86 protein-coding genes and 4 pseudogenes are annotated in these 95,649 nt (G+C 66.6%); 52 read left to right on the forward strand and 38 right to left on the reverse strand.

The window, feature by feature from the left end; translation table 11 throughout:
- The 4 genes from BU28_RS26320 to BU28_RS0111560 form a co-directional block, all read left to right on the forward strand.
- Nucleotides 1-268, forward strand: a 268-nt coding sequence (locus BU28_RS26320; RefSeq protein ID WP_248616125.1) for an integrase core domain-containing protein, incomplete at its 5' end; no start/stop codon positions are given.
- A gap of 355 nt (nucleotides 269-623) precedes the next feature.
- A complete protein-coding gene (locus BU28_RS22760; RefSeq protein ID WP_051578144.1) occupies nucleotides 624-1,598 on the forward strand; it encodes a sulfotransferase domain-containing protein in 975 nt (324 codons plus the stop codon).
- A gap of 16 nt (nucleotides 1,599-1,614) precedes the next feature.
- Nucleotides 1,615-3,867 carry a glycoside hydrolase family 99-like domain-containing protein gene (locus tag BU28_RS22765; protein ID WP_051578145.1) on the forward strand — a complete coding sequence of 751 codons (2,253 nt, stop codon included), beginning with the start codon at nucleotides 1,615-1,617 and terminating at the stop codon, nucleotides 3,865-3,867.
- The gene (locus BU28_RS0111560; RefSeq protein ID WP_028719630.1) at nucleotides 3,864-5,159 is read left to right on the forward strand and encodes a hypothetical protein; all 1,296 of its coding nucleotides are present in this window, start codon (nucleotides 3,864-3,866) and stop codon (nucleotides 5,157-5,159) included. The genes BU28_RS22765 and BU28_RS0111560 overlap by 4 nt, the downstream gene beginning before the upstream one ends.
- A 72-nt stretch (nucleotides 5,160-5,231) precedes the next feature.
- Here BU28_RS0111560 and hppD read toward each other — a convergent pair whose 3' ends face one another.
- Nucleotides 5,232-6,341, reverse strand: coding sequence for a 4-hydroxyphenylpyruvate dioxygenase (gene hppD / locus BU28_RS0111565; RefSeq protein WP_028719631.1), 1,110 nt, complete (start codon nucleotides 6,339-6,341; stop codon nucleotides 5,232-5,234).
- A gap of 127 nt (nucleotides 6,342-6,468) precedes the next feature.
- On the opposite strand from hppD, the gene BU28_RS0111570 reads away from it, so the two are divergent.
- Nucleotides 6,469-6,936, forward strand: a complete 468-nt coding sequence (locus BU28_RS0111570; protein WP_233145032.1) for an Lrp/AsnC family transcriptional regulator — start codon at nucleotides 6,469-6,471, stop codon at nucleotides 6,934-6,936.
- Nucleotides 6,937-6,974: 38 nt separating this feature from the next.
- Here the strand turns inward: BU28_RS0111570 and BU28_RS0111575 are convergent, their stop codons facing one another.
- Nucleotides 6,975-8,378 carry an aldehyde dehydrogenase family protein gene (locus BU28_RS0111575; RefSeq protein ID WP_028719633.1) on the reverse strand — a complete coding sequence of 468 codons (1,404 nt, stop codon included), beginning with the start codon at nucleotides 8,376-8,378 and terminating at the stop codon, nucleotides 6,975-6,977.
- Between the two features lie 354 nt (nucleotides 8,379-8,732).
- Here BU28_RS0111575 and qhpR point away from each other — a divergent pair, with 354 nt between their 5' ends.
- A complete protein-coding gene (gene qhpR / locus BU28_RS0111580; RefSeq protein ID WP_233145033.1) occupies nucleotides 8,733-9,665 on the forward strand; it encodes an AraC-like transcriptional regulator QhpR in 933 nt (310 codons plus the stop codon).
- Here qhpR and BU28_RS0111585 read toward each other — a convergent pair.
- Genes BU28_RS0111585 through peaA form a run of 6 tightly spaced genes read right to left on the reverse strand, consistent with a single transcriptional unit; the run spans nucleotide 9,581 to nucleotide 16,346 of the window.
- Nucleotides 9,581-11,290: an ABC transporter ATP-binding protein gene (locus tag BU28_RS0111585; RefSeq protein WP_028719635.1), complete on the reverse strand. Its 1,710-nt coding sequence runs from the start codon at nucleotides 11,288-11,290 to the stop codon at nucleotides 9,581-9,583. The two genes, qhpR and BU28_RS0111585, sit on opposite strands and share 85 nt — an antisense overlap.
- A complete protein-coding gene (gene qhpE, locus BU28_RS0111590; protein WP_028719636.1) occupies nucleotides 11,283-11,951 on the reverse strand; it encodes a subtilisin-like serine protease QhpE in 669 nt (222 codons plus the stop codon). Before qhpE ends, BU28_RS0111585 begins: the two co-directional genes overlap by 8 nt.
- A gap of 1 nt (nucleotide 11,952) precedes the next feature.
- The gene (peaD, locus tag BU28_RS0111595) at nucleotides 11,953-13,023 is read right to left on the reverse strand and encodes a quinohemoprotein amine dehydrogenase subunit beta (protein ID WP_028719637.1); all 1,071 of its coding nucleotides are present in this window, start codon (nucleotides 13,021-13,023) and stop codon (nucleotides 11,953-11,955) included.
- A complete protein-coding gene (gene qhpC / locus BU28_RS0111600; RefSeq protein ID WP_028719638.1) occupies nucleotides 13,023-13,355 on the reverse strand; it encodes a quinohemoprotein amine dehydrogenase subunit gamma QhpC in 333 nt (110 codons plus the stop codon). Before qhpC ends, peaD begins: the two co-directional genes overlap by 1 nt.
- Nucleotides 13,352-14,806, reverse strand: coding sequence for a quinohemoprotein amine dehydrogenase maturation protein (peaB, locus tag BU28_RS0111605; RefSeq protein ID WP_028719639.1), 1,455 nt, complete (start codon nucleotides 14,804-14,806; stop codon nucleotides 13,352-13,354). Before peaB ends, qhpC begins: the two co-directional genes overlap by 4 nt.
- A 4-nt stretch (nucleotides 14,807-14,810) precedes the next feature.
- Nucleotides 14,811-16,346, reverse strand: coding sequence for a quinohemoprotein amine dehydrogenase subunit alpha (peaA, locus tag BU28_RS0111610; RefSeq protein ID WP_028719640.1), 1,536 nt, complete (start codon nucleotides 16,344-16,346; stop codon nucleotides 14,811-14,813).
- Between the two features lie 214 nt (nucleotides 16,347-16,560).
- Between peaA and qhpG the strand changes: the two genes are divergently transcribed.
- The 10 genes from qhpG to BU28_RS0111665 all read left to right on the forward strand — a co-directional run bounded on the left by qhpG (nucleotide 16,561) and on the right by BU28_RS0111665 (nucleotide 25,759).
- Nucleotides 16,561-17,796, forward strand: a complete 1,236-nt coding sequence (qhpG, locus tag BU28_RS22770; RefSeq protein WP_036762733.1) for a flavin-dependent monooxygenase QhpG — start codon at nucleotides 16,561-16,563, stop codon at nucleotides 17,794-17,796.
- Nucleotides 17,797-18,089: 293 nt separating this feature from the next.
- Nucleotides 18,090-18,245: an SDR family oxidoreductase gene (locus BU28_RS26615; RefSeq protein WP_269845840.1), complete on the forward strand. Its 156-nt coding sequence runs from the start codon at nucleotides 18,090-18,092 to the stop codon at nucleotides 18,243-18,245.
- A gap of 169 nt (nucleotides 18,246-18,414) precedes the next feature.
- A complete protein-coding gene (locus BU28_RS26080) occupies nucleotides 18,415-18,660 on the forward strand; it encodes a hypothetical protein (RefSeq protein WP_211254161.1) in 246 nt (81 codons plus the stop codon).
- Between the two features lie 275 nt (nucleotides 18,661-18,935).
- Nucleotides 18,936-20,132: an alpha/beta hydrolase gene (locus BU28_RS22780; RefSeq protein ID WP_036762734.1), complete on the forward strand. Its 1,197-nt coding sequence runs from the start codon at nucleotides 18,936-18,938 to the stop codon at nucleotides 20,130-20,132.
- Nucleotides 20,133-20,292: 160 nt separating this feature from the next.
- Nucleotides 20,293-20,919 carry a hypothetical protein gene (locus tag BU28_RS0111635; RefSeq protein WP_028719641.1) on the forward strand — a complete coding sequence of 209 codons (627 nt, stop codon included), beginning with the start codon at nucleotides 20,293-20,295 and terminating at the stop codon, nucleotides 20,917-20,919.
- A gap of 58 nt (nucleotides 20,920-20,977) precedes the next feature.
- Nucleotides 20,978-21,790 carry a hypothetical protein gene (locus tag BU28_RS25845; protein WP_028719642.1) on the forward strand — a complete coding sequence of 271 codons (813 nt, stop codon included), beginning with the start codon at nucleotides 20,978-20,980 and terminating at the stop codon, nucleotides 21,788-21,790.
- Nucleotides 21,790-23,358 (forward strand): radical SAM/SPASM domain-containing protein, encoded by a 1,569-nt coding sequence (locus tag BU28_RS0111645; RefSeq protein ID WP_028719643.1) that lies wholly within the window; start codon nucleotides 21,790-21,792, stop codon nucleotides 23,356-23,358. The genes BU28_RS25845 and BU28_RS0111645 overlap by 1 nt, the downstream gene beginning before the upstream one ends.
- Complete coding sequence (locus tag BU28_RS0111650; protein WP_028719644.1) at nucleotides 23,355-24,551, forward strand: aKG-HExxH-type peptide beta-hydroxylase; 1,197 nt, start codon at nucleotides 23,355-23,357, stop codon at nucleotides 24,549-24,551. The genes BU28_RS0111645 and BU28_RS0111650 overlap by 4 nt, the downstream gene beginning before the upstream one ends.
- A complete protein-coding gene (locus tag BU28_RS24195; RefSeq protein WP_051578146.1) occupies nucleotides 24,544-25,182 on the forward strand; it encodes a hypothetical protein in 639 nt (212 codons plus the stop codon). The genes BU28_RS0111650 and BU28_RS24195 overlap by 8 nt, the downstream gene beginning before the upstream one ends.
- On the forward strand, nucleotides 25,172-25,759 hold the full coding sequence (locus BU28_RS0111665; RefSeq protein WP_028719646.1) for a tetratricopeptide repeat protein: 588 nt from the start codon (nucleotides 25,172-25,174) through the stop codon (nucleotides 25,757-25,759). Before BU28_RS24195 ends, BU28_RS0111665 begins: the two co-directional genes overlap by 11 nt.
- On the opposite strand, the gene BU28_RS0111670 is transcribed toward BU28_RS0111665, so the two are convergent.
- Complete coding sequence (locus BU28_RS0111670) at nucleotides 25,756-26,229, reverse strand: hypothetical protein (RefSeq protein WP_081791361.1); 474 nt, start codon at nucleotides 26,227-26,229, stop codon at nucleotides 25,756-25,758. The genes BU28_RS0111665 and BU28_RS0111670 overlap by 4 nt on opposite strands.
- A gap of 359 nt (nucleotides 26,230-26,588) precedes the next feature.
- On the opposite strand from BU28_RS0111670, the gene BU28_RS0111675 reads away from it, so the two are divergent.
- The 3 genes from BU28_RS0111675 to dld are packed head-to-tail and all read left to right on the forward strand — an operon-like array spanning nucleotide 26,589 to nucleotide 29,176.
- On the forward strand, nucleotides 26,589-26,915 hold the full coding sequence (locus BU28_RS0111675) for a hypothetical protein (RefSeq protein ID WP_028719648.1): 327 nt from the start codon (nucleotides 26,589-26,591) through the stop codon (nucleotides 26,913-26,915).
- Nucleotides 26,905-27,537 carry a type 1 glutamine amidotransferase family protein gene (locus BU28_RS26085; RefSeq protein ID WP_198944980.1) on the forward strand — a complete coding sequence of 211 codons (633 nt, stop codon included), beginning with the start codon at nucleotides 26,905-26,907 and terminating at the stop codon, nucleotides 27,535-27,537. Before BU28_RS0111675 ends, BU28_RS26085 begins: the two co-directional genes overlap by 11 nt.
- Nucleotides 27,488-29,176, forward strand: a complete 1,689-nt coding sequence (gene dld / locus BU28_RS0111680) for a D-lactate dehydrogenase (protein ID WP_028719649.1) — start codon at nucleotides 27,488-27,490, stop codon at nucleotides 29,174-29,176. The genes BU28_RS26085 and dld overlap by 50 nt, the downstream gene beginning before the upstream one ends.
- Nucleotides 29,177-29,180: 4 nt before the next feature.
- Here dld and BU28_RS0111685 read toward each other — a convergent pair whose 3' ends face one another.
- From BU28_RS0111685 to BU28_RS0111740, 12 genes are all read right to left on the reverse strand, one after another.
- Entirely contained in the window at nucleotides 29,181-29,684 is a 504-nt protein-coding gene (locus BU28_RS0111685; RefSeq protein WP_028719650.1) for a hypothetical protein, read from the reverse strand.
- A 51-nt stretch (nucleotides 29,685-29,735) separates the two neighbouring features.
- A complete protein-coding gene (locus BU28_RS0111690) occupies nucleotides 29,736-30,086 on the reverse strand; it encodes an HdeA/HdeB family chaperone (protein ID WP_028719651.1) in 351 nt (116 codons plus the stop codon).
- A gap of 60 nt (nucleotides 30,087-30,146) precedes the next feature.
- The gene (locus BU28_RS0111695) at nucleotides 30,147-31,718 is read right to left on the reverse strand and encodes a GMC family oxidoreductase (RefSeq protein ID WP_028719652.1); all 1,572 of its coding nucleotides are present in this window, start codon (nucleotides 31,716-31,718) and stop codon (nucleotides 30,147-30,149) included.
- Nucleotides 31,719-31,733: 15 nt separating this feature from the next.
- On the reverse strand, nucleotides 31,734-32,255 hold the full coding sequence (locus BU28_RS0111700) for a twin-arginine translocation pathway signal (RefSeq protein ID WP_028719653.1): 522 nt from the start codon (nucleotides 32,253-32,255) through the stop codon (nucleotides 31,734-31,736).
- A gap of 37 nt (nucleotides 32,256-32,292) precedes the next feature.
- On the reverse strand, nucleotides 32,293-32,688 hold the full coding sequence (locus tag BU28_RS0111705) for a VOC family protein (protein ID WP_028719654.1): 396 nt from the start codon (nucleotides 32,686-32,688) through the stop codon (nucleotides 32,293-32,295).
- Nucleotides 32,689-32,783: 95 nt separating this feature from the next.
- Entirely contained in the window at nucleotides 32,784-33,074 is a 291-nt protein-coding gene (locus tag BU28_RS0111710) for a ribbon-helix-helix domain-containing protein (RefSeq protein WP_028719655.1), read from the reverse strand.
- Between the two features lie 371 nt (nucleotides 33,075-33,445).
- The gene (gene purU / locus BU28_RS0111715) at nucleotides 33,446-34,330 is read right to left on the reverse strand and encodes a formyltetrahydrofolate deformylase (protein ID WP_028719656.1); all 885 of its coding nucleotides are present in this window, start codon (nucleotides 34,328-34,330) and stop codon (nucleotides 33,446-33,448) included.
- A gap of 123 nt (nucleotides 34,331-34,453) precedes the next feature.
- Nucleotides 34,454-35,341, reverse strand: a complete 888-nt coding sequence (gene folD, locus BU28_RS0111720; protein ID WP_028719657.1) for a bifunctional methylenetetrahydrofolate dehydrogenase/methenyltetrahydrofolate cyclohydrolase FolD — start codon at nucleotides 35,339-35,341, stop codon at nucleotides 34,454-34,456.
- Entirely contained in the window at nucleotides 35,338-35,901 is a 564-nt protein-coding gene (locus tag BU28_RS0111725; RefSeq protein ID WP_028719658.1) for a sarcosine oxidase subunit gamma, read from the reverse strand. Before BU28_RS0111725 ends, folD begins: the two co-directional genes overlap by 4 nt.
- Entirely contained in the window at nucleotides 35,894-38,824 is a 2,931-nt protein-coding gene (locus BU28_RS0111730; RefSeq protein WP_028719659.1) for a sarcosine oxidase subunit alpha family protein, read from the reverse strand. The genes BU28_RS0111725 and BU28_RS0111730 overlap by 8 nt, the downstream gene beginning before the upstream one ends.
- On the reverse strand, nucleotides 38,821-39,114 hold the full coding sequence (locus BU28_RS0111735) for a sarcosine oxidase subunit delta (protein ID WP_018001665.1): 294 nt from the start codon (nucleotides 39,112-39,114) through the stop codon (nucleotides 38,821-38,823). The genes BU28_RS0111730 and BU28_RS0111735 overlap by 4 nt, the downstream gene beginning before the upstream one ends.
- Before the next feature lie 10 nt (nucleotides 39,115-39,124).
- Nucleotides 39,125-40,375, reverse strand: a complete 1,251-nt coding sequence (locus BU28_RS0111740; RefSeq protein WP_028719660.1) for a sarcosine oxidase subunit beta family protein — start codon at nucleotides 40,373-40,375, stop codon at nucleotides 39,125-39,127.
- 128 nt (nucleotides 40,376-40,503) lie between these two features.
- Between BU28_RS0111740 and BU28_RS0111745 the strand changes: the two genes are divergently transcribed.
- Nucleotides 40,504-41,463, forward strand: coding sequence for a GlxA family transcriptional regulator (locus BU28_RS0111745; RefSeq protein ID WP_028719661.1), 960 nt, complete (start codon nucleotides 40,504-40,506; stop codon nucleotides 41,461-41,463).
- Here BU28_RS0111745 and BU28_RS0111750 read toward each other — a convergent pair.
- From BU28_RS0111750 to BU28_RS0111780, 7 genes are all read right to left on the reverse strand, one after another.
- On the reverse strand, nucleotides 41,460-42,503 hold the full coding sequence (locus BU28_RS0111750) for a heme-dependent oxidative N-demethylase family protein (protein WP_028719662.1): 1,044 nt from the start codon (nucleotides 42,501-42,503) through the stop codon (nucleotides 41,460-41,462). The two genes, BU28_RS0111745 and BU28_RS0111750, sit on opposite strands and share 4 nt — an antisense overlap.
- A 9-nt stretch (nucleotides 42,504-42,512) precedes the next feature.
- Complete coding sequence (locus tag BU28_RS0111755; RefSeq protein ID WP_028719663.1) at nucleotides 42,513-43,442, reverse strand: PDR/VanB family oxidoreductase; 930 nt, start codon at nucleotides 43,440-43,442, stop codon at nucleotides 42,513-42,515.
- Complete coding sequence (locus BU28_RS0111760) at nucleotides 43,442-44,038, reverse strand: dimethylamine monooxygenase subunit DmmA family protein (RefSeq protein ID WP_028719664.1); 597 nt, start codon at nucleotides 44,036-44,038, stop codon at nucleotides 43,442-43,444. Before BU28_RS0111760 ends, BU28_RS0111755 begins: the two co-directional genes overlap by 1 nt.
- A 64-nt stretch (nucleotides 44,039-44,102) precedes the next feature.
- The gene (locus BU28_RS0111765; protein WP_028719665.1) at nucleotides 44,103-45,242 is read right to left on the reverse strand and encodes an aminomethyl transferase family protein; all 1,140 of its coding nucleotides are present in this window, start codon (nucleotides 45,240-45,242) and stop codon (nucleotides 44,103-44,105) included.
- Nucleotides 45,243-45,305: 63 nt separating this feature from the next.
- On the reverse strand, nucleotides 45,306-47,117 hold the full coding sequence (locus BU28_RS0111770; RefSeq protein WP_198944929.1) for a trimethylamine N-oxide permease: 1,812 nt from the start codon (nucleotides 47,115-47,117) through the stop codon (nucleotides 45,306-45,308).
- 270 nt (nucleotides 47,118-47,387) lie between these two features.
- Complete coding sequence (locus BU28_RS0111775) at nucleotides 47,388-49,751, reverse strand: trimethylamine N-oxide demethylase (protein ID WP_028719667.1); 2,364 nt, start codon at nucleotides 49,749-49,751, stop codon at nucleotides 47,388-47,390.
- 31 nt (nucleotides 49,752-49,782) lie between these two features.
- Nucleotides 49,783-51,126: an NAD(P)-binding domain-containing protein gene (locus BU28_RS0111780; RefSeq protein WP_028719668.1), complete on the reverse strand. Its 1,344-nt coding sequence runs from the start codon at nucleotides 51,124-51,126 to the stop codon at nucleotides 49,783-49,785.
- Between the two features lie 162 nt (nucleotides 51,127-51,288).
- Here BU28_RS0111780 and BU28_RS0111785 point away from each other — a divergent pair, with 162 nt between their 5' ends.
- Nucleotides 51,289-52,575 (forward strand): ABC transporter substrate-binding protein, encoded by a 1,287-nt coding sequence (locus BU28_RS0111785; protein WP_028719669.1) that lies wholly within the window; start codon nucleotides 51,289-51,291, stop codon nucleotides 52,573-52,575.
- On the opposite strand, the gene BU28_RS0111790 is transcribed toward BU28_RS0111785, so the two are convergent.
- From BU28_RS0111790 to BU28_RS0111810, 5 genes are all read right to left on the reverse strand, one after another.
- Entirely contained in the window at nucleotides 52,559-53,206 is a 648-nt protein-coding gene (locus tag BU28_RS0111790) for a FadR/GntR family transcriptional regulator (protein ID WP_036762737.1), read from the reverse strand. The two genes, BU28_RS0111785 and BU28_RS0111790, sit on opposite strands and share 17 nt — an antisense overlap.
- 158 nt (nucleotides 53,207-53,364) lie before the next feature.
- Complete coding sequence (gene glnT, locus BU28_RS0111795; protein ID WP_028719671.1) at nucleotides 53,365-54,669, reverse strand: type III glutamate--ammonia ligase; 1,305 nt, start codon at nucleotides 54,667-54,669, stop codon at nucleotides 53,365-53,367.
- A 68-nt stretch (nucleotides 54,670-54,737) separates the two neighbouring features.
- Nucleotides 54,738-56,063 (reverse strand): FMN-binding glutamate synthase family protein, encoded by a 1,326-nt coding sequence (locus tag BU28_RS0111800; protein WP_028719672.1) that lies wholly within the window; start codon nucleotides 56,061-56,063, stop codon nucleotides 54,738-54,740.
- Nucleotides 56,064-56,074: 11 nt separating this feature from the next.
- Nucleotides 56,075-56,758 (reverse strand): GltB/FmdC/FwdC-like GXGXG domain-containing protein, encoded by a 684-nt coding sequence (locus tag BU28_RS0111805; RefSeq protein WP_028719673.1) that lies wholly within the window; start codon nucleotides 56,756-56,758, stop codon nucleotides 56,075-56,077.
- A 1-nt stretch (nucleotide 56,759) separates the two neighbouring features.
- Nucleotides 56,760-57,647 (reverse strand): class II glutamine amidotransferase, encoded by an 888-nt coding sequence (locus BU28_RS0111810; protein WP_028719674.1) that lies wholly within the window; start codon nucleotides 57,645-57,647, stop codon nucleotides 56,760-56,762.
- Between the two features lie 343 nt (nucleotides 57,648-57,990).
- Between BU28_RS0111810 and BU28_RS22785 the strand changes: the two genes are divergently transcribed.
- Nucleotides 57,991-59,379, forward strand: a complete 1,389-nt coding sequence (locus BU28_RS22785; protein ID WP_036762739.1) for an ammonium transporter — start codon at nucleotides 57,991-57,993, stop codon at nucleotides 59,377-59,379.
- Nucleotides 59,380-59,431: 52 nt separating this feature from the next.
- On the opposite strand, the gene BU28_RS0111820 is transcribed toward BU28_RS22785, so the two are convergent.
- Entirely contained in the window at nucleotides 59,432-60,076 is a 645-nt protein-coding gene (locus BU28_RS0111820; protein ID WP_028719675.1) for a helix-turn-helix domain-containing protein, read from the reverse strand.
- 143 nt (nucleotides 60,077-60,219) lie between these two features.
- Here BU28_RS0111820 and BU28_RS0111825 point away from each other — a divergent pair, with 143 nt between their 5' ends.
- The 4 genes from BU28_RS0111825 (at nucleotide 60,220) to BU28_RS25465 (ending at nucleotide 63,963) form a co-directional block, all read left to right on the forward strand.
- On the forward strand, nucleotides 60,220-60,678 hold the full coding sequence (locus BU28_RS0111825; RefSeq protein ID WP_028719676.1) for a (2Fe-2S)-binding protein: 459 nt from the start codon (nucleotides 60,220-60,222) through the stop codon (nucleotides 60,676-60,678).
- 2 nt (nucleotides 60,679-60,680) lie between these two features.
- Nucleotides 60,681-62,822: a xanthine dehydrogenase family protein molybdopterin-binding subunit gene (locus tag BU28_RS0111830; protein WP_051578147.1), complete on the forward strand. Its 2,142-nt coding sequence runs from the start codon at nucleotides 60,681-60,683 to the stop codon at nucleotides 62,820-62,822.
- On the forward strand, nucleotides 62,819-63,415 hold the full coding sequence (locus BU28_RS0111835) for a hypothetical protein (protein WP_028719678.1): 597 nt from the start codon (nucleotides 62,819-62,821) through the stop codon (nucleotides 63,413-63,415). The genes BU28_RS0111830 and BU28_RS0111835 overlap by 4 nt, the downstream gene beginning before the upstream one ends.
- Nucleotides 63,416-63,819: 404 nt before the next feature.
- Complete coding sequence (locus BU28_RS25465) at nucleotides 63,820-63,963, forward strand: hypothetical protein (RefSeq protein WP_155992537.1); 144 nt, start codon at nucleotides 63,820-63,822, stop codon at nucleotides 63,961-63,963.
- A 71-nt stretch (nucleotides 63,964-64,034) separates the two neighbouring features.
- On the opposite strand, the gene BU28_RS0111840 is transcribed toward BU28_RS25465, so the two are convergent.
- Both BU28_RS0111840 and BU28_RS22790 read right to left on the reverse strand, forming a co-directional pair.
- A complete protein-coding gene (locus BU28_RS0111840; protein ID WP_028719679.1) occupies nucleotides 64,035-65,252 on the reverse strand; it encodes an NAD(P)/FAD-dependent oxidoreductase in 1,218 nt (405 codons plus the stop codon).
- An 8-nt stretch (nucleotides 65,253-65,260) separates the two neighbouring features.
- Nucleotides 65,261-66,025: an HpcH/HpaI aldolase family protein gene (locus BU28_RS22790; protein WP_036762743.1), complete on the reverse strand. Its 765-nt coding sequence runs from the start codon at nucleotides 66,023-66,025 to the stop codon at nucleotides 65,261-65,263.
- An 89-nt stretch (nucleotides 66,026-66,114) separates the two neighbouring features.
- Between BU28_RS22790 and BU28_RS0111850 the strand changes: the two genes are divergently transcribed.
- From BU28_RS0111850 to BU28_RS0111960, 22 genes and pseudogenes are all read left to right on the forward strand, one after another.
- Nucleotides 66,115-67,002, forward strand: coding sequence for a 2-hydroxy-3-oxopropionate reductase (locus BU28_RS0111850; protein WP_028719680.1), 888 nt, complete (start codon nucleotides 66,115-66,117; stop codon nucleotides 67,000-67,002).
- Nucleotides 67,003-67,806 carry a shikimate dehydrogenase family protein gene (locus BU28_RS0111855; RefSeq protein WP_028719681.1) on the forward strand — a complete coding sequence of 268 codons (804 nt, stop codon included), beginning with the start codon at nucleotides 67,003-67,005 and terminating at the stop codon, nucleotides 67,804-67,806. It begins immediately after the preceding gene.
- 1 nt (nucleotide 67,807) lies between these two features.
- Nucleotides 67,808-68,614, forward strand: a complete 807-nt coding sequence (locus tag BU28_RS22795) for an SDR family NAD(P)-dependent oxidoreductase (protein WP_036762746.1) — start codon at nucleotides 67,808-67,810, stop codon at nucleotides 68,612-68,614.
- The gene (locus BU28_RS0111865; RefSeq protein WP_028719682.1) at nucleotides 68,611-68,958 is read left to right on the forward strand and encodes a RidA family protein; all 348 of its coding nucleotides are present in this window, start codon (nucleotides 68,611-68,613) and stop codon (nucleotides 68,956-68,958) included. The genes BU28_RS22795 and BU28_RS0111865 overlap by 4 nt, the downstream gene beginning before the upstream one ends.
- A 78-nt stretch (nucleotides 68,959-69,036) precedes the next feature.
- Complete coding sequence (locus tag BU28_RS22800) at nucleotides 69,037-69,810, forward strand: FadR/GntR family transcriptional regulator (protein ID WP_198944930.1); 774 nt, start codon at nucleotides 69,037-69,039, stop codon at nucleotides 69,808-69,810.
- Between the two features lie 139 nt (nucleotides 69,811-69,949).
- A pseudogene (locus tag BU28_RS26795) lies at nucleotides 69,950-70,340 on the forward strand (DUF4147 domain-containing protein); the annotation flags it as partial.
- A 130-nt stretch (nucleotides 70,341-70,470) separates the two neighbouring features.
- Nucleotides 70,471-70,775: pseudogene (locus BU28_RS24685) on the forward strand (4Fe-4S dicluster domain-containing protein); the annotation flags it as partial.
- An 89-nt stretch (nucleotides 70,776-70,864) separates the two neighbouring features.
- Nucleotides 70,865-72,298 (forward strand): aldehyde dehydrogenase family protein, encoded by a 1,434-nt coding sequence (locus BU28_RS0111890; protein ID WP_028719683.1) that lies wholly within the window; start codon nucleotides 70,865-70,867, stop codon nucleotides 72,296-72,298.
- A gap of 3 nt (nucleotides 72,299-72,301) precedes the next feature.
- Nucleotides 72,302-73,711, forward strand: a complete 1,410-nt coding sequence (locus BU28_RS0111895) for an FAD-binding oxidoreductase (protein WP_051578149.1) — start codon at nucleotides 72,302-72,304, stop codon at nucleotides 73,709-73,711.
- A 121-nt stretch (nucleotides 73,712-73,832) separates the two neighbouring features.
- Entirely contained in the window at nucleotides 73,833-75,497 is a 1,665-nt protein-coding gene (locus BU28_RS0111900) for a thiamine pyrophosphate-binding protein (protein ID WP_028719685.1), read from the forward strand.
- Nucleotides 75,494-77,587, forward strand: coding sequence for a hydantoinase/oxoprolinase family protein (locus BU28_RS0111905; RefSeq protein ID WP_028719686.1), 2,094 nt, complete (start codon nucleotides 75,494-75,496; stop codon nucleotides 77,585-77,587). The genes BU28_RS0111900 and BU28_RS0111905 overlap by 4 nt, the downstream gene beginning before the upstream one ends.
- Nucleotides 77,584-79,230: a hydantoinase B/oxoprolinase family protein gene (locus BU28_RS0111910; protein ID WP_051578150.1), complete on the forward strand. Its 1,647-nt coding sequence runs from the start codon at nucleotides 77,584-77,586 to the stop codon at nucleotides 79,228-79,230. The genes BU28_RS0111905 and BU28_RS0111910 overlap by 4 nt, the downstream gene beginning before the upstream one ends.
- Nucleotides 79,227-80,447 carry a pyridoxal phosphate-dependent aminotransferase gene (locus BU28_RS0111915; RefSeq protein WP_028719688.1) on the forward strand — a complete coding sequence of 407 codons (1,221 nt, stop codon included), beginning with the start codon at nucleotides 79,227-79,229 and terminating at the stop codon, nucleotides 80,445-80,447. Before BU28_RS0111910 ends, BU28_RS0111915 begins: the two co-directional genes overlap by 4 nt.
- Complete coding sequence (locus BU28_RS0111920; RefSeq protein WP_028719689.1) at nucleotides 80,444-81,265, forward strand: NAD-dependent epimerase/dehydratase family protein; 822 nt, start codon at nucleotides 80,444-80,446, stop codon at nucleotides 81,263-81,265. Before BU28_RS0111915 ends, BU28_RS0111920 begins: the two co-directional genes overlap by 4 nt.
- Complete coding sequence (locus BU28_RS0111925; RefSeq protein ID WP_028719690.1) at nucleotides 81,262-82,470, forward strand: NAD(P)/FAD-dependent oxidoreductase; 1,209 nt, start codon at nucleotides 81,262-81,264, stop codon at nucleotides 82,468-82,470. Before BU28_RS0111920 ends, BU28_RS0111925 begins: the two co-directional genes overlap by 4 nt.
- Before the next feature lie 47 nt (nucleotides 82,471-82,517).
- On the forward strand, nucleotides 82,518-83,432 hold the full coding sequence (locus BU28_RS0111930) for a LysR substrate-binding domain-containing protein (RefSeq protein ID WP_028719691.1): 915 nt from the start codon (nucleotides 82,518-82,520) through the stop codon (nucleotides 83,430-83,432).
- 153 nt (nucleotides 83,433-83,585) lie between these two features.
- On the forward strand, nucleotides 83,586-84,314 hold the full coding sequence (locus BU28_RS0111935; RefSeq protein WP_051578151.1) for an SDR family oxidoreductase: 729 nt from the start codon (nucleotides 83,586-83,588) through the stop codon (nucleotides 84,312-84,314).
- A complete protein-coding gene (locus BU28_RS0111940; RefSeq protein ID WP_028719693.1) occupies nucleotides 84,311-85,060 on the forward strand; it encodes an SDR family NAD(P)-dependent oxidoreductase in 750 nt (249 codons plus the stop codon). The genes BU28_RS0111935 and BU28_RS0111940 overlap by 4 nt, the downstream gene beginning before the upstream one ends.
- Before the next feature lie 105 nt (nucleotides 85,061-85,165).
- Nucleotides 85,166-86,197 (forward strand): amino acid ABC transporter substrate-binding protein, encoded by a 1,032-nt coding sequence (locus tag BU28_RS0111945; protein ID WP_028719694.1) that lies wholly within the window; start codon nucleotides 85,166-85,168, stop codon nucleotides 86,195-86,197.
- Between the two features lie 71 nt (nucleotides 86,198-86,268).
- A complete protein-coding gene (locus BU28_RS0111950) occupies nucleotides 86,269-87,447 on the forward strand; it encodes an ABC transporter permease subunit (RefSeq protein ID WP_028719695.1) in 1,179 nt (392 codons plus the stop codon).
- Complete coding sequence (locus BU28_RS0111955; RefSeq protein ID WP_028719696.1) at nucleotides 87,444-88,529, forward strand: amino acid ABC transporter permease; 1,086 nt, start codon at nucleotides 87,444-87,446, stop codon at nucleotides 88,527-88,529. The genes BU28_RS0111950 and BU28_RS0111955 overlap by 4 nt, the downstream gene beginning before the upstream one ends.
- 9 nt (nucleotides 88,530-88,538) lie before the next feature.
- A complete protein-coding gene (locus BU28_RS0111960) occupies nucleotides 88,539-89,288 on the forward strand; it encodes an amino acid ABC transporter ATP-binding protein (protein ID WP_028719697.1) in 750 nt (249 codons plus the stop codon).
- 156 nt (nucleotides 89,289-89,444) lie between these two features.
- Here BU28_RS0111960 and BU28_RS0111965 read toward each other — a convergent pair whose 3' ends face one another.
- A complete protein-coding gene (locus tag BU28_RS0111965; protein ID WP_028719698.1) occupies nucleotides 89,445-90,326 on the reverse strand; it encodes a GntR family transcriptional regulator in 882 nt (293 codons plus the stop codon).
- A gap of 195 nt (nucleotides 90,327-90,521) precedes the next feature.
- Between BU28_RS0111965 and BU28_RS22810 the strand changes: the two genes are divergently transcribed.
- Nucleotides 90,522-91,610 carry an isocitrate/isopropylmalate dehydrogenase family protein gene (locus tag BU28_RS22810; RefSeq protein ID WP_081791362.1) on the forward strand — a complete coding sequence of 363 codons (1,089 nt, stop codon included), beginning with the start codon at nucleotides 90,522-90,524 and terminating at the stop codon, nucleotides 91,608-91,610.
- 94 nt (nucleotides 91,611-91,704) lie between these two features.
- Here the strand turns inward: BU28_RS22810 and BU28_RS0111975 are convergent, their stop codons facing one another.
- On the reverse strand, nucleotides 91,705-92,793 hold the full coding sequence (locus tag BU28_RS0111975; protein ID WP_028719699.1) for an isocitrate/isopropylmalate dehydrogenase family protein: 1,089 nt from the start codon (nucleotides 92,791-92,793) through the stop codon (nucleotides 91,705-91,707).
- Nucleotides 92,794-92,922: 129 nt separating this feature from the next.
- On the opposite strand from BU28_RS0111975, the gene BU28_RS0111980 reads away from it, so the two are divergent.
- The 3 genes and pseudogenes from BU28_RS0111980 to BU28_RS24690 all read left to right on the forward strand — a co-directional run.
- Nucleotides 92,923-93,840, forward strand: a complete 918-nt coding sequence (locus BU28_RS0111980) for a GntR family transcriptional regulator (protein ID WP_051578153.1) — start codon at nucleotides 92,923-92,925, stop codon at nucleotides 93,838-93,840.
- A gap of 292 nt (nucleotides 93,841-94,132) precedes the next feature.
- Nucleotides 94,133-95,329 (forward strand): annotated as a pseudogene (locus BU28_RS22815) (aconitase family protein); the annotation flags it as partial.
- Between the two features lie 59 nt (nucleotides 95,330-95,388).
- Nucleotides 95,389-95,649: pseudogene (locus BU28_RS24690) on the forward strand (IS110 family transposase); the annotation flags it as partial.

The raw sequence follows: 95,649 nt of genomic DNA on the forward strand, positions 1-95,649 counted from the left end.
GAGAGAAGAAAGTGCTGCGCCATGGAGGCCTCCAGAGCCATCATGTTCACATGATGTTCTCAAAAGCCCACTGCGTCAACGCTATGGTGCGTTTGCTCCTAAGACCGCGCTTCTGAACGAGCACTGGTTCCTCACCCTTGCGGATGCGGCGGAAAAGTTGGAGGCTTGGCGGAGATACTACAACGAGGAACGGCCACATGGCGCGATCGGCAACAAGGTCCCGATCATGCTGACGAAATCAGGGGGCGTCACCAGCCCGTCACCCTGAGCAAAGCAGGAAAACTCTGCCTGCGGGCGGTCCAACGTTGGGGATCGGATCACGGTTGAGCAGACTCTACATCAGACTGAGAGATCTCGCGGAGGGCAGGTCAGATTGGCTCAGGTGCACGGCCTAATGTGGCGCAGTTTTCATTGTATGTGGACATCAGGACCCAACCTTTTGTATTAAAATAGAATTATTGGTTTTGTGCTGTGAAATACGCGATTGCAGAGCTTGCCACTCATGATCGATCAAGCGCGGGCGGGTTGCAGCCAATTGGCTTCCGTACCAAATTCCCGCAGTTGTGCAGTAGCGTCACCGCATGATAAGAGCCCCAAAACGCCACAAGAAAACAAGAGCTGTAATGTCCAAGGTGATCCTGCATATCGGTACCCATAAAACCGGCACAACGACGATCCAAGACACCTTTGCATTGAACAGGAACCTTCTTTCCGGAAAAGGTCTCGTTTTTCCTGAAATAGGTAAGACAAACGGACAGCACGGCTTGGTAATGGACTGGATCAAGCTGCCCGAAGCCTACCATCTCGATACCACTGCTCAAGCGGCATGGACCAAGCTGGTAAGGGAGCATGCAAGATCGGATCGTACAGTGCTGATCAGCACCGAGGAACTCTCGCGCGGAAACCCGAATTCCCGGGTCGACATGCGAAAACTGCGAGACATGTTGTCTGAGTTTGACGAAGTAAAGGTTGTCTGCTTTCTGCGGAATCAGATTTCATTCCTGCAATCCATATATCTGCAGGTCGTCAAGAGCGGTGTGAATATTCATTGGGGAAACTTCTTTGAAGGCGCGGCTTCCTCCAAGATGGCCACGGGCTTGTTTCTGGATTACAATGATCTGAAAGACTATCTGGAAACTGCGTTCTCGCCAGAAGAAATTTCCTTTTTCTCATACGAGCGCGAGGCGCGCGAAAGTCACGGCATCATCGGCCGCATGATGACGGAATGTGGCTTGCCCCAGTTTGCCGGTGCGCTAAAAGACCTGCCTGCCGGGAACAGCAACGTCTCTCCCGATCCGCTGGGAACATGGGTTGTGGCGCATGTCCTTGGAGGCAAGCCGTTCAAATCATGGCTTCTGGAAACAGCAAGGGTTGCGCTGGACGACATTGGCAAGGACGGGATGAAAACAACCATCTTCACCAAGAACGAATATCAACGGCTCAAAGATGTATTCGGCCCCCTGAACAGGCAGTTCCAGGATAGGAATGGTGGAGTAGAAATCGGCGCTTTTCCGAAGGAAGATAACGTGGTCTTCAGAGATTCACTGACTCCAGCGTACTGGGTCCAACTGTCGCGCCGCCTTGTCGACAAGATTTGAAGTCAGGACTGCAAGAATGTATAAGAGTTCGGTCCAGCAAACCGCTTCCACCACTCAACGGGCTTTCAGATTTCTCCGGATCTTCAATCTTCGCAGTTCGGAGAAGGCCCTGATCCGCGCCGCGAAGGCAGAAAATCTGTTCGACAAGACATATTACCTTGGCGCTTATCCCCATATTCATCCTCTGTTCAAGAAGTTCCCGCTCAGGCATTACGCGGTTTATGGCGAGAGCAGTGGTTTCCGGCCAAATCCGGACTTTTCCCCGTTCGCCTACCTGAAGTACAATGCCGATGTGCGCGCGGCGGGGATTTCTCCGCTTCTGCATTATGCAAAGACCGGCCGATTTGAGAACCGACTCTACAAGGATCTGCCAGAGGTCGAGCGGATCCCGCCTGAAAAGACGCCGAACATCGGTGCGCTGAAAAAGGAAGCGGTCAATCCCTATGCCGTTGTAGTTCACGTTTATTATCCGGAGCTATGGCCCGAATTTGAACAGATCCTGAAAAGCCTGACCATCGACTTTGACCTGTATGTCACCCTGACTTATCGGGGAAAGGCTACCAACGAATGTCAGCGCCTTGTGTCCGAAGCGTTCCCCGATGCCGTGGTGGTCCAGATGGAAAACCGTGGCCGCGATATTCTGCCCTTCGTCAGCTTGGTGAATGCTGGGCTTCTGTCAAGATACAAGGCGATCTGCAAGATCCACACCAAGAAGTCGCCCCACCGACTGGACGGCGATATTTGGAGGCGGCACCTGATCGAAGGCTTGTTGTCTCCAGAAACCCTTCCCGACCGGCTTGACAATTTCATGCGCGACGACAGGACGTCGGTTTGGGTGTCCGACGGACAGCACTATGAAGACACGAAGTGGTGGGGGTCGAATTATGAAATAACCCGGCAGATCCTGCACAGGGTGGAAATCGAGCTGGACCGGGCGAATTGCGGCTTTCCCGCAGGCTCGATGTACTGGCTGAAATCCGACATGATCGCCATGATCAAGGCCTTGCAGCTGAACGCCAACGATTTTGACATTGAGTATGGCCAGGTCGACGGGACGGTAGCTCATGGCTTTGAACGGGCCATGGGGCCGCTATGCAAGGCATTCGGCAACAGGATCGTCCAGACGACCGAACTGGAGACTGCTGTTCGGGAGGCTACGCCGGCCAGCAAACCGCGCTATGTCAGCGCATTCTATCTGCCGCAGTTCCATCCCACCAAGGAAAATGACCGCTGGTGGGGCAAGGGTTTCACCGAGTGGCGGAATGTGGTGACTACGAAGCCTTCCTTCGAAGGGCACACCCAACCCATGCTTCCCTTGGATCTGGGATTTTACGACCTGCGCCTGCCCGAGGTGATGGGCAGTCAGGCAGAGCTTGCGCGGAAGGCGGGGATCGACGCCTTTTGCGTCTATCACTACTGGTTCAACGGCCGCCGGATATTGGAACAGCCGCTGGACAATCTGCTGAAGCGTCCTGATATCGACTTTCCCTTCTATCTGTGCTGGGCGAACGAAAGCTGGCGCCGGAACTGGGATGGCATGTCGGGCACGGTTCTTCTGGAGCAAAGCTACCTGGAAGGGTTTGAAACCGCCTTTGCCGACGATTGCGCGCCCTATATGCGCGACGAAAGATATCAGCGCCCCGATGGCGTCCGGCCACGGTTCGTCATCTATCGGCCAAGCGATTTGCCCGATGCCGCGGCGTCGGTCGAGAGACTTCGGCAGGCCTGGAGGCGCAATGGCGTAGGCGAGGTCGAAATCGGTGCTGTCCTGTTCCATCTGGACCGCGACAAGGATCACCGCCAGGACTGCTTCGATTTCTGGATTGAAATGCCTCCGCATGGTCTGGTCCAAGGGGACGACTATCTGTTTGGCGGGCCCAAGGGGAACGTTCTGGAGCGCGGGATGCAAGGCGAGTTCTCGGGCCTTGTTTACGATTACAACAGGATTGCCCAGACGTCCGTCTCGGACAAGTATTCAAGGGCTCTTCCGCCCAATACCATCCGGGGGGTGATGCCGTCCTGGGACAATACCGCACGACGCGGGAAAGACGCACATATCGCCTTGGGGGCGAACCCCGCATCCTTTAACCTCTGGCTCCGGGCGCTCCGGGAAAAAGCGTTGGTTCAATCCTATCGGCAGGAACTGTTCATCAACGCTTGGAACGAATGGGCCGAAAAGGCTATGCTGGAACCAAGCATGAAATACGAGGACCTGTACCTGACTGTGCTGTCGCGTCATTGCGGCAAGCAAGATGAGCCCATTTCATGATGGCTCCCGTGCGGACTTGGGCAAAGTCGCTGGCTCTTTCCCTCTCACTGGCGTTGCTGTCGGCAGTGCCAGCGCGGGCGGAAGCCGACATCGTGTTTGGCCCGAGTCCGCGCGCGCTTGACAATCAGACGCTGTTTGGCGCCGACACAGTACCGGTATGGAGGAACCTGCATGAGGCTGGGGTCCAGGAAATCCTACTGAATGGCACGTTCCTGATGAAAAGCGAACTGCGGTTTGGCAGGAATGAGAACGGGACCTATATTCCCCGCCCAGAGGAGACTTACCTGCGGCAGGCCGATCTTGATGCCTTGGCCCGGCTGCAGCGCGATCTTGGCTTTTCGATCAGTTACGAGGCGGGGGCGGGCCTGTCTGGTGATGCGTGCAGGCAGGGTTTCTCGCCCGAGGAACGGGGTCGGCATGCGGCTCGGCAAGAGTTCGACCAATCCTTGCAGCGCCTGTCCAACGCCGGGATTTCTATCTTTGCGCTGAACGTCGATGGCCCTTTCCTGCGTTTGATCGAAGGATCAACGAAGCAGTCCGGTTGTTTGAAGGTCAAGAAAAGCTTCGATATCGACACGACGGTACGGACGGTTCATTCTTACCTGGTCGAAATGCGCGAGTTGGTGACCAAGGCAAATAACGGCAACCCTCCGCAATTGCGGCTTGTGGTCAATCTTCCAAACTGGCGACTGCGAGGCCTGCCCAGACGCGGCGGCGGCACAAGCGTGGATCTTGTCGACGTCCTGGCTGCCTTTTCCAAGCTGCAGACCGACAGCCCGGACTCTGTCACCATATCGGAAATCGTGATCGATTATCCTTATGCGCTTGTTGCAGAGGACCCCGCGCTGTTTCGTGATCGCAGCAGGCACCTCTGGAATGCGACCCGCACCATCAACGGTTCAGGAGCGGAAGGGCCTCAATTCGGCTACATCACCAACAGCCTTTCCTATGTCAACGCCTGCCTCAAACGAGAACCTCGGCCAGATATCGCCTTTCTTCCCTATGTTCGAGGTGGCAAGCCGCTTAGCGAAGCCTGCCAGCGGGCGCAGATCGGTAAGGGAAACCTTCCCGATGGCCGCTCCGACAGCGACACGGATTATCTGCGCGACAGCCTTGCCTATGCGGACCAGCTTAGCCCCGGGGGTGCCCTGGCCGCGCAACTTGTGGTCAGCGACAGGACCCGGATTCCGTCCCATATCGCGCATTTCTACATGCAATCATGGGGTATGAACCCCATGCGAAACATCTGGTTCGCCGATCAGTTGCAGTGCCATCTGCGCGATACGTGCTGAGCGTCCGATACCGACCGCTGATTGCTGATGCGCTGAAGGGCGCCTATAAAGGCGTCTTGGGCTCTGCACGTATCACGCAAGGGTGGCCTTCAGGACCCCGCGGCGGATCTGATCCTCCTCGATCGATTCGAAAAGCGCGCGGAAGTTGCCCTCGCCGAAGCCACCGTCGCCCTTGCGCTGGATGAACTCGAAGAAGATCGGGCCGATCACCGTCTTCGAGAAGATCTGCAGCAGGATGCGGGTTTCGCCGCCGCCGACCACGCCTTCGCCGTCGATCAGGATGCCGTGCTTCCTCATGCGCTCGACGGGTTCCTGATGGTCCCTCACCCGCTTGTGCGACATTTCGTAATAGGTGTCGGGCGGGCCGGGCATGAACGTCATGCCGGCTTCGGCGATCCGGTCGGTGCCGGCATAGATGTCCTCGGTTGCGATGGCGATGTGCTGGATGCCCTCGCCCTTGTACCTGCGCAGGTATTCCTCGATCTGGCTGCGGTCGTCGGTGGATTCGTTGATCGGGATGCGGATCTTGCCGTCGGGCGAGGTCAGCGCCCGGCTGACCAGGCCGGTCTGCCTGCCCCTGATATCGAAATACTTGATCTCGCGGAAGTTGAACGTGTCGTGGTAGAACCTGTACCAGGTGTCCATGTTGCCGCGGATGACATTGTGCGTCAGGTGGTCGAGGTAGTAGAAGCCAAAGCCTTCGGGGCGGGGGCTCACCTCGTCCAGCCAGGCGTAATCGGCCTCATAGGCACTGCCTTCGGCGCCATATTTGTCGATGAAATACAAAAGCGAGCCGCCGATGCCGTAGACGGCGGGCGCCCCGATGGATTTGCCGGGGCCGGTGTATTCGGTGGCGCCCAGGTCCAGCGCGCGTTTCAATGCGACCTGCGCATCGACCACCCGCCAGGCCATGGCCGGCGCGCAGGGCCCGTGTTCCCCGACGAAGCCGGCCGCATGGCTGTCCGGGTCGGCGTTCAGCAGATAGTTGATGTCGCCCTGGCGATACAGTGTGATGTCCTTGGTCCGGTGCCGGGCGACCGGAACAAAGCCCATCTGGCGAAAGACCCGGTCCAGAACCGCAGAGTCGGGATGGGCGAATTCGACAAATTCGAAGCCGTCGGTGCCGGCGGGGTTTGCCGGGCTGATCGTGGCCTTCGGGGCATCGTGCGGGAACGGACCCATGGGCTCCTCCTGTTCGCGGGCGTCTTGGCCAAGATTGCCACGCAGCCCATGCACGGAGCTTGCGAAACGACAGCGATCCGCCCAGTCTGTGCACGACTCATGCGTATTCAGCCGAGAGATGCACGAAATGGAACTGGATCGTTTCGATCTTGCGATTCTTGCCGCGTTGCAGCGAGACGGTGCGCTGACCAACGCCGGGCTGTCCGGGCTGGTGAACCTGTCGGCCTCGCAATGCTCGCGCCGGCGCGCGGCGCTGGAAGAGGCGGGCGTGATCGAGGGCTATTCGGCCCGGCTCAGCGCCGCCAAGCTGGGCGTCGGGATGCGGGCCATCATCCGGGTGAACCTGTCCGCCCATGGCCAGACGAACGAACAGGACTTCGCCCGCTTCGTCGCCAGCCATGCGCAGATCCGCTCGGCCTTCTCGGTTTCGGGGGATGCAGACTACATCCTGGACGTGCGGGTCCGCGACCTTGAGGCCTTTGCCGATTTCGTCCATCGCCATCTGCTGCCGCACCCCCAGGTGTCGCAGGTCCGCTCGGAAATCGTGCTGAAAACGCTCAAGGACGAAGGCGGCGTGGTGCCGGCGCGGGCATAAGGGGCAGGCCTCTGGTGCCTTGCGCCTATCCCCGGCGCTCAGCGCGCCTCGTTGACGATGCGGACCTGGGTGAACTCGGCCAGGCCCTCCTCGGCGAACTCGACGCCAAGCCCCGATTGCTTGGCACCCCCGAACGGGATGTTCGGTCCGAAATCCAGGTGCTTGTTGATCCAGACCGTGCCGCTGTCGATGCGCTCGGCCACGCTGCGGGCCAGGTCTCGGTCCTCGCCCCAGACCGAGCCGCCAAGGCCAAGGTCCAGCCCGTTGGCGCTGGCGACGGCCGCCTCGACATCGTCGAAGCGGATCACCGGCAGGATCGGACAGAACTGTTCCTCGTCCACGATGCGATGGCCGTCCGCGACGTCGGCGACGATGGTGGGGCGGATGAAATAGCCCGGCCCGTCGGGCAGTGTGCCACCCGCGATGATGCGACCGTCAGCGCGGGCCGAGTCGAGCAGAGCCTTGACCTTGTCGAACTGCATGCGGTTTTGCAGCGGGCCGATGGTGGTGCCCTGCTGCAGGCCGTCGCCGACCACGGCGGCTTCGGCCAGTTCGGCCAGCCGGGCGCAGACCTCGTCATAGATCGAGCCGTGGACATAGGCGCGCTTGATCGCCAGGCAGACCTGCCCGGCATTCATGAAGGCGCCCGCGAACAGTCCTGGAGCAGCCTTGGCCGGATCGGCGCCCGGCAGCACGATGGCCGCGTCGTTGCCGCCCAGTTCCAGCGTCAGCCGCTTGATGGTTGATGCCGCGCTGGCCATGATCTTTTGCCCCGTCGCGGTCGAGCCGGTGAAGCTGATCTTGGCGACGTCGGGGTGTGCCGTCAGCGCCGGGCCCAGGTCGTTCTGGTCGGTGACGATGTTGACCACGCCCGGCGGCAGGATCTCGGCGATGATCTCGCCCAGCTTCAGCGTGGTCAGCGGCGTGGTCGGTGCGGGCTTCACCACCATCGTATTGCCGGCAAGCAGTGCCAGCGGCAGCTTGAAGGCCACAATCAGCACCGGGAAGTTCCACGGGATGATCGCCCCCACCACCCCCAGCGGCTTGCGGAACTGCCGGACAAGCCGGTTGTCATTGTCCTCGATCACCTTCACAGGCAGGTCGTAGCCCGCAAGGTGGCGGATGAAGGCGCAGGTATAGGCAATCTCGGCCTGCGCCTCGGGCAGGGGCTTGCCCTGTTCCTGCGTCAGCAGCCGGGCGAATTCCTCGGCCCGTGCCTCAAGCTGGTCGGCGATCCGCAGGATCAGCGCGCGCCGATCATTGATCGGGCGTGCGGCCCAAGCCGGAAAGGCTGCCTTGGCCGCGGCCACCGCCGTGTCGAGCTGCCCCCTGGACGCGCGCGGCGCCCGGGCCAGCACCTGTTCGGTGGCGGGGTTAACGACCGCCATGGTCATGTCGCCGTGCACCAGCTTTCCGTCGATCAGCAGTCTGTATTCGGTCATCTCACCCCTCCTGGACCCTTCTGGCGAGTCTGGGACAGGGGCCGGCGCGATTCTTGCCAAATCCGGCCAATCGTCGCGCCCGCCCCGCCGGGCCCGGAAATCTGGCCGGAAATGTCAGGTTCGTCTCGGGCGCCCATCGCCGCGATCCGTCGCAAAACTGTCATATTCGCAAGGGCTTCGCGACGTCGCACCGGCCGGGCCGCCAAGGCGCAGCTTTTTGAGAGGTCGCGGCCCGCCTGTGCTAAAGTCGGCAGCAACAGGGAATAGCCGGGCCAAGGCGCGATACGACGACCCCCCGGCGCAGCCACGGGAAATGCCATGCACACGTCATGGATTCGCGGAGCCGTCGCATCGATGCTTCTGGGGCCAGAGGCCGACCCCGTCCACGCGGCGGCCGAGCCGCCGATGCCGCTGGAAACCTTCGTCGGCCGGCTGGAGCGCGAACGCGCGGCCAGTACCGACAGCTTGCACGTGTGGCGCTCGGGCGAGGGTATCCGACTGACCGGCATTGGCGTCCTGGGCGAGGCCGTCGCCCCCCGCCGCACCCTGGGCGAGGCGTTGCGCACCTTTGCGCGCGGCTTTCCCGTGCTGCAGTCGAACAGCACCGTTTCGCTCGATGTGACGGGGGACGAGGCGCATGTCTCGTACCGCGTGCTCGACCCGCGGATCTGGCCGCGCCGGGCGGATGCCGAACTGACCCTGGGCCTGATCCGCAGCATCTGCAACCGTTACGGCGTTCCGCGCGACGCGATCCAGGACCTGTGCTTTGAACACGAGACCGATCGCGACCTGCGGGCCTTGGCCCGCCATCTGGGCCGCATGCCGCGCTTCGGTCAGGACGAGAACCGCATCACCTTTCGCGCCGAGGTGCTGTCGCACCGGCTGCGGGTCGAACCGCAGGGGGACCCGCTGGACAGCGCAAGGCGGCTGGACGGCGCCTTGATCGACCTGCGCCGGCAAACCCCAGTCGCCCAGCGGGTGCATGCGCTGATCCTGGCGCAGATCGGGCGCGGGTCGGTCAACCAGGGCCATGTCGCCGCGCAGCTTGGCATGTCCGAACGCTCGCTGCGCCGGGCCTTGGCCGCCGAGGGCCAGTCCTTCCACGAGATCCTCGAGGAATGCCGCCGCGCCCATGGTTTCGCGCTGCTGGTGCGCAGCGACCGGCTGTTCGGCGAAATTGCCCTGCTGCTGGGCTATTCCGATCAGACTGCCTTTTCCCGCTGGTACGGCGCTTCGCCGCGCGAACTCAGGAAGATGGGCGCCGAGGAGGTCAGCGTGATCCGCTGATCGAACTGCCCCTCGCGCGCCGGCCCGCTATGGGCGATGAAGATGCGGGTCGTGTCGGGCCGCCGCGCGTCAATGGCGGCCAGGATGCGGCAACAGGCGGCATCGTCGATTTCCGAGAATGCCTCGTCGAAAATCAGCACCTCCGCCGGGCGCAACAGCAGGCGGGCGATGGCGATGCGCTGGCGCAACCCGCCCGAAAGATTGGTGCCCGTCTCGTTGATGGGGGTCGCAAGCCCCGCCCCGGCCAGGGCCCAGCCCTCCAGGTCGGCGGCCGTCAGCACCTGCCACAGCGCGGCGTCACAGGCGTCGGGCGCAGCAAGGCGCAGGTTTTCGGCCAAGGTGCCCCGCAGGATCGCCGGGCGCTGCGCCAGATGGGCAATGCGGGCGGTCAGCGCGACAGGGCGCAGACTGGAGGGCTCGGCCCCCGCAAGCCGCGCTGTGCCTTCTGCCAGAGGTGCGTCGCGGGTCAGCAAGGCCATCAGCCGCGACTTGCCGATGCCCGAAGGGCCGTCGAGCAGCACCCGCTGGCCGGGAAGGATCCTGGCCGTCACGGGATGATGGGCGGCGCCCTCGGCTCGGGCGGCGTGCAGGGTGATGGCCAGCGGCTTGCGCGGCGGCTCGGCGCCCTTGTCCGGTCTTGCGGCGGCGATCACCGCGCCCAGCCGGTCCGCCGCCACCCGCGCGCGGGCCTGGGCATGATAAAGGCCCAGCAGGTTGCGCAGCGGGCCCGACATCATCCCGGCATAGGCCAGGAAGGCGACCAGCGTGCCGATCTGCCAATGCCCGCGCACCACCTGCCAGCCGCCGACCAGCAGGATGGCGCCGCGCAGGACGGCGGTGATGGTCTGGCTGACCGCGCCCACCGTCTCGGACCACAGCCGCTGGCGTGTCAGACCGGCGATCTGTGCCCGCTGGGCAACGTCGAAGCCTGCGGCACGAAGGTCCAGCGCGCCAAGGCTGCGCAGGGTGGCGCGGGCGGACAGCGTCTCGGCCATCTGTGCGGACAGCGCGCCGCGCTGGCTGCGCACCATCTCGGCCAGCGCCCGGGTTCGAGGCCGGGCACGGGACAGGAACCACAGCTCGAAAGGCGCGGCAAGCAGCGGCAGCGCGGCCATCCGCCAGTCCAGCGCGATCATCAGCCCCAGCCCGCCGGCCAGCCGGAACAGCGCCCCCACCGCCACCAGCAAGGTGTCAAAGGCAAAGCTCTGGATTTCGGCGCAGTCGCCGTCAAGCCGGGCCATCGCCTCGCCCAACGTCAGGTCGGCCTTGGCCGGATCGCGCGCCAGGGCCGCCCCGAACAGGCGGCCGCGCAGATCGGCCAGCATCCGTGTCGAGGCGCGCAGGTGCAGCATGGCGTTCACCATGCCAAAGCCGACCGCCCCCAGCCCCAGCGCAAAGGACAGTCCGGCCCAAAAGACCAGCGCGCCCATGTCATGAGCCATGATGCCGGCGTCGATGACCTGCCGGGTCAGCATCGGCATTGCCAGTCCCAGCGCCGCCGCCGCCAGCGAGGCGGCCAGCACCACCAGCCCGGAGGGCAGCGCTCGTGCCATCACCGGCGCCAGCCAGCAGGCCGCCGGTACACCAAAGATCAGCCGCGCAAGGCGGGCGGCCAGCCTATCCATGGCCGCGCCTCCGTTCGGGGCTGTGATGGATTGCCCGCGCGGCCAGCGCGGCGATGGCGGCAGGCCCGTCCAACCTGCCGGTCTTGGCCATGATCGCCGCCAGATGGCCCGCGACGCGCGCCGCGCCCAGGCTTGCGCCGCCCATGCCGCGCGGGCCATGCTCGGGCGAGTTGCACCAGGCGCCGAACAGCGCCGGGCCCAGATGCGACAGCTCGTCCCAGCCGCAGCGCGCATCGCCGGTTGCGGCTACCACGCCGGAATAGGCGGCGGGAAAGCAGGGGGCGCCCCGTGCCGGATGCGCCGCGACCAGCACCGCGCCTTGCGCCAGCAGCGCCGCGCAGCCCGCGCGCAGCGGCGCACGGTCGGCGCCAAGGCCGAGGCTCATGCAGATCACCTCGGGGCGTGCGCTGCCCATCGAACCGAACCAGCGCAGCGCGGCGGCGACGCGCAGCGCGCTGGTCAGCGGCCGATCGTCAAAGACCTGCGCATGCAGCACCGCCGCGCCGGGGCAGGCGCGGCGGATGATCGCGGCAACGGCGGTACCATGGCCCAGCCGGTCGAGCCGGGCGGGCATGGCCGCGCCGTCGGCAAGAAAGGCGCGGGCCGGCTCCAGCGGATCGTCGGGGCCGGGGCCGCTGTCGATCACCCCCACCCGCAGCACGTCATTCGTCCCGCGTGAAAAGCCGGACCGAGGCGAGCGACATCGAGGCATTGCCGGGCAAATCGATCTGGCCCTTCTTCTCCAGCGTCTCGGCGTCATAGGCGGCAAGGTCGCCCAAGGCGCCGCCCAGCCAGACCGTCCTGCCGTCGGTCGAGACGTTCACCGAATAATAGCTGTGCGGCAAGCTGACCCGCTTGATCGAGGCGTTGTTCACCAAGTCGAAACTTTCGAGCACGTTATAGGCCCCGAAGGCGCGATCCCGGGCGGGGTTCACCGCGGTCGAGAAATAGAACACGTCCATCGGCCGGATGTCCTGCATCACCATCTTGCCGGTTTCCAGGTTCATCGTCAGGATGCCGGTGCGGAAGGTCGCGGGATCGTTCGGATCGCCGTCCTTGAGGCTGGTATAGAACGGCGTCGCCATCACGCCCGAGCTTTCGTGCTGGCTCCAGACCGCCAGCACGTCGGGCTGGGCATAGGTGTCGGATTTCCAGGTCTGGATCGGCAGATCCTCGACCAGCGCGCCGGTGGCGGCGTCGATGACGTGCATGGCGCGGCCCAGGCCGTAAAGCCGCGTGCCGTCCAGCGACCATGCCAGCATGGTGATCTGGCGCGGCGCCTGGAACACCGTGCGCCGTTCCAGCGTCTCGGCGTCGTAAAGCGCGATGCGGGTGGGCTGGACCTCGAAATGCGTCAGCGCCAGCTTCACCGGGCTTTCGTAGATGGCCAGAGTCCTGCCGTCGGGCGACAGCGCCGCGCCGAACAGCGACTTGACCCGTTCCCCGGGCGTGGACAGGTCGATGCGGCCCAGAGTCTGGCCGGTCATGAGGTCGATCTTGACCAGGCTTTCGGTCTTGTTGACCGTGGCAAAGGCGGTCTTGCCATCCGGCGCGACGATGGGGACCATCGGGGTCGGGCCGGCGTCCTCGATCTCGATGACCTTGTCGACGGCCATGCGTTCGCTATCGACCACGATCAGCTTGTTCGGTCGCGCCGGGGCCAGGATATAGTCATGCGCGGCAGCCGGGCCGGCCAGCGCCAGCGCCGCCGCAAGCATCAGGGATCTGCGCATCAGGACGAGCCTTTCGTTTCCGGGAAGACCGATTGCAGCTTGCGCCAGTCCTGCATGACGTCGTCGGCGCCGGCGCTCCAGTCCGGGTAGGTGTTCAGCGTGTCCGCGACCTGCGCGGGCCACCAGCAAGGGTCGGCACAGCCGTACAGGTCGGCCTCCATCGGCTGGCACAGGTTCGAGACGGCGCCGAAGGCGTCCACCTCCCAGCCGGGGTCGAAGGAGGTGGTGCAGCCGACCAGCGAATTCATCGCCACGACCTCCTCCTCGCGGCCCAGGGCCTCGGCTTCCACAAAGGCCTTCGCCTTGGCGTTGGCGGGGGTCAGGTGTTTCATTGCAGATGCTCCCTTGCGGTGCCGGATCGGGCGATCCGGGGCTCCAACTGGCTGCGGAAGAAGGATGGGTTGGCCTGCATGATGCGGACATAGGATTCGATGCCGAAATCGACCCAGTCGCGCATCAGGTCGCAATAATGCCAGACCGGGGCGAAGGGATCGCCTTGCCGGGCATAGCTTTCGTGATAGCAGCCGCCAGCGCAGATCGACCGGATGCGGCAGATCTTGCAGCCATAGGCGCTGCGGTCCTGCGCCGTCTCGATGAAGCGCGCCAGTTTCGGCACGTCGATGCCCTGCGCGACATTGCCATAGGTCGGCTGGTTCGAGCCGACGAAGCGGTGGCAGAGGTGCAGATCGCCCTCCTTGTCCACGGCAAGCATTCCCAGCCCGGCGCCGCAGGGCACCGCCTTCTTGGTGCCCTGGGCGATGTCGGTCAGCAGTTGGTGCATGTTGGAAAAACCGATATTCTCGCCCCGGCAGGCGGCCTCGACATAGCGCCGGCCCAGGGTCTTCATGTCCTCGAAGGCGGCTTGCAGCGCCTGCTGGTCCAGGTTGAAGACCGCGATCGGCCCCGAGGTCGCCGGGCCGAAGCCCACCTCGTGAAAGCCGAGATCGTTCTTCAGGTGGTCGTGGATGCCGATGACGTCGGTCACGCCGCGCGTCAGCGTCACCCGCACGCCGACCGGGCGCGAGCGATAGCGCGCGAGCAGCATGCGCACATTGCGCGCCACCAGGTCATAGGTGCCCTTGCCGCCCACCGTCTTGCGGTTCTGGTCGTGCAGCAGCTTGGGCCCGTCCATGCTGACCGTCAGCGCGAAGCGATGCGCGTCGAACCAGTCGACCAGGTCGGGCGTCAGCAGCGTCGCATTGGTGGTCAGCGAGAAGTCGACCGTCTTGCTCAGCTCCGCCGCGCGCGGCAGGGCATAGGCCACCACCTCGCGGATCAGCGGCATGTTGGACAGCGGCTCGCCGCCAAAGAACACCACGTTCACGCGGTCGCGGGCATGGGCCTGCTTCAGCAGCAGCTCGAAACTGGCGCGCGCCGTCTGAAAGCCCATCTTCTGGCCCTTGGCGGGGGAGGTCAGGTCCTCCTTGTAGCAATAGGTGCAGGCCAGGTTGCAGCCGGTGTTCACGTTCAGGATGATCGTGGACAGCGGAATCTCCTCGACCTTCGTGATCGGGCGGGGGGTATCCGCCGCATCGGCGTCACGCAGGATGTCGAGCGCGAGGAAGCTGTGCAGGCAGTCGGCCAGCGTGTCCGGGCTGTGGCGGCTCAGCCGCGCCCGCATCAGGTCTGGGTCTACGGCGGGCGCGCTGCGGAACAGGTCATAGACGTCGCGCGCCACGCCGTCGAGCTCGAACAGGCTGGTCGTCGGCACATGCATCAGCATGGCATGGCCGTCGACATCGACGCGGTGGGCATTGTGGCGGATCAGGGTCAGGGCTCCCATGGCGTCACCGGATCGGCGCGTCGACGAAGCGCTGGACCGTGGCGTAAAGATGCGCCTCGGCGGTCAGCGGCGCGCCACCTGTGTCCACGGTGGCGATGACCTTCAGGTTGCCCGCGTTGTTGGTCTGCATCGGGCGTTCCGGGTTCGGCCCGGCGTCGCCTGGCGTAAAAAGCCCCGCATCGTCGATGACGCCCGCATATGTCGCATCCTCCATCGTCTCGGCCTCCTCGTTGAAGTTTTCCGTGGACCAGCGGGCCGGGAAGGCGCCAAGCGCGACATCGTCCGCCGTTCCCGCCTGGCCGTCGGCGCCGTTCAGCCAGCCCACCGCCTCGAACTGTGCGGGCACCTTGGGGATCGGCCCGCCGTTTCCGCCGATGCGGGCGATGGTCAGGTCGGGCACGATGCTGACGCGGTCGGGTTGGTCATAGGCGACCAGATCGACCCTTTGCCCGCCAAGGCCGATCGCAACCGGGCCGACCGCGCCGCTGGCGGTCAGTTCCAGCACCGCCACGCCGCCCTGGACCGATTCCACGCGGCCAGAGACACCTTCGGGCAAGGTCAGCGCGTCGGTCAGCCCCGCGCCTGCGATCCGTACCCGGGTCGGCACGCCGATCTTCAGCCGGGCGGGCTGGGCGGCCAGGACCTGCGCCGCCGCCTCGGGGCGCACCGCCGCCAGTCTGCCGCCGATCACGTCGCTGTCGGCGTGGTACCAGCGCCCGTCGAAGCGGCCGTCGTGAAAAACAAGGACCTGGCGGATCTCGGTCTTGCCGTCGCTCAGCGTCGCGCGCCATTCGCCGGCGCCCAGGATGCGGCCGGTGCCCTTGTAGCTTGCGCTGCCGTCGGCGAAGTCCAGCGTCATGGTCACGGCGTAATCGTCACCCGCCTTCGTCAGCGCAAGCCGTCCGGTATAGTCGCCACGCCCCAGCTGGCGCCCAGCCAGGACGTAGTCGCCCGAAGCGTCGCCGGCAAAGGCGGGCGGCGCCTCGCCCAGCGGATAGGTCTTGGCGAGGAAGGGAATGATCTCGGCCTGGGCGATGCCCCACCAGTCGCGATCCCGCGCCAGCGCCTGGTATTCCAGCGTCGGGAACTGGCCCAGGTGGAAGTTCACCAGATGCGCCCAATCCTCGGGCGTGCGGCGTTGCAGGGCGACGCGGGCATAGGAATGGCATCGGCCGCAGGTTTGGGTCATCAGCGTATCGGGACCCTCGTCGAAGGCCACTGGTTTGCGTTCCAGGATATAGCGGCGCCCCTCGGCTTCTTCGGGCGTCAGACCGCGGGTGTCGGACAGGTAGCGGACCACAGCCGCCCGCTCTTGCGGTTCCAGCGCGACGCCGTGATTGCGCATCATCCGTGTCACCGTCATGTCCCAGCCCTCGGGCGTCTTGCGGACGGCGTCGATGCGTTCCCACCGGCCGTCTTCGTGCCTGACGTGGCAGGCGGCGCAGGCGTTCTGCAGGACGTCCTCGCCGCTGACCGCCAGCGCCGGGGCGGCGGCAAGGGCGGCGGCAGAGACCAGGGCGGTTCGGGTCAGTGGCTTCATCTGGCGGCTTCCTGTGGCTTGTCGGGAATGGCCCGATCGCGATGAGGTCCAGAAAAGCGCCAGCGGCGGGCAGGTTCTTGTCATTCCCGGCCAGAGTCGCGACGCATCGTCGCGCGCCCTGTGGCTTTGGCCGCAAATGTCAGGTTCGCGGGCGGCAATCCGGCGCAAGGTGCCTTTCATTCAGGCAAGGCAGGGTAAGGAAAGGGAACGGCGCATGGGCGCGGATGCCGATCTGATCGTGCTGGGAGGTGGGCCGGCAGGCGCGGTTTCGGCCTGGCTTGCGGCGCGCGACGGGCTGCGCGTGCTGCTGATCGATCCCGCCCGCGACCGGCCGAGGCTCGAGGGGCTCAGCCCGCGCCTGCACCGTTGGCTGGCGGGCCAAGGGCTGATCGACGGGTTTGCCGGCATTTTCGGCCCGTTCAGGCGGCAGGTGGACTGGGCGGGCGTCAGCGAAAGCAATGCCGAACACGTGGTTGAGCGCGCTGCGCTGGACGCCCATCTGCGCCGCTGCGCCCAGGCTGCTGGCGCCCGGCTGGCCATCGGCAGCGGCCGGCCCGAGCCGGGCGGCGTGTGGCTGGGCAGCGACAGACTGCGCGCGCCCATGGTCATCGACGCACGAGGTCGCCGCGCGCGCGCAAGCATTGGCAAGGCGCCGGCCACGGTGGCGCTGTCCGGCTGGGTGCGGGCCAACCTGCCTCCCGGCATTCGGCTGGTGGCGCTGCCGCAGGGCTGGCTGTGGCGGGTGGCGATGCCCGATGGACGGGTCTGGATCCAGGCGGTGCTGGACGCCGCCGGCGACGGCAGCCCGGCTGGCCGGCTGCAAGCCGCCATGGCCGCGGCCGAGCCGGCGCTGGCTCATGCGCCGCTTTCCGGCCAGCCTCTGGTGCGCGAGGCGGCACCGCGCCTGCCCGGGCCAGTCGGGGCATTGGACCTGCTGCGCGTCGGCGATGCCTTGGCTGCCATGGACCCGCTTTCGGGCCACGGCCAGTTCTGGGCGGTGTCGAGCGCGCTTGCCGTCGCGGCCGTGCGCCGCACGCTGGCGGCCCGGCCCGGCGCGCAATCCCTTTGCCGCCGCTTCCTTACGCAACGGGCGCTGCAGACCAGCCTGCACCAGGCGCGGATCGGACGTGATTTCCTGCGTGCCGAGCCACGCTTTCGCGCCGAGCCCTTCTGGGCAGCGCGGCGGGACTTTCCCGACGACCTGCCCGCCTTGCCACCGCCCGAGCGCCCGCGCATCGCCCGCACCATCCTGGTCGAGGACGGCCTTCTGGCCGAGCGCGAGGTGCTGCATACCCCCGCCGCGCCGCAGGGCATCGGCTGGTTCGGCAGCATCCCGGCGGCCGAGGCCTGGCGGTCCTGGCAGCAGGGCGGCGCCCCGGCCCTGCATGCCCGCTGGGGCGCGGCGGGCGCGCAGATTGCCCGGCAGCTCGCACCGGCCGGCCCGTCCTGACCGGGCGATGCCGCTGGGTCGTCGATCACCCGGCAACGCAGGTCCGAGCGTCCTCATCAACAATGTCGGCGGCGCGATCCGAATGAGGCCCTTCGCCAAATTCGAACCCGCCCAGATCGACGCCGAGATCCGCCGGTCGCTGATGCCGACGCTGTATTGCTGCCGGGCGGTCCTGCCGCATCTGATGGCGCGGGCGGCGGGACCATCGTCAACGTGTCTTCGGGCGGGACCGAGGCCCCGCCCCGCCCGTCCCCCGAAACGCCGAGGGCGGCAGCCCCGACGAGCAACGCGGGATGGCCGGGGTGGTCGCACAGGTCAAGCATTCGGGGTTCATGCGCCGCTATGGCGGCATTCGGGAACAGGCCGCGCCGATCCTGTGCCTGGCCTCGGACGAGGCGTCCTACATCACCGGCTCGGGTCTGCCCGTGGCGGGCGGCGACCTGGGCTGACGGCATTGACGACAACAGGGAGGCTTTGGCCTGCCCAGGGACGTCGTGGGCTTCTGCGCCGCCGCCGCGCTGGCCATCGCGCTGATCGGCGCCAACCCCCCGCCGAGGCTGCTGTTCGCCCCGGTCTTCGTGGCGGGCGCCACCAGCATCGGCACGCAGATCCTGCTTTATGCCAGCGTGGCGCAGCTTTACACCCCGTCGTTGCGCGGGGCGGGCCTGGGCTGGACCTCGGGGTGGCCGGATCGGCGCCATCGCCGGGCCGACCTTCGGGGGCGTGCTGCTGGCCTGGGGAATGCCGCCGGGTCAGAACTTCCTGATCTTCGCGATTCCGGCTGCCGTACCGGCCCTGGCGATGCTGGTCTTTGCGGTCAGCCAGGGGCGCGCGCGGGACAGCGCGCGGCAGGCCGCCGCCTGACCGGCAGGCCTGGACGCGCGTCGCAGCGAAAACCGGGCCCGGGAGCCGCGGGTCCCGCAAGCACGCCGGGGTGGACGGACCGGCCGAGCCTGACGTAACCTCCGGGCACAAGACCCGCGACCGGCCACAGCACCGGCAACTGTTTCCATCTCGAGGCGGCCCGTGACCAGCCATCCCTGCGATCTCCCCCTGGCCGCTTCCCCTGGCGGTCCACATCCCCGGCGCGCCTTCCTTACCCTTCACGGCTGCGCCCCGCCGCCGCCAGAGTCGCCTTGATGCCGGTGCGGCTGGCGATCCTTCTGGTCCTGCTGTCGGGAATGCTGTCGGCCTGCTCGCCCCGGCCGACCGGGCTGATGCAGCCGGTCGTGGCCCCGGTCGAGACCGGCCCTGCGGTCGATGTTCTGGTGGCCACCAACCGCCAGATGTTGACCGACCGGGCCGAGCGTTACGGCGGCCGGCGCGACCCGCAGCTGCATCTCGACGCGGTCAAGGTGGGGATCCCCGCGAACCGCCCCAGCGGCACGATCCAGTGGCCGCGCACCCGTCCGCCCCAGCCGACGACCGATTTCCACGTCCGCCAGGTGCAGGACATCAGTTCGGTGGCGCAGGGCCGGGCCTGGATGCGCCAGCACCGCGTCGGCGGCCATGTGCTGCTGTTCGTTCACGGGTTCAACACGACCTATGGCGAGGCGGTCTATCGGCTGGCCCAGATCGCGCATGACGGCGATGTGGCGGCGACACCGATCCTGTTCACCTGGCCGTCGCGTGGAAGCCCCGTCGGCTATAACTATGACCGCGAAAGCGCGCTTTATTCCCGCACCGCGTTGGAACAGTCGCTGCGAATCCTGGCCGACGACCCCTCGGTCACGCAGATCACCATCCTGGCCCATTCCATGGGCGCCTTCCTGACCATGGAATCGCTGCGCCAGATGAGCATCCGCAGCGGCCCCGTGAATCCCAAGATCCGGGACGTGGTCCTCGCCTCGCCCGATATCGACATCGAGGTGTTTTCCCGCCAGTTCATTGAAATGGCCGCCCCGCGCCCGCGTTTCACCATCTTCATGGCCAAGGACGACCGCGCACTGGGTCTGTCGCGGCTGATCGCGGGTCGGGTCGAGCGCGTGGGCGAAATCGACCCCTCGCGCGAACCCTATCGCACCGCCCTGCTGCAGGCGGGGATCGACGCCATCGACCTGAGCCAGATCGACGTGCCGGGCGGCACGCACCATTCGCGCTTTGCCGAAAGCCCCGACATCGTGCGGCTGATCGGGCGCAAGCTGGCGCAGGGCCATCGGCTGACCAGCGACAACGGCTCTGGAGGCAGCATCTTCATGGTCGCGGCCGGCACGCTGCACACGCTGGGCGCCGTGGTGACGGCGCCGGCCCGCGTGCTCGAAGAGGGCGCCGAGCCCCAGCCCAGTCCCGGAACGACGCTGGCCGCCGATCCGTCCCTGATCCCGGCCGGGCAATAGGGGCGCTGCGCAAGCCTTTGCGCCTGCGATGCGGGATTGTTCGAATCCCTGTTCTGGGGTAATCTGAACGAACTGTTTGCAGTGACTTTTCGACTGGAAGACTCTGCCCAGATCCATCCGACATCTGGGACTTTCTATTGAAGCAAACGGAGACTCAGTCATGGCACAAGAACCCAAGGGTTCCAAGGAAGGCCAATCGACGACCCCAGGCAGCGACCCCGAGGCCGACCGCCCTGCATCCCAAGGCAGGTCGCTTGCACCCGAGACCAAGCTGGCGGATCTTTCGCTCAAGGATCTGACCGCGATCCTGCGCACCGAGGTGGCCAGCGCCATCGGCGCGATCCGCAACCCGGGCGGCATCTCGGGGGCGCATGTCAATTCGGGCCCGCCCGGTTTCGTCAACGGCGGCGGGCACGCGAACTTCGATCCCGGCTCGATCGCCGGGGTGCATGTCAACTCGGGGCCTCCGGGCTTCGTGAACGGCGGGGGCCATGCGAACTTCGACCCCTCGGGGGGCACGGGAACGCATGTGAATTCCGGCCCGCCCGGTTTTGTGAACGGCGGCGGGCACGCGAATTTCGACCCCGGCTCGATTGCGGGCTCGCATGTGAACTCGGGGCCTCCGGGCTTCGTGAACGGGGGCGGGCATGCCAATTTCGACCCCTCGACGGTCCTCAACCCCGGCCGCGACCTGACCCGGGTCACGCTGCCGGGCGGGTTGCGCGTCGATGTGCCCGCGACCGGGGCCTTTGACATGACGGTGCGCGGCACCCGCATCCGGCGCTAGGCCGCCCATGCACCGCGCCAAAGCGCCCTCGCCAAGGTCCGGCGAAGGGGGACTGTCCGTGCGCGCCCGTGCCCAGGCCCTGGGACTGCCTGACGCGCTGCTGGCCGCGATCCCGGATGGGCCCGAGGAGGAGCTGCCGGGCCCGGCCATCCCCGCGGCCGGGCCCGGCGCCCCCATCGGCACCGTGGCTGAGCTTGAGATGCTGGCCGCCGGCTTGCGGCCGGCAGTCCTGCTGCACGGGCCCGAGCCCTGGGTCGCCGGCGTCTGCGACTGGGCGCGGCGGCGGTCGCTGACCGCCATGCCCTCGGCCTGGGCCTTCCTGCCCCAGCGGGACGCGGGCTTGGGGGGCTATGCGAACCTTGCCGCGGCGCGGGTGCCGGCAAGCGGCGCGGCGGGGGAATGGCGGGCGGTCGCCGTCTCGGCCTCAGCGTCATTGGCCTGGCTGCTGTGGCTGGCCGAGGCGCGGGGCTGGGACCGGGTCATGGGCCTTGCGCTGGGATATCCGCCCTGCTGCATCGAGGCGTTCCTGCGCGACTGGCCCCAGGCGGTGACGCATTGCGCGGGCGATCTGGGCCGGATGCGGCTGGGGGCGGAGGGGGCAGAGATGCCGTGGGAGTTGAACGTCTTTGCCCGCTATACCGGTCCCGTCCTGACCGAACATTTCCCCTGTTCCTGGATCTGCGCCACCAGCCTTGCCCGCGCGCGGCGTCTGGCCGGGGGGCTGGCGCGGACGGCCCCCGCGCTTTTGGCCGGGATCGAGGCGCGGATGCGCCGCGACATTGCCCTGGGCCCCGACGGATGGCATCCCGGCCCTCGGCACGATGGCGACCGCGTTCGCATCCTCGTCCCTGTTCTACAAGGAAGCTCCTGATGCGCTATGTCTTTTGTCCCTCTCGCGACGCGGCCGAGGCGCCTTGGCTGGGCGCGACCCAGGGCAAGACCTATGCCCCCTTCGGCCAGGTCACGCTGCGTCCCGACACAAGGCTGTCGACCGAGGGCGTCGATCAGGTCCGGGTCCAGGGTGAAACCCTGGCGATCCATCCCGAAAGCGCCTCATGGGCGTTCCTGAACCCGGACGAGGCCGCGTTGCACCGCTGGATGGACGGGCGGGATTTCGGCGCCCTGGCGGCCCGGATGGACAGCGCCGACGCCGCGCTGGACTTCGCGGCGCATCTGTGGCGGCGCGGGCTGATCGCGCTGAACGGCGCCCGCGCGGTCGATGCCGGGATGTTCGCCGACGGGCCGAACTATGACGAGGGCCACCTGGTCGAGCTTTTGCTGACCGAGAAATGCAACCTCGCCTGTCCCTATTGCCTGGCGGGCGCGAACCAGAAGATGCCCGCGATGGACGAAACCATCGCCCTGCGTTCGGTCGACCTGGCCTTTGCCATGACCGAGGCGCGGGTGCTGGCATTCGAATTCGCCGGGGGCGAGCCGTTCCTGAAATTCGCGATCATGCAGCGGCTGGTGGATCATATCCGCAACCACCCGGGGGCCAGCGGGCGGACGGTGTTCCTGTCGATCCAGACCAATGCCACGCTGCTGACGCCCGAACGCGTGGACTGGCTGCGCGACAATGACATCCGCGTGGGCATCTCGCTGGACGGGGGCGCGCAGGCGCAGAACAGCGGGCGGCCCATGGTGAACGGCAAGGCCAGCTTTCCGGCGCTGATGCGTGGGATCGAGCTGCTTCAGCAGGGCGGCGTCCCCTTCGGGGGCCTCGTGGTGCTGAACCGCATGAACATCGGCGATCCCGACGGGCTGGTGTCCTTCATGCTGGGGCACGCGATCCACGGCTTTCGGGTGAACCCGGTCGCCTATCTGGGCGACGCGCGCAAGAACTGGGACCGGGTGGGGCTGACCCAGGACCAGATCATCGCGTTCTTCCAGGCCCTGCTGCGCGGCGTCATCGCACGGCGCGACCTGCTGCTTGAGGATAACATCCATTCCATGTGCCGCTTTCTGACCAGCAAGCAGCGCCGCACCCGCTGCATGCGGGCCGAGTGCGGGGCAGGCGACAGCTTTCAGTCGGTCGCGGCGAACGGCGATATCTATCCCTGCGGGCGGGCCACGCAATCGCCGGGCCTGCGGCTGGGCAATATCTTCGACGACGGCATCGAGAGCCTGTCCCAGCCGGCCCGCCGTTCCGCCCGCATCGCCGAGATCCGGTCCCGTCGGCCGGCCGATTTCGACGATTGCGCGGTCTGCCCGTATCGGCAGCTCTGCCAGTCGGGCTGTTCGGCGCAGGCCTGGGAAAGCTATGGGACCGTGCGCCACAAGACGCCGGAATGTGCGTTCTACAAGACGCTTTATCCCTGGCTGATGCATCTTCTGTCCTTTGACGCGGCGGCGTTCGACCACCTGAACCGCTGTTCCTACTTCGAAGGGGGCGGCGTGCGGTTCCAGCACGATTTCACGCCCGCGCGGGTGGCGGCATGACCGGTCCGGCATCCGACCTGACAGGGCTGGTCTTTCCAGGCCCCCCGGGCCAAGGCATCGACCACCTGCAGGCGCTCTGGGCGCGGGATTGCGCGCGCCGCGCGGCGGAGATGCTGGAAGGCGCGGACGAGCCCTGCGCGGTCGAGGTCGCGCGCGCCCTGAAGGCCTGCCCCGAGCCGGCGCGGCTGCGGGTCTTTGGCCATCCGCTCGCCTCGCTCGATACCGGGGTCACGGCGCCGGACGGGGTCAAGGACCCGCGCAGCCTGGCCGAGCGACGCGCAGCCCTGGCCCGCCACCTGATCGGCGCCCCGGATATCGAGGATCTGACCCTTGTGTTCACCGGCGGCGATCTGGCGGCGGATCTGATGCTGCCGCATCTGCGCATCGTCCTGCACGCCCCCGGCGCGCGGGTCATCGCCCTGCGCCAAAGCGGCGGCCGCGTCGGGCTGATGCGCGACGACGGCGTATCGGCAACCTTCGGGACCGGCATCCCCGCACCGCCCGGAACCGGGAACGCCCTGTTCCACGCAGCCCCCCGGATCGGCGGCTTTGACGTGCTGAACGCCGACCCTGCGGTGCGGGCGGCCTTGGCGCCCTTCGGTCTGGCAGAGGGCGAGGTGCTGCATGCCGCCATGGCCCGCATCGCAGCTGGCCTTGGGCTGATGGCGCAGGTCTGGTCCGCGGCGGCCGAGACGCTGGCGCGGCATGTCCGGGGCCTGGTCCTGCTGGCGCCGCGCGGCTATGAACGCAGCCATTCGCCGCAATCGCTCTGCGGCACGATCATGATGACGGCGGGGGCGCCGGAAACGGTGGGCGACCTCCTGTGCCACGAATCCAGCCATGTGCGGATGCACTGGGCCAAGGCCGTCGATCCGCTGGTGGTCGCGACCGACCCTGCAGCCGAGGCAGTGGGCTTTGACAGCCCCTGGCGCAGCGACAAGCGCCCGCTGGATGGGCTGCTGCTGGGCGTGCACGCCTTTCTGAACGTCTGCGCCTGGTATGACCGGCTTGCGGCGCGGGGCGGGGCCTCGGCCCGCTTCGCGCGCGGGGTGCTGGCCCGGCAGGCGGCGAACACGCGCCAGGGCTGGCGGGTGCTGTCCGACAACGGCACCGCCACCCCGGCCGGCGCCGGGCTGATGGAGGACCTGCGCCAAGCCGTCGAGGCCCTGCCGAAGGAGACCGCCCATGCCTGAAGCCCCCATTGCCGACGCCATCTTCGCCGACCCCTCCGCGCTTGGACCGGCGCATGTCGACGCCTTTCGCGCCACAGGCGTCACGGTCCTGGGCCCACCCGCGCTTGACGCCGCCCTGCACCGCGCCCTGCTGGAGGAAGCGCTGCGCCAGCTTGACGCCGAAAGCTGGCAGCTGACCGGCAGCCGCGACCGGGGCGAGATCGCGCAGGACAACCGCCGCGCCCATCTGGGCCCCGTCGCGCGGGGCTATCTGTCCTCGGACGCCGTCGGGGCCTGGCTGCACGCGCTGACCGGCGAACGCCTCGCCCCGTCCTGGAGCGCGACCTGCTACACGCGATACACCGGCCCCTCCGAACACATGGGCGAGCATTGCGACAAGGCCGACAGCTGCAAGTACAACCTGCTGACCTATCTGGACGCGGCCTGGCCCGACGGGGTCGAGCCCAGCCCCGGCATGCAGCTGTTCATCTTTCGCGGCGACAACTCGGCCACGGGACTGGCGATGCGGCTGACCGCGCGCAGCAATCGCGCGGCGGCGATCTTCGGTTCGCGCCATGCGCATCTGCGTCCGCCGCTGGCCGCCGGGGAACGGCTGGTGATGCTGGCGGGGTGCTTTCACGTTGCCGGCTGACGGACCGCCCACGGCGTGGGAGGGCTGGCGCCCCGCCGACCCCGGCCTGGCCCACGCCTTCGATCTGTGGCGGGCGGGCCGGCTGGACGCGGCCGAGGCGGCATTTCGTGCGCGACTGGCGGGCGAGGACGCTTGGCGTGGCCTGGGTTCGGTGCTGTGGACCCAGGGCCGGATGGCCGAGGCGCACGAGGCCTTTGCCGTCGCCATCCGGCTGGGGCCGCGCCGGGCGATGAACTGGGGCAATCTGGGCCTGATGCTGCGCGACCTGCGGCGGTTCGCGCCGGCCTTGGCGGCCTTTGACGTCGCGCTGGGACTGGACCCGGCCTATGAACCCGCATGGAACGAGGCCGCGAACGTCCTTTACGACATGGGCCGCCCTGCCAAGGCGCTGCCGCTTTACCGCCGTGCGCTGGCGCTGGATGCCAGGCGGGCGGTCGTGCATCACAACCTGGGCATGTGCCTGACCGTGTTGGGGCGCCGGAACGAGGCCCGCGCCGCCTTTCGCCACGCGCTGAGCCTTGATCCGGCCTATGCCTGGTCGCGCGACATGCTGCGCCGGCTGGAGCGATCTCGCTAGTGCCTGAAGCGGGACGAGATGAACAGGAACTTTCCGTCACTGCCCTCGGCCTGCGGCGCCTCGCGGTGGGGCAGGGTCCGTTCCTCGATCTGCGGGCTGCTGGCTTGCAGGACGTCCAGCATGTCGGGAAAGCCGTGGGCCACGTCCGGCATGCCCGCGATTTCATAGGCCGTCTGCCCAAGCCCGGCGTAGTGGACGACGCTGCCGCCCGTCCGCGTCAGCCGCGCCGCGAAAAACGCGCAGGATATCAGGCAGGCATCGCCGATCTGGCGCGACTCGCCCCTGCGGGCCTGTCTTTGGGCGGCATCCATCAGCCGGACCGTCAACTGGTCCGGCGCGATCGGCCGGTGCATATAGCGCGCCAGCGTCGCCGCCAGGTGGAATTCAAGGTCGGACGACAAGGCGACCTGGCTTTCGCGCACCCCCTCGACCACCAGATCGCGCGCGGCAGAGAGATAGGTGTCCATCATGAAACCATCGACCTCGGGTTGATCGAAATTCGCATCTCCATCATCAAAGTTTGGAGCGACGGCGCCGTGGGTCAAGCCTCTTTTCCGCCGGACCTGCCTGAAAACACAGGGTATTGCGTGCAATTTTCATTTCTTTTGCATTTCTTTCGTGACCTGGCCAAGCGGCCTGCGACCTGGCCGCATCGCAGCGACTGCCGGCCCTGAGCGCGGCGCCGGTCGGCCCGTCCGGCTCTGGGGCAGGGCCGCGACGGCTTCCTGACCTGAAATGACGGTTTCCTGCCCTGCGCCGGGCGGGCGCGGGTGCAAGATCGGGGGATACGCGTCCATCCGCCCGACAGGCCCACGCGAAGGACATCGACATGCTAGACGACAGGATCGCCCGGCTCTTGCAGGACCGCAAACCCGGCCATTCGCTGCCGCGCGACTTCTATGTCGATGAGGAGATCTTTCAGGCCGACATGAAGGCGGTGTTCGAAACCGACTGGCTGTTTGCCTGCAACCTGGCCGAGATCCCGCGCCCGGGCGCTTGCAGATCGGCGACAATCCCATTGTCGTGCTGCGCAACCGCGACGGCGCGGTGGCGGCATTCCCGCGGCGGCAGGAAGGACCAGGCCAAGCGCGACAACGTCGCTGGCGAAAAGGCCACGCTTCTCTCAGCGCAGCGGGTTGATACCCTTGGGCACTAGCCTGCGCGCCCGGCAGGTCGACGGCGACGGCCAGCGTCGCAGTCCGGACCGCGCCGGCCAGCGGTACGGTGCGGATATTGATCTCCAGCGCCGTGCGGATGCCGGCGAAGATCACGAACAGCGCATAGGGCAGCTCGACCTTCCACAGGATCTGTCAGCCGGTCATGCCCATGCCGCGCCGCGTCGATCAGGCGCTCGAGGATTGTCACGCGCTGTTCGTCTGCGGTGGCGTGCGCGTGAACCCCCGGCACGAACAACCCTATCTGGACGCCTTGCGCCGCGCCGCCCATCGCGGGCGCGCCATCGGCCGCTGTCCACGGCACGCTATCTGCTGGCGCGGGCCGGGCTGCTCGACGGCTATCGCTGCACCATCCACTGGGAAAACCGCGCCGCCTTCGAAGAGGATTTCCCGCATCTGACCATCACCGGCACGCTTTACGAAATCGACCGCAACCGGCTGACCTGGTCGGGCGGGGCAGCGACGTGGACGGGCGATCGCCGGGCATGGTATCCTTGCCTCAAGCGCAACGGGCAGGGTGCCGCCCTGCTGGCGAAGACATGGGGCCTGGCCGATGACACAGCGATCCGGGACGGATGTTTCGCCCGCCCGCGCCTTCCTTGATGCGCTGCGCGCCGTTGTCGGGGCCCCGCATGTGCTGACCCGCCCCCAGGACACCGAACGGTTCCGCACCGGATACCGCTCGGGCGGCGGCGAGGCCGAGGCGGTCGTGCGCCCCGGCACCCTGCTCGACATGTGGCGCGTGCTGCAGCTTTGCGTGCAGGCGGGACGGATCGTGATCGTCCAGGCCGCGAACACCGGGCTGACCGAAGGCTCGACCCCCAAGGGCAGCTACGGCCAGCCCGTGGTGATCGTCAGCACGCTGCGGCTGGCGCAGATCCACCTGATCCTGGACGGCACCCAGGTCGTCTGCCACGCCGGCGCGACGCTTTATGGGCTGGAACAGGCGCTTGCACCCCTGGGGCGCGATCCGCATTCGGTGATCGGGTCAAGCTGCATCGGCGCCTCGGTCGTGGGCGGGGTCTGCAACAATTCGGGCGGGGCGCTGGTCCGGCGCGGCCCCGCCTATACCGAGCTTGCGCTGTTCGCCCGGCTGGACGCGGACGGCACCCTGCGGCTGGTGAACAACCTGGGCCTGCGGCTGGGCGACGACCCCGAAACCATCCTGCGCCGCCTGGACGCGGGCAAGATCGGGCCGGATGACGTGGAGGCCCGGGCAGGGGCGGCGTCGGACCACGATTATGCCGCGCGCGTGCGCGATGTCGATGCGCCAACGCCCGGCCGCTTCAACGCCGATCCGGGCCGCCTGCACGAGGCGTCGGGCTGCGCCGGGCGGCTGGCGGTCTTTGCGGTGCGGCTGGACACCTTTGCCCGCCCCGCCGCGACCGAGGTGCTGTATGTCGGCACCAACAGTCCCGAGGCGCTGGCCACCCTGCGCCGGCGGCTGCTGACCGAACTGGACCCGCTGCCGATCGTGGGCGAATACATCCACCGCGAGGCCTGGGACATGGCCGCCCGCTTTGGCCGCGACACCCGCCTGTTCATCGAATGGTTCGGCACGGCGCGGATGCCGGCGCTGTTCGCGGCAAAAGGTTGGGCCGACGCGCGGCTGCGCCGGATTCCGATGACCTCGGACCTGAGCGACCGTTTTCTGCAACTGGCCGGGCAGCTGGCGCCGGGCCGGCTGCCCCGGCGGATGCGCGATTTCCGCGACCGCTTTGAACATCACCTGATCCTGAAGGTCGAAGCCCCTGCCGAACTGGCCGAGCGCATCCTGGAGGAGACGGTGGGCCGCGACGGCTGGTTCCGCTGCACCCCGGCCGAGGGGTCCAAGGCGCTGCTGCATCGCTTTGCCGTGGCCGGCGCCGCCGTCCGCTACGAGGCGATGAACCGCCGCCGCACCGGCGGGCTGGTGGCGCTGGACGTGGCGCTGCGGCGCAACGACCGCGACTGGATCAAGCCCGTCCCGCCGGCCGAGGCGGGGCAGGTCGCGGCGACGCTGGCCTATGGCCATTTCCTGTGCCACGTCTTTCATCTGGACTATGTGCTGAAGAAGGGCGCCGATCCGGCGGCCTTCAAGAAAGCCATGCTGGCGATGCTGGATGCCGAGGGCGCCGAATACCCGGCCGAACACAACGTCGGCCATCTGTATCACGCCAAGCCCCAGCTTGCCGCCTTTTACGAAAGCCTGGACCCGCTGGCGCGGTTCAACCCGGGGATCGGCGGCACGCCCCGGCCCTGACACGTCAGCCGGGCACCTTGATGCCAAGCGCGCCGGCCTTTTGCGCGTCGATTTCGCAGACGGCGGCCTTGGAGAGCGCGGTGCCTTCGGTCGGGGCGGCGGAGCCGTCCAGCGCGTCCTGGGGGTTGGCCGCCGCGCTGGCCTGGGGCGCGGCAGCGGCGGCGACCGGGTTGCCGTCGCCATGGGCGGCATCCTTCGTTTCCGCCGCATCGGCACCGACGCCCGCCTGCTTCTGGGTATCGTCCGGCGCCGCCACGGGCGCAAGATCGGCGGCATCGGCGGCGACCGAGGTGTTCGCCATGGTCGATGTCTGGGTATCCAGCTGCTTCCATTGCGCAAGCAGCGTCTCGGCGCTGACGCCGCAGGCTTTCGCCGCAAGATCGACCGGCACATCGACGACGGTGCCGTCCACCGCGACCCCGACCGATTGCGGGTCGCCCTGCGCCCAGGCCGTCCCCGTCAGCAGGGACAAGGCAAGGGACGCAAGGACGGTCAGACGCTGTGACATGGCTTCAACTCCTCGAATGAACCGGCGGACGCGGGTGCGCCCTCGCCTGCCTCACAGGTTGTTTCCGAACGCCGCCCGCAGGGCGTCCAGCGCCCGCACGTCCGGGGCGCCGTCGCAGGACGTGCGCATGGCGACAAGGCCGCGATCCTCGCCCCCGGTCCCCTCGGCCGCAGGTGCCATGGCATCCGCCACCGGGGACCCGGGCAGGGCCGGGTCGGGCAACGGGTCGCCCGAGGCATGGGCCAGCAGCGCGGCCTTGACCGTTTCGCGGTCCCGGGCCCCAAGGGCCAGGAAGTCGCGGCAGGTCATCGCCTCGAGCCGGGCGGCCGAGTCCTGCGGCGCGTCCTGCGCAAGGCCCGGGGTCGCGGCCATCATGACGATTGCGGAAAGCACGAGTTTCATCCTGGAACCTCCCTCCTTGCGGGACCGAAAGGGGACGAGCGGGCGCCCGCTCGTCCAGCGTCACAGAGTGCCCGCGCCCATCTCGCGGGCGATGTGGTCGGCCTGGCGGATGGCCAGCGCCACGATGGTCAGGGTCGGGTTCTCGGCCGCGCCGGTGGTGAATTGCGAGCCGTCGGACACGAACAGGTTCGGGATGTCGTGGCTTTGCCCCCAGCGGTTCACCACCCCGTCGCGCGGATTGTCCGACATGCGGTTCGAACCGATGTTGTGCGTCGAGGGATAGGGCGGCGTGGGCAGCGAACGCACCGCCCCCGCCGCCTTGTGGATCGCGATGCCGCGCGCATAGGCGTGGTCGCGCATGGCGACGTCGTTCGGATGGTCGTCGTAATGGACCACCGGCGTCGGCAGGCCGAACTGGTCCAGAACGCCCGTGTCCACCGTGATGCGGTTGGTTTCCTGAGGCATGTCCTCGCCCACGATCCACATGCCGGCCATGTTTTCATAGCCGTCCAGCGCGCTGGTGAATTCGCGCCCCCAGGCGCCGGGGTCCAGGAAGGCCGCCATGAAGGGCAGGCCCAGCGACAGGGTTTCCAGCTCGTACCCGGCGACGAAGCCTCGCGCGTGGTCGTGATGGGCCTCGTCCTGCATGATCCCGGCCATGACGGTGCCGCGCCACATCCGCACCGGCTGCTCGAAGATGCTGTAGACCGAGCCCGTCACATGGCGCATGTAGTTGCGCCCGACCTGCCCCGAGGAATTGGCCAGCCCGTCCGGGAACATCGACGAGGCCGAGTTCAGCAGCAGTCGCGGACTTTCGATTGTGTTGCCGGCCACGCAGACCAGCCGCGCGGCTTGGCGCTGTTCGACCCCGTCCGCGTCGAAATAGACCACGCCCGTCACCCGGCCCTTGTCGTCATGTTCGATCCGGGCGGCGTGACAGCGTTCGCGCACCTCGAGGTTGCCGGTTTCCTCGCCCAGCGGGATCTCGGTATAGGCGGTGGACCACTTGGCGCCCCATTTGCAGCCTTGAAAGCAGAAGCCGGTCTGCTGGCAGGCCTGCCGGTTGCCGTATTCGATGGAATTGATCGCCATGCGGCCGGTGTGAACCTTGTCATAGCCGACGGCCTTCGCGCCCTTTTCCATCACCAGATAGTTGTTGTTGCCGGGCAGGCCGGGCAGGCCGTTGGTGCGGGTGACGCCCATCTTGGCCTCGGCCCGCGTGTACCAGGGGTCCATCTCGGCCGCGTCGATGGGCCAGTCCATCAGGCTGGCGCCCTCGACCCGGCCATAGGTCGTCAGCGCCTTCCATTCGTGGTCCTGAAAGCGCAGCGAGGCGCCGGCCCAATGGGTGGTGGTGCCGCCCACCGCCTTGACGATCCAGGACGGCAGGCCCGCGAAGTCGCGCGCCAGCCGGAAGCTGCCGTCCGACCGGCGGGTATCCAGCCAGGCAAGCTGCGCAAAGCTGGCCCATTCGTCGTTGACGTAATCCTCGGGCAGATAGCGGCCGCCGGCTTCCAGCGCGACGACCGGGATGCCCTTTTGCGCCAGTTCGTTGGCGAGCGTGCCGCCGCCCGCGCCGGTGCCGATGATGACGACCACGCTGTCGTCGGTCTTGCTGAACGGAGCAGCCATGTTCCCGGTCCTCCCTTACAGCCAGGCGATGTCGTTGAAGCCGCGGTCGATATAGCCGCCGTGGCTGAAGCTTTCCCCCTCATAGCCGAACAGCGGCCAGATCTCTTTCTGGTTGTAAAGATCCGTCACCAGCCCGGCGCGCACCGTTCGAAAGAACGCGTCCTTTTCGATGGCGCGCAGCACCGCCACGCGGTCCGCCTCCCAAAGGGCGGCGACATAGCTGGCATGGCCCTGGCCGCGCGCGGCGGCGTCAAGGCTGGCGATCCCCGCCTCGACCATGGGGGCCTTTTCGACGGTGTCATAGCCCTTGACGGCGACGGCATAGCGGTCGTCGGGGATGCGGTCGTGGGGATAGATGTCGCGCGCCATCTGCACCAGCGTCGCCATGGTCTGCGGCTTCACGGCCGTCACCTCAAGCGCCCAGGCCGCCGAGCGGCCCGTGACCCAATGCGTGCCGACAAGAAGGCTGGCCCCCGCCGCCACGCTGTGCGTCAGCAGCGCGCGCCGGGTCAGCCCCGCGCGGTCGATCCTGTTCATTCTGTCCTCCCTTGGTCAGGCCCCCTCCCCGGGGCCTTCAGCGATAGCGGCCCTGCCGCTGCAGCACCTCGATCTGATAGCCGTCCGGGTCGGCGATGAAGAAGAAGCGCGCGATCACCTCGCCCCCCGGGGCAAAGTCGACCAGCTTGCGCGGCGCGAAGCCGGCTTCCGTCAGGCGCGCGTGTTCGGCGGCCAGGTCGTCGACCACGAAGGCCAGGTGGCCATAGCCGTCGCCCAGGTCATAGGGCCGCTCGCGGTCCTTGTTGACGGTCAGCTCCAGTTCGAAATCGGCCTCGGCATTGCGCAGATAGAGCAGGGTGAAGCCCTCGAAGTCCAGCCGCGTGTCCACCTTGAGCCCGAAGGCGCGGTCGTAGAAATCCACCGAGCGCCCTTCGTCCAGCACCCGGATCATCGAATGGATTGCCTTGGCCATCGCGCCGTTCCCGTCCCGTCCCCTGTCTGTCCTGATGGTACGGACATTCGGGCGCGGGCGGGTAGTAGCAGGGTACTACAGGCGGTTCCGGGGCGCTATTCGGCCGCCGCCGCGAAGGCGGCGTCCCGGCCGTGCTGGGCCTCGATCAGGCAGGCGCAGCGCAGAAGCGAGGCGAAGTTCCGAGTCTCGCTTTGCAGTTCCTGCACCTCGTCGTAAAGCCGCGAGATGAAGGCCGGCGTCGTCATCCCCTCGCGCGCGGCCATGCCGTCGAGGATGCGCCAGAAGCCGCGCTCCAGCCGGATGCTGGTCGAATGGCCGCTGAGCCGAAGGCGACGGGTAACGGGTTCGTAGCTTTCAGGACGCTGGCTGGCATAGACTTGACACATAGGGTCCTCTTTGCTTGCTCCGACCCCGGCTGTCGCGACGCCGGGGCCTTGCCTGAATTTGGTGCAGTTGCGCCAGGGGAGCAATGGCCGACGGCGGCAAATTGCGCCGCCGGCCCGAACCGAAGGGCAGGCGATCGGCGCCGTGCGGGGACGCCCGACAGCGCCCGGTCAGGGACCACGGCCACATGGACCGTCGCGCGGCGCCGTGCCGCCGTGGATCTGGTGGCGGCAGCTGGTGCCGCTGGCGACGATCAGATTGTCGGCGCTGTTGCGGCGGGGGGATCAAGGCCCCGGTTCCGCCTCCGGCGGGGATATTTGAGCAAGAAAGAAGCCGGGGTGCGGGGCGGCTCGGTGGCCGCCCCCCTTCCTTTTCAGCCCATGCGCTCGGAGGCGTAGCTTCCCGGCGATGCGGGGAAGACGACGGTCTTGTTGCCGTTCAGGAACACGCGGCGGTGGATGTGGGCGTGGATGGCACGCGCCAGCACCTGGCTTTCCACGTCGCGGCCAAGGCTCACGTAATCCTCGGGCGACTGGGCGTGGGTCACGCGGATGGTGTCCTGCTCGATGATCGGGCCCTCGTCCAGGTCGGCGGTCACATAGTGGCTGGTCGCCCCGATCAGCTTCACGCCGCGCTCGAAGGCCTGCTTGTAGGGGTTGGCGCCCTTGAAGGACGGCAGGAACGAATGGTGGATGTTGATGATGCGGCCCGACATCTTCTGGCACATCGCGTCCGACAGGACCTGCATGTAGCGCGCCAGCACGATCAGCTCGGCCCCGGTCTCCTCGACCACCGCCAGGATGCGCGCCTCGGCCTCGGGCTTGTTCTCCTTCGTCACCCGGATCATGTGGAACGGGATGTCGTGGTTCACCACCACCTTCTGATAGTCCATGTGGTTCGAGATCACCGCCACGATCTCGATCGGCAGCGCGCCGATGCGCCAGCGGTAGAGAAGGTCGTTCAGGCAATGGCCGAAGCGCGAGACCATGATCACGACCTTCATCTTCTCGGCCTCGTCGTGGAAGGCATAGTCCATGCCGAAGGCCTGCGCCGCGGGCGCCAGGCTTTGCTGCAGCGCCGCAAGCCCGGTGCCCTCTTCGGAGACAAAGCTCACGCGCATGAAGAAGCGGCCGGTCTCGACATCGTCGAACTGGCTCGAATCGACGATGTTGCAGCCCTGCTCGGCCAGCGCGGTCGAGATCGCGGCCACGATCCCCCGGGTCGAGGGGCAGGTGACGGTCAGGCAATACTTGGTCATCGGGCTCTCTCCACTGTCATGTCGCCGCGGCACGCGCCGGGCCCGGCTTTCACTGTTTGTCAAATACCCCGGGGGGACGCCCGGCACGGGCGTGGGGGCAGCGCCCCCGCCCCCGCCGCAGGCTCACGCGGCCCCGGTCAGATCGGGCTCGGCCAGCCCGTTCGCCCGGCAGCAGGCGGTCAGCGTGTTGGCCAGCAGGCAGGCGATGGTCATCGGCCCGACGCCTCCCGGCACCGGGGTGATGGCGCCGGCGACCCGGGCCGCGCTGTCGAAATCCACGTCGCCGACCAGCCGGGTGCGGCCGTCCTCCTCGATGCGGTTGATGCCGACGTCGATCACCGTGGCCCCACGCTTGATCCAGTCGCCCCGGATCATCCGCGGCCGGCCGACGGCGGCGACCAGGATGTCGGCGCCGCGGCAGACGGCCGCCAGGTCGCGGGTGCGCGAATGGGCGATGGTCACCGTGCAGTTCTCGGCCAGCAGAAGCTGCGCCATCGGCTTGCCGACGATGTTCGAGCGCCCGACCACGACCGCGTTCAGCCCGGAAAGATCGCCCAGCCGGTCCTTGAGCAGCATGATGCAGCCCAGGGGCGTGCAGGGCACCATCGCCCTTTGCCCGGTGCCCAGGAGGCCCACGTTGCCGATGGTGAACCCGTCCACGTCCTTGGCGGGGTCGATGGCGTTGATCACCGCCTCGGCGTCCATGTGCCCGGGCAGCGGCAGCTGCACCAGGATGCCGTGCACCGCCGGGTCATGGTTCAGCGTCTCGATCAGCGCCAGCAGATCCGCCTGCGCCGTCTCGGCCGGCAGCCTGTGCTCCCACGAGGCCATGCCCGCCTCGCGCGTCTGGACGCCCTTGTTCCTGACATAGACCGCCGAAGCCGGGTCCTCGCCCACCAGCACCACCGCCAACCCCGGCACGATCCCCCGCGCCGCAAGCCCCGAAACCGCATCGGCAACCCGACCCCGCAAACCCAACGCAAAGGACTTCCCGTCGATGATCTTGCTCATGCCCGGGTCTCCTGCTGTTCGGCAGCGTCGAGAAGCGCGTGCCAGATGGTGCCGGCGGCCGAGCGCATGCCCAGCACCGCCAGCCGGTCCGCGGCGCGGCGGATGACGAAGACGCTCATGTGGTGAAAGCCGCAGCGGGTGGCCGAGCCGGGGCCGAAGCGGGCCGGATCGACATTCACCAGCTTTTCCATCAGCGCGACCAGCACCGGCTCGGGCGCGGTGATCTCGAAAGCGGCGAAACCGTCGGTCTGCTCGGTCACCGAGACGCCGGGGCCGGCGAGCCCGGCCGCGACATCCGAAGCCGCCCGGCCGGGGAATTCGACCATCCACTGGTCGGGCCCGGTCCAGAAGGCGGCGATGCCTTCGCCTTCGGCCCAGCCGCCGGGGCCGGGCAGGGCGAAGCCCAGCCCGGGCACCGCGCCGCCCCGGCGCAGGGCCAGCGAGGCGAGGCCAAGCTCGGCATTTTCGGACAGGGTCACCGCGCCGATGGTGCGGCTTTGCGGCACGGCGGCGCCCAGGGCGCAGATCGGCGTCAGATCAGTCTTGACGGGCTCAGTCACGGACGCGGCCTCCTTCGGGGTCAACGAAATGGGCCGAGACCACGCGCAGACGCACGGACTGGCCTTGCAGCGGGTTGGCGGCGACCACCACCTCGCCCTTGCGGCTGTCGCCATTCACCAGATAGCCCAGCCCGATGGCGCTGCCGACATGCGGCGAATAGCAGGCCGAGGTGATCCAGCCCTGGTCGTTCGCAGTATCCTGCGCCGCGCCTTCGGCGAAAAGATGCGCCCCGGCCATGACCGGATCGGCAGGATCGACGGGCTGGAACCCGACCAGCACGCGGCGGTCGGCGACCAGCCCCTCGCGCCGCGACAGCGCCGCGCCGATCGAGTCCTTCCTGGTCGAGACCATCTTGCCCATGCCCAGCATCTGCGCCGTGGTCTGGCCGTTCAGCTCATTGCCGGCGGCATGGCCCTTTTCGATGCGCAGGACGCCCAGCGTCTCGGTGCCATAGGGGGTGGCGCCCAGGTCGGCGCCGACCTGCATCATCCGCGCCATCAGCGCATTGCCATAGCGCGCCGGCACCGCGATCTCATAGGCCAATTCGCCCGAGAAGCTGATACGGAACAGCCGCGCCCGAAGGCCGCCGCAGACCGTCAGGTTGGCGCAGGCCATGAAGGGGAAGCCCTCGTTCGAGATGTCGAACCCGTCCACCACCCGCTCCAGCAGCTTGCGGGCATGGGGGCCGGCGACCGACATCTGCGCCCAGGCATCGGTGGTCGAGATCAGCTGCACGTCGAGTTCCGGCCACAGGCATTGCCGGCAGAACTCCATGTGCTTGTAGATCGTGCCGGCATTGGCCGTGGTCGTGGTCACGACATACTGGTCCTCGGCCAGCCGGGCGCAGGTGCCGTCGTCCCAGGCAAAGCCGTCCTCGCGCAGCATCAGCCCATAGCGGACCATGCCGACTTTCAGCGATTTCATGGCATTGGCATAGACCCGGTCCAGGAACTCGCCGGCGTCAGTGCCCTGCACGTCGACCTTGCCCAGCGTGGTCACGTCGCAGATACCGACGCCCGCGCGGGTGGCCAGGACCTCGCGGTCCACGGTCTGGCGCCAGGTGGTTTCGCCCTTGCGGGGGAAATACTGCGCCCGCATCCATTGCCCGACCTCGACGAAGACCGCGCCCTGCGATTTCGCCCATTCATGCGTCGGCGTCAGCCGGCGCGGGCGGAAATGCACGCCGGTGTCGCCGCCGCCCAGCACCGACATGGACACCGGCGTATAGGGCGGGCGGAAGATCGTCGTGCCGGTCTGGCCCAACGACTGGCCCGTCAGTTCCGCCATCACCGCGATCGCAGTGACGTTCGAGGTCTTGCCCTGGTCGGTTGCCATGCCCAGCGTGGTCCAGCGCTTCAGGTGCTCGACCGGGCGCATGTTTTCCACATAGGCCAGCTTCACGTCCTTGACGGTGACGTCGTTCTGGAAATCGACCCAGGCGCGGCCCTTGCCGGGGACGTGCCACAGCGGCCTGAGGTTCAGTGCCTCGTCCTCGGCGCGGGGCAGGTCGGGCAGATGCGCGCCGATGCCGATATCGGCCAGCGCGGCGAGCGCCGCCTGCGCGCCCGAGGCTAGCGCCTGCGCGGTCGAGCCCTTGCCGGCGGCGGCGCCGGCGATGCTGAGGCCCGCAACATTGCCGTCCTCGGCCAGGAAGGCTTGCGCGGCCTCGTTCCAGACCGGTCGCCCGCGATGGTGCGAGGCGATATGCAGGTTCGGGTTCCAGCCGCCCGAGACGCCGAGCGCGCCGCAGTCGATCCATTCCGCGCGGCCGTTCTGCGTCACCTCGACCTTGCTCAGGCCCAGCCGGCCCTTGCTGTCGGTGACCATGCCGCCGGCAATGGTGCGCCAGCTGCCGCGCGCGGGCGCGTCGGGGCGACTGTCGACAACGGCGGCGATCTCGACCCCCTTGGCGGCCAGGTCGGCGGCGGTGCGGTGGCCGTCGTCGTTGTTGGTGAAGATCGCGACCCGCTTGGCCGGGCTGACCGCCCAGCGGTTGGCATAGGCCCGCATCGCGCCCGCCATCATCACCCCCGGCCGGTCGTTGTTGGCGAAGGGAATATGACGCTCGGTCGCGCCGGCGGCCAGGATCGCGCGCTTGGCGGTGATGCGCCACAGCGATTGGCGCACGCGCTTGCCGGGCGTCGGCAGGTGGTCCGAGACACGTTCCACAGCGCCATAGATGCCATGGTCGAAGGCGCCCCAGACCGTGGTGCGGCGCATGACGCGCAGGTTCGGCAGGCTGGCGAATTCGGCCTCGAGTTCGGCGATCCATTCGGTCGCCGGCCGGTCCAGCGGCGCGCGTTCGGCAAGCAAGCGGCCGCCCAGGCGGAAGTCCTCGTCGGCCAGGATCACCCGTGCGCCGGTCCGCGCCGCGGTCAGCGCCGCCGCAAGCCCCGCCGCGCCGCCGCCGATGACCAGCAGGTCGCAATGCAGGAAGCCCGAGTCATAGCTGTCCGGGTCGGCCTGCATCGACAGGCTGCCGAGGCCCGCCGCGCGACGGATCATCGGCTCATAAAGCTTTTCCCAGAACGCCTTGGGCCACATGAAGGTCTTGTAATAGAAGCCCGCCGCGAAAAAGGGCGACATCAGGTCGTTCACCGCCAGCAGATCGAAGCTCAGCGAGCCGACATGGTTCTGGCTGCGGGCGTCCAGCCCCTCGAACAGCTCGGCCACGGTGGCGCGGGTGTTCGGCTCTTGCCGGTTGCCCTGGCGCAGTTCCACCAGCGCGTTCGGTTCCTCGGAGCCGGCGGTAAAGACGCCGCGCGGGCGGTGATACTTGAAGCCGCGGCCCATCAGCCGCACGTCGTTGGCAAGCAGTGCCGAGGCCAGCGTGTCGCCGGCGTGCCCGGTATAGGACTTGCCGTCGAAGGTGAAATTCAGGCTGCGGTTGCGGTCGATCAGACCGCCGGACAGACGGGTCATGCCGCACCGCCTTTCAGCATCGCCAGCTTGACGTCGCGGGCAAGCTCGGCGCCCAGGATCTCATGCGTGACGGTGTTGCGGGTGACGACCAGCCAGCTGCGGTCGCCCTGCTCGTGGAACCACAGCTCGCGGTGGACGCCGGCCGGGTTGTCGCGCAGGTGCTGGTATTCATAGAAGCGCTGCGGCGCGTCGGCGGCCATGCCGTCGGGACGCTCCAGTAGGGTGGCATCGCCGAGATACGAGAACTCTTCCGAGTCGCGCAGGCCAAGCAGGGGATGGGGGATCAGCATCGTTTGGCCCTCAGTGCAGATTGGGCGTCGCGCCCATGCCTTTTTCGTCGATGGGATAGCCGCGCTCGAACCGGTCCAGGCGATAGGCGCGGGCGGTGTCGTGCGGCGTGTCGGTGGCCAGCAGATGCGCGAAGGCATAGCCCGAGGCCGGGGTGGCCTTGAAGCCGCCATAGCACCAGCCGGCGTTCAGATAGAGCCCCTCGACCGGCGTCTTGTCGATGATGGGCGAGCCGTCCATCGACATGTCCATGATGCCGCCCCAGATCCGCAGCAGCCGCGCCCGGCCGATGGCCGGCATCAGCGCCATGCCGCCCTGGGCCACGTCCTCGATCACCGCCATGTTGCCGCGTTGGGCGTACGAATTGTAGCCGTCGATGTCGCCGCCAAAGACTAACCCGCCTTTGTCGGACTGGCTGACATAGAAATGCCCGGCGCCGAAGGTGATGACGCCGTCGATCACCGGCTTCAGCCCCTCGGAGACGAAGGCTTGCAGCACATGGCTTTCGATCGGCAGGCGCATTCCGGCCATGGCCATGACCCGGCCCGACGAGCCCGCGACCGCCACGCCGACCTTCTTCGCGGCGATATAGCCGCGCGAGGTCTCGACGCCGCGCAGCCTGCCGCCCTCGATGCGGAAGCCGGTGACTTCGCAGTTCTGGATCAGGTCGACGCCGGCCCGGTCGGCGCCGCGGGCATAGCCCCAGGCGACGCCGTCATGGCGCGCGGTCCCGGCCCGGCGCTGCAGCAGCCCGCCCTTGATCGGGAAGCGGGCATTGTCGAAGTTCAGCCAGGGATACATGGCGCGCACGCCCTCGCGGTCCAGCAGTTCGGCATCGGCGCCCGCCAGCAGCATGGCATTGCCGCGCCGGCGATAGGCGTCGCGCTGGCCGTCGCTGTGGATCAGGTTCAGGATCCCGCGCTGGCTGACCATGGCGTTGAAATTGAATTCCTGTTCAAGCCCTTCCCAAAGCTTCATCGAGAATTCATAGAACGGCTCGTTGCCCGGCAGCAGGTAGTTCGAGCGGATGATCGTGGTGTTGCGCCCGATGTTGCCCGAGCCCAGCCAGCTTTTCTCGAGCACCGCGATGCGGGCCTGCTTGAAGGTCCTGGCCAGGTAATAGGCGGTTGCCAGTCCATGCCCGCCGCCGCCGACGATGATGTAATCGTAGGACGGCTGCGGATCGGGATTGCGCCAGATCGGCTTCCAGCCCTTGTGGCCGGTCAGGGCCTCCTTGATGACACGAAATCCCGAATATCTCACGGCGCCAGCACTCCGATTCGCCTTTCTTCGCAGGAAAGATACGCAAGATTTCGGGTGTCATTTGCCTTGAGAGGACAGGAATTTGCCTGTAAGGGACAGACGCAAGGTTTTTGTGACGCGGGGGCGGCATGGCGGACGAACCGCTGCGCATCGGGTTCATCCTGACGCCGGATTATTCGCTGATGTCCTTGACCGCGGCGGTCGAGCCCCTGCGCGCGGCGAACCAGTTGGCAGGGCGCGCGCTCTATCGCCCCAGCTATCATTCCGTCGCCGGCGGCTTTGCCGCGTCCACCTCGGGCGGCGGTTTCGCGACCGAGACCCTGCCCGATCCGGCGGCGCTGGACATGGCGCTGGTCGTCGCCGGCGGCAACCCGCTGCGCTATGAGGATGCGGCGCTGGCGCGGGGATTGCGGGCGTTGCAGAACCGCAAGGTCCGGCTGGGCGGGATTTCCGGCGGCGCCGCGATCCTGGCCCGGCTGGGGCTGATGGAGGGCCGACGCTTTACCCTGCACTGGGCGCATATCGACGCCTTGGCCGAGCACCAGCCCGACCTGCTGATCGAACGCGCGCTGTATGTCATCGACCGCGACCGCTTCACCTGCGCCGGCGGGGTTGCCGCGCTGGACATGATGTGCGCGCTGATCGCCCGCGACCACGGCGCCGCTTTCGCCCGGCAGGTGGCCGAGTGGTTCATCCACCCGCGCACCCGCAGCGCCGACGAGCCGCAGCAATCCCCGGTCGCCGAGCGCTTCGACCTGCGCCACCCCATGCTTGCGCAGGCGGTGGACCTGATGTTCAGCCACCTGTCCGACCCGCTGACGCCGGAACAGATCGCCGCCCAGGTCGGGTGCAGCCCGCGTCAGTTGCAGAGATTGTTCAACGATCAACTGGGATCCTCGATGATGGAGTTCTATCGCGAGATGCGGCTGCGCAAGGCCGACGAACTGGTGCAGCAGACGGCGCTGTCCATGCTCGACGTGGCGCTGGTGACCGGCTTCGCCAGCGCGGCGCATTTCTCGCGCCTCTATGCGGCGCGCTTCGGGATGCCGCCGGCCCGGCGCCGGCAGGCGATGCGAAAGCGGCCCTAGTCCGGGTAGATGCCGGGCGAGGTCGGCGCGCCATCGTCGAATTTCGCCAGGTATTCGACGATCATCGGCTTGTTGACCAGGAACCCCTTGTAGGTTGCCAGATCGTCCGGCAGGTCACGCAGCACCCGATGCAGCCGCCGGCCCCATTTCGGCACCGTCACGATGTCCTGCAACGCGCAGAGATAGCAGCGGATCGGGAACACGATGGCGTTCGAGCGCGGCAGCCGGAAGAAGGTCTGCAGTTCGACGCGCAGGAACTGCTTTTCGCCGACGTTTTCCGGGGTCAGCGTGCGCTTTTCCGGGCCCCATTCGGGATAGGTCTCGGGACTGGTGTCCAGCCGCGGGTTCACGGTCATGGTCCAGTTGAGCCGCCGGGCCGGCGTGTCCTGCTGCACGTTCAGCAGGAATTTCAGCGCGCGTTGGAAGATGCCCATCTCGGCCGCGCGCGGCACCGGCGCGTGCCATTCAAAGAAGTTCATGCCGATGTCGAAATCCAGGCTCCAGTCGGCCTGGCTGGTCACCATGCCGGCATCCATCCACAGGTTGTTCTCGCGCTGGTCCAGCAGCGCGAAATCGCCCTGGGTCTGGCGGGTGATGTATTCCATCGGCCCGTAGGGCAGGGTGGCATCGTCCATGAAGGTGAACGTGTCGTCGATGTCCAGCGGCCTGTTCACCCAGCGCCAGCGGTCGCCGTCGCGGTGCAGTTCGAACAGGTCCGGGTAATCCTCGGACTTGGCCACCATGATCAGTTCCAGCAGATCCCAGCCCGCCAGCCGCATATGCGGCAGGGACTGGCAGCGGCCCGGGTCGCGCTGCAGCGTGATGGCGCGGTCCGCCATCTCGGCGACGTAATGCTCGTCCACGTCGAAGCGGCGCTGGAACACGCTGTGGTCGGGACCGGCGGCGCGATGCGGCTCCATGTTCACCGAATACATGTATTCGTCGCGGTCGAAGGGAAACGGAAAGCGGCGGATCGCGGCGGGCGAGTTGTGATAGCTGTAGTCGCCGCGAAAGCTTTCCTTGTTGAAGGTGATGGTCATCGGAGCCTCCTATCGGTCGATGGTCAGGAGCTGTCCGCGAAAGCGCGAGACGCAGGGCATGATCTTGCGGGCGCGTTCCTCGGGTTCCAGCCAATGGTCGTGGTGTTCGATGGTGCCGTCGCAGGCGATGACATCGGTTTCGCATTGCCCGCAGGCGCCGCCCCGGCACAGCCAGGGCGCGGCGATGCCGGCGTTTTCAAGGGCTTCCAGCAGGCTTTCATGGGCGCCCACGGTCAGCGTCTTGTGGCTGCGGGCGCAGAACACCTGGAACGGCTCGCCGGGGGCGGGGGCCAGGAATTCCTCGGAATGCAGCGCGTCGCGGGGCCAGCCCAGCGATTGCGCGGTGTCGAGCACGGTGGAAATCATCCGGTCCGAGGCGCAGACGTAAAGATGCGTGCCCAGGGGCTGGCCCGACAGCAGCGCGGTCAGGTCGATGCGCGAGCCCTCGTCGCTGACATGGACATGCACGCCCTCGGGCAGCAGGGGCAGGGCGGCCAGCTCGTCCCGCGCCCGCACGGCGTAATGCAGCTCATAGGGCAGGCCCAGCCGCTGCAATTCGCGGGTCTGGGCGATGAAGGGGGTGATGCCGACGCCGCCGGCGATCAGCAGGTGCTTTCTGGCCGTCAGGTTCAGCGCAAACAGGTTCACCGGCAGGCCGACCCGCATCAGATCGCCCGGCCGGGCCTTTTCATGCATGAACAGGGAACCGCCCCGGCCCTGGTCCTCGCGCTGCACGGCGATTTCATAGCCCGAGCCGTCCTCGGGGTCCGAGATCAGCGAATAGGCGTTGCGGCGCAGGATGTCGCCGTCCTGCATCTCGACCATGACATGGGCGCCGCCGGAAAACAGCGGCAGCGGGCCCTTGTCGGGGCGTTCGAAGCGAAAGCGGGTGATGCGGGGCGACAGCGTTTCGCGCGCGGTCAGGATCAGGGGCTGCATCAGCGGATCTCCACGGGTTCGGGCACGTCGCCGGGGGTTTCGTCGTCGATGCAGACACCCTGGAAGGCGCCCAGCCGGCGCGAGAAATGGTCGCGCACGAACAGCGCGCGGCCGCAGCCGGGGCAGATATAGGGGTCTACGGTCACGTTTTCGGCGATGGTCTTGCAATGCACGCATTGCATCCGGCGGGCGGCGGTGCCGCGATGTTCGGACTGGATGGCGCCCAGCGGCAGGCCGGCGGCCAGAAGCTGCGCCTGGGCCTGGCCGATCAGGCCCTCGGAGCCGGCGAGAAAGGCTTGCAGCCCCATCGCGGCGCCCTGCAGGGCGCGGTCCAGCGCGGCGGGCAGTTCGGCGGTCGAGGCGACGCCGACCAGCTGCGCCGGGTTCAGCGCGGCCAACGCCGGCGCCATGGAAAAGCCGTCCTGGACATGCAGCACCACGGCCTTGCCGATCAGTTCGGGGGATCGTTCGGCCAGCGCCACAACCGCCGCCGCGCCCGCGTCATCGGTGACGATCAGCGCGCTGCGACAGGGCCGCGGCTCAAGCGGGGCATGGCGCGGGCGGCTGGCAAAGGGGGCGGTCGGCGGCGAGGTCATTCGATTGGTCCCTGGCAGATTTGGCTGAGGTCCGGGGGCGGCGATCCCGCCCCCGGCCGGTGTCTTAGCCCTTGGCGGTGCGGCGTTTCTTTTCCGGGTCGAAGAACGGCATCTGCCCGGTGGTGGCCGCGATCTCGCCATGGGTGGCGCAGTTCACGACCAGCTTGGTGCCTTCGTTCGCCAGTGCGACGGGCAGGCGGGCGATGGCGACGGTCCAGTTGTTCAGCGGCGAATGCATGGCCTGCGTGACCACGCCGACCTGCTTGCCGTCCTGCAGCACCGGCGCGCCGTTGCCCGGAACCTTGTCGCCTTCCAGCTTCAGGCCCCAGATCTTGAAGCGCTCCTTGCCCTTCAGGCGGTAATGCTCGTCCGCGCCGCGGAAGCCGGTCTTGCCGGGCGAGACGGTGAAGTCCAGGCCCAGTTCCCACAGCGTATCCCCGCCCGGCTCGTTGTCGAAGGGATACATTTCCGAATTGTCGTAGGGGAAGAACAGCAGGTAGCTTTCCGTCCGCAGCATGTCGAGCGTGGTGAAGCGGCAGGGGATGATGCCCATCTCCTTGCCCTCGTCCAGGATGCGGTCCCAGATCATCGGCGCGTCCTGGCCGCGCACGAACAGCTCATAACCGCGCTCGCCGGTATAGCCGGTGCGCGAGATCATCACCGGTTTGCCGAACAGCGAGGTCTGCAGATGCGCGAAATAGGGCAGGTCGCGGATGCCCGGGACGTGCTGGGCCAGGTAGTCGACCGCCAGCGGGCCTTGCAGCGACAGGTCGTGCAGGTTGTCGTCGAAGCGCACCGAGACGTCGCGGCCTTGGGTGGCCATGGTCAGCTGCTCGAAGCCCTGGCCGGCGCCGTGGACCACCATGAAGGCGTTGGGGCCGGTGCGATAGATCACGCAGTCGTCGATGAACTTGCCAGCGTCGTTCAGCATGCAGGCATAGACCGACCGGCCGGGCATCAGCTTTTCCAGGTTGCGCGTGGTCGCGCGCTCGATGACATGGCTGGCGGCGGCGCCGGTGATATGGACCTTTTTCAGGCCCGACACGTCCATCAGCCCGGCCTTGGTGCGGATCGCCAAGTATTCGGCATCCGGGTCGCCCGAGGTATAGGACCAGGCGGTGCCCATGCCGCTCCAGTCCTCAAGCTCCGAGCCGAGGGCGCGGTGGCGGTCGGCCAGCGTCGAAAAGCGCCAGGAATTCGTCATCTCGTCATTCTCCCATGGTCTTCGTTGGGACGGGGCCGGGTTGCCGGCCCCGCCGATTTCGGCTCAGGTGGGCAGCTGGAAGAACCAGTTGCTGAACAGCACGACCGCCGCACCCGCGATCAGCGCCAGATAGGGCAGGATGCCGGCGCGGCGCGGGCCGAGGTCGCCGTGGTCGCTGAGGCCCAGGTCCTCCATCGCCTCGCGCGGGAAATGGCCCTTGTCCTGATAGTAGTGGCGGAACCAGAACACCGGCAGGATGAAGCTGGCGAAGATCAGCCCCGACCACAGCGCGCCGGAATAGCCCCAGACCTTGGCACCGGCGCCCAGGAACATGGCGTTTACGAAGGCCAGAAGCGTGTTCAGCCCGATCAGCACGGTCGGCGCCCGCCAGGGCCGCTTCAGGTGCGGGCTGTCGATGCGGTGGATCCAGCCGGCGTTCAGGTTCAGGAAATTGAACATGATATAGCCCACGTTCGAGATGGCGAGGACGTAGAAATAGCCCGTCGCATCGGACGCCAGCGCGAGCAGGAACAGGTTGAAGCCCAGGTCGGTCCACATGGCGTTCGTGGGCGCGCCATGCTCGTTCACGTGGCTCAGGTAACGGGGCAGCCAGCCGTCGCGCGACCCCTGGTAGAGCGTGCGCGACGACCCGGCCATGGCGGTCATGATGGCCAGGAACAGCGCCAGGATCATCAGGATGACCAGGATCTGCGTGACGACCGCGCCACCGTTCACAAGTCCGGCCAGCGCCGCGCCGACGCCGGTGCCGTCGACGATGCCGGGCGCCAGCATCCCTTCGTGCCCCAGCACGCCCTGGAAGGCGAAGGGGATCAGGAAGAAGAAGACGATGCACAGCAGGCCGGAATAGAAGATGGCCTTGAAGGTGTCGGTCTCGGGGTTCCTGAACTCGGCCGTGTAGCAGACCGCGGTCTCGAAGCCATAGGTGGACCAGGCGGCGATATACATGGCGCCCAGGAACAGCGTCCAGCCGCCGATGTCCCAGGCCCCGTCGCTCGCGGCATAGGCGCTGGTCGGCGGCACGATGCCGGTGACGTTCATCGTGTCGATCGAGCCGTTCAGGATCGGCACCAGCCCGACCAGCAGCAGCGGCACCAGCACGACGATCGCCATGACCCGCTGCGCCTTGGCGGTCGAGGAAATCCCCCGGTGCTGGATCGCAAAGATCACCAGCATCAGGATCAGCCCGATCACGAAGGTCGCGTTGAAATGCAGCGTCCCGAGGCCCGGGACGGTCAGGGCCAGCGCCTCCCAGCTGCGGAAGGCCGGGGTCAGGGCCGCGACGCCGTCGGCCTGGGCCACGGCCCGGATGGCGGCATCGACGGGGGTGCCGGGATTGGCGGCCAGGTAGTCGATGACCGCCTGCGTCTGCGCGCCGTAGCTCGCGATATGGGCCGCAACCCAGTCGGCGACCTGCGGCGCGCTGGCCAGGGGAATGGGGAACAGCGCGTTCAGGATATAGCCCGCCGCAATGGCGCAGCCGAGCGACAGCACCGGCGACCACGCGAACCAGTTGCACCAGACCGACAGGGGCGCGATCAGCTTGGAGTAACGCAGCCAGGCCGTCGCGCCATAGACCGAGGCGCCGCCCGACTTGTTGCCGAACATGCCGGCCATTTCCGCATAGGTGAAGCTTTGCAGAAAGCCCATGCACATGGACAGCATCCAGACGACGAAGGCGGCCTTGCCCGCCACCCCGGCGATGCCCCCGATGGAAAACAGGACCAGGGGCGGCACCCCGGCCGCCACCCAGAAGGCACCTCGCCAGTCCAGCGCGCGGTGCAGCGTTCCCTGCGCGGCGGGAATGTCGCCCCCCGCCACGCCGGCCATCGGGCCGGTCGTCGATTGTTCAACCATTTGCGCATTTCCCTGTTGGACAAGCCGCCCCGGACCCTGTCGCGGGTCGCTTTCAGGCTGGCTCGGCATGTTGCGGCGCCGGGGCATCCCCTATGTCCCGGCGGCAGTCCCTTGCTTTGTCCGTCACAGGCAGCGACAGGCGCGCCCCTCCGCGATGCGGCGGGGGTTCCTTCCGGGGCCCGGCAGCCATCGGGCTGCACGGGACCGGCCAGCGTCTTGGGACGCCGGGCTGCAATCATGTCGAACCTCTCTGTCGTCAGCGCCGCGGCTTCAGGACCGCGGTCGTTCTTTCTTCGGGTCGTAATGCGGAAAGGCGGTGATGCGCGCGGGCAGGCGCTTTTGCTGCCCGTCGAGCTTGCCGACCTCGATTTCGGTGCCCTCGGCCGCATGGGTCACGTCCACGCGGGCCAGCGCAATCTGGCGGTCCAACAGCGGCGACCACATGGCCGAGGTGATTTCGCCCACCTGCGCCCGGCCGATATGCAGGCAGTCGCCGTGATGGGCCGGAATGCGGCTGTCGATCTCAAGGCCCACCAGCTTCCAGCGCGGGTTCTCCTTGCGCCGGATCAGCGCCTCGCGGCCGATGAAGTCGTCGGGCTTGGTCTTCAAGGGCACGGTGAAGCCGATGCCGGCCTCGAACGGGTCGGTCTGGTCGGTGAATTCGTAATCGGCAAAGATCAGCCCGGCCTCGATGCGCAGCAGGTCCAGCGCGGCCAAGCCCATGGGCTTGATGCCATGGGGCGCGCCGGCCTCGGCCACGGCGGCAAAGACCTCGGCCCCGTCCTTGGGATGGCAGAAGATCTCATAGCCCAGTTCGCCAGTGTAGCCGGTGCGCGAGACCACCACCGGGGCGCCTTTCGGGCCGTTCACCCGGCCGACGGTCCAGCGAAACCAGCCCAGTTCCGGGATCGCGGTCTGGTGCGGCGCGGTCCAGATCGCCGCGTTCATCACCTCGCGCGATTTCGGCCCCTGGACGGCCAGGTTGTGCAGCTGATCGGTCGAGGAGCGGATCATCACGTTCAGCCCCAGCGCCTGGGCCTGCTCGCGCATCCATTCGCCGCCGTAATCGGTGCCGCCGATCCAGCGGAAGCGGTCCGGGCCCATGCGGAACAGCGTGCCGTCGTCGACCATGCCGCCATGCGGATAGCACATCGCGGAATAGACCACCTGGCCCACGCCCAGCTTCTTGACGTCGCGGGTCAGCACCCATTGCATCAGGGCCTCGCTGTCCGGGCCGGTCACCTCGAACTTGCGCAGCGCCGACAGGTCCATCATGGCGACGCCGTTGCGGCAGGTGCGATACTCCTCCTCGGGCGAGGAGTTGGGGAAGGTGTTCGGCAGCCAGAAGCCCTTGTATTCTATGAAATCGCGGGTCAGCGCGGCGAAATTGTCGTGAAAGGCGGTCTGTCGGGTCATGATCGGCTCGGACTCGGGCATGGGCCGCCAGGCGGTGGCGCGCTGGAAGCGTTCGCTGGCGGCATAGCTGCGGACATGGATGTCCGACAGGTGCCAGCCATTGGCGGGGCTGGTGTCGTCGGGGCAGGCCGAGGACACGCAGACCACGTCGGTCAGCGCCCGCAGCAGCACATAGTCGCCCGGCCGCGACCAGGGCTCGTCGGTCATCAGCACACCATGCGCGTCGATCCAGGTGTTGAAGAAGAAATTCGCCGCCATCCAGCCCTTGCGCGGATCGACGCCGTATTCCGCCAGCGCGCCGTTGAAATTGTCCGAGCAGTTGGCATGGCCGGGATAGCCGATGTCGTCGTAATATTTCGCGGCGCAGGCCATGGCAAAGGCGTCGTGCCGGCCGCAGGTGTCCTGCACCACCTCGACCAGCGCATCCATGTCCTGGTCGAAATATTTCGCATGCAGCCCGGGCATGGCATAGCTGTGGCCCAGGATGGTGCGCGTCGTGGTCACGTCCAGCGGGTTCTGGATGCCGCGATCCAGCTTGCGGGCGTCGAAACACTGGAAATCCGTGCATTGCCGGCCGTCCACGTCCAGGATCTGGATATATTCGCCGGCGCGGACCAGATAGGCCTCGGCCGTGGCGGATTTCACCCGGATGTCCAGGATCGGATCGGCCAGCGGGTCGGGCAGCGCGAACTCCTGCTTGGCTCGCGGGCTGGCGCGGTCGATCAGCAGGGTCAGCGGACTGGCGGTGTCGCCGCTTTCCGGGTCCATCGGGTCGCCGGGCGCGCAGGCGATCAGCCAGCCGGCGCCTTCGGCGGTGAACTCGGCGCGGTCGCCCGCCGGGCTTGCGGCGCCGAACAGCGTGATGGCATGGTTCTTCGAAAGGTCTATGCCGCGCGCCGCGATGCCGCGCGCCAGCCGGGTCAGGCTCTCCTCGCCCGAGCTCAGCGCCCGGCGCAGCCCGTGCGGCTCGTCCGAGGCCGGGCCCAGCAGGCCGGGCCGGCCCTGCATGTCCACCGCGACCAGTTCGGCGCGCTGGCCGCCCTCGGCGTTGATGACGCTGACGCGGTCGCCCTGCGCCAGCGGCAGCAGCAGCGCGCCGCCGCCCGCCACGCTGTGGCGTTCCTGCGCCGGCGGGCGGCCGACGGGCGAGGCCACGCGCAACCCGCTGGGTCGTGGCGGGCCGGGGCGCAGCAGGCCGGGATAGGGGATGGCGCTCATCCGAGCCTCCATTGCCGGGGAAAGGACGGGGTCAGTTTCGCAGATAGGCTTCCATGCTGTCGTCCAGCGCGTCCTTCCAGGGCGTGTGGTGCACCGGCGCCATGGTCCCGGTGATGACCGAGCGATAGCAGTGGTTGCGGAAGGCCATGATGTCCTCGGCCTTGTGATGCTTCCATTCATAGAAGGCCGCGCAGGCGCCATCGACGTCGAAGCTGGGATAGTCGGTTTCCGCGATCAGTTCCTTGATGTAATCGCCCTGGTACTTGATCGCATATTTCACGTCGTCGTCGGCTTCCTCGCGCGCCTCGCGCTCGGCCACGTCGGCCAGCATCGCCTGCTTGTCGGCAGGCACCGCGATGCGGCCCAGGATGATGTCGCGCACATACCAGGCCTGGGCGTCGAACATGTTGAAGGTGAACCACTGGTCCTGCATGCCCAGGTAGAACATCCTGGGATTGTGGACATAGACCACCCCCTTGTAGAGATCGGCCGTCGCCAGCCGGTTCGCCGTCTTCAGCCGCAGATCGTCCGGCAGGAACGGGAAATAATGCCGATAGCCCGTGCACAGGATGATCGCATCGACCGTCTTGCTGGTGCCGTCGCTGAAATGGGCGGTCTTGCCCTCGACCCGGACCAGTGCCGGCTTTTCGTCCCAGTTGTCGGGCCAGTTGAAGCCCATGGGTGCGGTGCGATAGCAGGACGTGACCGATTTCGCGCCGTATTTCCAGCATTGCGAGCCGATGTCCTCGGCCGAGTAGCTGGCACCGACGATCAGCACGTCCTGTCCGCTGAACTCTCGCGCGTCGCGAAAGTCATGGGCATGGGTGATGCGGCCATAGAAATGCGTGAAGCCGGGATATTCGGGAACATTGGGGCTGGAGAAATGGCCCGAGGCGACGATCACGTGATCGAAGCGCTCCTTATAGACGTGGTCGCGTTCCATGTCGTGGACGGTGACGGTAAAGTCCTCGGCCTGGTCGTCGTATTCGACCCAGCGCACCACCGAATTGAAGCGGATCCAGTCGCGCACCCCGGCCTTTTTGATCCGGCCCTCGATATAGTCGAACATCACGGCCCGGGGCGGATACGAGGCGATCTGCTTGCCGAAATGCTCCTCGAAGGAATAATCGGCGAACTCCAGCCCTTCCTTGGGCCCGTTGGTCCACAGATAGCGATACATCGAGCCGTGCACGGGTTCGCCATGTTCGTCGGTCCCGGTGCGCCAGGTGTAGTTCCACAGCCCGCCCCAGTTCGACTGCTTTTCGAAACAGACGATCTCGGGGATCTCGGCCCCGTTGCGGAAAGCGGATTGAAAGGCACGCAGCTGGGCAAGCCCCGAGGGGCCAGCGCCGATGATGGCGACTCGCTTTGTCATGTCGATTTCCCTGTGGTTCGAACCAATTTGGCGGTTCTGTTCTTTTGGATTGAACCAATTAGAGGCCCAGATTCCCTTTCGGTCAACATTTTTAATTGCAAAGAAGAACCATGCTGCGAAATTTGGCGAAACGTTGCCGTTATTCGGGCAATGGGGGATCGCGTGCATTCATCCTTGGCGCAGCGGCTGGCGGTCACCGGCAGCCTGCCGCGGAACCTACACCGGGCGGGCTCGCCCATTCGAATCGGATTTCTGGCGCCGCTCAGCGGCCCATCCTCGCCCTGGGGCACGCCCGGGCTGGAGGGCTGCCTGATCTGGGCCAACTGGGTGAACGAACAGGGCGGCCTGGCGATCGGGCAGCAACGACGCAGGGTCGAGGTCCTGGCGCGCGACGCGGCCATCAGCGATCAGGAAACCCGCATCGCCGCGACAGAGCTGGTCGAGCGGGCCGGCGTCCGCATCATCCTGACGCTGGGGGGCGATTCGCTTGCGCCCGCGCTGCCCTGGCTGATGTCGCGGCGCGTCCTGACCACGACGCTGCTGCCCTTTGACCTGAGCCCCGAGACGCCCACGCTGATCGCCCCGGCCGAAGTGCATCCGATCTTCGTGGTGACGGGGGTCGAGTGGCTGGCAAGCACCCGGCCCGAGCTGAAGCGCGTGGCCCTGTGCAGCCAGCAGGACATGATGGGCCTGCCGTCGCTGGCCACCTATCGCGCCGCCTTCGCGGCCGAGGAGATGCAGATCGTCCGCGAACTGCGCTATCCGCCCCAGACCGCCGATGCCGCGGGCATGGTGGCGGCGATGCTGCAGGACGACCCCCAGGTGCTGTGCTGGTGCTCGTCCGAGCCGCATATGGTCCATGCCTTGACCGAGGCCGCCTTCCAGGCGGGCTTTGCCGGTCCGATCCTGTCCTGCACCGGCGACAACTATCGGCGCATGGTGGCGCGGACCTCGGCCGCGTTCATGGAGAATTTCATCTTTCACTTTCCCGACTTCGACGATCCTGCGCTGGCAGAGACCGCCTTCTTCTTTCGCCAGCCCGCAGCCTTTCACGCGGCATACCAGCAGCGCTATCCCGGCCATTGGTCGGCGGTCAGCTGGGAATATGCGGCGGCGCTGGACCTGTGGCAGCAGGCGGTCGAAATCGCCGGCAGCACCGATCCGGCCAAGGCCCTGGATTCGATGAAACGCGGCGGCCAGATGATGCAGGTGTTCGGACCCGCGCGCTGGTACGGCGAGGCGCTGTTCGGCATCGACAATGCCCTGATCGGCAGTTGGCCCGTCGTGCGCGTGACCGGGGGCGTCGCGCGCATCGCAGGCTTTCGCTCGGTCCTGGGCTGGCTGGACCGGCACGAACCCCTGCTGCTGCGCGAGATGCAGGCGCTTGGCCTTTTGTGGCAGCAGCGGCCCGGGATGGGGCCGGCCGGGGCGGTCAGCCCTCTTGCATGAGAAGGCGTTGTTCGTCGATCAGCATCTGCTGGACTAGGTCGGTCGCGGCGGCGATGTCCCCGGACGCCAGGGCGCCCAACAGATCGACATGGATGCGGCGCAGCTCGTCCATCCGGTCCGGCGTCAGCAGCCGGCGCAGCATCGCGCTGCGATGGCGCTGACGGCGTGCCTTGAGCACCAGGTCGTAGCAGGCCACCAGCAGCGGGTTGCCGGTGCCCTCGGCCAGCTTTTGCTGGAAATCCTCCTCGAGCCGGGCGAATTGCGCCGGATCGGTGGTGCGGCCCAGGTCCTCGGTGATCCGGGTCAGCGCCTCGATCCGGGCCAGCGACATGTTGAGGATGGCCAGGCGGGCGATTTCGGGTTCAAGGATGCCGCGCATCACATGCAGATGCAGCGGCCCGCTGTTGGCCACCACAGGCAGCGCGTTGTCCGATCGGTCGGGATCCACGACGAAGGATCCGGCGCCGGCCCGGCGCAGGATCAGGCCCTTCTGCTCAAGGATGTCCAGCGCCTCGCGCAAGGTGTTGCGGGCCACCTGCATGCTGGCGGCCAACTGGCGTTCGGACGGCAGGCGGCTGCCTTGCGGATAGACCCCCGAGGCCAAGCGCGCGCAGAGGACATCGACCACCATTTGCACGGACGGTCCCGCCCGTCCGGGAACAAGGGATTGCGGCGGCTGTGGCAACGGCGACAAGGCAAAGGACCCATAAAACGATCAGCCCTGTCTAGCGCGTCGGGCAGGGGTTTGCCAGCCCGACAGGGAACCAGTTGATCCAGTTCCCGTCTGGTTCAGATGTCCAGCGTAGTCTCCCGCTCCCATTGGGTCAGGTGCGCGGTATAGGCGTTCCATTCCTGCGTCTTCATCTTGATGAACGCCGCCGAGAAGGCATCCCCAAGCGCGCCTTTCAGTTCGGTGTCCTCGTCGAAGGCGCGGATGGCATCCAGCAGGTTCAGCGGCAGTTTCGGCGCGTCGGTGACGGTGTGGCCATCGGCATACATGTCGATGTCCCAGCGCCGGCCCGGGTCGGCCTTGGACTTCAGCCCGGACAGACCCGCCGCGATGATGACGGCCTGCAGCAGATAGGGGTTCACGGCGCCGTCCGGCAGGCGCAGCTCGAACCGGCCCGGGCCCGGAACACGCACCATATGGGTCCGGTTGTTGCCGGTCCAGGTGACCGAGTTCGGCGCCCAGGTCGCCCCCGAGGAGGTGCGCGGCGCGTTGATGCGCTTGTAGCTGTTCACGGTGGGACAGCAGGGCAGCGCCAGGGCCGAGGCGTGCTTCATGATCCCGCCCAGGAAATGCCGGCCTTCATCGGACAGGCTCAGGTCCTTGCTGTCGTCGGAAAAGGCGTTCCGGCCGTCCCTGGTCCAGACCGAGATATGGGCATGGCAGCCGTTTCCCGTCATGCCCATGATCGGCTTGGGCATGAAGGTCGCGCGCAGGCCGTGCTTTTCGGCAACGGCGCGGGTCATGAACTTGAAGAACGAATGCTTGTCGGCCGTGGCCATGGCATTGTCGTATTTCCAGTTCATTTCGAACTGGCCGTTCGCGTCCTCGTGGTCGCTTTGATAGGGCTCCCAACCCAGTTCCAGCATGTAGTCGCTGATTTCCGCGATCACGTCATAGCGGCGCAGGATCGCCTGCTGGTCATAGCAGGGCTTCACGGCGGTGTCGGCGCTGTCCGAGATCGCCTTGCCGTCCGGCGTCAGCAGAAAGAATTCGGGCTCGACCCCGGTCTTGACCTCAAGCCCCATGCCGGCGGCCTCGGCGACCAGCTTGCCCAGCACATTGCGGGGCGCCTGCTCCAGCGGGCCGTTGCCCGACATGACGCAGTTCGACGCGACCCAGGCGACTTCCTTTTTCCATGGCAGCTGGATGACCGAGTTCGCATCCGGCATGCCCAGCATGTCGGGATGGGCGGGCGTCAGGTCCAGCCAGGTCGCAAAGCCGGCAAAGCCCGCGCCGTTTTCCTGCATGTCGGCGATTGCCTGGGCCGGCGCCAGCTTGGCGCGCTGCGCGCCGAACAGGTCCGTATAGGAAATCATGAAGTATTTGACGCCCTTTTCGCGGGCGAATTCGACAAGATCTGTCATAGGATCAGGTCCCTGTTGGGTGAGGATTAAACCGGGGCGGGGTCTGTGCCCCGCCCTTCTGGTCAAGATCAGAAGCCGCCCTGACCGGGGATCCAGCTGGTGCCGGCCAGCGGCACGCCCGCCATGGCGGCCGCCTCGATGGTCAGGGCGCAAAGGTCCTCGGGCTCGAGGTTGTGGACATGGCTCTTGCCGCAGGCGCGCGCGATTGTCTGACATTCCAGGGTCATGACCGCAAGGTAATTGCGCAGCCTGCGCGCGCCCTCGACCGGGTCGAAGCGGGCCATCAGCTCGGGGTCCTGGGTGGTGATGCCGGCGGGGTCGCGGCCTTCGTGCCAGTCGTCATAGGCATCGGCGGTGGTGCCAAGCGCGGCATATTCGTCGCCCCACTTGGGGTCGTTTTCCCCCAGCGCGATCAGCGCGGCGGTGCCGATGGCCACCGCATCCGCGCCAAGCGCCAAGGCCTTGGCCACGTCCGCACCCGAGCGGATGCCCCCCGAAACGACCAGCTGCACCTTGCGGTGCATGCCCAGGTCCTGCAGCGCCTTCACCGCGGGGCGGATGCAGGCCAGCGTCGGCTGGCCGACGTTTTCGATGAACACGTCCTGGGTCGCGGCGGTGCCGCCCTGCATGCCGTCCAGCACCACCACGTCGGCCCCGGCCTTCACCGCCAGGGCGGTGTCGTAATAGGGTCGGGCGCCGCCCACCTTGATGTAGATCGGCTTTTCCCAGTTGGTGATCTCGCGCAGTTCCAGGATCTTGATTTCCAGATCATCCGGTCCGGTCCAGTCCGGGTGGCGGCAGGCCGACCGCTGGTCGATGCCCACCGGCAGGTTGCGCATGTTCGCCACGCGCTGGGTGATCTTCTGGCCCAGGAGCATGCCGCCGCCGCCGGGCTTCGCGCCCTGGCCCACGACGATCTCGATGGCATCGGCGCGGCGCAGGTCGTCGGGGTTCATGCCGTAGCGCGAGGGCAGGTACTGATAGACCAGCTTTTCGCTATGCCCGCGTTCCTCGTTGGTCATGCCGCCGTCGCCGGTGGTGGTCGAGGTGCCGGCCAGGGTGGCGCCGCGCCCCAGCGCCTCTTTCGCGGGGCCGGACAGCGCGCCGAAGCTCATGCCGGCGATGGTGATCGGGATCTTCAGTTCGATCGGTTTTTTCGCAAAGCGCGTGCCCAGCACGACCGAGGTGTCGCATTTCTCGCGGTAGCCTTCCAGCGGATAGCGGCTGATCGAGGCGCCCAGGAACAGCAGGTCGTCGAAATGCGGCACCCGCCGCTTGGCCCCGCCGCCCCGGATGTCGTAGATGCCGGTTTCGGCAGCGCGGCGGATTTCGGCGTTCACGGACGGCGAAAAGGTCCAGCTGTCGCGCGGCTTGGTTTGCGGGGTCTTGTCCATGATGTCCCTCATCAATAGGCACCGGCGTGATCGACGTGGAAGTTGTAAAGCGTCCGGGCCGAGCCGTATCGCTTGAATTCCGAAGGGTCGGCATCGGCGCCCGAGCGCTGCAGCAGGTCCCTGAGGATCTCGACATGTTCGGGGCGCATCTCCTTCTCGATGCAGTCCGAGCCGAGCGATTTCACCGAACCGCGCACGAACAGTCGCGCCTCGTAAAGGCTGTCCCCCAGCGCGTCGCCGGCATCGCCCAGCACGACCAGATTGCCCGATTGCGCCATGAAGGCCGACATGTGGCCGATGTTGCCGAACACCACGATGTCGATGCCCTTCATCGAAATGCCGCAGCGCGAGCTGGCGTTGCCCTTGATGACCAGAAGCCCGCCGTGGCCGGTGGCGCCCGCGTACTGGCTGGCGTCGCCGTCGATGATGACGGTGCCCGACATCATGTTTTCCGCCACCCCCGGCCCGGCCGAGCCGGTGACCCGCACGGTGGCCTGCTTGTTCATGCCGGCGCAGTAATAGCCGGTCGAACCCTTGACGGTGACCTCGATGGGCGCATCGAGGCCGACCGCGATGGCATGGGCGCCCTTGGGGTTCTCGACCACCCATTCGGTCTGGTTGGTCTGCGCAGCCTGCGCCTGCAAGGCGCTGTTCAGGTCGCGCAGGGTCGTCGATGACAGGTCGATGGTCTGCATTTCAGCGTTCCCAGAAATAGACGGTGGCGGGTTCGGGTTCCCAGACGCGAGCGGTCTCGATCCCGGGCAGGTTGGCGAGTGCGCGGTATTCGCTGCCGAAGGCGACGTAATCCTCGGTCTCGGCCATCACGGCGGGCTTGCAGGCGATGGGGTCGCGCACCACGCCGAAGCCGTTCCTGGTGCCGACGACAAAGGTGAAGAACCCGTCCAGGTCCTTCAGCGTGCCTTCCAGCGCCTCGCCCAGGTTCGCGCCCTCGGCCAGGCGGGACGAGATGTAGCAGGCGGCGACCTCGGTATCGTTCGCGGTCTGGGGGGCGAAGCCCTTTTCCGACAGCACGCGGCGCATCTGGTTGTGGTTCGAGAGCGACCCGTTGTGCACGAGGCACTGGTCCGTGCCGGTCGAGAACGGATGCGCCCCCAGCGTCGTCACCGCGCTTTCCGTCGCCATGCGGGTATGGCCGATGCCGTGGCTGCCGGCCATGCCGCGCAGCTGGAACCGCCGGGCCACGTCGCGGGGCAGGCCGACCTCCTTGTAGATCTCCATCGCATGGCCCGCGCCCATGACGCGGATGCCCTTTTCGGCCAGATAGGCGCGGGCCTGCGCCTCGGCCGCCTCCGGCAGGGTCAGGACGGCGTGGGTGTCGATCACGCGCATCGCGACCGGGCTTTCGATCGCATGGGACAGCGCCACGTCAAGGCCGTGGAAGGTCGCCTCGGGCGTGTCCGACTGGACGGTCAGCTTCAGCCGGCCGGCCTCGTCGCCATAGATCGCGATGCCCGCGCTGTCGGGTCCGCGGTCGGTCATGGTGACCAGCATGTCGGTCAGCAACTCACCAAGTTTCGGGCGCAGTTCTTCCTTTTTCAGGAACAGGCCTACGATGCCGCACATCTTCGTCTCCGTCATGTTCGGGTTTCTTCATATAACTTACACGAAAATTAAATTCGCAACAGGAAAATTATGAGAAACACCCTGCACTTCCGCCAAGCCGCCATGTGATCAGGAAAAGGGCGGCAGAGCGCATCCGGGGACGGGAAAACAGGCAGGGAAGGTATGATGGCGCGATTCGCGCGCCGGATTTCACAGGATGACCGCCGCGCGGGCAGGCTGGCGTATTTTGCGGCGCATCGGCGTAATTCCTGATGCACAACAATCTTGATCTTCAGGAAACTTTGCGGCGACGGCAGTCTCGCGCCGATGCTGGGAGCGATCTTCTGGACACGGGAACTATGCCATGAACCTCAAGACTGCCCTGGCGGCCCTGGCCGCCACCGCCCTGCCGCTGGGGGCCCTGGCCCAGACGGCCGAGCCGGCGCTGGACAGCGGCGACACCGCCTTTGTCGCCGCCTGCGCGATGATCGTCATGCTGATGATGCTGCCCGGCCTGGGCCTGTTCTATGCCGGCATGGCCCGCAGCAAGAACGTGCTGTCGGTGATGACCCATATCCTGGCCACCATCGCGCTGGTCTGCGTGCTGTGGATCCTGTTCGGCTATTCGCTGACCTTTGCGCCGTCCTCCTGGATGGCGGTGATCGGCGGCACCGGCAAGATGTTCCTGTCGGGCATCACCCAGGACAGCCTGGTCGGGACCATCCCCGAATACCTGTATGTCCTGTTCATGATGATGTTCGCCGCGATCACCCCGCCCCTGATCGTCGGCGCTTTCGCCGAGCGGATGAAGTTCTCGGCCGTGCTGATCTTCATGGCGGTCTGGCTGACGATCAACTATGTGCCGATGGCGCACATGGCCTGGGGCGGCGGCTGGGTCTTTGGCCTTGCGGTGCAGGACTTCGCGGGCGGCAACGTCGTCCACCTGAACGCCGGCATGGCGGCGCTGGTCTGCGCGCTGGTCGTGGGGCCGCGCCAGGGCTACGGCACCGCGATGATGGCGCCCCACAACATGACGATGACCTATACCGGCGGCGCCATGCTGTGGGTGGGCTGGCTGGCCTTCTGCGGCGGCTGCGCGCTGGCGGCGAACGGCTTTGCCACGCTGGTCATGCTGAACACCGCCCTGGGCGGGGCCGGCGGCGCGCTTGGCTGGATGGCGACGGAATGGGTGCATCGCAAGCGCCCCAGCACCTTCGGCCTGCTGTCGGGCTGCATCGCCGGGCTGGTCGCGATCACCCCGGCCTGCGGTTTTGTCGGACCCGCGGGCGCCATCGCGGTCGGGTTCCTGACCGCGCCGGTCTGCCTTTATGCCGTCGAAAGCGTCAAGCGCCGCTTCGGCTATGACGACAGTTTCGACGTGTTCGGCGTCCACGGCGTCGGCGCGGCGGTGGGCGGCATCCTGACCGTGATCTTCGCCGCCCCCGCGCTTGGCGGCCTGGGCTATCCCGAGGGGCGCACGATGCTGTCCCAGATGGTGCCGCAGGTCCTGATCATGGGCTTCAGCATCGGCGTGTCGCTGGTCACCACCTGGATCGCGCTGAAGGTGGCGGATGCGCTGGTCGGGCTGCGCGTCGACCCGGAAGTCGAGTTCGACGGCCTGGACACGGGCGAGCATGGCGAGGTCGGCTACCGCCTGGGCGATGGCGTCTATGCCGGGGCACCCAGCCAGCCCGTCGAACACGCGCCCGCCGCCGCGCGCCCTGCCGTCGCGCCCGCCGGGCAGCCGGGCTGACACCCTATGTCCTGCTTTGGGGGGGCCGGGTTCATCCCGGCCCCTTTTCCGTTCAGCGGGATTGCGGATAGGTGATGACCGACAGATAGCGCGCCGGAAGCGAGATCAGGTCCACCGGCCCGTGCGGCGCATCGGCGTCGAACAGCAGCGTGTCGCCCGGCTCAAGCCGATAGACCTGTTCGCCATGGCGATAGCCGACGATTCCGTCCAGCATGTACAGCATCTCGATCCCCTCGTGCTGGAAGGTCGGGAAGCGGTCGCTTTCTGCGCTGAGCACGATCAGATAGGGCTCGACCACCACGCCCGAGTTGTTCGACCCGATATGGCCCAGCAGGTGATACTGGTGGCCGGCGCGGGTGCCCTGACGCTCGATCTCGACACCCTGGCCCGCCTTGACGTGCATCGCGCCGCGCGGCTCGGCAAAGCCGGCGAAAAGCTGGACCAGCGGCACGCGCAGGGCATTGGCCAGCGCCTGCAAGGTGCCGAGCGAGGGCGAGATCACCCCGTTCTCGATCTTGGACAGCATGCCGATGGAAATCCCGGTCTGCGCCGACAGGTCCGAACCGGTCATGCGCTGGCGCTTGCGCAACTCGCGCACGGCGCGACCGATCGCGACTTCCAGGTTGCGTTCGGGCGCGTCGCGCAGGGCATGGGGGTTCTGGGTCAGGGTCTTCGCAGGACTGGAGGTCTTGGCCACGGCAATCTTTCCTTTGAGGAAAGTTCAGCTTGCGCCCGATCCTGGCCGCGCGCAATGGGTTCTGCCATGCGCCGGGGCCGCTTTTCGCTTGACCTGAGGGACAGGGGGTCCATCATTCCCGGACCCAGCGAATGAGGCCAGGGATGACGCGACTTCGTGTGAATGGCCGGGATCACGATCTGGACGTGGATCCCGAAACGCCGCTGCTGTGGGTCCTGCGCGACGAACTGCGCCTGACCGGCACCAAGTTCGGCTGCGGCATCGCGCAATGCGGTGCCTGCACGGTGATGCTGGACGGAATGCCCCGGCGGTCCTGCGTGACCCCCATCGGCATGATCGAGGGCAGCGAGGTCACCACCATCGAGGGCATGGAAGGCCCCGAGGTCGCCGCCGTGCAGGCGGCCTGGACGGCCATCGACGTGCCGCAATGCGGCTGGTGCCAGTCGGGGCAGGTCATGTCGGCGACCGCCCTTCTGCAACAGATCCCGCAGCCCAGCGACGAGGACATCAACAACGCGATGGCGGGAAACATCTGCCGCTGCGCCACCTATGTGCGGATCCGGCAGGCCATCCACGATGCCGCCCGGACGCTGGAGGGCTGATCGTGACCGTGCAGACGACGCGCCGGGGTTTCCTGGCAGGTGGGACAGGGCTGTTGCTGGCGCTGGCGCTTCCGGTCGGGCGGGGCCGGGCGCAGGTGACGGTGGCCGGGCCATTCGCGCCCAATGCCTTCATCCGCATCGGGACCGACGATCTGGTCACGGTGATGATCAAGCACCTCGAGATGGGGCAGGGGCCCTATACCGGCCTTGCGACCCTGGTGGCCGAGGAACTGGACGCCGACTGGTCGCAGATGCGGGCCGAAGGCGCGCCCGCCGACGACAGGCTGTATGCGAACCTCGCCTTCGGGGCGCAGGGGACCGGGGGGTCCACCGCCATCGCCAACAGCTTCATGCAGATGCGCAAGGCCGGCGCCGCCGCCCGCGCCATGCTGGTCGCCGCTGCGGCCGAGGAATGGGGCGTCCCCGCCTCCGAGATCACCGTCAAGGCGGGCGTCGTCGCGCATGAGGCCTCGGGCCGGTCGTCCGGCTTCGGCGCGCTGTCGACCGCCGCCGCCCGCCAGCCGGTGCCCGAAGACCCGCCGGTCAAGGCCCCCGCCGATTTCGTGCTGATCGGCACCGACCGGCCCAAGCTGGACAGCGCGTCGAAATCCACCGGCACCGCGCAATTCACCCTGGATGTCTATCGCGACGGGATGCTAACCGTGGTGGTGGCGCATCCGCCCCGGTTCGGCGCGACCCTGGCCCGCGTGGACGACAGCGCCGCCCTGGCGGTGAAAGGGGTCGAGATGGTGCGGACCGTGCCCTCGGGCGTGGCGGTCTATGCGACCAACACCTATGCCGCGATGAAGGGCCGCGACGCGCTGATCTTGGAATGGGACGACAGCAAAGCGGAAACGCGCAGCTCCACCCAGATGTTCGCAGCCTTCGCCGAGGCCGCCGCCCAGGGCGGCGAGACGGTCGAGGAAGAGGGCGACCTGTCAGCCATCGACGGCGCGGCCAGGGTGCTGACGGCCGAATACCGTTTCCCCTATCTGGCCCATGCGCCGATGGAACCCCTGGATGCGGTGATCGAGACCAAGGGCGGCAAGGCCGAGCTGTGGTTCGGCAGCCAGTTCCCGTTCTTTGACAAGCCCACCATCGCGGGCGCCCTGGGCATCGCGCCCGAGGACGTGACGATCAACGTGCTGATGGCGGGCGGATCCTTCGGTCGGCGGGCGCAGGGCTCGGCCCATCTGGCGGCCGAGGTCGGTGCAATCGCCAAGGCCGCCGGGCGCGACGGCGCCTTCAAGCTGGTCTGGACCCGAGAGGACGACGTGAAGGGCGGCTATTACCGCCCGATGACCGTCCACCGCCTGCGCGCGGGGCTAGACACGGACGGAGCCATCATCGGGTGGGAAAACGTCGTCGCGAACCAGTCGATCATGGCGGGCACGCCGATGGAGGCGATGCTGAAGGGCGGCCCGGACAACAGCTCATTCGAAGGCTCCACCGGCCTGCCCTACCGCCTGGGCGCCAAGCGCATCGGCTGGGCGCGGATGGAAAGCCCGGTCAGCGTGCTGTGGTGGCGCTCGGTTGGCCACACCCACACCGCCTATGCGGTCGAGACCTTCCTAGACGAGGTTCTGGAGGCCGCCGGAAAGGATCCCGTGCAGGGCCGCCTGGACCTGCTGCCGCCCGAGGCCGCGCGCGAACGCGCCGTGATTGCCGAGGCCGCCCGCATGGCCGGTTGGCAGGGACCGCGCCGCGACGGCAAGGGCTATGGCATCGCCTATGCGAAAAGCTTCGGCACCTATGTCGCCGAGGTGGTCGAGGTCGAGGATCGCGGCGGCACCCCGCGCGTCACCCGCGTCTGGTGCGCCGTCGATTGCGGCATCGCCGTCAATCCCAACCTGATCCGCGCGCAGATGGAGGGCGGCATCGGCTATGCCCTGTCCGCCGCGCTGCACAGCCGCATCACCCTGGCGCCGGGGGGCACCGTGGAACAGTCGAATTTCCACGACTATCCCATGCTGCGGATCGCCGAGATGCCGGCGGTCGAGGTCTCGATCATCCGCAGCGCCGCGGATCCGACCGGCGTCGGCGAACCGGGCGTGCCGCCGCTGGCCCCGGCGATGGCCAATGCCTGGCGCGCCTTGAACGGGGCTCGGCAATACCAGCTTCCTTTCGGCGGAGCGATTTCATGAGATCAGTCACGGCCGTTCTTGTCCCGGCGCTGTTCTGCGCCGCGCCGCTTTGGGCGCAGGACGACCTGCAAACCCCCGACGCCTTCGCTGCCATCGCCGACAAGGCCGAAAGGTCCGCCGCCCTGTTTCAGGAAATGGGCAAGGTGCTGACCCATCCGCGCTGCCTGAACTGCCACCCGGTCACCGGCGGGCCGACGCAGGGCGACGACATGCATCCCCACGATCCGCCCGTGGTGCGCGGAGAGGCCGATTTCGGCGCGCCGGGGATGACCTGCAACACCTGCCACGGGGCCGAGAATGTCACCCTGACCGGCGGCCAGGGCAGCATTCCGGGGCACGAGCCCTGGTCGCTGGCCCCGGTCAGCATGGGCTGGGTCGGCCTGTCCCTGGGCGAGATCTGCCAGCAGATCAAGGATCCCGAGCGCAACGGCGGCAAGACGCTGGAAGAGCTTCACGAACACAACGCCCATGACGGCCTGGTCGGCTGGGGCTGGCATCCCGGCGCGGGCCGCGAGCCCGCCCCCGGCAGCCAGGAGATCTTCGGCCAGCTGACGCGGGCCTGGATCGACACCGGAGCCGCCTGTCCCGGGTGATCGGGGAGGTGTAGCTCCGGTCCAGGCGTATTGCCGGGAAGACACGTTCGTAAAAAGAACCGGTTGCCTGCGTAGCGGCATCGGTGGCCATCACCCCGCCGGCGGCGCGACATGGTGATCGTGGCGCAATACCGCCTGAGCCTTGGGCAGCCGTGGCAGCGGGGAACGGAACGAAGTTGGGACTGGGGTCGGCTGACGTCGCATGGATCGTTGATGCACCGGGACGGCATCCCGATCATCCGGAACCGGACATTCCGGCGCACCACGGACAGCGATCATCCTCCAGGGTGGCCATCAAGGTGGAGTTTGGCGACTTCAACCACGGACCCTGCGGAGCCCCCGATGACCAGGACCAACTGCTCCCGGCACACGATGTCCTGCACCAAGCAGAAAGGTCTTGCAGTATGATATCCGATCAGATGACAGCGTTGGGAACGACGGATCGCGGTTTCCATTTCCGCATCGCTCAGGCCAGCCGCAATGATAATCTGGCGCTGTGGCAGCGCAGCGCGGTCGAACATCGCCGGATCGAAGCGCCGGAGTGTTGACAGGAATTCCCGACGCCGAACCTCCCGCCGTGCAAGCAGTCTATGAACGACAGGCTCGACGGCGCAATCCGCTAGATGACGGCTTCCTCCAGGAATGGCTCGTTGGCCGCAATCCGCTCATAACGGAAGGGCGTCAGATCCAGCGTCTGGAACGCCCCGTAAAGGATCAGCTCGGAAACGGCGCGCCCCACTGCTGGCGATTGCTGCAGCCCATGGCCGGAAAAGCCGTTTGCGAACATGAAGTTCCTGATCTGGGGGTGAAAGCCCACGATGCCGTTGTGGTCCAGCATGTTGTATTCGTAATGTCCGCACCAGCTTTGCATGACCCGCAGCGCGTCAAAGGCGGGGATCCGGTGCCAAAGCGCCGGCCAGATGCGATCCTCGAATTCGTCGTGCCGGATGGCGAAGTCGTCGAAATCCGCGGGACCGTCGTCCAGCGGCGTGTTGCCGGTCAGGAACAACTCGCCCTCGGGCCGGACGAAGGTCCCCGACAGGTCGATGACGTTGGGCATGCGGCCGGGGACCGGCGTCTCGCTTGCAAAGACGAAGCTGTAGCGCTTGTGGGGCATGACGGGGATCGACAGGCCCGCCATGGCCGCGACCTGCTGGGCGCGCGGGCCTGCCGCATTGACCAGCGTGCCGCAAGACACCACCTCTCCGGTCGAAAGCTTGACGGAGGTCACACGGTCGTCTTCGACCTCAAGCCCTGTCACGGCATTGTCGATATACTCCACCCCTTCGGCCCGCGCCGCGCGGCGAAAGCCGTTCAGCAAGCCCATGGAATCGAACCAGCCCTCGTCTTTGGATCCCCAGGATCCCCCCGCCAGATCCTCGACGTTCAGCCAGGAAAACCGGTCCTTCAGCGCGCCCTGGTCCAGATAGACGGTATGGGCGCCCAGGCTGCGCTGCATCTCGACCCGTGCCCGGGCGGCGTCCGCCCCCTCGGGCGAGACGCAGTAGAGATAGCCGTGTTCCTTGAAGCCCAGGCTGGGTATTGCCTCGCCGGGGAAATAGGGTGCCATCGCCTCGCCGAAGTCGCGGATGAACGCGATGCCGAACTGGCTGATCTTGACGTTGATCGGGTTCGAATACTGCTGGCGGATCGCGCTTGTGGACAGCGCGGTCGAGGAAAACTCGTAGGTGCTGTCGCGTTCGACGACCAGAACGCTGATGTCCTTGTCCATCTGGCGGCTCAGCCAGTAGGCGGTCGAGGAGCCGACAACGGCGCCGCCGACGATGACGATGTCATAGGACGTGCGCTTGGGTGCTTTGTAGGCGGGAATGGGCATGGCGGACCTTACCGGGCAAAAGAGGCAATCAGGGCATCCGTCCCGCGCGCCAGCACGCCGAGATCGGACCCCACCGCGACCATGGTGAAGCCATCGGCAAGATAGCGGTCGGCATCGGCCTTGACGGGCGCAAGGGTTCCAGAGGCGCGGCCCGCCTTGTGCGCGGCCTCGCGCACCGAGGCAATGGCTTCCTGGACCCGGGGCGCGTTCGGGTTGCCCATCTCGTTCATGTTGGTCGAAAGGTCGCCCGGCCCGACGAACACGACGTCGACGCCTTCGACAGCGGCAATCTCGGCGGCATTCGCCACCCCGGTCTCGCATTCGATCTGTACGGCCAGCAACTGGTTGGTGCGGGCGTTGCGGTGATAGTCGGCGATGCGCCCGAACTGGTTGGCACGGTGACCGACCGAAAATCCGCGGAAACCGGATGGCGCATAGGTCATGGCCGCCACGATGTCCGCAGCCTGGCGGGCGGTGCGGACATTCGGGACCATCAGGCTGCGCGCGCCGATGTCCATGAACTGCTTGATGACGATCGGGTCGTCCGACGGCAGGCGGACCACGCCTTCGCAGGGAAAGGCCGCGATCACCTGCAGCTGGGCCATGACGGACCGCAGGTCGTTGGGGCTGTGTTCGCCGTCCACCAGCAGCCAGTCGGCACCTGCGCCGGCCGCGACCTCGGTCGTCAGGGCGCTGGACAGGCTGCACCACAAGCCGATCGCCCGGTGCCCACCGACGAGGCCTTCTTTCAGGGAATTGGGACGCTCTTTCATAGCCACTCCAGAAACGAATTGCCTTTATTTGTATGATGACATACATCATATGTAATTGTATCGCAATCTCGTTGTGAGGGAGGAAGGCAATGAAGATCGGTTTCATCGGCCTTGGTGTGATGGGCGCGCCGATGGCGCGTCACCTTGCCGATGCGGGGCACGAGTTGTTTACCACGCTCCACCGCTCTGGCCTGCCCGAGGGTCTGGCGGCAACCGTGCTGGAAAGCCCCGCGGCCGTTGCACGGGCAAGCGAGGTCGTCATCACCATGTTGCCCGATACGCCCGATGTCGACCGCGTGATAACCGGACCGCAGGGCGTGGCCGAAGGCGTGCAGTCCGGCGCGCTTGTCGTGGACATGAGTTCGATCAGCCCCATCGCCACGCGCCGGATAGCGGGCCAGGTCCAGGAGGCGGGTGCCGGATACCTGGACGCCCCGGTTTCGGGTGGCGAGGTGGGGGCCAAGGCCGCCAGCCTGACGATCATGGTCGGCGGCGATCAGGGCGATTTCGACCGCGCAAGGCCGCTGTTCGACCTGATGGGCAAGAACATCACCCTGGTGGGCGACATCGGCGCGGGACAGACCTGCAAGATCGCCAACCAGATCATCGTCGCCCTGAACATCGAGGCCGTGGCCGAGGCGCTGGTCTTTGCCTCGAAGGCCGGCTGCGATCCCGCCAAGGTGCGCCAGGCGCTCTTGGGCGGCTTTGCCGCATCCCGCGTGCTGGAGATTCACGCAGAGCGGATGATCCGCCGCACCTTCGATCCGGGCTTCCGCATCCGCCTGCACCAGAAGGATCTGGGGCTGGCCCTGGAAAGCGCCCGCGCCCTTGGTGTCTCGCTTCCCAACACCGCGACGGCCCAGGAACTGATGAACGCTTGTGCCGCGCGTGGCGGGGCGGAAAGCGACCATTCGGCCTTGGTGACCGCGCTGGAAGCTCTGGCCGATCACCCCGTGGCAACAACAGGGGTCCAATAGATGCGTGGGACCGGAAAGGCCGATGTTTTCGTCATGTTGGCGCACCCTGTGGGTCACGCCAAAAGCCCAGGGATCTTTAACGAAATCTTCGAGGAACGCGGGCTTGACAGCCTGATGGTCCCGATGAGTTGCCGCCCCGAGGATTTCGACACCTTCTGGGCAGGCATCACGGCGGCGGAAAACGTGCGCGGAATCATCGTCTCGGTGCCCTTCAAGACGCGAGCCTTTGAAAAATGCGCCGCGGCGCATGACAGGGCCGCGCGGGTAGGAAGCGCGAATGCGGTCCGGCGCCAGGCCGACGGCACATGGTATGCCGACAATTTCGACGGTGTCGGCTTCATTGACGGCCTCAAGGCGGGCGGGCACCGGATCGCCGGCCAGCGCATCCTGCAAGTCGGGGCGGGCGGGGCGGGCGCGTCCCTGACCTATTGCCTGGCCGAGGAGGGTGCTGCCTTCATCCGGTTGAACGACATCGATCACGACCGCGCCGCCCGTCTTGCCGAACGCGTGCAGCAAGCGTTCCCGTCCTGCCAGATCGAACTGGGCGAGGCCGATCCGCGCGGCATGGACATGGCCATCAATGCAACCCCCATCGGGCTGCGCGAGACCGACCCGTTGCCGCTTGATGTGACGGGACTGACGCCCGGGATGACTGTGGTGGACATCATCATGGAGCCCGCGGAAACGGGGCTGCTGCGCGAGGCGCGGCGGATCGGCTGCCGCATTCAGCCCGGCCGCCCGATGATGGATTATCAGGTCGAGGGCATGAGCCGCTTTTTCGATATCGACCGGCAGGACCGCTGACATGGCCGAGATCGAAACTGCCGTCGTTATCGGCGGGACCTCGGGCATCGGCAAGGCCATCGCCTTGCGCTTTGCCGAAACCGGCGCGAGGATCGTCATTGCCGGACGAGACGAAGGACGCGGCCGGGGCGCTGTGGCCGAGGCGCAGGCCCGCGGAGCCGCCGGAGCGACCTTTGTGGCCGTCGATGTGGCCGATTCCGCCTCGATCGAGGCGCTTGCCGGTGCTGTCGAGGCCGAGATCGGCATTCCTGCGGTTCTGGTCAACAGCGCGGGGATTCTGCAAAGCGGCAAGCATGTGCTGGACCAGGCGCTGGATGAAGACGAGCGCATGTGGCGCATCAACTACCGGGGCACGCTGGTCGGCTGTCAGGTGTTCGGGCGGCAGATGCAGCGCGCGGGACGCGGCGCCATCCTGAACGTCGGTTCTCTGGCCTCCTTTGCGCCGCTGTCGCTACCGTCCTATACTCCGGGAAAGCAGGCGATGATGGGTCTGACGGGCATTCTCGCGGCCGAACTTGGCCCGCATGGCATTCGCGTCAACGCGGTCGCACCGGGTTACACACTGTCGGATGGGCTGAAGGCCAAGATCGCGGCGGGCGAACGCGACCCCGAAGCGATCACCGCCACGACGGCGCTGCGCAAGTTCGTGCAGCCATCGGACGTGGCCGAGGCCGCGTTGTTCCTCTGCTCGGATCGCGCGGCAGCGATCACGGGCGTCACGCTGCCGGTGGATGCAGGCTGGCTGATCCAGGCGCCCTACGCGCATTACCTGCGTGGAAACCCGATCCGAAAGGCTCAGAACCAATGACCGATATCGCCCGTTTCGATTTTGACACCCGCATTCACCACGGCGTCGTTCACCACGGCATCGTTTATCTGACCGGGCAGGTGGCGACACCCGGCCAGTCGGCAGGCGACCAGATGCGCGAGGTTCTGGCAAAGATCGACGATCTGCTGGCCAAGGCAGGGACCGACAGGACGCGAATCCTGCATGTCCAGATGTGGCTGGACGACGTGCGCGACTTTGACGAAGTCAACACGGTCTGGGACGCCTGGATGCCCATGGACCATGCCCCCGCGCGATCCTCGGGCCAGGGCCGGATGGCCAAGCCGGGCATGCTGGTCGAACTGATCGTCACCGCTGCCCTGTGATAGGCTCTGGATCGGGCCTGGCGTTTGCCGCATATCAAGACCGCCAAGGGGGGACCGGACATGACAAGGCGCAAGACATTGACGACACAGGTCGCCGACGCCCTTGCCGAGCGGATCCATGCCGGAACCCTGGCCCCGGGCAGCCAGCTGCCGACCGAGGCCGAGCTTTGCGCCGAATTCGACGTCAGCCGGACAGTCGTTCGCGAGGCCGTCGCCCGCCTGCGTTCGGGCGGTCTGGTGACCGCGCAGCAGGGCAGGGGCGTCTTTGTCAACGAGACGCCAAGCCCACAAAGCTTCCTGATCTCGGAGGACGACCTGCGGTCGCTGCCGGAAACCATCGCGCTTCTGGAACTGCGCCTCAGCATCGAGGTCGAGGCCGCCGCCCTTTGCGCCGAACGACGCACCGATGACGAGGCGCGCGAGATCCGGGCGCTGATGGAGCAGGTGGACGCACGCCACCCCGATCCGAAGGCGGTAAAGATACATTACGACTACGATTTTCACATCAAGATCGCGCAATGCGCGCGCAACGACTTCATGGCGGGCTTTCTGGAGTATCTGCGCCCCTTCATCGTGCCGCGTTTCAATCTGGGGCAGTTCGTGCCGCCGGAAACCAAGGATGCCTATTACCGCAAGATTCATGCCGAGCACGACGCGATCGTTGCTGCCATCGACAACCGCGATCCCGATGCTGCACGCGACGAGATGCGGCAGCACCTGACCAACAGCCTGGAACGCCTGCGTATCCTGGCCGCACAAAATGCCGGCGCCGCGCAGGGAAGCGCCGGTCCGCTGGATACGACGCAGCTGCTGGCGGGTCTGGCGGGCCGTTCGAAATCGGGCAACCAGTGACCGACATCAAGAATATCTTTATGGCCCTGTTCGACGCAGCGGTGCGCGCCGCCGACGCGGGCCCTGCCTTGGCGTGGCTGCTTCCCAGCCGCCCAAGGGCCGCACCATTGTCAGCGGCGCCGGCAAAGGCTCTGCCGGCATGGCGGCAGCCTTCGAGGCGATGTGGGATGGCCTGCCTGAGGGACTCGTGGTGACGCCCTACGGCTACGGGACACGCTGCCAGCGCATCAAGGTGGCCAAAGCAAGCCACCCGTGCCCGACGAAGCAGGACTGAAGGCCACACGCCGGCTGATGCAGATGGTCGCTGACCGGTCGCCCGACGATCTGGTGATCGCGCTGGTTCCAGGCGGCGGATCGCCGCTGCTGCCGCGCCGCCGGACAATCTGACGCCGGACGACGAGATCGCCGTGAACACCGCGCTTATAGGCTCGGGGTCGCCGATCTCGGCCATGAACACGGTGCGCAAGCATCTGTCATGCGTCAAGGGCGGCAGGCTGGCCTTGGCGGCTTGGCCGGCGGGGGTAGTGACCTTTGTTCTGTCCGACATTCCGGGCAATAACCTGGCTCTTGTGGCGTCAGGACCAACTGTTGGAGTTGGGCGCGAACCGGGCGACCCTGGTGCTGGCCTCGGCCGACGCTCCACGCCTCCCTATCTAGGAGAGCTTCAACCGGCTGACCAATGTGGCGTTCTCCTTTACCAACCACGAGGAAAGCCAGCCCTGCCACCTGAAGCTGAAGGACCCCTTGATCCCCATCGCGGTGAACCTGCCGCTTTATGCCGAGCCGGCGCAGCGCTACTGCCCGGCCGGGGTCTATGAGGTGCTGGAGGGACCCGAGGGCCGCGCTTCCAGATCAACTTCCAGAACTGCGTGCATTGCAAGACCTGCGACATCAAGGATCCCAGCCAGAACATCGTCTGGACCACACCCCAGGGCGGCGACGGCCCGAACTACCCGAATATGTGACAAGCCCTGCTTGCCGATTATGATTTCTTCTTGGCGGATTGGGCGGGCAAGCTGCGCGATACTTCCCCGGAAAATGGCCGGGGGACAGCATGTCGGAGATCAAGCGCAACTTCATCGGCGGAGACTGGGTCGAAGCGGAAGAGGCCAGCGAAAACCGCAACCCCGCCAACCCGGATGACCTGATCGGGTTTTATGCGCGGGGCGGGGCAGGCGACATTGCGGCGGCGGTGGATGCGGCCCGTGCGGCGCAGTCGGGATGGGGCAATGCCTCGCCCCAACGGCGGGCCGATGTCCTGCGCCGGGCCGGAGACATGCTGCTGGCCCGCAATGACGAGATCGGGCGGCTCCTTGCGCGCGAAGAAGGCAAGACCCTGGCCGAGGCCAAGGGCGAAGCGTTGCGCGCGGCGCAACTTTTCCACTTCTTCTCGGGCGAGGCGGTACGCAATCCGGGCGAAAAGCTGAACGCGATCCGCGAGGGCGTCGAGGTGGATGTCATGCGCGAACCGCTTGGCGTCGTCGGCCTGATCACACCCTGGAACTTTCCGATCGCCATTCCGGCCTGGAAGGCGGCCCCCGCACTGGCCGCTGGCAATGCGGTCGTGATGAAGCCCGCCGAACTGACGCCAGGCTGCGCCCATCTTCTGGCCGAAGTGCTGGAGCAGGCAGGCTGCCCGCCGGGGGTCTTCAACCTGGTCATGGGCAAGGGCTCCGAGATCGGTAACGCCCTGGTCGAGCACCCGGACGTGGCCGCGATCTCGTTCACCGGGTCCGAGCGGGTCGGGCGGGGCATTGCGCAGGGTTGCGCAAGGACCATGAAGAAGGTCCAGCTGGAAATGGGCGGCAAGAACCCGATGGTGGTGCTGGCCGACGCCGATCTGGATCTGGCGGTGAATGCCTGCCTGAACGGCGCCTTCTTTTCCACCGGACAGCGCTGCACCGCCTCGTCGCGCCTGATCGTCGAGGCAGAGGTTCATGATGCCTTTGTGGAACGACTAGAGAAGGCCATGGCCGCGCTGGTGATCGGCGATCCGCTGGACGCCGCGACGCAGATCGGGCCCGTGGTGTCCGAAAGCCAGCTTGCCGGCAATCTCGACTATGTCCGCATCGCAGGCGAGGAAGGCTGCGCGGTGATCGGCGGCGAACGCCTGGACCGCCCCGGCAGCTTCCAGGCGCCAGCGCTGTTCCTGGGCGCCACGAATGCCATGCGGTCGAGCCGCGAGGAAATCTTCGGCCCCTGCGCCTCGGTCATCCGTGTCGCGGATTTCGATGAGGCGCTGGCGGTGGCCAACGACACGCCGTTCGGGCTGTCCTCGGGGATCTGCACGGCATCGCTGAAGCACGCGACCGCCTTCCGGCGCGGCTCCAATGCCGGGATGGTCATGGTCAACCTGCCAACTGCCGGCGTGGATTATCACGTGCCCTTCGGCGGGCGCGGCGCCTCAAGCCTGGGCGGGCGCGAACAGGGACGTATTGCCATGGATTTCTATACGTCGGTCAAGACCAGCTATATCTTCGCGGGTTAGATCATGAGCCTTGCATTGCAACTTGCCGCCATCCTGGGCCCGCGCGGCTGGATTCCGGGGCACGAGGCCGCACCCTGGCAGCGCGACTGGCTGGACTGTTACGGCGAACGGCCGCTGGGTGTCGCTCGACCAGCCTCAACCGACGAGGTCGCGGCTGTGGCTGCTGCCTGCCATGCAGCGGGGGTGCCGGTGGTGCCGCAGGGCGGAAACACAGGGCTGTGCGGCGGCGCCGTGCTGGGACAAGCCGGCGGCGTGATCCTGTCGCTGGCGCGGATGGCCGACATCGGCACCCCCGATCCTGCCAGCGGTTCGATCGAGGTCGGCGCCGGGGCGGTGCTGCAATGCGTGCACGAGGCGCTGCACGGGTCGGGCCTGATGTTTCCCCTGCACCTGGGCGCCGAAGGCAGCGCCCAGATCGGCGGGCTGATCGGGACCAACGCCGGGGGCAGCCATGCCTTTCGATACGGCATGATGGGCGACCTGGTTCTGGGGGTCGAGGCGGTGTTGGCCGACGGCACCGTCTGGAACGGGCTGCGCGCTGTGCAGAAAGACAACGCAGGATACCCGCTGCGCCGCCTGCTCTGCGGGGCCGAGGGCACCTTGAGCATCGTGACCCGCGCCGTCTTGCGCCTTGTTCCCGAACCACGCCAGCGTGCGACCGCGCTGCTGACCCTGCCTGACCTGACCGCCGCCACAGCCTTCGGCATCCGGCTGCGGGCCGAGGCGGGCGAGTTCCTGACCGGGCTCGAGTTCTTTTCCGGTCTGGGGCTGGATCTGGCGTTGGAGCATGTCCCGGGGCTCGCGATGCCGTTGGAAACGCGCGGAAGCTGTTACCTGCTGGTCGAGGTGGCCAGCGGCTCGGCACTGGTGCCCCTGGACGATATCCTGGGCGGCGTGCTGGAGCAGGGTATGGAGGACGGGCTGGTCCTGGATGGCGCCCTGGCCGCCTCCGAGGCGCAACGCGCGGCTTTCTGGCGGCTGCGCGAGGAACAGCCCGAGGGGCAACGGCGGGAAGGGCCGCAGCTCAAGCACGACATCTCGGTCCCGCCGGGGCGGATCGCCGATTTCGTGGCCGAAGGGGCCACCCTGTGCGAGGGCCTGGTTCCCGGCGTCAGGATCAACCCCTTCGGTCATCTGGCAGACGGCAACATCCACTATAACTTGACACCACCCGCAGGCGTGGCCGGTTTCGCGGGCCGCGATCAGGACCTGGGGCTGGCCTTGGCGAAACTGGCGGCGCGGATGGGCGGCAGCTTTGCCGCCGAACACGGGCTGGGACGGGCCAAGATCGCCTTGGCCGATGCCGTGCGGCCCGCAGTCGAACGTCGGATCATGGCGCGCATCAAGGCTGCCTTCGATGCGGACGGCATGCTGAATCCGGGAGCGGTCGTTGGTGGCGTCCAACAAGAATAATTTGTCGTTCTGTCGCAAATCTTGGTTTTTCAGGCCGGCGTTGAACGCCACTCTTCCCAGACAGCCGTAACATTTTCTGGTGGCCGGACAGCCGGCGCCGCGACAAGGAAGGAAGGCCAAGATGCGTAACGGGGGGCAGCTTCTGGTGGAAAGCCTGGTGGCGCTTGGCGCGGTCCGGGCCTTTGGCGTTCCGGGCGAAAGCTATCTGGCGGTGCTGGATGCGTTGCACGACACGCAAGGAAAGCTGGACTTTGTGCTGTGCCGCAACGAAGGCGGCGCGGGCTTCATGGCCGCGGCCTGGGGCAAGCTGACCGGCCAGCCCGGCATCTGCATGGTGACGCGGGGCCCGGGCGCCACCAACGCATCCATCGGCGTGCATACCGCGATGCAGGACAGCGCGCCGATGATCCTGTTCGTGGGTCAGGTCGGCACGGACATGAAGGGACGCGAGGCGTTCCAGGAAATCGACTATCCGGCCGTGTTCGGCACCGTCGCGAAATGGGTAGTCGAGATCGACCGGGTCGAGCGGATTCCCGAAATTCTGACCCGTGCCTGGACCGCCGCCACCACCGGACGCCCCGGACCCGTTGTGATCGCCCTCCCCGAGGACATGCTGACCACCCTGACGGACGCCGCCCCTCTGACCGGACCGGCGCATGTGGCCGAGCCCGCCCCCGCCTCCCAAGCCTTGACTGACGTCGAGGCGATGTTGTCCGGCGCCGCCCGCCCGCTGATCCTGATCGGCGGCTGCAACTGGTCTGATGCCGGCAAGAAGGCCCTGCAAGCCTTTGCCGAGGCCAGCGACATTCCGGTGGTGGCGGCCTTCCGTTATCAGGACCAGTTCGACAATTTCTCGCCCGTCTATGTCGGCGAGGCGGGCGTGGGCATGCCCGCCCATGTCAAGGCGCTTGTGCGCGACGCCGATGTCATCCTGGCGATCAATGTCCGCTTCGGCGAGATGACGACCGATGGCTATACGTTGCTCGACGTGCCGGTGCCGGTGCAAAAGCTGATCCATGTCCATGCGTCCGACCGCGAGATCGGCAAGATATATCAGCCAACGCTGGGCATTCAGGCAGGGCCGAACGCCTTTGCCGCGGCCCTGTCGCCCGTCAGGGGTGGCTGGGCCGGGTGGCGCGCGGAGGGTCGCGCGGCGTGGGAGGCGGCCTTTGACGCGCCCGTGCAGCCCTCGCCTGTGGATATGGTCATCGCCACCGCGCATCTGCGCGAGGTGCTGCCTGCTGATGCGATCCTGACCAACGGCGCAGGCAACTTCACCGTCTGGCCCAACAAGTTCTACAAGTTCGGCCCAAAGGCGCGACTGCTGGCGCCACAGTCGGGCGCCATGGGATATGGCCTGCCCGCCGCGATCGCCGCCAAGGTGGCCCATCCCGGCCGCACGGTGGTCTGCTTCGCGGGCGATGGCGATTTCCAGATGAACTGCCAGGAGCTTGCAACCTCGGTCCAAGCGGGTGCGCAGCCGATCGTGCTGCTGCTGAACAACGGCATCTACGGCACCATCCGCGCGCATCAGGAACGCAGCTATCCCGGCCGCGTCTCGGGCACGACCATGGTCAATCCCGATTTCGTCATGCTGGCCCGCGCCTATGGCTATCACGCCGAGCGGGTCGAGCGGACCGAGGATTTCCCGGCGGCCTTCGCCCGTGCGCTGGCATCGGGCAGCGGCGCCCTGCTTGACCTGAACATCTCGCCCGAGGCGCTGACCCCGCGCCAAACCCTGTCCCAGATGCGCGACGCCGCGCTTGCCACAAAGGAAAAGGCATGAATACCGGCCAGACCGTCCGATTGGGTGCCGATATCGGCGGCACCTTTACAGACATCGCGTTGGATTGCCGCGGCACCATGTATTCGACCAAGGTGCTGACCAATTACAGCGCGCCGGAACAGGCAATCCTGGATGGCATCGACATCGTGCTGCACGACGCGGGGCTGACGCCCGCCGACCTGGACATCGTGATCCACGGCACCACGCTGGCCACCAACGCACTGATCGAGCGGCGCGGCGCCCGCACCGCCCTTGTCACGACCGAGGGCTTTCGCGACGTGATCGAGATGCGGACCGAAAACCGGTTCGAGCAATACGACCTGAACCTGCGCTTGCCCACGCCGCTGATCCCGCGCGAAGACCGCTTCACGGTTGCCGGCCGCATCGGTGCGCAGGGTCAGGAACTGGCCCCTCTGGACGAAGCCGCGCTGCAGGCCATTGCCGACCGGATTGCCGCCGACGGCTTCGGCGCCGTCGCCGTCGGCTTTATCCACTCCTACATGAATCCGGCCCATGAACGGCGGGCCCGCGAGATCATTGCGGCCAAGGTGGACGTGCCGATCTCGATCTCGTCCGAGGTCTCGCCGCAGATGCGCGAGTTCGAACGGTTCAACACCGTCTGCGCCAATGCCTATGTGCGCCCGCAGATGGCCGATTACCTGGCCCGTCTGCAGGTGCGGTTGAAGGAAATGGGCGCAGGTTGCCCCGTCTTCATGATCCATTCCGGCGGCGGGCTGATCTCGGTGGAAACCGCATCCGAGTTTCCGGTGCGGCTGGTCGAATCCGGCCCGGCGGGGGGCGCGATCTTTGCCGCCGACGTTGCCGAGCGTTTCGGCCTTGATACCGTGGTCAGCTATGACATGGGCGGTACCACCGCCAAGATCTGCCTGATCGAGGATTTCCAGCCCAAGACGGCGCGGACCTTCGAGGTGGCGCGCACCTATCGCTTCTGCAAGGGATCTGGCATGCCGATCTCGATCCCGGTGATCGAGATGATCGAGATCGGGGCAGGCGGCGGCTCCATCGCCTGGGTCGACGCCATGGGACGCATCCAGACCGGCCCGGAGTCTGCGGCATCCGAACCCGGGCCCGCCTGTTACGGGCGGGGCGGGCAGCGACCGGCGATCACCGATGCCGACCTGGTTCTGGGCAAGCTCGACCCCGACAATTTCGCAGGCGGGACGATCAGGCTTTCGGTTCCGAACGCGCAGGATGCGATCGCCCGCGACGTGGGAGAGCGCCTGTGCCTGCCTTCGGAAGCCGCTGCCTTTGGCATTGTCGAGGTGGTCGATGAGAACATGGCCAATGCCGCCCGCGTCCACGCGGTCGAGAATGGCAAGAACATTTCGGACAACATCATGATCGCCTTTGGCGGCGCGGCGCCCCTGCACGCGGCGCGGCTGTGCGAAAAGCTTGGCATCGACGAATGCCTGATCCCGCCGGGCGCGGGCGTGGGATCGGCCATCGGCTTTCTCAAGGCGCCGTTCGGATACGAGGCGCTGGCATCGAAGATCGTGCGCCTGTCGCATTTCGACCCGGCGCAGGTCAACGCCATGCTGGCCGAGTTGAAGCAAACCGCCGAGGGCTTCGTGCGGGCCGGAACCGCAGGCGCCATCCAGCGGGAAATCACCGCCTTCATGCGCTATGTCGGCCAGGGGTGGGAGATTCCGGTGCCGCTGCCTGACCGCGACTTCACCTCCGACGATGTCGAAGGGCTGCGTGACGACTTCCGCAAGGCCTATGCCCGCTTCTTCGGCCGCGCCATCGAGGGTCTGGACGGCCTGGAAATCGAGATCGTCACGTTCTCGGTCAAGGCGCAGGACGAACGCACCGCACCCGAGCGTCTGCAGATCACGCGCGGCAAGGCCATGCTGGACGGCGCCCCGACCCGCCCGGTCTTTGATCCGACCCAGGGCCGCGCGCTGGAAACCGCCATCGTCGAGCGCACCACCCTGACCCCGGGCGCCCGCGTCAGCGGCCCGGCGGTCATCGTGGAACGCGAAACCTCAACTGTCGTCACTTCGCCCTTCGATGTGGTGATGCAGGACGACGGTACCCTTCTTCTGACCCGCAAGGAGATGGCGGCATGAATAACGCGACCCCCGCTGCATCGCTTGATGCCACCCATGAAATCCGCATGCAGGTCATGTGGAACCGCCTGATTTCCGTGGTCGAGGAACAGGCGCTGACCCTGCTGCGGACGGCGTTTTCGACCTCGGTCCGCGAGGCGGGCGACCTGTCGGCAGGCGTTTTCGACCCGCAGGGACGAATGCTGGCGCAGGCGGTGACCGGCACCCCCGGCCATGTCAACACCATGGCCGAGGCGGTGCTGCATTTCATCGCCGAAATCGGCCGCGAGAACATGTATCCGGGCGACACCTATGTCACCAACGATCCCTGGAAAGGCACCGGGCACCTGCACGACATTTCCATGGTGTCGCCGTCCTTCCTGGGCAATGAACTGATCGGCTTTTTTGCCTGCACCGCGCATGTGGTGGACGTGGGCGGACGCGGCTTCGGCGCCGACGGCAAGTCGGTCTATGAAGAGGGCATCCAGATCCCGATCATGAAGTTCGCCGAGCGCGGCCGCGTCAACGCCGATCTGGTCCGCATCCTGCGCACCAACGTGCGCGAGCCGAACCAGGTCGTGGGCGACTTCTTTTCGCTGGCGGCTTGCAACGACGTGGGCCACCGCCGCCTGATCGAGATGATGAACGAGATCGGCCTGTCCTCGCTGGATGATCTGGGGGCCTTCATTTTCAGCCGCACCCGCGCCGCGACGCTGGAACGCATCCGGGCGCTGCCGCGGGGATCATGGACCAACGATCTTGTGACGGACGGCTATGACAGCCCCGTCCGGCTGGCCGCCACCGTGGAAACGCGCGGCGAGACGGTCAATGTCGATTTCAGCGGCACCGACGGGCAAAGCCGCTGGGGCATCAACGTGCCGATCATCTATACCAAGGCCTATGCCTGTTACGCGATGAAATGCGTGATCGCGCCCGACATCCCGAACAACTGGGCCTCGCTTGAACCTTTCACCGTGTCGTCGCCGGTCAATATCCTGAACGCGCAATGGCCCGCGCCCGTCAGCCTGCGCCACGTCTTCGGCCACATGGTCCCCGACCTTGTGCTGGGGGCGTTGGCCCAGGCCCTGCCCGGAAAGATCCTTGCCGAGGGATCGGGCGCGCTGTGGAACATCCATGTCTCGGCCCGCCCGGTCGAGGGCAGGGCGGGACACCAGGCCGAAATCCTGATGTTCAACTCGGGTGGGATGGGTGCGCGGCCGGAGCTGGACGGCCTGTCCGCGACGGCGTTTCCTTCGGGCGTGATGACCATGCCCATCGAAGCGACCGAGCAGACCGGCCCCATCGTGGTCTGGCGCAAGGAACTGCGCCCGGATTCGGCGGGCGACGGCCAGTACCGCGGTGGCTTGGGTCAGATCATCGAGATCGCGGCGGCCGAAGGCCACCAGTTCGACTTTTCCGCCATGTTCGACCGCATCAGGCACCCGCCGCGCGGGCGCAACGGGGGCCGAGACGGCCAGCCGGGCAGCGCGCGGCTGGACGATGGAACGGAGATGCGGCCGAAAGGCTGGCAGCACGTTCCGGCAGGCCGCAGACTGGTGTTGCATCTGCCCGGCGGTGGCGGCTACGGCGATCCGGCGCTGCGCAGCGCCGAAGCACGCGCCGACGATCTATCCAAGGGCTATGTGACGGAGACCGGCAAATGAACTATGTGGCGAAACGCCTGGCTGCGGTGAAACCCTCGGCCTCAATGGCGGCCTCGCAGGCAGCCAAGACCCTGCGCGCGACGGGCGTCGACGTGATCGACCTGGGGCTTGGGGAACCTGATTTCCCGACCCCGACCCATGTCTCGGAAGCGTCCTACAAGGCGGCCTTGGCGGGCGAGACGCTGTATACCGCATCCGCCGGCACGCCGGCGCTGCGCGCGGCGGTGGCCGACAAGTTCCGGCGCGAAAACGGGCTGGATTATACCGCCGACGACGTGGTGGTGGCGAACGGCGCCAAGCAGATCATCTTCAATGCGCTGATGGCGACGCTGAACGATGGTGACGAGGCGATCCTGCCCGCCCCCTATTTCGTCAGCTACCCCGAGATGGTGAAGCTGTTGGGCGGCGTGCCCGTGACCCCGGCCTGTTTGCCCGAGGCAGGCTTCCGCCTGACCCCCGAGGTGCTGGAGGCCGCGATCTCGCCGCGCACCAAATGGCTGTTTCTGAACATGCCGGGTAACCCCTCGGGCGCGGTCTATTCGCGGGACGAACTGCAGGCGCTTGGCGGTGTGCTGGCGCGGCACCCGCAGGTGCTGGTGCTGTCGGACGAAATCTATGAACACATCATCTTCGACGGACGCGAATTCGTCAGCTTCGGCAAGGCCTGCCCGGACCTGCGCGACCGGACGCTGATCGTGAACGGCGTGGCCAAGGCCTATGCCATGACCGGCTGGCGGGTGGGCTATGCCGCCGGTCCCGCGCCGCTGATCAAGGCGATGAACACCGTGCAAAGCCAGTCGGTCACATCCGTCGCGGCCCCCATGCAGGCGGCCGCCCTGGCCGCACTGACCGGGCCGCAGGATTGCATCGCCACCTTCCGCGAGGCCTTTCAGCGCCGCCGCGATCTGGTGGTGGCGGGAATCGCCAGGATCGACGGCCTGACCCTGCCGCCGCCCGAGGGCGCGTTCTACGCCTATATCGGCTGCGCGGATCTGATTGGGCGGCGCACCCCGCAGGGAACCGTCCTGACGGACGACGTTGCCGTGTCGAACTATCTGCTGGCCCAGGGGCATGTGTCGTCGGTCCCCGGCTCGGCCTATGGATTGTCGCCGTTCTTCCGCATCTCGACCGCGACCGGCGACGAGGTCCTGACCGAAGCCATCGCGCGGATCGGCCGCGCGGTGGCCGCCCTTGAACCGGCAGAGGTGCCCGCATGACCGCTCCCCGTTTCGACACCATCCTGATCACCGGCGCCGCCGGCCGCCTGGGAACGCAGCTGCGCCGGGGCCTGGCGCCGTTGGCCCGCACCCTGCGCCTGACCGACCGCGTGCCGATCACGGATCTGCAACCGAACGAGGACGGCCATGTGGTCGAACTGTCGGACGCGGCGGCCGTGATGGCGCTGTGTGAGGGCGTCGATGCCATCGTGCATTTCGGCGGGGCGCCACTGGAGACGAAGTGGGAGACGATCCTGCAATCGTCCATCGTCGGCAGCTACAACATCTATGAGGGCGCCCGGAGGCACGGGGTCAAGCGCGTCATCTACGCCTCGTCCGTCCACGCCATCGGCTATCACAAGGTCGAGGACCAGATCGACGCCAGCGCCCCGCATCGCCCCGACAGCCTTTACGGCGTGTCGAAGTGCTTCGTCGAGGATCTGAGCCGGCTTTACTGGGACAAGTTCGGGATCGAAACGCTGTGCTGCCGCATCTTTTCGTCCTTCGACCAGTTCACCGACCGGCGGATGCTGTGGTCGATGCTGACCTATGACGATTGCGTCCGCCTGGTCGAAGCGGGCCTGACCGCCCCGCGTGTCGCCCATTCGATCGTCTTCGGCACCTCGAACAACAAGCAGCGCATGGTGGACAACCGCCTTGGCGCGCATATCGGCTTTCATCCCCAGGACACGACCGAACCCCACCGGGCCGAGGTGGAGGCGCGCCTGCCCCCCGCCGATCCCCATGCCCCTGCCGTCACATATCTGGGCGGCTGGTTCGTGGACCTGGGCCACCCCGACGACGAGGTGGCCCAGTGAAGAACAGCTATGACGTGGTAATCGTCGGCGGGGCGGTGATCGGATCGGCCGTCGCCTATTTCCTGACTGCGAACCCAGACTTCACCGGCAGCGTGCTGGTGGTCGAGCGTGACCCCAGCTATGTGAAGGCGGCGACCTCGCTGTCCTCGTCCTCGATCCGGGTTCAGTTCTCGAACCCGATCAATGTCAGGATCAGCCAGTTCGGCAGCGCGTTCATCCGCAGCTTCGCCGAGACCATGCAGGTCGCGGGCGAACCCGCACCGGACCTGAACTTCCATCCCGGCGGCTATCTTTTCCTGGCGGGAACCGAGGCGCAGGCCCGGACGCTGCGCGAGAACCACGAGGTCCAGCGCGCCTGCGGCGCCGACGTGGTGCTGTGGGGGCAGGACGAACTGGCCCGCTCCTTCCCGCACCTGAACGTCGATGACATCCTGCTGGCGTCCTATGGCCGTTCGGGGGAAGGGTGGTTCAACAACACCGGGCTGATGTACGGCTTCAAGGCCAAGGCGCGCGAACAGGGCGCTGATTACGTCACCGACGAGGTGGTGGCCATTGGGCGCGAAGGCAACCGCGTGACCTCGGTTGCGCTGAAGTCGGGCGCCACGGTCAAGGCCGGGACGGTCGTCAATGCCTCTGGTCCCCGCGCGGCGCTGACGGCGCGGATGGCGGGGCTGGATGTGCCGGTTGAACCCCGCAAGCGCACCAGCTTCGTCTTTGACTGCGCCCGGACGCCCGAGGGCACGGCGACCGTGAACGGCGGTCGGCTGCCCCTGATGATCGACCCGTCGGGCGTGTTCCTGCGCCCCGAGGGCCGGTTCTTTCTGGCCGGCTGCCCACCGGTCGAGGACCCTGCCGTCGACTGGGACGACTTCGAGCCGCGCTATGACGAGTTCGAGGAGATCATCTGGCCCGCCCTTGCCGCCCGTTCCCCCAATTTCGAGGCGATCAAGGTCGTCAACCAGTGGGCCGGGCATTACGACTTCAACACGCTGGACCACAACCTGATCGTTGGACGCCATCCCGACGTGACGAATTTCGTCTTTGCCAACGGCTATTCGGGGCATGGCCTGCAGCAAGGCCCCGCCGCCGGTCGGGGCGTTTCGGAACTGATCATCTATGGCGGTTTCCGCACGTTGGATCTATCCGAGGTGGGATACGAGCGTATTCTGGAGAACCGTCCCTTCCTCGAGAAGGCGGTGATCTGACGAGGAGGCGGCGATGAATGCGGATGACCAGGGCCGGGGCGACCATCATGGCTGACCGTCCCATCCGTCTGCCGCCGCTGAACGCGCTGCGGGTGTTCGACACGGTGGTCCGCCATCGCAGTTTCCGCAGCGCCGCCGACGAACTTCTGGTCACGCCCCAGGCCGTCAGCCAGCAGATCAAGCTGCTGGAGGACAGTCTTGGGATCGAGCTGTTCGTGCGGAAGGGGCGCGCGATCGAGCCGAACGAGCAGGCGATCCTTCTGGCCCATTACGTCCAGTCCGCCTTCGAGGAGATGGCCGAGGGGATCCGCCGCGTCACCAAGACCGGGCGCCGCAACCGCATCAACCTGAACGTCAGCCCCTATTTTGCCACCCGCTATCTGCTGGATCGGCTGGCGGGCTTTCGCGAAACCATGCCCGGGGTCGATCTGCGGCTGACAACGGCCGTGGGCCTGCCCGATTTCGTGGCGGACGACGTCGATGTGGCGATCCAGTGGGGCTATGGCGGCTGGAAGCAATACGAAGCCACGCTGCTGATGCGGGACTTCAAGGAAATCTGCTGCACACCCGAGATCGCCCGCAACATCCGCGATCGCACCGACCTGCTGCACCTGCCCCTGTTGCGCCCGGTCCGCTCGGACCGTCTGTGGCGCGACGTGCTGGCCCATCTGGGCGTCGAAGGCGAGATGGAGCATGAAGGCATCGGCTTTGACGACGCCGCAACCATGCGCCGCGCCGCATTGGCCGGGTTGGGGATCGGCCTGATTTCCACCATCGACGCCAATGAGGACCTCAAGCTGGGCCGGTTGGTTGCGCCTTTCGGCCGCAACGTCATGGCCGACATGCCGCCCGATCAGGTGCCGGGCTTCTTCATGGTTCTGCCGCGCGCTCATCGGCGCGTAAGCCTGATCGAAGCCTTTTGTGTCTGGATGAAAAAGCAGCAATGGGACGTGCAGCTTTAGGGCGGTGCGGCCAGTGCGGGCGTTATCGGGATCAGCCCTTCATCCTTGGGAGGCAAGCTGTTTGATGCGAAAGAATAACTTGCCGTTCCCGCGCATTTCTTGATTTGGTTTATGACAGCGATCCGTCAGCCTTGCCTGAGCGAAGGGGTAAGCATGACGCAAGCATTGGTTACAGGGGCGACAAGCGGGATCGGGCGGGCCATTGCCCTTGCGCTGCGCGATGCGGGCCACCGGGTCGTGGCCGTCGGCCGGGACGCCGCCGCCTTGGCGGAACTGGGGGTCGAACCCGGTATTCAGCCGCTGGCTGTCGATCTGGTCGACCCGCAGGCCGTGGCGCAGGCGCTTGGGGGCATCGAGCCCGATATCCTGATAAACAACGCGGGCATGATGCCGCCGATGGTCAACTTCTGCGATCAGACGCCCGAGGATATCGCGCGGGCGGTGGCCGTGAACCTGTCATCGGTCCTGACGGTGACGCGGCTTGTCGCGCCCGGCATGCGGGACAGGGGCAGGGGGCATATCGTCTTTACCGGCTCGACCGCAGGTCATGCCCCATTTGCAAACCTTGCCGTCTACTGCGCGACAAAGGCGGCGGTCGGCGGGTTTGCCCAGGCCCTGCGGCTGGACATGGCGCCCCATGGTGTGCGGGTGACAGAGATCGTCGCGGGGCGGGTCGAAACGGGTCTTTACAAGACGCTGCTGTCGGACGACGCGCGGGCCGCCATGTATGCGAACAGGTCGGCCGTGCAGCCCGGCGACCTGGCGCGGATGGTCTGCGCCGTCCTGGACATGCCGCCGCATGTCGATGTGGCGCGCTTCGACATTCTTCCCACGCATCAGGCCACAGCGACGGGAACGCAAACGAAAGGCAAGAACGGATGAAAGATCTGAACGTGGTGATCGTCGGAGGCGGCGCCGGCCTTGGCGCCCTGCTGGCACGGATGGCGGTCGCAGAGGGCGCGGCGGGCATCGGCATCGTCGACCTGGACTCTCGGGCCGCCGAGGCCGCCCTTGCGCCGGCGCTGAACGCAGGGGTGCAAGCGGCCTTTGCCGCCTGCGACATTCGCACGGCGGACGCAGCCCATGCCGCCTTCGAAGCGGTGGCGGCGAAGCTCGGCCGGGTGGATACGCTGATCAACTCGGCGGCGATCTATCCGCGCAGGCCGATCCTGGAAATCTCGGACGCCGACTGGGATGCATCGAACGCGATCAACGTCAAGGGCACCTATCACATGATGGTGGCCGCCATCCGGCACATGCAGGGCCAGGAGCCAAGGGGCGACGTGCGCGGGCGGATCGTCAACATCACCTCGGTCGATGCCTTCAAGGCGCATCCCCAGAACGCCCATTACGCCGCCACCAAGGCCGCCGTGGTCAGCCTGACCAAAAGCATGGCCCACGCGGTTGCCGGGGACGGGATCCTGGTCAATTCGGTCGCACCAGCCGGAATGGCGACCGAGAAGGCCCGCGAACTGGGGTTCCTTGGCGAATTGGCCAAGGCCAGTCCGCTGGGCCGCGGCGGCCGCCCCGAGGAAATCGCGCCCTGGGTGCTGATGGCCGGCGGTCCGCAAAACACCTACATGACCGGAGAAAACATCATCGTGTCGGGCGGTTACATCTATGCCTGACCCCTCTACCGCACAAAGATCGCGGTAAATACCGCCCGACAAGCAGGCCGGGGGGCGGTGCAAGTGTCCAAAGCCTGTGAAAACATGCCGACAAGGGAGTGGCACATGAAGACCTTTCTGAAAGCTGGAATGACACTGGGGGCCCTGGCTCTGTCTGCAACGGTGGGTCTGGCGGCCGACGGCGACACGCTGAAGACCGTCAAGCAACGTGGCGTGATGAACTGCCCTGGCCACAACGGGTCCTACCTGGGCTTTGCCGAGGTGGATGACAAAGGCGTCTGGAAAGGCATCGACATCGACCTGTGCCGCGCCATCGCCACCGCCATCTTCGGGGATCCGTCCAAGGCCAAAGTCATTCCCATTTCCTGGGAACAGCGCTGGCCGGCCCTGCAATCGGGCGACATCGACATCGTCGTCAAGGCCTCGGGCGGCACGCTCAGCCGCGATACCGAACTGAACCTGCAGTTCTCGAACTCGTATTACCTTGGCACCACCAAGGTGATGGCGCACAAGGAACTGGGCTTGGAAAGCCTGAAGGACGCCGAAGGCGGCACCATCTGCGTTCCCGCCGGCACCTCGACCGAACGGCAGGTGACATCCTATCTGCAGCGTATCGGCATCGAGATGGAACTGGTCGCCATCGAAAAGACCGAGGAACTGGACAACGCCTATTTCAGCGGCCGCTGTGATACCTATGCGCAATGGGGTCCGGTGCTGGCGATCGCCCGTTCGACCCAGCAGGACCAGGATGCCCATGTCCTGCTGCCGGACGTGCTGGCCTTGGAGCCCGAGGTGATGCTGGTCCGCCAAGGCGATGACAACTGGCTGGACATCGCCAACTGGACGCTTTCGGTTCTGCTGTTTGCCGAACAGGAAGGGATCACGTCCGCCAACGTGGACGAGATGAAGGCCAATCCGCACACGAACGAGGTCGGCAAGCTGCTGGGCGTGACGCCCGGCATGGGCGCGGGCCTGGGCCTGTCGGATGACTGGGCCTACAACGTCATCAAGCATATCGGCAATTATTCCGAAGTGTTCGAGCGCAGCCTGGGCCAAGGTTCGCCCTACAAGATGGAGCGCGAGATGACGAACCTGTGGAACAACGGCGGCGTGCTGTTCCCCTACGTGATCGACTGACGGATCGTGGGTTTTCCGCACCGAGGAAGCCTTTCCGGTGCGGGCTCACCAACCACCAACGGGGGTTTCGCATGACAGCCGTTCCCATCTGGCGGCGAAAGACGGTGCGCCGCATCACGCTGCAAGGCCTGTTCGTTGCGGCGATCGCGGTCGTCATCGGGGCGGGCATCATGACTGCCCGCAAGAACCTGGCCGCGCAAGGGATCTCGTCGGGTTTCGGCTTCCTGTGGAAGTCAACCGGCTGGGATCTGAACTTTTCGCTGGTGCCGGTCAGCTCGGCCGATCCTTATTGGTGGTATCTGGTCGCCGGCATCATCAACACGCTGTTTCTTGGCCTGATCGCCCTGTTCTTCGCCACGATCCTGGGGTTGGTGGTCGGCCTTGCCCGAACCTCCCGGAACGCCCCCGCCCGACTGCTGGGCACGACCTATATCGAGATCTTCCGCAACATCCCGCTCATCGTGCAGGTGTTCTTCTGGTATGCCGCGTCAACCCAGCTGCCAAACCCCCGCAATGCCATCACCCTGGGCGAGATCATGATCAGCGGGCGCGGCATCTATCTGCCCGGGCTGAACGTCGGCAGCGGCTTTGCGGCCTTGGCGGTGCTGGTGCTGTTCGTCACGCTGGGGCTGATCCTGTGGATCTCGGTGGCACGCCGCTTTCGCAGGGTTCAGCCTGCACGCAGCCGAAACCTTCGCCTGGCGGTGCTTGCGGCCGGACTGGCCGCCATGGCTGCGATCCTGTTCCTGGGCCGCATCCCGGACACGCCCCTGATCAGCCATCCTGAACTGAAGGGGTTGAACATCCGCGGCGGCATCCGCATCCAGCCCGAGCTTTATGTGCTGGCCTTCAGCATCGCGCTTTACGGCGCCGCCTATATCGGGGAAATCGTCCGCGGCGGGTTCAGATCCGTTGGACGCGGCCAGGTCGAAGCCGCGCAGGCCCTGGGCCTGACCGCATGGCAGGTCTTTTCCCGGGTCCGCCTGCCGCTGGCGGTCCGTGCCGCACTGCCCATCCTGATCAACCAGTATGTCTGGCTGATCAAGGCGACCACCCTGGGCATCGCAGTGGGCTTTTCAGACTTCTTCATGGTCGTCGCCGGGTCGATCACCCATTCCGGCCAGACGCTTGAACTGATCGGCATCCTGATGGCAGGCTTTCTTCTGATCAACTTCACGCTGGCCGCGATCCTGAACCGGATCAACCGTGCCATCGCGCTGAAGGGCAAGCAGATCGGGGTGGCGGCATGACCATGGCTGTCAACCAGCCGCGCCCCGCCGCACGTCTCTGGCTGCGCCACCTGCGCAAAAGCTACTTCGCTTCGCCCTTCTCGGCCTTGCTGACGATGACCTGCATCGGGCTGATGGCCTGGATCCTGTGGAGCCTGATCGACTGGGCCATCCTCAGCGCCACCTTCGATCCTGCGGCACGGCGCGAGGAGTGCCGGGCCGCCGGCGGCGCCTGCTGGTCGGTCATCGCCAACCGCTGGCGGCTGATCCTGTTCGGTATCTATCCCTATGACGAACAGTGGCGTTCGGCCCTGGCCATCGTTTCGGTCATCGCGGTCATCGTGCTCAGTTGCATCCCGCGCTTCTGGACAGTGGGCCGGATCTCGGCGATCTGGGGCTTCGGCGCCGCGACCTTCTACATCCTGATGAAGGGCGGCATCCTGGGACTGTCGCAAGTGGGCGAGGAACAGTGGGGCGGGCTTTGCCTGACCTTGTTCCTGTTCGTTGCAACCAGCGTGCTGGGGATGCCGATGGCGATCGGCCTGGCGCTGATGCGACGGTCAGAGCTGCCCGTCGTGGCCAAGGTGACGGGCCTGTTCATCGACGCCGTCCGTTCGCTGCCGCTGCTGGCGATCCTGTTCACCGCTGCCGTGGTCCTGCCCTTCGCCTTGCCCGAGGTGCTGATCGGCCAGAAGCTTTATCGCGTGATCTTCGGCGCCGCGCTTTTCTTTGCCGCCTATCAGGCCGAGATCCTGCGCGGCGGCTTTCAGGGTGTCGGTTCCGGGCAAGAGGAAGCGGCCAAGGCGCTTGGTGTGCCTTATCGCCACCGCATTGCCCGAATCCTGCTTACGCAAGCCTTTCGGCTGGCCCTGCCCGCAACCATCAACCAGTTCGTGATTACCTTCATGGAAACCTCTCTCGTGGTGGTCGTGGGTTTTGTCGAACTGCTCGCGGCGGGCAACGCCGCCTATGGCACGGGCGATTGGAAGTTCGCCTATGTCGAGGTCTATGTCTTCATATCGGCCATCTACTTCAGCTTCGTCTTCGGCCTGTCCCGCTACGGTGCCTATCTTGAACGCCGCATGAACATCGGCCGCCGCTAGGAAAGAACCATGATCAACACGACCGCACCGGCCATCGAGATTCGCAATCTTGACAAGTTCTACGGCCATTTCCACGCCCTGCGCGGCATTAACCTGACCGTGGGGCGGGGTGAGAAGGTGGTGGTCTGCGGCCCGTCGGGGTCCGGCAAATCCACCATGATCCGCTGCATCAACCAGCTCGAGGAACATGACCGCGGCACGATCCGCGTCCTGGGGACGGTGCTTGACGACAGCGTCGGCTCGATCGACGAGATCCGGCGCGAAGTCGGGATGGTGTTCCAGCATTTCAACCTGTTCCCACACATGACCGTTCTGGAGAACTGCACGCTGGCACCGATGCTGGTGCGCAAGACCTCGCGTACGGATGCCGAGGCGACCGCCATGCGCTTTCTGGAAAAGGTCCGCATTCCCGATCAGGCCGCCAAGTTTCCCGGCCAGTTGTCGGGTGGCCAGCAACAGCGCGTGGCCATCGCCCGTGCTCTGTGCATGCAGCCCGAGATCCTGCTGTTCGACGAACCGACGTCGGCGCTGGACCCCGAGATGATCGCGGAGGTGCTTGATGTGATGGTGTCGCTGGCGAGTGACGGCATGACGATGATTTGCGTCACGCACGAGATGGGTTTTGCCCGCAAGGTCGCAGACCGGGTGATCTTCATGGATGCGGGTGAAATCGTCGAGGAGGCCGCACCGGAGGAATTCTTCACTGCGCCGAAAAGCGAGCGCACGCGGAAATTCTTGTCCCAAGTTTTGGGACACTGAAGCGACGCGTTCATGCGAGTCCGCAGCTTCTGCGAGACATGGCCAGCCTGCATGACCCTAAAACGGGCAGGCCTGAACCAGCGGGCGCGGGGATGCGTCGCAAGCCAAGGTGCCTTGATCCAATGGCGCAAGACAGCTTAACGCCTAACGTCGGGTTCACCCCGCCGACTTTGCCCGGCTTTTCAGCGGACCCAGCGCGGCCAGGTGGCGACGCATGAAATCCGACGCGTCCTTGTTACGGCCTTGCAGCACCAGATGCAGCAACTCGACATGCTCGATGCAGCGTTCGCGGGCCACGTCGCGGTCCAGCATCTGGCGATAGTCGATCAGGCGGCGCAGCCGGTCCACGCGTTTCAGCGCGTCGATGAAAAAGATGTTCTGGCTGCATTCGATGACCGATTCGTGCATGCCGCTGTTCAGTTCGAACAGCCGCGCGTCGGGAATGTCCCAGATGCCGCCCTCGACCAGCCAGCGCTGCTCGGCTAGGCGGCTTTCCAGTGCCGGGCGGTTCAACTGGAAGCGCGGCTCAAGCAGGGCGGCGGGTTCGATCAGCTGGCGAAAGCGATAGCTGTCGCGATAGGATTCCAGCGAAGTCAGCACCGGCAGGAATTCCCAGCCGTGGCCGGGAAGGCGCTCGATCCAGCCCTCCTGCGCCATGCGGTTCAGCAGTTTCGTCACCCGGCCCTTGGTCAGGTCATAGCGGCGCTGGAATTCGCTTTCTGTCATCCGCTCGGGCAGCTTTCCGGTCACGCGGTCGTCGGCGATCTTCAGGTAAATCCGTTCGTCTTCATCGACTTCGGCTGCCGGGGCGTTGAACTGCTGCGCCGCCTGCGCATCGACCAGCCGATAGCCGCTGCGCTCGCCCGAGGTCAGGACCCCCGCCTCTTCGAGCTGTTTCAGCGCAGCCCGCACGGGCGAGCGCGAGACGCGGAACTGCTCGGCGAGCTTGCGTTCGGTCAACCGGTCGCCGGGGCGCAACCCGTCTGCGCTGATATGCGCCGCGATCTGGCTGACGAGGGTATTGGCTAGGTTGGTCATCGGGCATCCGCGCTGAATTTCCAAGACATGGCATGGGTTAATCCTGCTGCCAAGTCCTGTGGTATTTTCATATTGCAAAATACCTTTCTGTGGCGTATCTGGCATTTGTAGATACTAAAAGACCACTGGGAGGAAGGTAGCGAGGTGCCGTGGGCATCCCGCGACCTGCCCCGGCTTCAGGATAAGGATGAAAACGTGCGCCTTCTGGTTCTGCCCGGAGACGGGATCGGCCCCGAGATCACCCAAGCGACCCTGCGCGTGCTGGATGCGGCCGACCGCCGTTTCGGCCTGGGGCTGGACATCGAACAGGCCGACATCGGCCTGAAATCGCTGGCGGAGCAGGGCACCACGCTGCCCGCGGCGGTCATGGCGCGCATCCCGCAGGTGGACGGGGTGGTCCTGGGGCCGGTGTCGCATTACGACTATCCGACGCGGGACAAGGGCGGGATCAACCCCTCGGGCGAGTTGCGGGTGAAGTTCGAGTTGTTCGCGAACGTCCGGCCCTGCAAGTCGCGCCCCGACCTGACGGTTCTGCGCAAGCCGATGGACCTGATCATCGTGCGCGAGAACACAGAAGGCTTCTATTCCGACCGCAACATGTTCGCCGGCACCGGCGAGTTCATGCCCGACCCGGACATGGCGTTATCGGTCAGAAAGATCACGGCGCGGGCGTCGCGCAATGTCGCCAGGGCCGCGTTCGAACTGGCCCGCGCCCGGCGCAAGAAGGTCACCGCCGTTCACAAGGCCAACGTGGTCAAGCTGTCGGACGGGCTGTTCCTGCGTGAGGTCCGCAAGGTGGCCGAGGATTACCCGGACGTCCAGCTTGAGGAGCTGATCGTCGATGCCACCGCCGCGCTGCTGATCCGGCGGCCCGACAGCTTCGACGTGATCGTCACCACCAAGATGTTCGGCGACATCCTGTCGGACGAGGCATCGGAACTGTGCGGCAGCCTGGGCCTGGGCGGTTCGATCAACCAGGGCGAAACGGTCTGCGTGGCGCAGGCCCAGCATGGGTCGGCCCCCGACATCCAGGGCCAGGGCAAGGCCAACCCGACCTCGCTGATCCTGTCGGCCGCCATGCTGCTGGAGCATCTGGGCATCAAGCACGCCGATCCGAAGCTGCTTAACGCCGCCCGCGCTATCAAGGCGGCGGTGGAATCCACGCTGGACCGGCCCGACAGCCGGCGGGAACGTCCTGGGCCAGGGCGGTGCCCGCAAGGGCCATGGCGGCGCAGGACAGCGCGAATGCGCGGCGGGTCAGTTTCATGGGTCTCTCCTCCCTGACATGGTGTGGTCGCAGGGGCCGCCCGGCCGGACCCGTCTCTCCTCAGGCGGGTCGCGTGGGCGGCGCTCTGCTTTGCAGGCGCGGTTGCGGCGATCAGGCCGAAACGCGCAGGTCGGCGGGCGCACCGGCGACCTCGGCCGCGACCAGCGCGCCAAAGGCGTCGGTATTGACTTGCCCGCCCAGGTCGCGCGTGCGGTTCGCGGGGTTTTCCAGCACCGCATCCACCGCGTGTTCGATGGCCGAACCCGCCTCGACCATCGCGGGCAGGCCACGCTGCTCACCGAGCCAGGTCAGCATCATCGCCACCGACAGGATCAGCGAGGACGGGTTGGCGATGTTCTGGTTCTCGATGTCGGGGGCCGAACCGTGCTGGGCCTGAGCGCAGACCAGCCCGGTTTCTGCGCTGGCGTTGATCGACCCGGCCAGCCCCAGGCTGCCCGACAGTTCGGACGCGAGGTCCGACAGGATGTCGGAATAGAAGTTCGTCGACACGATCACGTCATAGCGCGACGGGTCGCGCACCAGATGCGCGGCCATGGCGTCGATGATGACGTCGTTCAGCTCGACCTCGGGGAAGTCCTGATGGACCTTGCGCACCCAGTCCATGAAGAAGCCGTCGGTGATGATGAAGTTGTTGGCCTTGTGGACCGCCGTCACCTTCTTGCCGCGCCGCATCGCCAGCTTGAAGGCCTCGCGCGCGATCCGCTCGCAGGCTTTCGAGGTCAGCTTGCGGACCGACAGGGCGACGTCCTCGGTCGGCATGAACTCGCCCAGGCCCTTGTACATGTTGCGGTCGGGGTAAAAGCCCTCGGTCGCCTCGCGCATGATGACCAGGTCCATCTTTTTTCCCGGCAGATAGGGCCGGGTCCGCGCGGGCCGCACGTTCGCGTAAAGGTCCAGCCGCACCCGGAACCCACCCGAGACGTTGACGCCGCCCTTGTCCCGCGCCGGGTAATCCATGTGCGACTGCGGACCCAGCACGATGCCGTCATAGGTCCGGGCCTTGTCGATCACCTCATCGCGCAGCGTGGTGCCGTATTTCTCCAGGCTGGGGAAACCGACATCCTCGTAGTCGCTGGTGATGCCCAGGCCGAAGCGTTGGTTCGCTGCCTCCAGGACCTCCATCGTCGCCTTGGTGATCTCGGGACCGATGCCGTCGCACGGCAAGACAAGGAATCGCATTCTTTTCTCCCTCTGCTGCCCGTCCGAATCGGTGGGCTTGATTGAATTTGTATTTTTGCATCATCAAAAGCAAATTGTTTTTTGGTTTTGCTTCTGTCAAAATGCAACCAAGGCCGCTTGGGATAGACAATGAACGACCAGATTCGCCAACCGCAGACCAGCCTGCACACGCCCCTGGTGCTGAATGTCGCAGCCAGGATCCGAGACCTGATGACCAGTGGCGAGGTCGCGATCGGCCAGAAGCTGGTCACCCAGTCGCTGGCCGACCAGTTCGATGTCTCACGCTCTCCGGTGCGAGAGGCTTTGTTGCTGCTGGCCGAACAGGGGCTGCTGGAACAGATCCCTAACCGAGGTTTCTTTGCCAGGGCGATGCCGGAAAGCCAGGGCGACCCGGCCGACCCGCTGCTGCACGAGGCGGGCAGCGCCTATCACCGCATCGCCGACGACTGGCTGGCCGACCGCATTCCTTCGGACATCACCGAACAGATGCTGCGCGACAGATACGGCCTGACCAAGGCCCAGGTCAGCGAGATCCTGGTGCGCGCCACGCGCGAGGGCTGGGCCGAGCCCAAGCAGGGCTATGGCTGGAAGCTGCTGGCCGTGGCCAAGACCGCCGAGTCGTTCGAACAGATCTATCGCTTTCGCATGATCATCGAACCCGCGGGGATGCTGGAACCTACCTTTCGGCTGGACCTCAGGGTGCTGGCCGACCTGCGCCGCACGCAGGAACGGATGCTGGACGGCGATATCGCGCGGCTTCCCGCCGAGCGCCTGCTGGAAAACGGCGCCATCTTTCACGAGGAATTGCTGCGCCTGTCGGGCAATCCCTTCATGCACATGTCGCTGGTCCGCGTGAACCGGATGCGGCGGCTGATGGAATACCAGGCCAACCTGGACCGCAACCGACTGACAGTGCAATGCACCGATCACCTGAGAATCCTCGACGTGCTCGAACGCAATGAACTGCTCGAGGCCTCGTATCTGATGCGGCAGCACCTGTCGGGGGCCCTGGCACGCAAGATGCCAACGACCGCACCAAGTGACTGACCGGGCCGATTTGGCTTTTCATCCTGAATTAGACAGAATTGACGCCGACAGGCGGGGGAGAGTCATGGAGTTCATCAGCACGCTTCAAGTCGGGGGCGCGGCCTTGCGTATCGTCGACCTGCCGCTTGCGGCGGGAAAGCACCTGCCGCGGCTGCCCCATATCCATCGCCTGCTTCTGGAAAATGTCCTGCGCTGTGCGACAGAACCCGCCGCCGGGCGAACCGCGCTGCTGGCCTGGCTTGACCGGCCGCAAAGCCAGGCCGAGATCGCCTTTCTGCCCAGCCGCGTGCTCATGCATGACACGACCTGCGGCCCCGCGCTGGTCGATATCGCCGCGATGCGGTCCGCCCTGGCCGAGGCGGGGCACGATCCGACCCTGTTGAACCCGGTGCTGCCGGTCGATGTCTCGACCGACCATTCGCTGGCAGTCGACGCCTATGCCCGGCCCGGCGCCATGGCCGTCAACATCCGAAACGAATATCGCCGCAACGCCGAGCGATACCGCTTCATGAAATGGGCCACGAACAGCCTGTCGAATTTCCGCGTGCATCCCCCCGGCACCGGCATCATGCACACCCTGAACCTTGAGCGGCTTGCGACTGTGGTGACCGAACGCGATGGCTGGCTGATCCCCGACACGCTGATCGGCACCGACAGCCACACGCCGATGATCAACGGCATCGGCGTGTTGGCCTGGGGCGTCGGCGGGATCGAGGCGGAAAGCGTGCTTTTCGGCATGCCGGTGATGCTGCGCGTGCCGGACGTGATCGGCATGCGCCTGACCGGGCGCCTGCGCGAAGGCGTCACCGCCACGGATCTCGCGCTGACCGTGACCGAGCGCCTGCGCCGCATCGACCTGGCCGACCGCTTTGTCGAGTTCTTTGGTCCTGGGGTCTCGGCGCTCTCGGCGGGCGACCGCGCCGTGGTGGCCAACATGACGCCCGAATTCGGCGCGAATTCCGGGTTCTTTCCGGTCGATGCGGCGACCATCGCCTATCTGCGCCAGACCGGGCGCGCTGCCGCGCATTGCGCCATGGTCGAGGCCTATTGCCAGCCTCAGGGCCTGTGGTTCGATCCCGCCGAAACTCCGGTCTTTACCCGAATTGTCGATCTGGATCTGTCCGAGGTCGAGGTCAGCGTCGCTGGTCCCCGCCGTCCGCAGGATCGCATCCCGGCCTCGGCCACCGCGGCCGCGACCCACGCCTTGCGCGGTTCGCCCATGCCCGCGCCGCCGGGCGAGGCCCGGGACGGCGCCGTGGCCATCGCCGCCATCACCAGTTGCACCAACACCAGCGATCCCCGGCTGCTGGTGGCGGCCGGGCTGCTTGCGCGCAAGGCCCGCGCGCTGGGGCTGAGGCCGCCCGCGCATGTGAAAACCTCGCTCGCGCCCGGCTCGCCCGCCGCGCAGCGCTATCTGGAACGCGCCGGGCTGCTTGCGGATCTCGAGGCCCTGGGCTTTGGCATCGTTGGCTTTGATGATGTGACCGCCCCCCCGACGGCTTCGCTGTGCCAGGGTGGGTCTGGGACGATCCACAGAGGGGAGAGGTCATGTCGGAGATTACCACGATCGGGCTCGATCTTGCGAAGCATGTGTTTCAGCTTCACGGGGCCGACGCTTCTGGGCGAGCGGTGCTGCGCAAGAAGCTTCGGCGGGACCAGGTGCTGGCGTTCTTCAGCCAGCTACCATCCTGCGTCGTCGTGATGGAGGCGTGCGGTGGCGCCCATTTCTGGGGTCGTGAGATCGGGAAGCTGGGCCATGAGGTGCGGCTCATCCCGCCGGCCTATGTGAAGCCCTTTGTGAAGCGCCAG

This window comes from Paracoccus yeei ATCC BAA-599, from assembly GCF_000622145.1.
GTDB classification, from domain to species: Bacteria; Pseudomonadota; Alphaproteobacteria; order Rhodobacterales; family Rhodobacteraceae; genus Paracoccus; species Paracoccus yeei.

What these genes read in the sequence shown, in the direction of transcription:
- BU28_RS22760 (WP_051578144.1), top strand. Translation starts at nt 624, where the DNA reads ATGTCCAAGGTGATCCTGCATATCGGTACCCATAAAACCGGCACAACG.
- BU28_RS22765 (WP_051578145.1), top strand. Translation starts at nt 1,615, where the DNA reads ATGTATAAGAGTTCGGTCCAGCAAACCGCTTCCACCACTCAACGGGCT.
- BU28_RS0111560 (WP_028719630.1), top strand. Translation starts at nt 3,864, where the DNA reads ATGATGGCTCCCGTGCGGACTTGGGCAAAGTCGCTGGCTCTTTCCCTC.
- hppD (WP_028719631.1), bottom strand. Translation starts at nt 6,341, where the DNA reads ATGGGTCCGTTCCCGCACGATGCCCCGAAGGCCACGATCAGCCCGGCA.
- BU28_RS0111570 (WP_233145032.1), top strand. Translation starts at nt 6,469, where the DNA reads ATGGAACTGGATCGTTTCGATCTTGCGATTCTTGCCGCGTTGCAGCGA.
- BU28_RS0111575 (WP_028719633.1), bottom strand. Translation starts at nt 8,378, where the DNA reads ATGACCGAATACAGACTGCTGATCGACGGAAAGCTGGTGCACGGCGAC.
- qhpR (WP_233145033.1), top strand. Translation starts at nt 8,733, where the DNA reads ATGCTTCTGGGGCCAGAGGCCGACCCCGTCCACGCGGCGGCCGAGCCG.
- BU28_RS0111585 (WP_028719635.1), bottom strand. Translation starts at nt 11,290, where the DNA reads ATGGATAGGCTGGCCGCCCGCCTTGCGCGGCTGATCTTTGGTGTACCG.
- peaD (WP_028719637.1), bottom strand. Translation starts at nt 13,023, where the DNA reads ATGCGCAGATCCCTGATGCTTGCGGCGGCGCTGGCGCTGGCCGGCCCG.
- qhpC (WP_028719638.1), bottom strand. Translation starts at nt 13,355, where the DNA reads ATGAAACACCTGACCCCCGCCAACGCCAAGGCGAAGGCCTTTGTGGAA.
- peaB (WP_028719639.1), bottom strand. Translation starts at nt 14,806, where the DNA reads ATGGGAGCCCTGACCCTGATCCGCCACAATGCCCACCGCGTCGATGTC.
- peaA (WP_028719640.1), bottom strand. Translation starts at nt 16,346, where the DNA reads ATGAAGCCACTGACCCGAACCGCCCTGGTCTCTGCCGCCGCCCTTGCC.
- qhpG (WP_036762733.1), top strand. Translation starts at nt 16,561, where the DNA reads ATGGGCGCGGATGCCGATCTGATCGTGCTGGGAGGTGGGCCGGCAGGC.
- BU28_RS26615 (WP_269845840.1), top strand. Translation starts at nt 18,090, where the DNA reads ATGGCCGGGGTGGTCGCACAGGTCAAGCATTCGGGGTTCATGCGCCGC.
- BU28_RS26080 (WP_211254161.1), top strand. Translation starts at nt 18,415, where the DNA reads ATGCCAGCGTGGCGCAGCTTTACACCCCGTCGTTGCGCGGGGCGGGCC.
- BU28_RS22780 (WP_036762734.1), top strand. Translation starts at nt 18,936, where the DNA reads ATGCCGGTGCGGCTGGCGATCCTTCTGGTCCTGCTGTCGGGAATGCTG.
- BU28_RS0111635 (WP_028719641.1), top strand. Translation starts at nt 20,293, where the DNA reads ATGGCACAAGAACCCAAGGGTTCCAAGGAAGGCCAATCGACGACCCCA.
- BU28_RS0111645 (WP_028719643.1), top strand. Translation starts at nt 21,790, where the DNA reads ATGCGCTATGTCTTTTGTCCCTCTCGCGACGCGGCCGAGGCGCCTTGG.
- BU28_RS0111650 (WP_028719644.1), top strand. Translation starts at nt 23,355, where the DNA reads ATGACCGGTCCGGCATCCGACCTGACAGGGCTGGTCTTTCCAGGCCCC.
- BU28_RS24195 (WP_051578146.1), top strand. Translation starts at nt 24,544, where the DNA reads ATGCCTGAAGCCCCCATTGCCGACGCCATCTTCGCCGACCCCTCCGCG.
- BU28_RS0111670 (WP_081791361.1), bottom strand. Translation starts at nt 26,229, where the DNA reads ATGATGGACACCTATCTCTCTGCCGCGCGCGATCTGGTGGTCGAGGGG.
- BU28_RS0111675 (WP_028719648.1), top strand. Translation starts at nt 26,589, where the DNA reads ATGCTAGACGACAGGATCGCCCGGCTCTTGCAGGACCGCAAACCCGGC.
- dld (WP_028719649.1), top strand. Translation starts at nt 27,488, where the DNA reads ATGACACAGCGATCCGGGACGGATGTTTCGCCCGCCCGCGCCTTCCTT.
- BU28_RS0111685 (WP_028719650.1), bottom strand. Translation starts at nt 29,684, where the DNA reads ATGTCACAGCGTCTGACCGTCCTTGCGTCCCTTGCCTTGTCCCTGCTG.
- BU28_RS0111690 (WP_028719651.1), bottom strand. Translation starts at nt 30,086, where the DNA reads ATGAAACTCGTGCTTTCCGCAATCGTCATGATGGCCGCGACCCCGGGC.
- BU28_RS0111695 (WP_028719652.1), bottom strand. Translation starts at nt 31,718, where the DNA reads ATGGCTGCTCCGTTCAGCAAGACCGACGACAGCGTGGTCGTCATCATC.
- BU28_RS0111700 (WP_028719653.1), bottom strand. Translation starts at nt 32,255, where the DNA reads ATGAACAGGATCGACCGCGCGGGGCTGACCCGGCGCGCGCTGCTGACG.
- BU28_RS0111705 (WP_028719654.1), bottom strand. Translation starts at nt 32,688, where the DNA reads ATGGCCAAGGCAATCCATTCGATGATCCGGGTGCTGGACGAAGGGCGC.
- BU28_RS0111710 (WP_028719655.1), bottom strand. Translation starts at nt 33,074, where the DNA reads ATGTGTCAAGTCTATGCCAGCCAGCGTCCTGAAAGCTACGAACCCGTT.
- purU (WP_028719656.1), bottom strand. Translation starts at nt 34,330, where the DNA reads ATGACCAAGTATTGCCTGACCGTCACCTGCCCCTCGACCCGGGGGATC.
- folD (WP_028719657.1), bottom strand. Translation starts at nt 35,341, where the DNA reads ATGAGCAAGATCATCGACGGGAAGTCCTTTGCGTTGGGTTTGCGGGGT.
- BU28_RS0111730 (WP_028719659.1), bottom strand. Translation starts at nt 38,824, where the DNA reads ATGACCCGTCTGTCCGGCGGTCTGATCGACCGCAACCGCAGCCTGAAT.
- BU28_RS0111735 (WP_018001665.1), bottom strand. Translation starts at nt 39,114, where the DNA reads ATGCTGATCCCCCATCCCCTGCTTGGCCTGCGCGACTCGGAAGAGTTC.
- BU28_RS0111745 (WP_028719661.1), top strand. Translation starts at nt 40,504, where the DNA reads ATGGCGGACGAACCGCTGCGCATCGGGTTCATCCTGACGCCGGATTAT.
- BU28_RS0111750 (WP_028719662.1), bottom strand. Translation starts at nt 42,503, where the DNA reads ATGACCATCACCTTCAACAAGGAAAGCTTTCGCGGCGACTACAGCTAT.
- BU28_RS0111755 (WP_028719663.1), bottom strand. Translation starts at nt 43,442, where the DNA reads ATGCAGCCCCTGATCCTGACCGCGCGCGAAACGCTGTCGCCCCGCATC.
- BU28_RS0111760 (WP_028719664.1), bottom strand. Translation starts at nt 44,038, where the DNA reads ATGACCTCGCCGCCGACCGCCCCCTTTGCCAGCCGCCCGCGCCATGCC.
- BU28_RS0111765 (WP_028719665.1), bottom strand. Translation starts at nt 45,242, where the DNA reads ATGACGAATTCCTGGCGCTTTTCGACGCTGGCCGACCGCCACCGCGCC.
- BU28_RS0111770 (WP_198944929.1), bottom strand. Translation starts at nt 47,117, where the DNA reads ATGGTTGAACAATCGACGACCGGCCCGATGGCCGGCGTGGCGGGGGGC.
- BU28_RS0111775 (WP_028719667.1), bottom strand. Translation starts at nt 49,751, where the DNA reads ATGAGCGCCATCCCCTATCCCGGCCTGCTGCGCCCCGGCCCGCCACGA.
- BU28_RS0111780 (WP_028719668.1), bottom strand. Translation starts at nt 51,126, where the DNA reads ATGACAAAGCGAGTCGCCATCATCGGCGCTGGCCCCTCGGGGCTTGCC.
- BU28_RS0111790 (WP_036762737.1), bottom strand. Translation starts at nt 53,206, where the DNA reads ATGGTGGTCGATGTCCTCTGCGCGCGCTTGGCCTCGGGGGTCTATCCG.
- glnT (WP_028719671.1), bottom strand. Translation starts at nt 54,669, where the DNA reads ATGACAGATCTTGTCGAATTCGCCCGCGAAAAGGGCGTCAAATACTTC.
- BU28_RS0111800 (WP_028719672.1), bottom strand. Translation starts at nt 56,063, where the DNA reads ATGGACAAGACCCCGCAAACCAAGCCGCGCGACAGCTGGACCTTTTCG.
- BU28_RS0111805 (WP_028719673.1), bottom strand. Translation starts at nt 56,758, where the DNA reads ATGCAGACCATCGACCTGTCATCGACGACCCTGCGCGACCTGAACAGC.
- BU28_RS0111810 (WP_028719674.1), bottom strand. Translation starts at nt 57,647, where the DNA reads ATGTGCGGCATCGTAGGCCTGTTCCTGAAAAAGGAAGAACTGCGCCCG.
- BU28_RS22785 (WP_036762739.1), top strand. Translation starts at nt 57,991, where the DNA reads ATGAACCTCAAGACTGCCCTGGCGGCCCTGGCCGCCACCGCCCTGCCG.
- BU28_RS0111825 (WP_028719676.1), top strand. Translation starts at nt 60,220, where the DNA reads ATGACGCGACTTCGTGTGAATGGCCGGGATCACGATCTGGACGTGGAT.
- BU28_RS0111835 (WP_028719678.1), top strand. Translation starts at nt 62,819, where the DNA reads ATGAGATCAGTCACGGCCGTTCTTGTCCCGGCGCTGTTCTGCGCCGCG.
- BU28_RS25465 (WP_155992537.1), top strand. Translation starts at nt 63,820, where the DNA reads ATGATATCCGATCAGATGACAGCGTTGGGAACGACGGATCGCGGTTTC.
- BU28_RS0111840 (WP_028719679.1), bottom strand. Translation starts at nt 65,252, where the DNA reads ATGCCCATTCCCGCCTACAAAGCACCCAAGCGCACGTCCTATGACATC.
- BU28_RS22790 (WP_036762743.1), bottom strand. Translation starts at nt 66,025, where the DNA reads ATGAAAGAGCGTCCCAATTCCCTGAAAGAAGGCCTCGTCGGTGGGCAC.
- BU28_RS0111850 (WP_028719680.1), top strand. Translation starts at nt 66,115, where the DNA reads ATGAAGATCGGTTTCATCGGCCTTGGTGTGATGGGCGCGCCGATGGCG.
- BU28_RS0111855 (WP_028719681.1), top strand. Translation starts at nt 67,003, where the DNA reads ATGCGTGGGACCGGAAAGGCCGATGTTTTCGTCATGTTGGCGCACCCT.
- BU28_RS22795 (WP_036762746.1), top strand. Translation starts at nt 67,808, where the DNA reads ATGGCCGAGATCGAAACTGCCGTCGTTATCGGCGGGACCTCGGGCATC.
- BU28_RS0111865 (WP_028719682.1), top strand. Translation starts at nt 68,611, where the DNA reads ATGACCGATATCGCCCGTTTCGATTTTGACACCCGCATTCACCACGGC.
- BU28_RS0111890 (WP_028719683.1), top strand. Translation starts at nt 70,865, where the DNA reads ATGTCGGAGATCAAGCGCAACTTCATCGGCGGAGACTGGGTCGAAGCG.
- BU28_RS0111895 (WP_051578149.1), top strand. Translation starts at nt 72,302, where the DNA reads ATGAGCCTTGCATTGCAACTTGCCGCCATCCTGGGCCCGCGCGGCTGG.
- BU28_RS0111900 (WP_028719685.1), top strand. Translation starts at nt 73,833, where the DNA reads ATGCGTAACGGGGGGCAGCTTCTGGTGGAAAGCCTGGTGGCGCTTGGC.
- BU28_RS0111905 (WP_028719686.1), top strand. Translation starts at nt 75,494, where the DNA reads ATGAATACCGGCCAGACCGTCCGATTGGGTGCCGATATCGGCGGCACC.
- BU28_RS0111910 (WP_051578150.1), top strand. Translation starts at nt 77,584, where the DNA reads ATGAATAACGCGACCCCCGCTGCATCGCTTGATGCCACCCATGAAATC.
- BU28_RS0111915 (WP_028719688.1), top strand. Translation starts at nt 79,227, where the DNA reads ATGAACTATGTGGCGAAACGCCTGGCTGCGGTGAAACCCTCGGCCTCA.
- BU28_RS0111920 (WP_028719689.1), top strand. Translation starts at nt 80,444, where the DNA reads ATGACCGCTCCCCGTTTCGACACCATCCTGATCACCGGCGCCGCCGGC.
- BU28_RS0111930 (WP_028719691.1), top strand. Translation starts at nt 82,518, where the DNA reads ATGGCTGACCGTCCCATCCGTCTGCCGCCGCTGAACGCGCTGCGGGTG.
- BU28_RS0111935 (WP_051578151.1), top strand. Translation starts at nt 83,586, where the DNA reads ATGACGCAAGCATTGGTTACAGGGGCGACAAGCGGGATCGGGCGGGCC.
- BU28_RS0111940 (WP_028719693.1), top strand. Translation starts at nt 84,311, where the DNA reads ATGAAAGATCTGAACGTGGTGATCGTCGGAGGCGGCGCCGGCCTTGGC.
- BU28_RS0111945 (WP_028719694.1), top strand. Translation starts at nt 85,166, where the DNA reads ATGAAGACCTTTCTGAAAGCTGGAATGACACTGGGGGCCCTGGCTCTG.
- BU28_RS0111950 (WP_028719695.1), top strand. Translation starts at nt 86,269, where the DNA reads ATGACAGCCGTTCCCATCTGGCGGCGAAAGACGGTGCGCCGCATCACG.
- BU28_RS0111955 (WP_028719696.1), top strand. Translation starts at nt 87,444, where the DNA reads ATGACCATGGCTGTCAACCAGCCGCGCCCCGCCGCACGTCTCTGGCTG.
- BU28_RS0111960 (WP_028719697.1), top strand. Translation starts at nt 88,539, where the DNA reads ATGATCAACACGACCGCACCGGCCATCGAGATTCGCAATCTTGACAAG.
- BU28_RS0111965 (WP_028719698.1), bottom strand. Translation starts at nt 90,326, where the DNA reads ATGACCAACCTAGCCAATACCCTCGTCAGCCAGATCGCGGCGCATATC.
- BU28_RS0111975 (WP_028719699.1), bottom strand. Translation starts at nt 92,793, where the DNA reads ATGCGATTCCTTGTCTTGCCGTGCGACGGCATCGGTCCCGAGATCACC.
- BU28_RS0111980 (WP_051578153.1), top strand. Translation starts at nt 92,923, where the DNA reads ATGAACGACCAGATTCGCCAACCGCAGACCAGCCTGCACACGCCCCTG.